The 111,467-nt window shown below is 60.5% G+C and carries 113 protein-coding genes and 1 tRNA gene (1 of these 114 running past the window's edge); 47 read left to right on the top strand and 67 right to left on the bottom strand.

Features of this window, described 5'->3' with window-relative positions; all coding sequences use genetic code 11:
- Nucleotides 1-90: 90 nt before the first annotated feature.
- On the bottom strand, nucleotides 91-429 hold the full coding sequence (locus FHT29_RS20230; RefSeq protein WP_047562217.1) for a DUF2147 domain-containing protein: 339 nt from the start codon (nucleotides 427-429) through the stop codon (nucleotides 91-93).
- 464 nt (nucleotides 430-893) lie between these two features.
- Here FHT29_RS20230 and FHT29_RS20235 point away from each other — a divergent pair, with 464 nt between their 5' ends.
- Nucleotides 894-1,157, top strand: a complete 264-nt coding sequence (locus FHT29_RS20235; protein ID WP_168600079.1) for a sel1 repeat family protein — start codon at nucleotides 894-896, stop codon at nucleotides 1,155-1,157.
- Between the two features lie 131 nt (nucleotides 1,158-1,288).
- Here the strand turns inward: FHT29_RS20235 and FHT29_RS20240 are convergent, their stop codons facing one another.
- Both FHT29_RS20240 and FHT29_RS20245 read right to left on the bottom strand, forming a co-directional pair.
- Nucleotides 1,289-2,401, bottom strand: coding sequence for a pyridoxal phosphate-dependent aminotransferase (locus FHT29_RS20240; RefSeq protein WP_037193821.1), 1,113 nt, complete (start codon nucleotides 2,399-2,401; stop codon nucleotides 1,289-1,291).
- Between the two features lie 91 nt (nucleotides 2,402-2,492).
- Nucleotides 2,493-2,885 (bottom strand): PilZ domain-containing protein, encoded by a 393-nt coding sequence (locus FHT29_RS20245; RefSeq protein WP_037193823.1) that lies wholly within the window; start codon nucleotides 2,883-2,885, stop codon nucleotides 2,493-2,495.
- A 308-nt stretch (nucleotides 2,886-3,193) separates the two neighbouring features.
- On the opposite strand from FHT29_RS20245, the gene FHT29_RS20250 reads away from it, so the two are divergent.
- Together FHT29_RS20250 and FHT29_RS20255 are read left to right on the top strand one after the other, a co-directional pair.
- Complete coding sequence (locus FHT29_RS20250; protein WP_047562220.1) at nucleotides 3,194-3,631, top strand: glyoxalase superfamily protein; 438 nt, start codon at nucleotides 3,194-3,196, stop codon at nucleotides 3,629-3,631.
- Nucleotides 3,632-3,695: 64 nt separating this feature from the next.
- The gene (locus tag FHT29_RS20255; RefSeq protein ID WP_168600080.1) at nucleotides 3,696-5,063 is read left to right on the top strand and encodes an MATE family efflux transporter; all 1,368 of its coding nucleotides are present in this window, start codon (nucleotides 3,696-3,698) and stop codon (nucleotides 5,061-5,063) included.
- A gap of 49 nt (nucleotides 5,064-5,112) precedes the next feature.
- On the opposite strand, the gene iolB is transcribed toward FHT29_RS20255, so the two are convergent.
- The 5 genes from iolB to FHT29_RS20280 all read right to left on the bottom strand — a co-directional run bounded on the left by iolB (nucleotide 5,113) and on the right by FHT29_RS20280 (nucleotide 11,773).
- Nucleotides 5,113-5,910: a 5-deoxy-glucuronate isomerase gene (gene iolB / locus FHT29_RS20260; protein ID WP_037193829.1), complete on the bottom strand. Its 798-nt coding sequence runs from the start codon at nucleotides 5,908-5,910 to the stop codon at nucleotides 5,113-5,115.
- 16 nt (nucleotides 5,911-5,926) lie between these two features.
- On the bottom strand, nucleotides 5,927-6,841 hold the full coding sequence (gene iolE, locus FHT29_RS20265) for a myo-inosose-2 dehydratase (RefSeq protein WP_047562207.1): 915 nt from the start codon (nucleotides 6,839-6,841) through the stop codon (nucleotides 5,927-5,929).
- Nucleotides 6,842-6,908: 67 nt separating this feature from the next.
- On the bottom strand, nucleotides 6,909-8,759 hold the full coding sequence (iolD, locus tag FHT29_RS20270; protein WP_168600081.1) for a 3D-(3,5/4)-trihydroxycyclohexane-1,2-dione acylhydrolase (decyclizing): 1,851 nt from the start codon (nucleotides 8,757-8,759) through the stop codon (nucleotides 6,909-6,911).
- Nucleotides 8,760-8,784: 25 nt separating this feature from the next.
- Entirely contained in the window at nucleotides 8,785-10,722 is a 1,938-nt protein-coding gene (gene iolC / locus FHT29_RS20275) for a 5-dehydro-2-deoxygluconokinase (RefSeq protein WP_047562211.1), read from the bottom strand.
- Nucleotides 10,723-10,900: 178 nt separating this feature from the next.
- The gene (locus FHT29_RS20280) at nucleotides 10,901-11,773 is read right to left on the bottom strand and encodes a MurR/RpiR family transcriptional regulator (protein ID WP_037193837.1); all 873 of its coding nucleotides are present in this window, start codon (nucleotides 11,771-11,773) and stop codon (nucleotides 10,901-10,903) included.
- Nucleotides 11,774-12,005: 232 nt separating this feature from the next.
- On the opposite strand from FHT29_RS20280, the gene FHT29_RS20285 reads away from it, so the two are divergent.
- The 3 genes from FHT29_RS20285 to FHT29_RS20295 all read left to right on the top strand — a co-directional run bounded on the left by FHT29_RS20285 (nucleotide 12,006) and on the right by FHT29_RS20295 (nucleotide 14,806).
- Nucleotides 12,006-13,124 carry a Gfo/Idh/MocA family oxidoreductase gene (locus FHT29_RS20285; RefSeq protein WP_047562212.1) on the top strand — a complete coding sequence of 373 codons (1,119 nt, stop codon included), beginning with the start codon at nucleotides 12,006-12,008 and terminating at the stop codon, nucleotides 13,122-13,124.
- 245 nt (nucleotides 13,125-13,369) lie between these two features.
- Nucleotides 13,370-14,587 carry an FAD-dependent oxidoreductase gene (locus FHT29_RS20290; RefSeq protein WP_037193841.1) on the top strand — a complete coding sequence of 406 codons (1,218 nt, stop codon included), beginning with the start codon at nucleotides 13,370-13,372 and terminating at the stop codon, nucleotides 14,585-14,587.
- Nucleotides 14,588-14,716: 129 nt separating this feature from the next.
- A tRNA-Ser gene (locus FHT29_RS20295) sits at nucleotides 14,717-14,806 on the top strand.
- Between the two features lie 63 nt (nucleotides 14,807-14,869).
- On the opposite strand, the gene FHT29_RS34315 is transcribed toward FHT29_RS20295, so the two are convergent.
- Both FHT29_RS34315 and FHT29_RS20300 read right to left on the bottom strand, forming a co-directional pair.
- On the bottom strand, nucleotides 14,870-15,028 hold the full coding sequence (locus FHT29_RS34315) for a hypothetical protein (RefSeq protein ID WP_210166114.1): 159 nt from the start codon (nucleotides 15,026-15,028) through the stop codon (nucleotides 14,870-14,872).
- Nucleotides 15,029-15,107: 79 nt separating this feature from the next.
- Nucleotides 15,108-15,752 carry an SDR family NAD(P)-dependent oxidoreductase gene (locus FHT29_RS20300; RefSeq protein WP_210166115.1) on the bottom strand — a complete coding sequence of 215 codons (645 nt, stop codon included), beginning with the start codon at nucleotides 15,750-15,752 and terminating at the stop codon, nucleotides 15,108-15,110.
- A gap of 70 nt (nucleotides 15,753-15,822) precedes the next feature.
- On the opposite strand from FHT29_RS20300, the gene FHT29_RS20305 reads away from it, so the two are divergent.
- Entirely contained in the window at nucleotides 15,823-16,257 is a 435-nt protein-coding gene (locus tag FHT29_RS20305) for a MarR family transcriptional regulator (RefSeq protein ID WP_037193845.1), read from the top strand.
- Between the two features lie 265 nt (nucleotides 16,258-16,522).
- On the opposite strand, the gene FHT29_RS20310 is transcribed toward FHT29_RS20305, so the two are convergent.
- Nucleotides 16,523-16,942: a hypothetical protein gene (locus tag FHT29_RS20310; protein ID WP_348644873.1), complete on the bottom strand. Its 420-nt coding sequence runs from the start codon at nucleotides 16,940-16,942 to the stop codon at nucleotides 16,523-16,525.
- An 856-nt stretch (nucleotides 16,943-17,798) separates the two neighbouring features.
- On the opposite strand from FHT29_RS20310, the gene FHT29_RS20315 reads away from it, so the two are divergent.
- Together FHT29_RS20315 and FHT29_RS20320 are read left to right on the top strand one after the other, a co-directional pair.
- Nucleotides 17,799-18,860, top strand: coding sequence for a porin (locus FHT29_RS20315; RefSeq protein WP_168595685.1), 1,062 nt, complete (start codon nucleotides 17,799-17,801; stop codon nucleotides 18,858-18,860).
- 469 nt (nucleotides 18,861-19,329) lie between these two features.
- Complete coding sequence (locus FHT29_RS20320) at nucleotides 19,330-20,397, top strand: porin (RefSeq protein WP_037193849.1); 1,068 nt, start codon at nucleotides 19,330-19,332, stop codon at nucleotides 20,395-20,397.
- A gap of 120 nt (nucleotides 20,398-20,517) precedes the next feature.
- On the opposite strand, the gene FHT29_RS20325 is transcribed toward FHT29_RS20320, so the two are convergent.
- Together FHT29_RS20325 and FHT29_RS20330 are read right to left on the bottom strand one after the other, a co-directional pair.
- Entirely contained in the window at nucleotides 20,518-21,411 is an 894-nt protein-coding gene (locus FHT29_RS20325) for an alpha/beta hydrolase (protein ID WP_047552768.1), read from the bottom strand.
- A 69-nt stretch (nucleotides 21,412-21,480) separates the two neighbouring features.
- Nucleotides 21,481-23,535, bottom strand: a complete 2,055-nt coding sequence (locus FHT29_RS20330) for a lytic transglycosylase domain-containing protein (RefSeq protein ID WP_047552770.1) — start codon at nucleotides 23,533-23,535, stop codon at nucleotides 21,481-21,483.
- Between the two features lie 216 nt (nucleotides 23,536-23,751).
- On the opposite strand from FHT29_RS20330, the gene dapA reads away from it, so the two are divergent.
- Nucleotides 23,752-24,636 (top strand): 4-hydroxy-tetrahydrodipicolinate synthase, encoded by an 885-nt coding sequence (gene dapA, locus FHT29_RS20335; RefSeq protein ID WP_047552772.1) that lies wholly within the window; start codon nucleotides 23,752-23,754, stop codon nucleotides 24,634-24,636.
- A gap of 139 nt (nucleotides 24,637-24,775) precedes the next feature.
- A complete protein-coding gene (gene smpB / locus FHT29_RS20340) occupies nucleotides 24,776-25,255 on the top strand; it encodes an SsrA-binding protein SmpB (RefSeq protein ID WP_034507847.1) in 480 nt (159 codons plus the stop codon).
- 71 nt (nucleotides 25,256-25,326) lie between these two features.
- On the opposite strand, the gene FHT29_RS20345 is transcribed toward smpB, so the two are convergent.
- The gene (locus FHT29_RS20345; protein WP_037193857.1) at nucleotides 25,327-25,914 is read right to left on the bottom strand and encodes an NYN domain-containing protein; all 588 of its coding nucleotides are present in this window, start codon (nucleotides 25,912-25,914) and stop codon (nucleotides 25,327-25,329) included.
- Between the two features lie 310 nt (nucleotides 25,915-26,224).
- Here FHT29_RS20345 and rpoZ point away from each other — a divergent pair, with 310 nt between their 5' ends.
- The 11 genes from rpoZ to recO all read left to right on the top strand — a co-directional run bounded on the left by rpoZ (nucleotide 26,225) and on the right by recO (nucleotide 35,480).
- Nucleotides 26,225-26,626, top strand: a complete 402-nt coding sequence (gene rpoZ / locus FHT29_RS20350; RefSeq protein WP_034507844.1) for a DNA-directed RNA polymerase subunit omega — start codon at nucleotides 26,225-26,227, stop codon at nucleotides 26,624-26,626.
- A 100-nt stretch (nucleotides 26,627-26,726) separates the two neighbouring features.
- Entirely contained in the window at nucleotides 26,727-28,955 is a 2,229-nt protein-coding gene (locus tag FHT29_RS20355; RefSeq protein WP_037193859.1) for a bifunctional (p)ppGpp synthetase/guanosine-3',5'-bis(diphosphate) 3'-pyrophosphohydrolase, read from the top strand.
- A 192-nt stretch (nucleotides 28,956-29,147) separates the two neighbouring features.
- The gene (locus tag FHT29_RS20360) at nucleotides 29,148-29,297 is read left to right on the top strand and encodes a DUF3563 family protein (protein WP_080739544.1); all 150 of its coding nucleotides are present in this window, start codon (nucleotides 29,148-29,150) and stop codon (nucleotides 29,295-29,297) included.
- Between the two features lie 221 nt (nucleotides 29,298-29,518).
- Complete coding sequence (locus tag FHT29_RS20365; protein ID WP_047552780.1) at nucleotides 29,519-30,109, top strand: DUF2062 domain-containing protein; 591 nt, start codon at nucleotides 29,519-29,521, stop codon at nucleotides 30,107-30,109.
- Between the two features lie 40 nt (nucleotides 30,110-30,149).
- The gene (gene acpS, locus FHT29_RS20370; protein WP_047552783.1) at nucleotides 30,150-30,554 is read left to right on the top strand and encodes a holo-ACP synthase; all 405 of its coding nucleotides are present in this window, start codon (nucleotides 30,150-30,152) and stop codon (nucleotides 30,552-30,554) included.
- 115 nt (nucleotides 30,555-30,669) lie between these two features.
- Entirely contained in the window at nucleotides 30,670-31,416 is a 747-nt protein-coding gene (lepB, locus tag FHT29_RS20375) for a signal peptidase I (protein WP_037193866.1), read from the top strand.
- Nucleotides 31,413-32,132: a ribonuclease III gene (rnc, locus tag FHT29_RS20380; RefSeq protein ID WP_037193868.1), complete on the top strand. Its 720-nt coding sequence runs from the start codon at nucleotides 31,413-31,415 to the stop codon at nucleotides 32,130-32,132. Before lepB ends, rnc begins: the two co-directional genes overlap by 4 nt.
- Nucleotides 32,133-32,154: 22 nt before the next feature.
- Nucleotides 32,155-33,099 (top strand): GTPase Era, encoded by a 945-nt coding sequence (gene era, locus FHT29_RS20385; protein ID WP_037193870.1) that lies wholly within the window; start codon nucleotides 32,155-32,157, stop codon nucleotides 33,097-33,099.
- Between the two features lie 85 nt (nucleotides 33,100-33,184).
- Nucleotides 33,185-33,937 (top strand): Crp/Fnr family transcriptional regulator, encoded by a 753-nt coding sequence (locus FHT29_RS20390; RefSeq protein ID WP_037193873.1) that lies wholly within the window; start codon nucleotides 33,185-33,187, stop codon nucleotides 33,935-33,937.
- Between the two features lie 330 nt (nucleotides 33,938-34,267).
- Nucleotides 34,268-34,642: a response regulator gene (locus tag FHT29_RS20395; protein ID WP_037193875.1), complete on the top strand. Its 375-nt coding sequence runs from the start codon at nucleotides 34,268-34,270 to the stop codon at nucleotides 34,640-34,642.
- Nucleotides 34,643-34,700: 58 nt separating this feature from the next.
- Nucleotides 34,701-35,480 (top strand): DNA repair protein RecO, encoded by a 780-nt coding sequence (gene recO / locus FHT29_RS20400; protein ID WP_037193877.1) that lies wholly within the window; start codon nucleotides 34,701-34,703, stop codon nucleotides 35,478-35,480.
- Nucleotides 35,481-35,612: 132 nt separating this feature from the next.
- Here recO and FHT29_RS20405 read toward each other — a convergent pair whose 3' ends face one another.
- The 3 genes from FHT29_RS20405 to FHT29_RS20415 all read right to left on the bottom strand — a co-directional run bounded on the left by FHT29_RS20405 (nucleotide 35,613) and on the right by FHT29_RS20415 (nucleotide 39,985).
- Nucleotides 35,613-36,461, bottom strand: a complete 849-nt coding sequence (locus FHT29_RS20405; protein ID WP_047552793.1) for an MOSC domain-containing protein — start codon at nucleotides 36,459-36,461, stop codon at nucleotides 35,613-35,615.
- A 10-nt stretch (nucleotides 36,462-36,471) separates the two neighbouring features.
- Nucleotides 36,472-37,125 (bottom strand): HD domain-containing protein, encoded by a 654-nt coding sequence (locus FHT29_RS20410; protein ID WP_210166045.1) that lies wholly within the window; start codon nucleotides 37,123-37,125, stop codon nucleotides 36,472-36,474.
- A gap of 70 nt (nucleotides 37,126-37,195) precedes the next feature.
- The gene (locus FHT29_RS20415) at nucleotides 37,196-39,985 is read right to left on the bottom strand and encodes a DUF2339 domain-containing protein (protein WP_047553315.1); all 2,790 of its coding nucleotides are present in this window, start codon (nucleotides 39,983-39,985) and stop codon (nucleotides 37,196-37,198) included.
- Nucleotides 39,986-40,277: 292 nt separating this feature from the next.
- Between FHT29_RS20415 and FHT29_RS20420 the strand changes: the two genes are divergently transcribed.
- From FHT29_RS20420 to FHT29_RS20430, 3 genes are all read left to right on the top strand, one after another.
- Nucleotides 40,278-40,601 carry a hypothetical protein gene (locus FHT29_RS20420; RefSeq protein WP_047552796.1) on the top strand — a complete coding sequence of 108 codons (324 nt, stop codon included), beginning with the start codon at nucleotides 40,278-40,280 and terminating at the stop codon, nucleotides 40,599-40,601.
- A 142-nt stretch (nucleotides 40,602-40,743) separates the two neighbouring features.
- A complete protein-coding gene (locus FHT29_RS20425; protein ID WP_047552799.1) occupies nucleotides 40,744-41,250 on the top strand; it encodes a superoxide dismutase family protein in 507 nt (168 codons plus the stop codon).
- Nucleotides 41,251-41,512: 262 nt separating this feature from the next.
- Nucleotides 41,513-42,151 carry an EF-hand domain-containing protein gene (locus FHT29_RS20430; RefSeq protein ID WP_246703064.1) on the top strand — a complete coding sequence of 213 codons (639 nt, stop codon included), beginning with the start codon at nucleotides 41,513-41,515 and terminating at the stop codon, nucleotides 42,149-42,151.
- Nucleotides 42,152-42,211: 60 nt separating this feature from the next.
- On the opposite strand, the gene FHT29_RS20435 is transcribed toward FHT29_RS20430, so the two are convergent.
- From FHT29_RS20435 to FHT29_RS20465, 7 genes are all read right to left on the bottom strand, one after another.
- Nucleotides 42,212-42,745 carry a tyrosine phosphatase family protein gene (locus tag FHT29_RS20435; protein WP_168600082.1) on the bottom strand — a complete coding sequence of 178 codons (534 nt, stop codon included), beginning with the start codon at nucleotides 42,743-42,745 and terminating at the stop codon, nucleotides 42,212-42,214.
- Nucleotides 42,742-43,359, bottom strand: a complete 618-nt coding sequence (locus FHT29_RS20440; RefSeq protein WP_037193896.1) for an HD family hydrolase — start codon at nucleotides 43,357-43,359, stop codon at nucleotides 42,742-42,744. Before FHT29_RS20440 ends, FHT29_RS20435 begins: the two co-directional genes overlap by 4 nt.
- The gene (locus FHT29_RS20445; RefSeq protein ID WP_037193898.1) at nucleotides 43,356-44,195 is read right to left on the bottom strand and encodes a folate-binding protein YgfZ; all 840 of its coding nucleotides are present in this window, start codon (nucleotides 44,193-44,195) and stop codon (nucleotides 43,356-43,358) included. The genes FHT29_RS20440 and FHT29_RS20445 overlap by 4 nt, the downstream gene beginning before the upstream one ends.
- Before the next feature lie 73 nt (nucleotides 44,196-44,268).
- The gene (locus FHT29_RS20450; protein WP_168600083.1) at nucleotides 44,269-45,024 is read right to left on the bottom strand and encodes a hypothetical protein; all 756 of its coding nucleotides are present in this window, start codon (nucleotides 45,022-45,024) and stop codon (nucleotides 44,269-44,271) included.
- 16 nt (nucleotides 45,025-45,040) lie between these two features.
- A complete protein-coding gene (locus FHT29_RS20455; RefSeq protein ID WP_034507811.1) occupies nucleotides 45,041-45,298 on the bottom strand; it encodes a hypothetical protein in 258 nt (85 codons plus the stop codon).
- Between the two features lie 104 nt (nucleotides 45,299-45,402).
- A complete protein-coding gene (locus tag FHT29_RS20460) occupies nucleotides 45,403-45,834 on the bottom strand; it encodes a TIGR02301 family protein (protein ID WP_168600084.1) in 432 nt (143 codons plus the stop codon).
- 76 nt (nucleotides 45,835-45,910) lie between these two features.
- Nucleotides 45,911-46,348 (bottom strand): NUDIX domain-containing protein, encoded by a 438-nt coding sequence (locus tag FHT29_RS20465; RefSeq protein ID WP_092572826.1) that lies wholly within the window; start codon nucleotides 46,346-46,348, stop codon nucleotides 45,911-45,913.
- Nucleotides 46,349-46,487: 139 nt separating this feature from the next.
- Here FHT29_RS20465 and FHT29_RS20470 point away from each other — a divergent pair, with 139 nt between their 5' ends.
- Nucleotides 46,488-46,808: a YnfA family protein gene (locus FHT29_RS20470; protein WP_047639162.1), complete on the top strand. Its 321-nt coding sequence runs from the start codon at nucleotides 46,488-46,490 to the stop codon at nucleotides 46,806-46,808.
- Nucleotides 46,809-46,851: 43 nt separating this feature from the next.
- The gene (locus tag FHT29_RS20475) at nucleotides 46,852-47,616 is read left to right on the top strand and encodes an SOS response-associated peptidase (RefSeq protein WP_168600085.1); all 765 of its coding nucleotides are present in this window, start codon (nucleotides 46,852-46,854) and stop codon (nucleotides 47,614-47,616) included.
- 79 nt (nucleotides 47,617-47,695) lie between these two features.
- Here the strand turns inward: FHT29_RS20475 and FHT29_RS20480 are convergent, their stop codons facing one another.
- From FHT29_RS20480 to FHT29_RS20510, 7 genes are all read right to left on the bottom strand, one after another.
- The gene (locus FHT29_RS20480; RefSeq protein ID WP_167669519.1) at nucleotides 47,696-47,836 is read right to left on the bottom strand and encodes a hypothetical protein; all 141 of its coding nucleotides are present in this window, start codon (nucleotides 47,834-47,836) and stop codon (nucleotides 47,696-47,698) included.
- A gap of 326 nt (nucleotides 47,837-48,162) precedes the next feature.
- On the bottom strand, nucleotides 48,163-49,023 hold the full coding sequence (gene pssA, locus FHT29_RS20485) for a CDP-diacylglycerol--serine O-phosphatidyltransferase (RefSeq protein ID WP_047639164.1): 861 nt from the start codon (nucleotides 49,021-49,023) through the stop codon (nucleotides 48,163-48,165).
- Nucleotides 49,024-49,043: 20 nt separating this feature from the next.
- Complete coding sequence (locus tag FHT29_RS20490) at nucleotides 49,044-49,742, bottom strand: phosphatidylserine decarboxylase (protein ID WP_047552826.1); 699 nt, start codon at nucleotides 49,740-49,742, stop codon at nucleotides 49,044-49,046.
- Between the two features lie 201 nt (nucleotides 49,743-49,943).
- On the bottom strand, nucleotides 49,944-50,486 hold the full coding sequence (pyrE, locus tag FHT29_RS20495; RefSeq protein WP_168600086.1) for an orotate phosphoribosyltransferase: 543 nt from the start codon (nucleotides 50,484-50,486) through the stop codon (nucleotides 49,944-49,946).
- 200 nt (nucleotides 50,487-50,686) lie between these two features.
- Nucleotides 50,687-51,385 carry a phosphatase PAP2 family protein gene (locus tag FHT29_RS20500; protein WP_037193917.1) on the bottom strand — a complete coding sequence of 233 codons (699 nt, stop codon included), beginning with the start codon at nucleotides 51,383-51,385 and terminating at the stop codon, nucleotides 50,687-50,689.
- A 134-nt stretch (nucleotides 51,386-51,519) separates the two neighbouring features.
- Complete coding sequence (locus tag FHT29_RS20505) at nucleotides 51,520-53,406, bottom strand: ABC transporter ATP-binding protein/permease (protein ID WP_168600087.1); 1,887 nt, start codon at nucleotides 53,404-53,406, stop codon at nucleotides 51,520-51,522.
- A 267-nt stretch (nucleotides 53,407-53,673) separates the two neighbouring features.
- Entirely contained in the window at nucleotides 53,674-55,695 is a 2,022-nt protein-coding gene (locus tag FHT29_RS20510; protein WP_047552831.1) for a LysM peptidoglycan-binding domain-containing protein, read from the bottom strand.
- A 155-nt stretch (nucleotides 55,696-55,850) separates the two neighbouring features.
- On the opposite strand from FHT29_RS20510, the gene FHT29_RS20515 reads away from it, so the two are divergent.
- Entirely contained in the window at nucleotides 55,851-56,474 is a 624-nt protein-coding gene (locus FHT29_RS20515; RefSeq protein ID WP_047552834.1) for a TIGR00730 family Rossman fold protein, read from the top strand.
- Nucleotides 56,475-56,502: 28 nt separating this feature from the next.
- Here the strand turns inward: FHT29_RS20515 and rarD are convergent, their stop codons facing one another.
- The 11 genes from rarD to radA form a co-directional block, all read right to left on the bottom strand.
- On the bottom strand, nucleotides 56,503-57,414 hold the full coding sequence (gene rarD, locus FHT29_RS20520; protein WP_037193924.1) for an EamA family transporter RarD: 912 nt from the start codon (nucleotides 57,412-57,414) through the stop codon (nucleotides 56,503-56,505).
- Between the two features lie 109 nt (nucleotides 57,415-57,523).
- A complete protein-coding gene (cimA, locus tag FHT29_RS20525; protein WP_047552839.1) occupies nucleotides 57,524-59,140 on the bottom strand; it encodes a citramalate synthase in 1,617 nt (538 codons plus the stop codon).
- A gap of 169 nt (nucleotides 59,141-59,309) precedes the next feature.
- Complete coding sequence (pip, locus tag FHT29_RS20530) at nucleotides 59,310-60,269, bottom strand: prolyl aminopeptidase (RefSeq protein ID WP_047552841.1); 960 nt, start codon at nucleotides 60,267-60,269, stop codon at nucleotides 59,310-59,312.
- Nucleotides 60,266-60,742: a GFA family protein gene (locus FHT29_RS20535; RefSeq protein WP_037193930.1), complete on the bottom strand. Its 477-nt coding sequence runs from the start codon at nucleotides 60,740-60,742 to the stop codon at nucleotides 60,266-60,268. The genes pip and FHT29_RS20535 overlap by 4 nt, the downstream gene beginning before the upstream one ends.
- Nucleotides 60,735-61,226 carry a GFA family protein gene (locus FHT29_RS20540; protein WP_047552844.1) on the bottom strand — a complete coding sequence of 164 codons (492 nt, stop codon included), beginning with the start codon at nucleotides 61,224-61,226 and terminating at the stop codon, nucleotides 60,735-60,737. The genes FHT29_RS20535 and FHT29_RS20540 overlap by 8 nt, the downstream gene beginning before the upstream one ends.
- A complete protein-coding gene (locus tag FHT29_RS20545; protein ID WP_047552847.1) occupies nucleotides 61,223-61,702 on the bottom strand; it encodes a GFA family protein in 480 nt (159 codons plus the stop codon). The genes FHT29_RS20540 and FHT29_RS20545 overlap by 4 nt, the downstream gene beginning before the upstream one ends.
- Nucleotides 61,699-63,090, bottom strand: a complete 1,392-nt coding sequence (gene cysS / locus FHT29_RS20550; protein WP_168600088.1) for a cysteine--tRNA ligase — start codon at nucleotides 63,088-63,090, stop codon at nucleotides 61,699-61,701. The genes FHT29_RS20545 and cysS overlap by 4 nt, the downstream gene beginning before the upstream one ends.
- Nucleotides 63,091-63,315: 225 nt before the next feature.
- Nucleotides 63,316-64,056: an SDR family NAD(P)-dependent oxidoreductase gene (locus FHT29_RS20555; protein ID WP_047552853.1), complete on the bottom strand. Its 741-nt coding sequence runs from the start codon at nucleotides 64,054-64,056 to the stop codon at nucleotides 63,316-63,318.
- 68 nt (nucleotides 64,057-64,124) lie between these two features.
- Entirely contained in the window at nucleotides 64,125-65,609 is a 1,485-nt protein-coding gene (purF, locus tag FHT29_RS20560) for an amidophosphoribosyltransferase (protein WP_047552855.1), read from the bottom strand.
- A 163-nt stretch (nucleotides 65,610-65,772) separates the two neighbouring features.
- Nucleotides 65,773-66,396, bottom strand: coding sequence for a CvpA family protein (locus FHT29_RS20565; protein ID WP_037193943.1), 624 nt, complete (start codon nucleotides 66,394-66,396; stop codon nucleotides 65,773-65,775).
- A gap of 91 nt (nucleotides 66,397-66,487) precedes the next feature.
- Nucleotides 66,488-67,891: a DNA repair protein RadA gene (gene radA, locus FHT29_RS20570; protein WP_037193945.1), complete on the bottom strand. Its 1,404-nt coding sequence runs from the start codon at nucleotides 67,889-67,891 to the stop codon at nucleotides 66,488-66,490.
- Nucleotides 67,892-68,045: 154 nt separating this feature from the next.
- On the opposite strand from radA, the gene FHT29_RS20575 reads away from it, so the two are divergent.
- A complete protein-coding gene (locus FHT29_RS20575) occupies nucleotides 68,046-68,681 on the top strand; it encodes a LysE family translocator (protein WP_047552858.1) in 636 nt (211 codons plus the stop codon).
- 62 nt (nucleotides 68,682-68,743) lie between these two features.
- Here the strand turns inward: FHT29_RS20575 and alr are convergent, their stop codons facing one another.
- Both alr and FHT29_RS20585 read right to left on the bottom strand, forming a co-directional pair.
- Nucleotides 68,744-69,907 (bottom strand): alanine racemase, encoded by a 1,164-nt coding sequence (alr, locus tag FHT29_RS20580; RefSeq protein ID WP_047552860.1) that lies wholly within the window; start codon nucleotides 69,905-69,907, stop codon nucleotides 68,744-68,746.
- Between the two features lie 114 nt (nucleotides 69,908-70,021).
- On the bottom strand, nucleotides 70,022-71,518 hold the full coding sequence (locus tag FHT29_RS20585; protein WP_037193951.1) for a replicative DNA helicase: 1,497 nt from the start codon (nucleotides 71,516-71,518) through the stop codon (nucleotides 70,022-70,024).
- 346 nt (nucleotides 71,519-71,864) lie between these two features.
- On the opposite strand from FHT29_RS20585, the gene FHT29_RS20590 reads away from it, so the two are divergent.
- The 4 genes from FHT29_RS20590 to FHT29_RS20605 all read left to right on the top strand — a co-directional run bounded on the left by FHT29_RS20590 (nucleotide 71,865) and on the right by FHT29_RS20605 (nucleotide 76,018).
- Nucleotides 71,865-72,308: a MarR family transcriptional regulator gene (locus FHT29_RS20590; RefSeq protein ID WP_037193953.1), complete on the top strand. Its 444-nt coding sequence runs from the start codon at nucleotides 71,865-71,867 to the stop codon at nucleotides 72,306-72,308.
- Nucleotides 72,309-72,316: 8 nt separating this feature from the next.
- A complete protein-coding gene (locus tag FHT29_RS20595; protein WP_047552863.1) occupies nucleotides 72,317-73,963 on the top strand; it encodes an MFS transporter in 1,647 nt (548 codons plus the stop codon).
- 17 nt (nucleotides 73,964-73,980) lie between these two features.
- Nucleotides 73,981-75,045: an HlyD family secretion protein gene (locus tag FHT29_RS20600; protein ID WP_047552866.1), complete on the top strand. Its 1,065-nt coding sequence runs from the start codon at nucleotides 73,981-73,983 to the stop codon at nucleotides 75,043-75,045.
- 130 nt (nucleotides 75,046-75,175) lie between these two features.
- Nucleotides 75,176-76,018, top strand: coding sequence for a glycerophosphodiester phosphodiesterase family protein (locus tag FHT29_RS20605; protein WP_348644871.1), 843 nt, complete (start codon nucleotides 75,176-75,178; stop codon nucleotides 76,016-76,018).
- 73 nt (nucleotides 76,019-76,091) lie between these two features.
- Here the strand turns inward: FHT29_RS20605 and rplI are convergent, their stop codons facing one another.
- The 4 genes from rplI to rpsF all read right to left on the bottom strand — a co-directional run bounded on the left by rplI (nucleotide 76,092) and on the right by rpsF (nucleotide 78,553).
- Nucleotides 76,092-76,673 (bottom strand): 50S ribosomal protein L9, encoded by a 582-nt coding sequence (rplI, locus tag FHT29_RS20610; protein ID WP_037193962.1) that lies wholly within the window; start codon nucleotides 76,671-76,673, stop codon nucleotides 76,092-76,094.
- Nucleotides 76,674-76,692: 19 nt separating this feature from the next.
- Entirely contained in the window at nucleotides 76,693-77,673 is a 981-nt protein-coding gene (locus tag FHT29_RS20615; RefSeq protein WP_037193966.1) for a DUF2232 domain-containing protein, read from the bottom strand.
- 164 nt (nucleotides 77,674-77,837) lie between these two features.
- A complete protein-coding gene (gene rpsR, locus FHT29_RS20620) occupies nucleotides 77,838-78,086 on the bottom strand; it encodes a 30S ribosomal protein S18 (RefSeq protein ID WP_034507767.1) in 249 nt (82 codons plus the stop codon).
- 14 nt (nucleotides 78,087-78,100) lie between these two features.
- Complete coding sequence (rpsF, locus tag FHT29_RS20625; protein WP_037193968.1) at nucleotides 78,101-78,553, bottom strand: 30S ribosomal protein S6; 453 nt, start codon at nucleotides 78,551-78,553, stop codon at nucleotides 78,101-78,103.
- Between the two features lie 390 nt (nucleotides 78,554-78,943).
- On the opposite strand from rpsF, the gene FHT29_RS20630 reads away from it, so the two are divergent.
- A complete protein-coding gene (locus tag FHT29_RS20630; RefSeq protein ID WP_047553331.1) occupies nucleotides 78,944-79,702 on the top strand; it encodes a phosphoglycerate mutase family protein in 759 nt (252 codons plus the stop codon).
- 44 nt (nucleotides 79,703-79,746) lie between these two features.
- Here the strand turns inward: FHT29_RS20630 and FHT29_RS20635 are convergent, their stop codons facing one another.
- Nucleotides 79,747-80,790 carry an aldo/keto reductase gene (locus tag FHT29_RS20635; RefSeq protein ID WP_047553334.1) on the bottom strand — a complete coding sequence of 348 codons (1,044 nt, stop codon included), beginning with the start codon at nucleotides 80,788-80,790 and terminating at the stop codon, nucleotides 79,747-79,749.
- Between the two features lie 193 nt (nucleotides 80,791-80,983).
- On the opposite strand from FHT29_RS20635, the gene fabD reads away from it, so the two are divergent.
- The 7 genes from fabD to gmk all read left to right on the top strand — a co-directional run bounded on the left by fabD (nucleotide 80,984) and on the right by gmk (nucleotide 87,691).
- Nucleotides 80,984-81,928, top strand: coding sequence for an ACP S-malonyltransferase (fabD, locus tag FHT29_RS20640; RefSeq protein WP_037193971.1), 945 nt, complete (start codon nucleotides 80,984-80,986; stop codon nucleotides 81,926-81,928).
- Between the two features lie 26 nt (nucleotides 81,929-81,954).
- Nucleotides 81,955-82,692 carry a 3-oxoacyl-[acyl-carrier-protein] reductase gene (gene fabG / locus FHT29_RS20645; RefSeq protein ID WP_037193973.1) on the top strand — a complete coding sequence of 246 codons (738 nt, stop codon included), beginning with the start codon at nucleotides 81,955-81,957 and terminating at the stop codon, nucleotides 82,690-82,692.
- A gap of 288 nt (nucleotides 82,693-82,980) precedes the next feature.
- The gene (locus FHT29_RS20650; RefSeq protein WP_004122114.1) at nucleotides 82,981-83,217 is read left to right on the top strand and encodes an acyl carrier protein; all 237 of its coding nucleotides are present in this window, start codon (nucleotides 82,981-82,983) and stop codon (nucleotides 83,215-83,217) included.
- 114 nt (nucleotides 83,218-83,331) lie between these two features.
- A complete protein-coding gene (gene fabF, locus FHT29_RS20655; protein ID WP_037193978.1) occupies nucleotides 83,332-84,594 on the top strand; it encodes a beta-ketoacyl-ACP synthase II in 1,263 nt (420 codons plus the stop codon).
- 216 nt (nucleotides 84,595-84,810) lie between these two features.
- A complete protein-coding gene (gene mltG / locus FHT29_RS20660; RefSeq protein ID WP_037194404.1) occupies nucleotides 84,811-86,028 on the top strand; it encodes an endolytic transglycosylase MltG in 1,218 nt (405 codons plus the stop codon).
- Between the two features lie 109 nt (nucleotides 86,029-86,137).
- The gene (locus FHT29_RS20665) at nucleotides 86,138-87,025 is read left to right on the top strand and encodes a YicC/YloC family endoribonuclease (protein ID WP_037193980.1); all 888 of its coding nucleotides are present in this window, start codon (nucleotides 86,138-86,140) and stop codon (nucleotides 87,023-87,025) included.
- Nucleotides 87,026-87,028: 3 nt separating this feature from the next.
- On the top strand, nucleotides 87,029-87,691 hold the full coding sequence (gene gmk, locus FHT29_RS20670) for a guanylate kinase (RefSeq protein ID WP_034507754.1): 663 nt from the start codon (nucleotides 87,029-87,031) through the stop codon (nucleotides 87,689-87,691).
- Nucleotides 87,692-87,715: 24 nt separating this feature from the next.
- On the opposite strand, the gene rsmA is transcribed toward gmk, so the two are convergent.
- The 7 genes from rsmA to FHT29_RS20705 all read right to left on the bottom strand — a co-directional run bounded on the left by rsmA (nucleotide 87,716) and on the right by FHT29_RS20705 (nucleotide 96,251).
- Nucleotides 87,716-88,543, bottom strand: a complete 828-nt coding sequence (rsmA, locus tag FHT29_RS20675) for a 16S rRNA (adenine(1518)-N(6)/adenine(1519)-N(6))-dimethyltransferase RsmA (RefSeq protein WP_037193983.1) — start codon at nucleotides 88,541-88,543, stop codon at nucleotides 87,716-87,718.
- Nucleotides 88,543-89,568: a 4-hydroxythreonine-4-phosphate dehydrogenase PdxA gene (gene pdxA, locus FHT29_RS20680; protein WP_047552871.1), complete on the bottom strand. Its 1,026-nt coding sequence runs from the start codon at nucleotides 89,566-89,568 to the stop codon at nucleotides 88,543-88,545. Before pdxA ends, rsmA begins: the two co-directional genes overlap by 1 nt.
- Before the next feature lie 9 nt (nucleotides 89,569-89,577).
- On the bottom strand, nucleotides 89,578-90,522 hold the full coding sequence (locus FHT29_RS20685; RefSeq protein ID WP_037193987.1) for a peptidylprolyl isomerase: 945 nt from the start codon (nucleotides 90,520-90,522) through the stop codon (nucleotides 89,578-89,580).
- Nucleotides 90,523-90,729: 207 nt separating this feature from the next.
- Complete coding sequence (locus FHT29_RS20690) at nucleotides 90,730-93,105, bottom strand: LPS-assembly protein LptD (protein WP_037193989.1); 2,376 nt, start codon at nucleotides 93,103-93,105, stop codon at nucleotides 90,730-90,732.
- Entirely contained in the window at nucleotides 93,106-94,191 is a 1,086-nt protein-coding gene (gene lptG / locus FHT29_RS20695) for an LPS export ABC transporter permease LptG (protein WP_047552874.1), read from the bottom strand.
- Nucleotides 94,188-95,366, bottom strand: coding sequence for an LptF/LptG family permease (locus FHT29_RS20700; protein WP_047552876.1), 1,179 nt, complete (start codon nucleotides 95,364-95,366; stop codon nucleotides 94,188-94,190). Before FHT29_RS20700 ends, lptG begins: the two co-directional genes overlap by 4 nt.
- Nucleotides 95,367-95,468: 102 nt before the next feature.
- Entirely contained in the window at nucleotides 95,469-96,251 is a 783-nt protein-coding gene (locus FHT29_RS20705) for a phosphatase PAP2 family protein (protein ID WP_047553337.1), read from the bottom strand.
- Between the two features lie 206 nt (nucleotides 96,252-96,457).
- Here FHT29_RS20705 and FHT29_RS20710 point away from each other — a divergent pair, with 206 nt between their 5' ends.
- Both FHT29_RS20710 and FHT29_RS20715 read left to right on the top strand, forming a co-directional pair.
- Entirely contained in the window at nucleotides 96,458-97,954 is a 1,497-nt protein-coding gene (locus tag FHT29_RS20710; protein WP_047553339.1) for a leucyl aminopeptidase, read from the top strand.
- 32 nt (nucleotides 97,955-97,986) lie between these two features.
- Entirely contained in the window at nucleotides 97,987-98,436 is a 450-nt protein-coding gene (locus tag FHT29_RS20715) for a DNA polymerase III subunit chi (protein ID WP_047552880.1), read from the top strand.
- Nucleotides 98,437-98,475: 39 nt separating this feature from the next.
- Here FHT29_RS20715 and FHT29_RS20720 read toward each other — a convergent pair whose 3' ends face one another.
- Both FHT29_RS20720 and FHT29_RS20725 read right to left on the bottom strand, forming a co-directional pair.
- Entirely contained in the window at nucleotides 98,476-99,021 is a 546-nt protein-coding gene (locus FHT29_RS20720; RefSeq protein WP_037193997.1) for a GrpB family protein, read from the bottom strand.
- Between the two features lie 71 nt (nucleotides 99,022-99,092).
- Nucleotides 99,093-100,016: a Gfo/Idh/MocA family oxidoreductase gene (locus FHT29_RS20725; protein ID WP_037194000.1), complete on the bottom strand. Its 924-nt coding sequence runs from the start codon at nucleotides 100,014-100,016 to the stop codon at nucleotides 99,093-99,095.
- Nucleotides 100,017-100,244: 228 nt separating this feature from the next.
- Here FHT29_RS20725 and FHT29_RS20730 point away from each other — a divergent pair, with 228 nt between their 5' ends.
- The gene (locus FHT29_RS20730) at nucleotides 100,245-100,823 is read left to right on the top strand and encodes a TRAP transporter small permease subunit (protein ID WP_037194411.1); all 579 of its coding nucleotides are present in this window, start codon (nucleotides 100,245-100,247) and stop codon (nucleotides 100,821-100,823) included.
- The gene (locus tag FHT29_RS20735; RefSeq protein ID WP_037194002.1) at nucleotides 100,820-102,586 is read left to right on the top strand and encodes a TRAP transporter large permease subunit; all 1,767 of its coding nucleotides are present in this window, start codon (nucleotides 100,820-100,822) and stop codon (nucleotides 102,584-102,586) included. The genes FHT29_RS20730 and FHT29_RS20735 overlap by 4 nt, the downstream gene beginning before the upstream one ends.
- A 94-nt stretch (nucleotides 102,587-102,680) precedes the next feature.
- Here the strand turns inward: FHT29_RS20735 and FHT29_RS20740 are convergent, their stop codons facing one another.
- The 5 genes from FHT29_RS20740 to FHT29_RS20760 all read right to left on the bottom strand — a co-directional run bounded on the left by FHT29_RS20740 (nucleotide 102,681) and on the right by FHT29_RS20760 (nucleotide 108,056).
- Nucleotides 102,681-103,787 (bottom strand): TRAP transporter substrate-binding protein, encoded by a 1,107-nt coding sequence (locus FHT29_RS20740; protein ID WP_037194005.1) that lies wholly within the window; start codon nucleotides 103,785-103,787, stop codon nucleotides 102,681-102,683.
- Nucleotides 103,788-103,943: 156 nt separating this feature from the next.
- Nucleotides 103,944-104,834, bottom strand: coding sequence for a polysaccharide deacetylase family protein (locus tag FHT29_RS20745; RefSeq protein WP_037194007.1), 891 nt, complete (start codon nucleotides 104,832-104,834; stop codon nucleotides 103,944-103,946).
- A gap of 105 nt (nucleotides 104,835-104,939) precedes the next feature.
- Nucleotides 104,940-106,829 (bottom strand): ABC-F family ATP-binding cassette domain-containing protein, encoded by a 1,890-nt coding sequence (locus FHT29_RS20750; RefSeq protein WP_168600089.1) that lies wholly within the window; start codon nucleotides 106,827-106,829, stop codon nucleotides 104,940-104,942.
- A 49-nt stretch (nucleotides 106,830-106,878) separates the two neighbouring features.
- Nucleotides 106,879-107,385 carry a hypothetical protein gene (locus FHT29_RS20755; protein WP_168600090.1) on the bottom strand — a complete coding sequence of 169 codons (507 nt, stop codon included), beginning with the start codon at nucleotides 107,383-107,385 and terminating at the stop codon, nucleotides 106,879-106,881.
- A gap of 161 nt (nucleotides 107,386-107,546) precedes the next feature.
- Nucleotides 107,547-108,056 (bottom strand): DinB family protein, encoded by a 510-nt coding sequence (locus FHT29_RS20760; protein WP_168600091.1) that lies wholly within the window; start codon nucleotides 108,054-108,056, stop codon nucleotides 107,547-107,549.
- 224 nt (nucleotides 108,057-108,280) lie between these two features.
- Here FHT29_RS20760 and ndk point away from each other — a divergent pair, with 224 nt between their 5' ends.
- Nucleotides 108,281-108,703: a nucleoside-diphosphate kinase gene (gene ndk, locus FHT29_RS20765; protein ID WP_034487391.1), complete on the top strand. Its 423-nt coding sequence runs from the start codon at nucleotides 108,281-108,283 to the stop codon at nucleotides 108,701-108,703.
- Nucleotides 108,704-108,835: 132 nt separating this feature from the next.
- Here ndk and FHT29_RS20770 read toward each other — a convergent pair whose 3' ends face one another.
- Nucleotides 108,836-109,345 carry a hypothetical protein gene (locus FHT29_RS20770; RefSeq protein WP_168600092.1) on the bottom strand — a complete coding sequence of 170 codons (510 nt, stop codon included), beginning with the start codon at nucleotides 109,343-109,345 and terminating at the stop codon, nucleotides 108,836-108,838.
- Nucleotides 109,342-109,890: a CGNR zinc finger domain-containing protein gene (locus FHT29_RS20775; protein ID WP_168600093.1), complete on the bottom strand. Its 549-nt coding sequence runs from the start codon at nucleotides 109,888-109,890 to the stop codon at nucleotides 109,342-109,344. Before FHT29_RS20775 ends, FHT29_RS20770 begins: the two co-directional genes overlap by 4 nt.
- Nucleotides 109,891-109,954: 64 nt before the next feature.
- On the opposite strand from FHT29_RS20775, the gene FHT29_RS20780 reads away from it, so the two are divergent.
- Entirely contained in the window at nucleotides 109,955-110,851 is an 897-nt protein-coding gene (locus FHT29_RS20780; RefSeq protein ID WP_037194022.1) for a branched-chain amino acid ABC transporter permease, read from the top strand.
- 3 nt (nucleotides 110,852-110,854) lie between these two features.
- On the opposite strand, the gene FHT29_RS20785 is transcribed toward FHT29_RS20780, so the two are convergent.
- Nucleotides 110,855-111,325 carry a molybdenum cofactor biosynthesis protein MoaE gene (locus FHT29_RS20785; protein WP_168600094.1) on the bottom strand — a complete coding sequence of 157 codons (471 nt, stop codon included), beginning with the start codon at nucleotides 111,323-111,325 and terminating at the stop codon, nucleotides 110,855-110,857.
- Between the two features lie 4 nt (nucleotides 111,326-111,329).
- Nucleotides 111,330-111,467 carry the 3' portion of a molybdopterin converting factor subunit 1 gene (gene moaD, locus FHT29_RS20790; RefSeq protein WP_034487384.1) on the bottom strand. It continues 117 nt past the right edge of the window, so only the last 138 of its 255 coding nucleotides appear in the window; its start codon lies beyond the right edge, outside the window; it ends in the stop codon at nucleotides 111,330-111,332.

The following is a 111,467-nucleotide window of genomic DNA, read 5'->3' on the forward strand; positions in this document are numbered from 1 at the left end:
AAATCAAAGCGAGCCATCACTGCCTCCAAATCAACGGAAGCAGTGAATCACAATCCATTAAAAACAAAAACTATTTTATGGGTATGTGACCTAGAACCTCGTCCAGGTCTGCGACTTGCAGAAGATTTTCAGGACGCAGCCCTTCATCCTGACGGTATTGCCACTGACGGAGCCGGAGCCGCTATAGGTCTTGTCTTCGGAAGGGTCGGTGAGTTCGCCCGTATAGCTGCCGTCCTTGCCCTGCATCTTGCCGATCTGCCGGCCGGCATATTTGCCTGTTTTCAGCGTCACGCAATAGCTGTCCGCGCAAGGTGTGATGGCGGCGGTATCGCCTTCCACGGTCTTCCAGTCGCCCACGATCGGCTCGTCAGCGAAGGCTGCGCTTGCGCTGACGAGCAGCGCCGCGGCGAGAATGGTTACACGGATCATTTTGTTGTTCCTCCCCAGGGTGCCGTCCGGCCCTGCGACCGGAAATACGCCAAGATTATCTAACGCGAACGTAAAGGTAAATATGGTTTCCAAGCGCAAATTCCCGTTATGCGGCCTCCAGCGTCCTGTCGAAAAATACTGTTTCCGATGACTACAGCTCATTTCGTGGTGAACGAAGGGTTTAAATCCAGATCCTAACAAAACGTAAAATTCGCGCAAAAGTCCTTAATTTGCAAGGCAAGCGATGTTTAACAAAATCCCAAGTTTACCAAGCATTTGTACTTTGTTTGCACCGAATTAAGCATGCATTTTAGCCGTTTTTTGAAAGCCGTCTGCGATAGTGAGGTCATCAAACGAGCGGGGCAAACCCGCCGGCCGGAAGGACCGGAAAGCCGCGAACGACGGCAAGGTCTTAACGGAAAAACAGGGCAAGTACGAACAGAAGTAAAACAGGGATAAAACCGATGGCACGCTTCGAAACACCGATGTCTGAAATGGCCATGATGGGTGGCAACAGCGCCGATGCCCTTTGCGAGCTGGGCGTGAACTACGCGACCGGCAGGGGCTGCACCGCAGATCTCGTGGCCGCCCATAAATGGTTGAATATCGCGGCCATCCGTGGCAGCACGCGGGCCGCCGAGCTTCGTGCCGACGTCGCCGCGACTTTGACCAAGATGCAGCTCGCTGCAGCGCTCCGCGCCGCGCGCGAGTGGATGACCACGCACTGAAGCGCGCCAACTGAATACGACGGCTGACCTCGAAAGAGGGGATGTCGGCGGACGACGGAGAGGCGAACCGCCGAAATATCGAAAACCGCGACCGGCCGGAACAAGGCCGGCGCGGTTTCGTCGTTTGAGATTCAACCGATCGCCTTCAGCACCTTAGGCAGCGCCTCGGCCAGCAGATCCAGATCTCGGGCGGGTCCGACACTGATGCGGATGCAGCGGTTGAGCGGCGCGACACCCGGCATGCGGATGAAAACACCGTGCTGGATCAGCCCATCGACGATGGCGCGGGCGTAGACACCGTCGCGGCCACAGTCGATGGCGACGAAATTGGTGGCGGAGGCAAGCGGCAGGAGCCCGTTGTCCCGCGCGATCGCACCGATCTGCTCACGAGCCGCCTGGATCTTGCGGACGACCTCGGAGAGATAGGCCTGATCCTTCAGCGCGGCGAGCGCTGCCACCGTCGCCAGCCGGTTCATGCCGAAATGATTGCGGATCTTGTCGAAGGTCAGCACTGTCTCGGGCATGCCGATGGCATAGCCGACGCGGGCGCCGGCAAGACCATAGGCCTTGGAGAATGTGCGGGTGCGCAGCACGTTCGGCAAATCGATCAACGTCGAGATCGCCGGCAATGAGCTCGCTGGTCCCGTCTCGCTGTAAGCTTCATCGAGGATGAGCAGGCAGTTTTCCGGCAGCGCGCGAGCGAAGGCGACGACCTTGTCGGCATCCCACCAGCTTCCCATCGGATTGTCGGGATTGGCGAAATAGACGAGCGGCGCATTCTCGCGTCTGACCGCTTCGAGCAGCCCATCCAGATCTTCGCGATCGTCGACATAAGGCACGGTCACCAGGCGGCCGCCGAAGCCCGAGACGTGGAAATTGAAGGTAGGGTAGCCACCGAGCGAGGTGACGACAGGCGTGCCCGGCTCGATGACCATGCGCGCGATGAGCCCAAGCAGGCTGTCGATGCCTTCGCCGACGGCGATATTGGCGGACTGGACGCCGAGATGCGCGGCGAGTGCCTGCTTCAGCGCGAAGTTTTCCGGATCGTTATACATCCAGATGTCGCCCGCCTGCTCGCGCATGGCTGCGATGACCGAGGGCGCGGGGCCGAAGCCGTTTTCATTGGCGCCGATGCGGGCTTTGACCGTCAGCCCGCGCTGACGCTCCAGCGCTTCGGGGCCGACGAAAGGCACGGTGGAGGGAAGGGCGCTGATCAGCGGCGTGAAGCGCGAAAAGGCGGACATGCTGGCTTGTTTTCCCGAATTCTGTTGCAAGGTGCGGCAGAATAGGCGCTTGGCGTGCCGTTGCAAGAGCGGAAAGCTGCGGGATCTGCGCCTACCGTCTCCTGCCGCGCGCGGCGAGCGCTTCGGTATTGCCGATCATGAAATCGGCGCGAACGACGCGGCGCAATGTCTCCGGCTCGATCAGGTTGATGAAGCGGACATGGATGCGGTTGCCGTTGCGGCTCGTTTCGGCGCAGGCGATGCGATAGGCGAGGCCGAGAATGTTCAGGTAGTAATGGCTCGGCAGCCCGACGGTCGTGGCGACGACGAAGCTGGCGCCGCCGCGCGAGATGTCGACGATCTCGGCGCTGCGCATGGAAATACCGGTGAGACAGGGACGTACCGCCACGAGACGCGCCGGCCTCTGGACAAAGAACCGTTCCCAACTCCGTTCGTAGACTTCGGATTTGACTTTCGCCAGATGCGTTGCGCGAAGCATTGTCATTCCCTGTTGAAGAGCAGACCGAATTCATCTCGGTTACACCATGAACCTTGCACGGAGGTTTTGCGGAAGCGTCAATTGCATTGGTAGAATTTTAACGGGTTCGCCTTTTGTGCCGATTTGGATGCAGCTTGACAGGAACATTGGCTTCGATCATACGGATTGTCGGTTTGAGGCGACTGCCGCTCGCGGATAAAATCCAAGGTGAAGTCCTCGCAGTTTTGGTCACAGCCACATAGGGCATGCTGACTGACGGCAATGCGAGCCCCGTTCCACGGTCGTAAATGCGTGCCTTAGCAAAGGCTGACCTCATGACGACGACCTATCCGTCCATAGATGAATTAAAGGTGCAGGCCCGGCGTTTGCGTCAGGCCATGGCTGAGCGCGGCGATGACATGAGCCATAGCGCCGCGCTGGAGCTCATCGCCAAGCAACATGGCCTGCGAGACTGGAACACGCTCTCAGCGCTCGCGGCCAAACCGAATGACAGGCCCGATGCGCCCTTCGCGGTCGGCGCTGCCGTTCGCGGCCGCTATCTGAACCAAGCCTTCACCGGCAAGGTTCTGGCACTATCAGCGAAGTCCGGCGGGCTTTACAAGATCACCATTCACTTCGACGAACCGGTCGACGTGGTCGCCTTCGAGAGCTTTTCGGCCTTCCGACAGCGCATCAACGCCCAGGTCGACGCCGATGGTATCTCGCCGCGCAAGACGTCGAACGGCGTGCCGCATCTGGTGCTCGACATCTGATTTATCCCGTCATCAACGAATCTCGAGCTTCGCCTTTCGCAAGCGGCTCCGCCTGGATCTTCACATGACACGTCATTCCGAAACCAACATGTTCCTCACCGGCTGGCTGCCCGGCGTTTTTGCCAAAACCGCCGCGCCGATCGTCGTCATCACGACAGTCAGCGGCCTTTTTGCCGTGGTCGACGCCTATTTCCTCGGCGTCTACGTCGGCGCCGCCGCGCTGTCTGCGGTCAGTCTCATCTTTCCCGCCTTGATGTTGCTCATTGCGCTGCAATCGCTGGTCTCGAACGGCATGGCGAGCATTCTCGCGCGCCGCCTCGGGGCCGGGGATCGTGTCGGGGCAAGGAGTGTGTTCGCCGGCGCCCATGCGCTGGCGATCGCCGTCGTGATCCTCATCAACATCGTCTATTGGGCGGCGGGCCGACAGCTCATCGTCATGGCGGCGGCAGGAAATGCAACGGTTGCCGCCAATGCCGAAGCCTTCATGGGCGTCATGGTCGCCTTCGCGCCGATCAGCTTCTTTTTGTCGCTGCATGTCGATGCACTGCGTTGCGAGGGGAGGCTCGGCTTCATGACGCTGGTGACGCTTGCCTCGACCCTGCTCAATATCTTCGCCAACTGGCTGCTGATGGCCGTGGCCCATTGGGGTGTCGTCGGCTCGGCCGGCGGTTCGATCCTCGCGCAATTCATCTGCCTGGCGATCATTCTCGTATATCGCCTGCGTCGTCCCGGTGCGCTCGCGGTCGACATGAAGCTGCACCTGCGCGAATGGCGCGGCATCTTCGCGTTCGGCGCGCCGATGAGCCTCGGCTTCATCGGTATCTCGTTGAGCTCGGCGGCAATCCTCTTCAACCTGTCGATCTGGCACGAGGGCGACTACGTCTCGACCGTTGGCGCCTATGGGATCGTGACGAGGGTGATGACTTTCGCCTATCTGCCGCTTCTCGGCCTCAGCATCGCGCTGCAGACCGTATCGGGCCACAATCATGGCGCGGCACTTCCGGCCCGCGTCGGCCGCAGCGTGCTGATCGCGATGGCCTCGGCTCTGATCTATTGCGCCATGGTGGAACTGATCGTCGAAATGCTGGCGGGACATCTGGGGGCGATCTTCGTCGCGGATCCGCTGATCGTCGCGGAAGTCGGCCGTATTCTGCCATGGACGATCGGCGCCTACTTCCTCTTCGGCCAGGCGATCATTCTATCATCCTATTTCCAGTCGGTCGGCGATGCGAAACGCGGCGCGATCTTCGGCTTGTCGCGGCCCTATCTGTTCACGCTGCCGCTGACATTTCTTTTGCCGCTCTTCTTCGGCGAAGGCGGGATCTGGATGACACCGGTCTTTGCCGAGGCGGGAATGATCCTGCTCATCTGGCTCGTGCTGTCGCGCAACGCCAGAAACCGGGGCTGGCGCTACGGCCTGTTGCCGGCATGAAACAGAAAGGCCGCGCTGTCGAGGCGCGGCCTTTCCTTTTGAAGGCCAGTTAGGCCTTGAGCAGCCATTCGTGTTCCGGCGCGTTGTAGAATTTCCAGATGCGCTTCGGACCAGCCATGACGTTGAGATAGTAGAGATCATAGCCATGGCACGCGGCGCAGGGATGGTATCCCTTCGGCACCAGCGTCACGTCGCCGTCCTCCAGCACCATCACCTCGTCCAGCGATCGGTCGTCGGTATAGACGCGCTGGAAACCGAACCCCTGCGGCGGGTTGAGGCGGTGGTAATAGGTCTCCTCGAGGAAGCTTTCGTTCGGGAGATTGTCCTGGTCGTGCTTGTGGGGAGGATAGGACGAGGTATGGCCGCCTGGCGTGATCACTTCCACGACAAGCAGCGAATGCGCCGCGCCGTCGTCTTCCGGCATGATGTTGTTGACATGGCGAACGTTGGTGCCCTTGCCGCGTGTCAGCGCGGGGTGCGTACCCGGCGGGATGGCGCGCGCCTCATAGGAGCCGCCGCCCGGAGCCGAGCAGACGGCAAGTTCCAGCTCGGTTTCGGCCGTGACCGACCAGCTCGAGCCGGCCGGAATGTAAAGTGCATGGGGCGCGCCCTCGAACGGGCTCATACGGCCGCCGAGCACGCCGAAATCCTTCGCGCCCGCCTTGGCGCTTCCCTTGCCGCTGACCCAGACGAGGCAGACTTCGCGATCGCCGGTTTCCGCCGAGGCCGTTTCGCCCGGCTTCAAGCGATGGAGATCGAAGCCGACATAGGTCCAGCCGGCGCTTTCCGGCGTGACATGGGTGACGCGGCCATGGGAGCCATCAGGTTTGACCTTGAGATTTGGCATGGGCGTTCTTCCTCACTTACTTGGGGAAACCCTCGGTTTCCACCGTATAACCTGCGGCCGTCATGACGCGCATCAATTCGGCATGGCCGATCTCGGCCATTTTCTGCGGCGGAGCCTTGCGCGGGTCCTGTTCGGCCTCGACGACGAACCAGCCTTCATAGCCATAATCGGCCAGGCGCTGGACGATGGCCCCGAAATCGAGCGAGCCGTCGCCCGGCACCGTGAACGCGCCGAGCGCCACCGCGTCGAGGAAGGACTGCCGGCTGCGATCCAGCCCATCCACGACAGGCTTGCGGATATCCTTGACGTGAACGTGGTTGATGCGGGCGTGGTGGTTGTCGATGGCGCGCAGGACGTCGCCGCCGGCAAAAGCGAGGTGACCCGCGTCGAGCAGAAGCGGAATGCCTTCGCCGGAATAGCGCATGAAGGCGTCGAGCTCCGGCTCGGTTTCGACGACTGCGGCCATGTGATGGTGATAGGAGAGCGGCATGCCCTGCTCGGCGCACCATTCGCCGAATTCGGTCACGCGGCGCGCATAGGCCTTCATCTCGTCATCCGAAAGGCGCGGCTTGGTGGCGAGCGGCTTGAAGCGGTCGCCCTGGATGGAGCGGCCGACTTCGCCATAGACGATGCAGGGTGCGTTGACCGCCTTGAACAGCGCGATCATCGGAGCGATGCGGTCCTTGTTGGCGGCAAGCTCTTCATTGACCAGCGTGCCCGAAAACCAGCCGCCGCAGAGCGTCACGTCGGCGGCGCGCAGGATCGGCAGCATCTCCTCGGGATTGCTCGGGAAACGCCGACCCTGTTCCATGCCGGTGAAGCCAGCACCGCGTGACTGGCGCAGGCATTCTTCGAGAGATACGTCGTCGCTCAGCTCCGGAAGATCGTCGTTCCACCACGCGATGGGCGACATGCCAAGTTTGGCCTTCATCAATGGTCTCCTTGAAAATAGTGTTGGAGGAGCCGAAACGCTCCTCCGGAAAAATGAAAGAAATCGATCAGCCGATACGCTGGACGGCGCGCGCTTTTTCGTAGGCGGAACGGGCCTTGTTGACCTCAAGCCGGGGGCTGACTTCGGGAACGGCGACGTCCCACCAGTGACCGCCTTCATCCGTCGTGATCAGCGGATCGGTGTCGATGACGATGACCGAGGTGCGCTCGTTTTTCTTCGATGCCTCGATCGCCTGTTCCAGTTCGGCGATGGAGGCGACTTTCACGGCAACCGCGCCCATGCTCGCGGCATGCGCCCTGAAGTCGATGTCCGGCATCACCTCATGGTACGAATCCTTCAGCAGATTGTTGAAGTTCGCGCCGCCGGTTGCCATCTGCAGCCGGTTGATGCAGCCGTAGCCCCTGTTATCGAGGAGGATGACTGTGAGCTTCAGGCCGAGCATGACCGAGGTCGCAAGCTCCGAATTCAGCATCATGTAGGAGCCGTCGCCAACCATGACGACAACGTCCTTGTCCGGCCGCGCCATCTTTGCGCCGAGGCCGCCAGCGATCTCGTAACCCATGCAGGAGAAGCCGTATTCCATGTGGTAGCTGCCGGGCGCGGTGGCCGGCCAGAGCTTGTGCAGTTCGCCCGGCAGGCCGCCGGCGGCGCACAGCACGATGGTTTTATCGCCGCCGAGCGTGCGCGTGACGGCGCCGATCACCTGGGCGTCGGAGGGCAGGGCGGCATTCGTGGTCGCCATCGCCTTGGCGGCGGCCTCCATCCAGACCTTCTTCTCCCGCGTTGCCTGCTCCGCGAGCGAGGCCGGAGCCCGCCAGCCGGCAAGGCCGGCGCCGAGTGCCTTCAGACCTTCGCGCGCATCCGTCACCAGTGGGTGACTATCATGCTTCAATGCATCATAGGCCGCGATGTTGAGGCCGATGATGACCATCTTATCGTTCTTGAACAGCGCCCAGGAGCCGGTGGTGAAGTCCTGGCAGCGGGTGCCGACGGCGATCACCAAATCGGTGTCCTCGGCAATGGCATTGGCGGCCGACGTGCCTGTGACGCCGACCGAGCCGAGCGCCAGCGGATGCCTCTCGTCGATCGCCGACTTGCCGGCCTGCGTAACGACGACGGGGATGCCATGCGCTTCGGCGAAAGCAGTCAGTTCCTTGGTCGCCTGTGAATAGAGCACGCCGCCGCCGGCAAGGATAACCGGCTTTTCGGATTTGCGGATCAGCGCAACGGCATTCGCCAGCTCGTCGGCATCCGGCTGCGGGCGTCGCGTCGTCCAGACATGTTCCTCGAAGAAGCTCTCGGGATAGTCGAAGGCTTCCGCCTGCACATCCTGGCAAAGCGACAGGGTCACCGGACCGCAATCGAGCGGATCGGTCAGTACCTGCATGGCGCGCTTCAGCGCCGTGATGATCTGCTCCGGCCGGGTGATGCGGTCGAAATAGCGCGAAACCGGGCGGAAGGCATCATTGGCGGAGACCGTGCCGTCGCCGAAATCCTCGATCTGCTGCAGCACCGGATCGGGCGCGCGGTTGGCGAAGACGTCGCCGGGGAGGAAGAGAACGGGGATGCGGTTGACATGCGCGACACCTGCGGCAGTCACCATGTTCAGCGCGCCGGGGCCGATCGATGTTGTGCAGGCCATGAAGCGCTGGCGGAAGCTCGCCTTGGCATAGGCAATGGCGGCATGGGCCATGCCCTGCTCGTTGTGAGCGCGATAGGTCGGCAGCTCCTCGCGCACCTGATAGAGCGCCTCGCCGATGCCGGCGACGTTGCCGTGACCGAAGATCGCCCAGACGCCGCCGAAGATCGGCTGCTTCTGTCCGTCGATGATGGTCATCTGCTTCTTGAGGAAATGTGCGACGGCCTGCGCCATCGTCAATCGGATCGTCTTGCCCATGGGGCGCCTCCCAAATGCTTTTAAACTATTGCAGGCCGCGGGTTTTCAGCCACGCCTGGGTCAGTTGCCGGAAGCGGCCGGCCATGTCGGCAATCGCTTCCTCGTCGTTCATGCTGCCTGACAGCCAGGCCCGCGCCGCATCGGAAAAGATCGTTCGCCCGACGGCGAAACCCTTGACCGAGGGTGCGGCCAGCGTCGCCTCGAAGCTGCGGATCAGTTCCTCTGCCGGTGCCTCCAGACCGAGCAACACGATACCCCGGCACCATGGATCATTTTTGGCGATCACGGCATCGATTTTTTTCCACGCGGCGGTCGATTCCTGCGGCTCCAGTTTCCACCAATCCGGTTTGATGCCGAGTGCATAGAGCTCTTCCATGGCGGTCGGGATCGTGTCGTCGGTGAGCGGACCATTCTTGCCGGCGATGATTTCGACCAGCAGTTCGCGGCCGACCTTTCGCGCTGCCTCGAACAGCGTCCGCAGCTTCTCCTGCTGCTCCGCCTTCAATTCCTTCGGGTCGTCCGGATGGTAGAAGCAAAGGCATTTGATGCAGTGGTTGAGCGGCCATTCGACGAGCTGCGAACCGATATCCTGGCTGAACTCGAATTTCAGCGGTTTCGATCCCGGCAGTTCGACCGGCCGTCCAATCCAGGAGAAATTCTTGGTTGCGGCATCGAAGAAGGCATCGCGGCCGAAGCGCTCATCGATCAGCATGCCGTAGCCGGGCCGGCCGTCGGCTACTCGCGCCGCCGCCTCGACGGCTAGTCGCTTGAAAGCAACGATCCTGTCATGGCCGACACCCAGTTCGTCGGCAACGCTAACGAGCTGCGAGCGGTGATCGATGGCAAGCGCCATCAGCAGCGGGATCTCGTCACCGCGACGGGTCGTCGCCCAATGGACGTGGTTGATCGCCTCATCCTTGCGCAATGCCCGGTGCTTGCTGCCCGTCTTGAGGAAGAAATCGAGCTCTGTCCAGGTCGGATATTCCGGCGAGCAGAGCAGACGGGAGACAGCGAAGGCGCCACAGGCGTTCGCCCAGGTGGCGCAGGTCTTCAGCGGTTCGCCGCGCAAATAGCCGCGCAGGAAGCCGGACATGAAAGCATCGCCGGCGCCGAGCACATTGAACACCTCGATCGGGAATCCTTCGCCGACGATGCCGGCCTCGAGGTCGTCCGAGATCGGGCCTTCATAGACGATACAGCCCATGGCACCGCGCTTCAGCACGATGATCGCGGGCGACAGGCGGCGGATTTCCTTCAGCGCGCCGAGCACGTCGTCGACGCCCGAACCGATCATGATCTCCTCTTCCGTACCGACGATCAGGTCGCAATCCGGTAGCGTCTCCCTCATCTTCGAGGAAACGCGATCCGACTTCACATAGCGCTCGAACCCCTCGGCATGGCCGGCGAGGCCCCACAGGTTCGGCCGGTAATCGATATCGAAAATCACCTTGCGGCCGTTCGCCTTGGCGATACGGATTGCCTTGCGCTGTGCGGCCTCGGTGTTCGGCTTGGAGAAATGCGTTCCGGAAACCAGAACGGCAGCGGAGGACTTGATGAAGTCCTCGTCGATATCGCGCTCCTCCAGCGCCATGTCGGCGCAATCGGAGCGATAGAAGATCATCGGTGAGACGCCCTCGGCCTCGACCGCGAGCAGCACCAGCGCTGTCAGGCGCTCCTTGTCCGTCGCGATCCCGTCGACGGCGACACCTTCGCGCGCCGACTGTTCGCGGATGAAACGGCCCATCTGCTCGTCGCCGACGCGGGTGATGAGGCCGGATTTCAGTCCCAGCCGTGCCGTGCCGATGGCGATGTTGGCCGGGCAGCCGCCCACCGACTTGGCGAAGGAGGCGATATCCTCCAGCCGGGAGCCGATCTGCTGGCCATAGAGATCGACGGAGGAACGGCCGATGGTAATCACATCGAGTTTCGCCTCCGGCCGAGCGCCCGGATTGTCGTGTGCCATAATATCCTCCCGTCCGGGCATGACCCTCTTGCTCTTCAGCTTGCGCCGGGATCATGCATTATTGAAAGTGCCGGTGTTCGTTTTGTCCCGGTTGTGGTCGATCGGGCGGTCATCTCCCACGACCGTGATCCTGGCGGTAATGAAACATTGGTTCCGATATTTTGTCAATTCGGAATGTTTATTCCATTTTCGTTTTGTCTGCTTTTATCCCGCTTTTTCGCCGACGCTCCGCGATGGCGACGGGAAAGGCCATGATGAGCGCCATCGAGGCCGACAGCGAGCGGAAGCCGGCAAAGTCGGCTTCGGCCACTTCGAACCAATGGGTGGCGCAGGCGGTGAGCGGCGAGAAGGCCGAATCGGTGATGGCGATGACGGGCACGTTGCGCGCCGCGAGATCCTCGGCCTGCGCCAGGCTATCGGCGGCATAAGGGGAAAAGCTCGCGGCGATCGCCGCATCTTTCTGTGTGGCGAAGCGGGTAATCTCGCCATCGATGCCGTTCGGCGAGGCGACGATCTGGTGGCGTATGTTCAGCTTGGAGAAGGCGTAGGTCATATGCGCCGTCAACGGGTATGAGCGGCGCTTGGCGATGAGATAGATCGTCTCCGCGGCAGCAAGCACATCGATTGCCTTGGTAAAGGTTTCCGTCTCGATGGTGGCGGCGAGCTTGTTGACCGATTGGCTGGCAGCAGAGAGGAAGCCGGAGAGAATGCCGGCCTCCTCGTCCGTGATACCGGAGCGCTCCAGCGTTACCAGCCGCTCTTCGTAGCTCAGCGTCCGATCGCGCAGCCTCTCGCGAAAGATGCTCTGCAGGTCGGAAAAGCCCACATAGCCGAGATGGTGGGCCAGGCGCACCAGCGTCGACGGCTGGACTTCGGCCGCCATAGCAATGCTGGCTGTCGTGCCGAAGGCGATCTCGTCGGGATTGGCAAGCGCGAAGGCCGCCACCTGTGCAAGGCGCTTCGGCATGGCATTCTTGCGCTCTATGATGATGCTGCGCAGGCTTTCGAAGTCACGCGGCACCCTGATCTGCGTGTCGATGCTATTGTCCATGCCCCCGTCCTTCCGCCGCCACACCCGCTAATGAAACAAATATTCCATATTCGCAACGATAGCGGATTTTGATTCATCCAGCACGAATATTTTTAAGTGAATGATTTAGAACATATAACTTAGATTTTTTGTGAGTTGTGGCGACGGCGGTCGCAAGAGTGCGCTTGTCAAAACGGTCCAGATATTCCAAAAATCAGCCCAACTTCGGGAGATTATGTGGGAGGACAGGCAAATGAAGCCATTGGGCGTTGGATTGATCGGAACCGGCTACATGGGCAAATGCCATGCGCTGGCGTGGAATGCGGTCAAGACCGTGTTCGGCGATGTCGCGCGGCCGCGCCTAGTGCATCTGGCCGAGGCCAATGCCGATCTGGCGAAGGCACGGGGCGACGAATTCGGCTTCGAAAAGGCGACGGCCAACTGGCGCGAGCTTGTTGCCGATCCCGATGTCGATGTCGTTTCCGTCACGACGCCCAATCAGTTCCACCCGGAAATGGCGATTGCAGCTCTCGAAGCCGGCAAGCATGTCTGGTGCGAAAAGCCGATGGCGCCTGCCTATGGCGATGCCGAACGCATGTTGGCTGCCGCCAGGGCTTCCGGCAAGGTTGCCGTTCTCGGCTACAATTATATCCAGAACCCGGTGATGCGGCACATCAAGGCGCTGATCGGAGAGGGTGCGATCGGCGCGGTCAATCACGTCCGCGTCGAGATGGACGAGGATTTCATGGCCGATCCAAACGGCCTGTTCTACTGGAAGAGCGAGCTTGCCTCGGGTTACGGCGCTCTTGATGATTTTGCCGTGCATCCTCTCTCGCTGCTGTGGTTCCTGTTCGGTCACGTCGAAGCTGTCATCACCGATATGGCGAAGCCCTATGCCGAGCGGCCATTGAAGGACGGCGGCCGCCGCACCGTCGAAAATCACGATCTCGCCAATGTGCTGATGCGGCTGGGAGGCGGCATTTCCGCCGTGCTCATGGCCAATCGCTCGGCCTGGGGCCGCAAGGGCCGTATCGCCTTGCAGATCTTCGGCTCCAAGGGGTCGATCTCCTATGATCAGGAGCGCATGAACGAATTCGAGGTTTACCAGGCCGAGGGCAGGGATAGCGAACAGGGATTCCGCAAGGTTCTCGCCGCCCCGGCGCACAAGCCCTACGATCGCTTCATCCCGGCGCCCGGCCATGGCCTCGGCTTCAACGATCTGAAGATCATCGAATGCCGCGAGCTGATCCGCGCCATTTCCGGGCAAGTTGCGTCCGTCGTCGCTTTCGCGGATGGCCTGCGCATCGAAAAGTCTGTTCATGCCATGGCGCGATCGTTCCACGAGCGGCGTTGGATCGAAATCGTCGATTAGGCATTTTGCAGTCGGGTGGACCCACCTGGCGCGGCACACGTGCGGCAGAAAAGGAGATGGAGCGGCAGTTCGGCTTCGGCCGGAGGTCCGCCGCTCTTGGCTGCCGGCCTAATTTTCTCCCGATCCTTGGCGCAGGGTCAGTCGTGATTGACGCTTGCAGGTGTAAGCGTTACCCCTGAAATCCATAGACGCATCCGTCCCGCATCACGCCGGCGGATCGCCATGATAACAATGGAGTACGGATCGTGACGGGCAGATTGGTCATTATCGGGGCCGGGCAGGCGGGCTTTGCGCTCGCAGCCAAATTGCGGGCACTTGGTGATTCCAGGCCCATCACCATCGTTGGTGCGGAGGAGAGCCTTCCCTATCAGCGACCGCCATTGACCAAGAAATATCTGCTCGGCGAGATGACGTTCGATCGCCTGCTATTCCGCCCGGAACATTGGTATGCCGACAACAATGTCGATATCCGTCTGTCCACCTGGGTCGAGCAGATCAACCGCGCCGCAAAGCAGATCGTCATGCAGGACGGCTCGGTGCTGGGCTATGAAACGCTGGCGCTTGCGACGGGGGCCACTCCGCGTCGACTGCCGCCTTCTGTTGGTGGCACGCTCGAAGGCGTCTATCTCGCCCGCGACAAGCGCGATGCGGATCTTCTTGCGGGCGAGATGCGCCCCGGACGCCGGGTCCTCATCATCGGTGGGGGGTATATCGGACTTGAGGCGGCGGCCGTCGCGCGCCATCGCGGCCTTGAGGTCACCCTGATCGAAATGAGCGACAGAATCCTGCAGCGTGTCGCGGCCAAGGAGACGGCCGATATCTTCAGGGCGATACACAGGAAGCATGATGTCGTCATTCGCGAGAAGACCGGACTGAAGCAGCTCGTCGGTAGGAACGGTCATGTCGCCGCCGCGGAGCTTTCGGACGGATCCACCATAGATGTCGACTTCGTCGTCGTCGGTATCGGTGTCGCCCCGAATGACAGGCTCGCCAAGGAAGCCGGCCTTGAGGTCGGCAACGGCATCGTCGTCGATTCGTTCGCGCGCACCTCTGATCCATCCATTTTCGCGGTGGGTGATTGTGTCGAGCTGCCATGGGAGGGCGGGCGGATCCGACTCGAATCGGTCCAGAACGCCGTCGATCAGGCGGAAGCCGCAGCCGAGATCATTGCTGGTGGCAACGAGGCCTATGATCCGAAGCCGTGGTTCTGGTCGGATCAATATGACGTGAAACTGCAGATCGCCGGTTTCAACCTCGGCTATGACGAAACGTTAATGCGCGCCGGCGCCCGCGAGGGCTCCGTTTCCGTCTGGTATTTCAAGCAGGGCCGTTTCATCGCTGTCGATGCCGTCAACGACGCAAAAGCCTATGTTACCGGCAAGAAGCTGCTGGAAACGGGCGTCAATCCGTCGAAAGCCGTTCTGGCCGATCCGGCTGCGGATATCAAACAGCTCCTGGTTTGATATCAACTGCAAGCCGGCTATGAGGTTCGCATCCGCGGGCTGCTCTCGCCGTCTTAATGCATGGAGAACAAGCGCGGAGATGAAAAAGCGCTTGCGTCGATAAATGAATGGCCCTATCAGGGCCGCACCGGAGAGGTGGCCGAGTGGTCGAAGGCGCTCCCCTGCTAAGGGAGTATACCAGAGATGGTATCGTGGGTTCGAATCCCATCTTCTCCGCCAGCCCCACCGTTTCTACGCCATGGCGCGATATTCTGCTTAACCGCCGCCGAATGCCGCACGGCATCAGCGGAAGCGGGAAAGCGTTTCAGTCGTCTTTTCCCACAATTGTCGCCGTGCTTCCTCGTTATCCGCGCGGGCAACAGGCGTCAGCAGGCGCGCACTCTTCGCCGAGACATATGCCCCGGTCTGTTTGCCGAAGGCCGGATCGGTGGCCAGCCTCACGATGGCCCCTGCGCCACGCTCGGGATTGCCAATGCCAAGCCACGTCAGCAACCCGGCGACTGGACGAGCAAAGCTGAGTTCACGGCCGAGCCCGGTGACATTGAAACCCGGACATAGGCAATTGACGACGACCCCCGTCCCGTCGAGCTGCCGGGCTAGTTCGAGGGAGAACATGATGTCCAGAAGCTTGGTGCGGCCATAGATCCTTGATGATCCCCGTGCGGTGAAGGGGGCGAATGTCGAGCAAATCCTTTTCGATGTCGAAAGCGCCACTCTGGCGCGAGGCTTCCGAGCCGACGGTCACGATGCGCGATGGCGCAGAATGCACGAGGGTTTCGCGCAGCGTATCCGTCAGCAACCAGGGAGCGAAATAGTTGACGGCGATCATTTCCGCATAGCCGTCCGCGGTGACGCGCTGCTCGAAGGCGTGCAGTCCCGCATTGTTGATGAGCACATCAATGCGCGGATGCCGCGCAGCAATGGCCTTGCCGGTCCTCACCACCGCCGCCAAGTCGGAGAAGTCGACGAAATGCACATCGACCGGCGTGCCGGGCGCGATTGCCTCGATCGCGGCGCAAGTTTGGTCGGCCTTGGCCTTGCTGCGCGCGGTCAGGATGAGGTGCGCCCCGTATCGGGCCAGGCTCAAAGCGGCGAGTTGACCGATGCCGTCGGTGGCGCCGGTGATCAGAATTTTAGGACGAGCGGACATTTGGCACAGCACCATTTAGTTGATATATGTCCATTAGTCGGATTGGTGGACAAATATCCACTAAATTTCTTTGAGGGGTACGCAAATGAGCAAGACGCATACGGAGCTTGTGACGGAATTGGGTCGCGAACTGAACGCCCTGCTCGTGGCGTCCCGCACGGTCATAGCCGCTTCGGCCGCCCGGTTTCGTCCTGATCTTCAGCCGGCCGCCTACCAGCTTGCGGCCATGCTTGCCGGCCAGGGTGCCACAAAGGCAGGGCGCCTCGCGGACCGGCTCGGTATGGACAAAAGCGCCGTCAGCCGGTTGGCAAAAACGCTTTGCGACAATGGGCTTGCGCAAGCCTCTGCTGACCCGGACGACGGGCGGGCGATCGTCTACAGCCTGACGGACGCGGGCCGTGAAGGAATTCAAGCCGCGGACGCGGTCAAATCCGACGCGTTCCTTTCGCGCGTAGCTGGGTGGGAGAATGAAGAACTCACCCTGTTCATCGGCTTACTGAGAAAGTTCAATCGTTTTTGAAAAGCAAATGGCGGCACGGGCATTTCGACGACAAACATCCGGCAAAATGCGGCTTTAGAGGGCTATGGCGTAGACATAGTGCTCATCATCATCGGGCGCGGCCCGCCAGCCCCGCCTATTTCCCTCGATGGCCCGATAGAGCCGCCGACCACCGCATACCACACGCGGGGTAGGAATCACCGATTCCACGCTATAGCCCGATACGGCGCCATCAAATCATAGTTGAGTCCAGCCGATATCGTCCCGTCGAACATCTGGAAAGTCGTCAGGGAAACGGCTCGGTAGCCGTTTTGACCGCCCGTGGCGACTGGTGCTGATCACCGCAGATGAGCCGTTGGCTGGCTGATGCCCGGTTGGCTCGCGACAGCGCGCCCAGCAGCGTCGAGGTGAACGAGGCCCGCAGCGCGTCACGCAGTTCCATGTGAAGTGCGCCAAGGGCGGGTTCGTCCTTGTAAGCGGCAAGGAGACTGGGTGGCGGCGGGGCATAGGCCGACGCCGCGCCCGCTGAAAGGAGGCTCATCAGGCAGAACATTTGCGCGCCATCGCCAAACTCCGGCACATGGTGTCGCACGAGTTCAGTCATGGTCGCGAGCCTGCCGAGGGAGGACCGCTTGTGCCTCTTGATCGTCTCGACCGAGACATTGTGCTCCAGGACGCCGCTCTGCGCGCCGAAGAGGCTGCACAGCGCCGACTTCTACGACCAAGCCGTCCAACGGCGCCTGTGGACCGTCTCCGAAGAGCTTACCGGAGTGACCTTTCCGGTGAGGTGAAGCGGCGTCAAACACCGCCAATTGTCCGATATGGCCGCCCGCCGATTGCCGCAAAATGCGAAATATCTGCTTATCTGTCGGATGATTATAACGATCTCGCAGTTCTCATCTTCGTCAGGCGTGGCCCGCCATTCCTATCGAATCGTCAGTATTAGCCGCCGGCCGTTCCTCAAATCGGAATTGCGATAGATCGGCCAACATAGGCCCACCTCCGTTGCTGCCTGTTCAATTCTTCCACGGATGCGTTGCGGCATCGCAATAATCTCGCCATGGGGCTGCTCCGTCATCCAATAGCGAATCGTCCACGACGGAATCATTTGGGTACCTGCATCGATTTGGGACGGCAGGTGAGCTGTTTCGCCGCCGCCCACTACCTGCAATCGCAACGGTAAATGTCGTAAATGATCCCTGAGACGTCGCGAAAGCCTGCAATTCGCCATGGAACGGCTATTTTTGCGCCCAATTCCATTTCTTCGGCGATGTTTGCGCCTGTCTCGTAAGTCCCCGTGGATTAAAGATTTTCTTAACAAAGTCTAAACCTATATTGCGGCGGGGTTGCCGATTTGTGTCCTTTCGGCAACAGGACTTAGGGAAGGCTAACGCAAATCCCCCTTTCCGAGTAGATGTCGATTGCGTGACAGAGCGCGTCTTGTATTTTCACTCTCGGAAGCGAGGGCGATTGATCGTCCACTTCTTGAAACGCGAGGATGGGACAGGGAATACCTTCGGGTAGTTCTCATTCTCGAACAAAACTTTGACTGGAGGTCAATAATGAACATCAAGAGCCTTCTTCTCGGCTCCGCTGCCGCTCTGGCAGTAGTTTCCGGTGCTCACGCAGCCGACGCTGTCGTTGCTGCTGAGCCGGAGCCGCTTGAATACGTCCGTATCTGCGACGCTTACGGCGCCGGCTACTTCTTCATCCCAGGCACCGAAACCTGCCTCAAGATCGGCGGCAAGGTTCGTACCGAAGGTCAGTGGTACGACGCTTACAACCCGAACAGCCGTTTGGGTACGCTGTGGCACACCCGCGCTGAGTTGAACGTCAACACTGCGACCGATACCGAATACGGCCCGCTGAAGACCGAGACCATCATTCGTTGGGACTGGAACGACGGCAACACGACCAAGACCAACCTGCTGTGGGCTTACATCAGCCTCGGTGGCTTCACCGTTGGTAAGACGGACTCGCAGTTCAACGTCTTCACCGGTTATGCCGGCGACGTCATCAACGACGACGTGGTCTATGACGGCCCGTACGAGCTGAACCAGATCACCTACAACTACGATGCAGGCAACGGCTTCACGGCTGTGATCTCCGTCGAAGATTCCAATTCCGGTACGGGCGCCACTGGCTCTAACGGCGAAGACAGCTCCGACCATTACGCTCCTGACGTTGTTGCCGGTGCCGGCTTCAAGTCTGGCGCATGGGGCTTCAAGGTTGTTGGCGGCTACGACTCGATCGTCGAAGAAGGCGCCATCAAGGCTCGTGTCGATGCTGACTTCGGTGTCTTCTCGGCCTTCTTGATGGGCGGCTGGAACACCGACGGCGACAAGCTGAACAAGTACGCTGGTTCGAACGGTGCTGGCGATGCTTCCGGTATCGGCTGGGGTGACTGGGCTCTTTGGGGCGGCGCAAGCGTTCCGATCAACGAAAAGCTGAAGTGGAACTTCCAGGTCGCTTACACCGACTCGAAGATCTTCGCTGCGACCACGAACCTCAAGTTCAACCCGGTCAAGAACCTGCTCATCGAGCCGGAAGTTTCCTACACCAACTGGGATTCGATCAACGAAGACCAGTGGGCTGGTATCCTCCGCTTCGAGCGTAGCTTCTAATCTGATCTGACGTCTGTCATATCTGATTTCTCTCACTACGGTGAGGAAGAGCCCGGCCTTAACGGCCGGGCTTTTTCGTGTGCGTGATCGAACATAAATCGCGTGTGATTGAAAAGACAAAGACGACTTTTGATTCTTGATTTTTCTAATGCACTATATCCTTATATTCCGGCTTTCCTTCTAAAGTAACTCCAAGTAAAGATCGGCTTTGAGTCCAGCGGATTTGTGACGGTTTTGCGACGTGATTTTTGTGCAACGCACTTTTTGAAACGCGCGTCATAAATGCCGATAGTTTGTATCTGATATTGCTCTGAAAAAAACGATCTGTAGGTTCCAAACCGGAACCGAGACTCACTTTAGTCTCGGTTCTCCCAGATCAGGGGTCAACTTTGAACATCTAGGTGGGGTGGGGCGCGTCGTTTTTCGGCGTGATTTCTCATGCCTAATTGATATTGGAACTGGAGTTACTATGAACATCAAGAGCCTTCTTCTCGGCTCCGCTGCTGCGCTGGCAGCAGTATCCGGTGCTCATGCGGCTGACGCTGTCGTCGCCGCTGAGCCGGAGCCGCTCGAATACGTCCGCATCTGCGACGCTTACGGCGCTGGCTACTTCTTCATCCCAGGCACCGAAACCTGCCTCAAGATCGGCGGCCAGGTCCGTACCGAAGGCGGCTGGTACAACGCTTACAAGGCTGGTCAGGACCAAGGCGCCCGCGGCACATATTGGCATACCCGCGCTCAGCTGAGCATCGATACCGCAACGGACACCGAATACGGTCCGCTGAAGACCAACACGGTCTATCGTTGGGACTGGAATGACGGCAACGCCACCACCACCAAACTGCTCTGGGCCAATATCAGCCTCGGTGGTTTCCTCGTCGGTAAGGCCGATTCGGCCTACTCGACCTTCCTCGGCTACGCCGGCGACGTCATCAACGACGACGTGATCGAATACGGTATCAATGGTACCGACGAACTGAACCAGCTCACCTACAATTATGATGCTGGTAACGGCTTCACGGCTGTAGTCTCGGTGGAAGATTCCAACTCCGGTACGGGTGCCACGGGTGCAAACGGCGAAGACAGCTCTGACCACTATGCGCCGGACGTTGTCGCCGGTGCTGGCTACAAGGCTGGCGCTTGGCAGTTCCGTGTCGTAGGCGGCTATGACTCGATCGTTGAAGAAGGCGCTGTCAAGGCTCGCGTCGATGCCGACTTCGGTATTCTCTCCGCGTTCATCATGGGCGGCTACAACACCGACGGCAGCAAGCTCAACAAGTACGCTGGTGCTGGCGGCGCTGGTATCGGCTGGGGTGACTGGGCTCTCTGGGGCGGTGTTGGCGTTCCGGTCAACGACAAGCTGAAGTGGAACCTGCAGGTTGCTTATGACGACCTGAAGACCTTCTCCGCGACCACGAACCTCAAGTTCAATCCGGTCAAGAATCTACTCGTCGAGCCGGAAGTGACCTACACGAACTACGACTCCGTGAACAAAGACACCTGGGCCGGCATCCTCCGCTTCCAGCGCAGTTTCTAATTCGGTTCGCCGAATCGGATTCGATAAAACTTCTGATCAGACCTCCGATCAGAAAAAACTGGCCCGGTTTTCCCAACCGGGCCTTTCCTTTTGTGCAGTCCTGAATGGCCGAGGGTGCCGTCAAACCGCCGAGAGAAAAGACCGAATTGCATCTGGAATGTCGCCGAGATGCAAAATGGGGGCATGCCCTTGCCCGGTGGCGGTCTTGATGACGGTTCCTTGGTGACGGCTTGCCATTTCGGCGGTGGTAGCAGTTGTCAGAAGCTTTGAATTCTCGCCGCGAATCACCATCAGCGGTATGCCATGGAAGCCTTCGAACTGTGCCCACAGGTCAGGAAGCGGCGCCTCGAGATCAAGCGATTGCATCTGTGCCGCGATAGCGGGGTCGTAATCGGCAACGGGCTTGCCGTCGGTGAAAGCATAGATCGCGCGCGCCATATCCTGCCAGTCGCCGTCGCCGAGGGCGGTAAAGGCGCTGCCGTGATTCTGCCGCAGGATATCTACGGCTTCATCCCAATCAGCAGGTTTTCTGTCACGGTTAAGGTAATCGCGGATATCGACCAGCCCGACCTTTTCCAGGACAGGGCCAATATCGTTGAGAATGACCGCTTTCAGGACATCCGGGCGGCTGGCCGCAAGCATATGCAGCACGAGACCGCCGCGCGACGTACCGATGAAGATGGCCTCTGGGATATCGAGGGCTGCGCAGACGGTCAGCACGTCCTGAGCTTCGACGGCAAGATTGTAGTGAGATTTGTCCGCATCCCATGCGGATGAACCGCGTCCGCGAGCGTCGAGCGTAATCACCCTGCGGGGAACCGTGGGGTCCCGCGACAGAAGCAGGGCCAATTGGTGGAAGTCCCGGGAATTGCGCGTCAGCCCCGGCAGGCAGATGACGGGCGGTCTCGCCAGATTTGCTGATTGCCCGCCGCCATAATCCCGGGTGTAGAGCTGCAGCCCGTCCGGGGCTGCTATCGTTCGGGCAATGAAGCCGCTTTGATCGTCGCTGCGCATGCACCGTGCCTCGTGCTTGGGATGTAACGTCATTTCCGCAGCATGCACAACCGTGGTTGTGGCTTCGGCTTAGCCGCGACCGCTGACGAGATCGTGCACGATGTCGGTCTTTTGTCCGAGGCGTGCCTTGTAGACCTGATAGTTCTCCATCACCCGTTGGACATAGTTGCGGGTTTCGGGGAAGGGGATGCGTTCGATCCAGTCGATGACATCGTCCAGCGACTTGCCGCGTGGATCGCCATAGCGGCTGATCCATTCCGGAACCTTGTTCGGACCGGCATTGTAGGCGATGAAGGTGAGGATATAGGAACCGCCGAACGTGTCGATCTGCTCGCCGAGATAGTGGGCGCCGAGTGTCGCGTTATAGCCGGCATCCTGCGTCAGCTTATCGGCGGAATAGGCCATGCCGTGTCGGCCGGCGACGGCCTTCGCCGTCTTCGGCAAAAGCTGCAGCAGGCCGCGCGCATTGGCCGAGGAGACGGCAGCCGGATTGAAGGCGCTCTCCTGCCGGGCGATGGCATAGGCAAGCGCCTTGCCGGAGCCGGAAATATTGGCATTGTTCGGGATGACGCCGATCGGGAAGGCCAGTGCCGCCACATCGACGCCGCGGCCATAGGCGATCTTGCCGACCTGCAGCGAAAGCTGATGGTTGCCCGAGCGCTCGGCCTGCGCCGCCAGCATGGCGATCTCGCCTGGGCTTTGCAATTGCTTCGCTAGCGCCCGGTAGAGTGCCTCGGCGCGCCAGCCATGTCCCGCCGCCTCCAGACGCGAAATGGCCTGCACGGACTCGCGTGCCTGGAAGCGTTGACGGTCCTCGGTCGAAGGCGATGGATAGGAGACATTCAACGTCTGCCGGCCAAGTTTCTCTGCCGCAAGCTGGCCGTAGAATGTGCTCGGGTAGGAAGCAGCCTTGGCATAGAAATCGCCGGCCTTGCCTGGTCCGCCGCCTTCGGCCGCACGGCCGAGCCAGTACCAGGCGCGAGACTGCGAGATCGGTCCATTCGAAACCTGCAGGATCTTGCGGAAATGCATCGCCGCAGTTGCGCCGTCCTGCAGGCCGCGCAATGCATACCAGCCGGCGTGGAATTCGGCCTCGCCGACATCCTGCGGGCTTTCCGCAACATTGGCGTCGACGACGCCATAGGCGGCCTTGAACTCACCCTGATCCACCAGCCCGCGGCTGACGATGCGTTGTTCGTTCCACCATTGGCCGGGATCGACGAGCGCGCTGCGGTCGCGCGGCATCTGCGCCAGAAGGTTGGCGGCATCGTCATATTTGTTCTGGCGGCGGAGGTTTTCGATCCGCATGAAAAGATAGGCCGGGTCCTTGCGCCATTGCGCATCCATGGCTGCAATCAACCCATCGGCCTTGGCTGAGTGATCATTGACCGCTGCCCACGCTTTGTAGAGCGATTGGGCCTTCCCGAGATCGCCGAAGCGCTTCGCTTGCGCGGTGCGATCGCGGTAAAGCAGATAGTCCATGCGCGCCTTGTGATCGGCAGACGACAGCAGGCCGGAGAATTCCGCGAGGATCTTGTCCTCGAAAGGCTTGTCCAATGCTTCGTTACGCCAGATCTTGCGGATCAGCTTGGCAGCTTGCGCCGAGTTGCCGCGCGCGACGAGCGCGCGTGACAGGATCACCGAGCCTTCGACAGTTTCCGGCTGGGTGTTGCCGAATGCGGCAAGGATTTGATCCGTCGGCGGATTTTCGGTGTAGAGCGCCCGTTCCGAGTTGCCGCGCAGGCTGCCGAGCCCAGGCCACCCGACAAGCTCGCGGGCGGCGGCGGCAATCTCGCCGGAGGGAATGCCCGGCTGACCCGACGTGGCGATCGCCCAGGTCAGAATATGGCGGTCGAGCGTGCCTTCGCCCAAGCCGTTGCGAATGGCAAGCGCCTGCATGGGGTTCTTGTTGGAGAGTGCGTCGAGGCCGGCCTTCAAGTCGCCGTTCACGGGTGCAACGGCAGGGCCGCGCGGGATCGAGGCGGTGCTCATCGGATCGGGCATCGCCATGGCCACATCGGCGCTGCCGCGGGTCGATGTCTGTTCACCGGGAAGCTGCGAGGCAAAAGCGCCCCATGCGACCGCCAAGCCTACAGCGGTCCAGATCGTGACAGGTCTCTTCATCCGGCTACTCACAAAACTATCAGGCCCCTTCCATTTGCCAAATGCTATATTAACGAAACCTTACCGGGGTCCGAATTTCAATCAATTATCATATCGGAAACTGCCCTTCACCATTCAAAGCGTGCTTGTCGCCGTCAAGCCGGCGCTTTATGGTGCGCGGATTCATAACCATGGATTGCGGCTGAAGCATGAAAGCAGCGCCGCTAGGAGACTTGCATGTTCCAGGGGTCCATTCCCGCACTCGTTACGCCCTTTACTGACGCCGGCAAGGTGGATGAGGCTTCCTTCGCCTCACATGTCGACTGGCAGATAAAAGAGGGTAGCAGCGGCTTGGTGCCTGTGGGCACGACGGGTGAATCGCCGACCCTGTCGCATGAGGAGCACAAGCGCGTCGTCGAGCTCTGCATCGAGGTGGCGAACAAGCGTGTTCCGGTCATGGCGGGTGCCGGCTCGAACAACACGCGCGAAGCGGTCGAGCTTGCCCAGCATGCCGAGAAGGTCGGTGCCAACGCGGTTCTCGTCGTCACACCCTATTACAACAAGCCGACGCAGAAGGGCCTCTATGCTCATTTTGCTGCCGTTGCGGAGGCGGTGAAACTGCCGATCTACATCTACAATATTCCGGGTCGGTCAGTTGTTGACATGACGCCGGAGACGATGGGCGCGCTTGCCAAGGCCTACGCCAATATCGTCGGGGTGAAGGACGCGACCGGCAAGATAGAGCGTGTCTCCGAGCAGCGCATCACCTGCGGCCGTGATTTCCGCCAGCTTTCCGGCGAGGATGCAACGGCACTCGGCTTCAATGCCCATGGCGGCGTCGGCTGCATTTCGGTAACGGCCAACGTTGCGCCGCGCCTTTGCGCCGAACTTCAGGCGGCGACGCTTGCCGGCGACTACGCCAAGGCTCTGGAATATCAGGATCGCCTGATGCCGCTGCACAAGGCCATCTTTATTGAACCGGGACTTTGTGGCGCTAAATACGGTCTCTCGCGCCTCGGCCGCATGAGCCGCAACGTCCGCTCGCCGCTGCTCTCGACCTTGGAGCCGGGTACGGAGGCGGCAATCGATGCGGCAATGCGCCATGCCGGCCTGCTGAACTGAGCGTATAGCAAGCGTATCGCTGGAATCTCCGCCGGGCCGCTCTCTTCACAAGGAGGGCGGTCTCGCCTATTTAGGGTACAGGAACTTGGCGCGCCGACGGCTGCCGCCGGAATGACATAAGAAAAGAAGAAGAAAAATCATGGCCCCCAAAGGCAGCCAACGCGTAGTCAACAAGATAGTGGCGGAAAACCGCAAGGCCCGCTTCAACTACGAGATCATCGATACCTATGAGGCGGGGATCGTGCTGATGGGCACGGAGGTCAAGTCCTTGCGCGAAGGCAAGGCCAACATCGCCGAATCCTACGCTTCGGACGAAGGTGGCGAGATCTGGCTCATCAATTCCTATCTGCCGGAATATCTGCAGGCGAACCGCTTCAATCACGAGCCGCGGCGCCGCCGTAAATTGCTGCTTTCCAGCCGCGAGATCGGCCGGCTGCGCTCCGCCATCAATCGCGAGGGCATGACGCTGGTCCCGTTGAAGATCTATTTCAACGACAACGGCCGCGCAAAGCTGGAACTGGCCCTCGCCAAGGGTAAGAAGTTGCACGACAAGCGCGAATCCGAGAAGGAGCGCGATTGGAATCGGCAGAAGAGCCGGCTGTTGAAGGACAACCGGTAAGGGCGGCGGCAGGCCAGCGCGGGGCATAGGTCAGGCATGGCCGACAGGTGCCGGCGAAAACCTTGCCGGCTCTATTGCTCGTCGGCATCCGTTTGCGCATGGCTTACCTCGGCCGAACGCTGAGGGCGCTCCGACGGTTCGCGTCCGATTTCAGCTTTCAAGGACACGAGATCGATGAAATGATCAGCCTGACGACGCAGGTCGTCGGCGATCATCGGAGGCTGGGTTGCCATGGTCGAGATGACCGAGACCTTGCGGCCACGGCGCTGCAGCGCTTCCACCAGGGTGGTGAAATCGCCGTCTCCGGAGAAGATCACCAGATGGTCGACGGTTTCCGATTGCTCCATGGCGTCGATCGCCAGCTCGATGTCCATGTTGCCCTTGATCTTGCGGCGTCCCATGGAATCGGTGAATTCCTTGGCCGGCTTGGTGACGACCTTGTAGCCGTTATAATCAAGCCAATCGATCAGCGGGCGGATCGAGGAGTATTCCTGGTCTTCGATAAGCGCCGTGTAATAATAGGCACGCAGCAGATATCCGCGTTTCTGAAATGCTTTCAGAAGCTTACGATAGTCGATATCGAAGCCGAGGCTCTTCGATGCAGCGTAAAGATTGGCGCCGTCTATAAAAAGGGCAATTTTTTCGCGTGGGTCAAACATCGCTTACATATCCACTGTTACAAAAATGCATTATTTTTTCAAAGTGAAGCTAAAACAAGGCCTTGTATGGCATTGCAGAATAATTCGTATTACTTTATGAATTATTCATATAATCGAGATTTAGGGCACGAAAGGCGATATTCCAAGCAATCTTAGGTAGAACTAGCTATTTGTCTAGGGGAATTTTAGCACCTTCTGGGATGGCGCGAGAGCACTCAAACAGGAAAAACTTGAATTTGCCTTCGTTTGCTTGTATCGGCGTGTCTACTCCGAGACATGATGACGACATCACGACCGCAAAGGACAGGCAATGGCCCGTGTCACAGTAGAAGATTGCATTGATAAAGTTGAGAACCGGTTCGAGCTCGTGCTGCTCGCCAGCCACCGCGCCCGCCTGATTTCGCAAGGCTCCTCGATCACCATCGATCGCGACAACGACAAGAATCCCGTCGTTGCGCTGCGCGAAATCGCCGACGAGACCCTGTCTCCGGACGATCTCAAGGAAGACCTGATCCACTCGCTGCAGAAGCATGTCGAGATCGACGAGCCCGAGCCGGATCCGGCAAGCCTGCTGGCGACCGGCGGCGCTTCCGCCTCCAGCGACGAGGAAGAAGATCTCCCGGAAGCCGTTACTTTCGACCAGATGTCGGAAGAAGAGCTTCTGGCGGGCATCGAAGGCCTGGTTCCGCCGGAAAAAAGCGACGATTACTGATCGTCGAGCTTGATGCTCCAGGCAGGAGCGATATGATGAGGGGATGCGTGCGCCGGTCATATGACTGGCGCGCTTTTGTTTTGGCGGGAGTAGCTTTGGAATGATGCGGCAATACGAGCTTGTTGAGCGCGTGCAGAAATACAAGCCCGATGCCAACGAAGCTCTGCTCAACAAGGCCTATGTTTATGCGATGCAGAAGCATGGCCAGCAGAAACGTGCCAGCGGCGATCCCTATATTTCCCATCCTCTCGAAGTTGCTGCCATTCTGACGGACATGCGTCTGGACGAGTCGACCATCGCGGTCGCTCTCCTTCATGATACGATCGAGGATACGACGGCGACGCGCGCCGAGATCGACGAATTGTTCGGCGAGGATATCGGCCGTCTGGTCGAAGGCCTGACCAAGATCAAGAAGCTCGATCTCGTCACCAAGAAGGCGAAGCAGGCGGAAAACCTGCGCAAGCTGCTGCTCGCCATTTCCGACGACGTCCGCGTGCTTCTGGTGAAACTCGCCGATCGCCTGCACAATATGCGGACGCTCGATCACATGTCGCCGGAAAAGCGCGCCCGCATTTCCGAAGAGACGATGGAAATCTATGCGCCGCTTGCCGGCCGCATGGGCATGCAGGATATGCGCGAGGAGTTGGAGGAGCTTTCCTTCCGCCACATCAATCCCGAGGCGCACGATACCGTCACCAAGCGCCTGGAAGAGCTGTCGCGGCGCAACGAAGGCCTGGTCAAGAAGATCGAGACCGAACTGCGTGACCTGCTGGTCGCCAACGGACTTGCCAATGCCATGGTCAAGGGCCGGCTGAAGAAGCCCTATTCGGTCTTCCGCAAGATGCAGTCGAAGTCGCTGTCCTTCGAGCAGCTTTCAGACATTTACGGTTTCCGTCTTCTCGTCGACGATATTCCGTCCTGCTACCGCGCGCTCGGCATCGTGCATACGCGCTGGCGCGTCGTTCCGGGCCGCTTCAAGGACTATATCTCGACGCCGAAGCAGAATGACTACCGCTCGCTGCACACGACGATCGTCGGCCCCTCCAGTCAGCGCATCGAACTGCAGATTCGCACCAAGCGCATGCATGAGATCGCCGAATTCGGCATTGCCGCCCACACGCTCTATAAGGACGGCACCAGCACCAGTACCGGCAACAACGGCGACGGCGAGCTCCTGTCGCGCGAAAGCAATGCCTACTCCTGGTTGCGTCATACCATCGAGGCGTTGGCCGAGGGCGACAGCCCGGAAGAGTTCCTCGAGCATACGAAGCTCGAGCTGTTCCAAGATCAGGTCTTCTGTTTCACGCCCAAGGGCAAGCTGATTGCCTTGCCGCGCGGCGCCACGCCGATCGACTTTGCCTATGCCGTCCACACGAATATCGGCGACACCACGGTCGGGGCCAAGATCAACGGCCGCATCATGCCGCTGGTCACGCGGCTGACCAACGGCGATGAGGTCGAGATCATCCGCTCCGGCGTGCAGGTGCCGCCGGCCGCCTGGGAAGAGATCGTCGTGACCGGCAAGGCACGCGCCGCCATTCGCCGCGCCACCCGGCTTGCCATTCGCAAGCAATATGCCGGCCTCGGCCATCGCATTCTGGAGCGTACCTTCGAGCGTGCCGGCAAGGTCTTCTCGCGGGAAGCATTGAAGCCTGCCCTGCATCGTCTCGGCCAGAAGGATGTCGAGGATGCCATTGCTGCGGTCGGGCGAGGGGAAATGTCGTCGCTCGACGTTCTGCGCGCCGTCTATCCCGACCACCAGGACGAACGCGTGACCGTCAAGCCCGCCGGCGACGAGGGCTGGTTCAATGTTCACAGTGCCGCTGGGATGATCTTCAAGATCCCCGGCAAGAACAAGGCCGATCTCGCCGACGGCGCCGATGCGCCGCCGATCCGTGGCCTGGCAGCCAATGTCGAAGTGCATTTCGCACCGACGGGCGCCGTGCCCGGCGACCGCATTGTCGGTATCATGGAAAAGGGCAAGGGCATCACCATATATCCGATCCAGTCGCCGATCCTGCAACGGTTCGACGATGAGCCGGAACGGTGGATCGATGTGCGCTGGGATCTGGACGAGGCCAACAAATCCCGTTTTACCGCCCGTGTCCTCATCAACGCGCTGAATGAACCCGGGACGCTCGCCAAGGTCGCGCAGACCGTTGCCGATATCGACGTGAACATCCGCATCCTCAACACGGTTCGCGTTGCCGCCGATTTCACCGAGATGGCGTTGGATGTCGAGGTCTGGGATCTGCGTCAGCTCAACCAGCTTCTCGTGCAGCTCAAGGAACTTGATTGCATCGCGACGGTGAAGCGGCTTTACGAGTGACATCGGCCGCCGCCGCTGTCGATCCAGTGCAGGCTGCATATTTTGTGATCATTTTGTGACCAAATTCGAGCGGCTTTCTGGATAGGTATGCACTGAACGCATTGCTGTGTCTATTTTAGAGCGGTGGTAATTGACCTCCGTCCAGCCTATCTTCTGGTCATCGAAGAAACGAAACAAAGATGAGAGAAGACAATGTTTAGCCCGATCAAGAAATTCGCCCGCGCCCTGCGTGTTCCGAGTGTTGAAGAACGCGAAATGGCTTATCTGAACGGCTCGCACGACCGTTTTGACCTTGAATATCGTCAGCGTCAGGTCGACCGCGGTCTGTTCCGCCAGCGTTAATAGCTGTTAATACTTTCAAGACCAGGAGGGGCGCGCCATTGTTGCGCCCTTGGAGCAGTCGCCAACTTGCGATAATGCTTCCAGAAAATGTCAGGGCGTTCTCTTTCCTGCCCCTGAACAGGTGACGCTCCCAAAAAGGGCCGCACTTTCGGTTCTTAATCAGCGCGTGATATGCTTGGCCGGTCTTGTCATGACGGCCCCCAGTGCACTAGATAAGCCGCATGCTGTTTCGTCGCCGAAAACCACTGACACTGAAAGAAAAACTGCGGGAGCACATTTGGCCCCGCAAGGGTTTCCTTCGTTCGTTCCAATATTTTGGTAAGCGTCTCGTCCGCCTTGCCGCCTCGCCGCACTCGGTTGCGGCCGGTTTTGCGGCGGGTATCGTCGTGTCCTGGACGCCGTTCATCGGCGTGCACTTTGTGATGGCGATCATCATCGCCTATCTGATCGGCGGCAACGTCATCGCCTCCGCCCTCGGCTGCCTGGCAGCCGGCAATCCTATTACCTACCCCTTCATCTGGGCCTTCACCTGGGAAATCGGCCATCTGATCCTGGCGCGCGACAGCGGCGGTCAGGGCGGTGGCAGCATCGATCTGCCGGCGTTGTGGCACAAGGGCGATCTCCTGCAGATTTGGGACCCGGTTTTGAAGCCGATGCTGATCGGCGGCATTCCCCCGGCGATCGTTTCGGGCGTGATCGTCTACGCTCTGACCTATTATGGCGTGAAGACCTTCAAGACGCGCCGCAAGGAGCGCCTGATGGAGCGTGCCCGCGAGCGCCTGGCGCTTGTCGACAACGCGTCGAGCGTTTGACGAAGCCCGACTGCGCCCCGGCCGGCTGGAGGGCCTTCTCATGATCATCGGGATAGGCAGCGATCTCATCGATATCCGCCGCGTCGAAAAGACGATAGAGCGCTTCGGCGTCCGCTTCACGGACCGCTGTTTCACCAAGATAGAGCGGGCCAAATCCGAGCGCCGCAAGAACAAGGCTGCCTCCTATGCCAAGCGCTTTGCCGCCAAGGAGGCCTGCTCCAAGGCGTTGGGTACCGGTCTGGCGCAGGGTGTCTTCTGGCGCGACATGGGCGTCGTCAATCTGCCGAGCGGCAAGCCGACGATGCAGTTGACCGGCGGGGCAGCCGAAAGGTTGGCCGCCATGCTGCCGGCAAATCATCGCGCCGCCATTCATTTGACGATAACGGATGATTTTCCTCTTGCTCAGGCCTTTGTGATCATCGAGGCGCTGCCGATGGACGGCTGAATCGCCACCGGATGTCGCTTTTGGCACCGGTGCCATTGCCGCCGCGATATGAAGCGGGTAGAGAGTGCCTGAATGGAAGTTGCGCCGGTGGGGTGCGAAAAAGGAATAAGACTGCGTGTCCGAGAAAGCCGTAAAACAGCAGAACGCCCTGTGGGAAAACATCAAGGTCATCGTTCAGGCGCTTGTCCTGGCCATGATCATCCGCACGGTTCTATTTCAGCCATTCACCATTCCGTCCGGTTCGATGATGCCGACGCTGCTGGTCGGCGACTATATCTTCGTCAACAAGTTCGCCTATGGTTACTCGAAGTATTCGCTGCCGTTCTCGCCGGACGTGTTCAGCGGCCGTATCCTCGGCAGCGAACCGAAGCGCGGCGACGTCGTGGTTTTCCGCTTCCCGCCGAATCCGGATGTCGACTATATCAAGCGTGTCATCGGGTTGCCCGGCGACCGCATCCAGGTGAAGAACGATATTCTTTATATCAATGGCCAGGCCGTGCCGCGTGAGCCGCATGGCACGTTCTCGTCGGATTACAGCCAGGAGCCGGGCGACAATATCCCCGTCTACAGCGAGCGGCTGTCGGATACGGGCAAGGTCTACGACACGCTGGATCTTTCGCCGAATTCGCGCGGCGACAATACCCAGGAATACGTCGTCCCGGCTGGGCACTACTTCATGATGGGTGATAATCGCGACAATTCCGACGACAGTCGCTTCGATGTCGGCTATGTGCCGGCTGAGAACCTGATCGGCCGCGCCAGCATCATCTTCTTCTCGCTTGGGCACGACACGTCGTTCCGCGAGATCTGGAAATGGCCGACCAACATGCGTTGGGATCGCCTCTTCAAGGTTGTCGAATGACGAAAGTGCAGACGCTTTCGCAGGCGGATCGTGCCAAACTGGAATCTGCGATAGGCTACGAATTCGCCGAAAGGGAACGCCTCGATTGGGCGCTGACGCATGCCAGCGCCCGCACGCAAAAGACTGATAACTACGAGCGGCTGGAATTTCTCGGCGACCGGGTTCTTGGCCTGTGCATCGCCGAGCTGCTGTTCAAGACGTTCGGGACGGCGACCGAAGGTGAGCTTTCTGTGCGCCTCAATCAGTTGGTCAGCGCCGATACCTGCGCCGAAGTCGCCGATGAAATGCAGCTGCATCTCTATATCCGCACCGGCGCCGACGTGAAGAAGCTGACCGGGAAGCGCATGCTCAATGTGCGTGCCGATGTCGTCGAAAGCCTGATTGCAGCGCTTTATCTGGATGGCGGCCTCGAAGTGGCCCGCAAGTTCATTCTGCGTTATTGGGAGCGCCGCGCGGTTCGGCCCGATGGCGCAAGGCGCGACGCCAAGACGGAATTGCAGGAATGGGCGCATGCGAAATTCGGCGTCACCCCGGTCTACAGGGTTGATGATCGCAGCGGACCGGATCATGATCCCCGCTTCACGGTGACCGTGGAAGTGGCGGGAACGGCGCCCGAGACAGGAATAGAACGCTCCAAACGCGCGGCTGAACAGGTTGCGGCGACGCGGATCTTGGAGCGCGAAGGTATATGGCAGCCTCAGTCGACTGAGAAATGACTGCCTGGAAACGACGGAAAAGATGACCAATCAGCAAGACACGCCCGCCGACGACGGCGCGGTTGAACAGACCGGTCCGACCCATTCGGGTTTCGTGGCCCTCATCGGCCCGACCAATGCCGGCAAGTCGACGCTGCTCAACCGGCTCGTCGGCGCCAAGGTTTCGATCGTCAGCCATAAGGTGCAGACCACGCGCGCGATCGTTCGCGGCATCGCCATCCACAACAATGCGCAGATCGTTTTCATGGATACGCCCGGCATCTTCAAGCCGCGCCGACGTCTCGACCGCGCCATGGTGACGTCCGCCTGGGGCGGCGCCAAGGATGCCGATCTCATCATGCTGCTGATCGACAGCGAGCGAGGATTGCGCGGTGACGCCGAGGCCATTCTCGAAGGGCTGAAGGAGGTTTTTCAGCCAAAGATCCTCGTTCTCAACAAGATCGACCGTGTCCGCCGCGAGGACCTGCTGGCGCTTGCCGCCGCTGCCAATGAGAAGATCGCCTTCACGCAGACCTTCATGGTATCGGCCGAAAACGGCTCCGGTTGCGACGATGTTATGGACTATCTGGCAAAGACCCTGCCGGAAGGGCCTTGGTATTATCCGGAGGATCAGATCTCGGATCTGCCGATGCGTCAGCTCGCCGCCGAAATTACCCGTGAAAAGCTGTTCCTGCGGCTCCACCAGGAGCTCCCTTACGCCTCGCATGTCGAGACGGAAAAGTGGGAAGAGCGCAAGGATGGCTCTGTTCGTATCGAGCAGGTGATCTACGTCGAGCGCGAAAGTCAGAAGAAGATTGCGCTCGGCAAGGGCGGTGAAGCGATCAAATCGATCTCCACCGCATCGCGCAAGGAACTCTCCGCGATCCTGGAGCAGCCCGTGCATCTCTTCCTCTTCGTGAAGGTGCGCGAGAACTGGGGAGACGACCCCGAGCGCTTCCGGGAGATGGGGCTGGACTTCCCGCGTTGATGGAACTTTGCTTCGCTGAGTGCTTTATATTGCAGCAGCTTATCGGGCTTGCCGCTTGAGCTGATGCAACTCAGGGAGGCGATCCATGGCGAAGGCCGCGACGATGCATGGGCAACGAACGCCATGCCAACAATGTCCGTTGAGGTCTCTCCCGCATTTTCGCGAATTCGACCGCGATGAGCTGAATTTCATCAGCAGTTTCAAGAAGGGCGAGCTTCTCGTCGACGCGGGCGCCACGATTTTCCTCGAAGGTGCGCACAGCGCCCACCTCTTCACGATCCTGTCCGGCTGGGGTTTCCGTTACAAGACGCTCGAGGACGGCCGCCGGCAGATTCTCAACTATGTCATGCCTGGCGATCTCGTTGGCTTGCAGGGCTCGATCATGGGAGAGATGCAGCACTCCACCGAAGCGCTTTCGCCGATATCGCTCTGTGTTTTTGAACGCACGGAATTGATGACGCTCTACAATTCCCATCCGCCTCTTGCCTTCGATCTGACCTGGATTGCGGCCCGGGAAGAGCGAATACTGGATGAGCATCTGCTGAGCATCGGACGCCGGTCGGCAATCGAGCGAGCAGCCTATCTGATCGCCTACCTGTATCAGCGCGCCAGCGCCCTTCGGCTGTTCAATGGCAGCAAAGTCATTCCGATCACGCAGCAGCATGTGGCCGACACACTCGGCCTTTCCGTTGTCCATACCAATAAGACATTGAAAAAACTGGCCGAACGCGGGCTGATTCTCTGGCAGGAGCGCGGATGCAACGTTCTGGACGTGAAAAAGCTCGCCGAAATCGCCGGTTGGGACGGGCTTGATTCGGGCAAGCGGCCCTTCATTTGAAGGCAATTCATTTCGTCGGCGACATGTCTTTTTTAAATGTCGGCGGCAACTGTATCAGCATAGATTACTATCACCGTCACTTTTCGACCAGTTTCACCTTTTACTAACCCCGGCAGCAGAAGCGATTGGAGCATGTTGACGAGCCCATAGTGCCGCATTGCAAAAAGTGCGAAGCGGTTGAGAGGCGAGGTCATGTCACAAGGGACCGAGCCAGCACGGATGGGGAAAACCATCCATTCAATACGGGCCGATGATTGGCGCCGGAGGGATAGATGTGGACTTATTTACGGGGGGCGCCGCTTGGCGCACACACGCAGGGATGGCGCTGATATGACATTTCAGCGCGTTCTTATTCTCGAAGACAATCTCATTATTGCGATGGAGGCGGAGGAAATACTGCGTCTTGTCGGGATCGAGCAGGTGGAGATTGCCTCGAATCTGGAACAGGCGGTCAACGCCATTCATTCCGATACTTATGATTTTGCGATGCTGGACGTCAATCTCGGGGAGTCGACAAGCTTTGGCTTTGCCCGGCTGCTGGCCGAGCGCGGCATCGCCTTCGGTTTCGTCAGCGGCTATTCCGATACGCTCGATTTCCCGCCGGACCTGCGGCATGTGCCGCTTTTGAACAAACCTTTCGATGAGCAGTCTATGCGCCTCTTTGTCGAAAGGCTGACAGCGGTCGGCAGATCTTCCGCCATGTGACAGCCGCAGCTATTTGTCCTAAACTCGAATCGCGAATTCTTTTGGGGCAGACCAGCCAATGCAATGGCAGGACCACGCAATCATCTTGGGCGTCAAGCGTCTTGGCGAGACCAGCGTCATCGCCGAGGTGATGACGCGGTCGCGCGGCCGGCATATGGGCCTAGTGCGAGGAGGCCGGTCTCGTACCATGCAGCCGGTGCTGCAGGCCGGTAATCTGGTCGAAGTGACCTGGCGGGCAAGGCTGCACGAGCATCTCGGCGAATTTCGCATGGAGCCGATTGCATTGAGAGCGGCGCGGCTGATGGAAACGGCGACCGCCGTCTACGGCGTGCAGGCGATGGGCGCCCTGTTGCGGCTGCTGCCGGAGCGGGATCCGCACCCGCACCTTTACGATGCGCTCGATGTCATCCTGGAAAACCTGGAGAATCCCGCCGATGCCGGCGAGCTTTTCGTGCGTTTCGAGCTCGCGGTGCTGAACGATCTCGGCTTCGGTCTCGATCTGACCGAGTGCGCGGCGACCGGCATACGCGAAGACCTGGCATTCGTTTCGCCAAAGACCGGGCGCGCCGTCTGCCGTGCTGCAGGTCTGCCGTGGGCCGACAAGATGCTGGCCCTGCCGCCTTTCCTCACGATCGGAGCCGTCGTCGCCGCGGATAGCGAAAGCCTGGCCGCCGCTTTCCGCCTGACGGGTTTCTTCCTGCATCGCCATGTCTATGAGCCGCGCGGCATACAGATCGCCGCAGCGCGCGAGGGTTTCATTCAGGCGGCGCTGAAGGCGGTCAATTCCGTTGCGTTGGATGATACGACGGCCTCGCCAGTTCTCATCGCAAAGCACTGAAAAGCGGGCTGTGCGCCCGTGGCGCGATTCCCAGAGCAATTCCAGAAAAAGTGCGCAGCGGTTTTCCCTCCGGAATTGCGTAAAAATAAATGGATAGAGCGGTTTGGCGATTCCATGAAACGCTGAACTGCGCTATCGCCGCTTGAAGGCCCAACCCTCCGGCCGTTCCTCGATGACCGTCACCGCATCGCCGATCTTGACTGAGCCTTCGCCGCGCGGCACGACGTTCCAGCCGAACAGGGGACCGGGAACGCGGCGATCGGCGGACATGCGGACGCGACCCATGGCGGGCATCGGGTTCGGCACGTCGCGGGAGCCGGTCTTCTGATCCTGCGTCGTCATGATACAGCGCGCGCAGGGCTTCACCAGATCGAGGCGGATGCCGCCGATCTCGATCGTCGCCCAGCGGTCTTCCGGCCACGCCTCGTCGCAATCGATGACGATGTTCGGACGGAAGCGCTCCATGCCCACAGCGCCTTCGCCATGGGCAGCAAGATTGGCGTTGAGCGCCTTCAGCGAGCCGGTTGTGGTGACGAGGATCTGGTATCCATCCGAAAAGGTGATCGGCGTATCGTCGCCCGCCCATTCCGGATTGGCGGCGCGCTTGGCAAGCCCGTCGAAGAACACCATCTTCACGTCGCGCTTCAGCCAGTCGGACAGGGCCTTGTTGGTTTCTTCATCGGCAACCGATGCGCTGACGGCCGATTTCCAGACGATGACATCCATGCGATTGTCGGGGTGCGGCGGCGGCACGATGATGTCGGGCTTGCCCTCCATCTTCAGGCGCAGGTTGGAGGGGCCGGGCTGGATATCGATCTGCGCAAGCGCCTGCAGCTCGCGCTGGGTAATGAAATGGCCGGAGGGATCGACCAGCATGGCACGGCGATCACCAGTCAGCCCGAAGGCGTCGATGGCGGCCGATGGAATGGCGATGCCGCGCGCGCTCTTGAGCGGATAAATAAAGAGATCGCTGACCCGCATAGTGTAGCCCTCAGATTTCGTCGATGAACATTGCCAGCACCGTCTTCAGCCGGTCGTGCCGCGCGCCTGCAAATCTGCGGCCGGTCTCGGTCTGGAAGCCCTCCGCCAGTTTGAACAGCTTTGTCTCGAAATGGTCAATGGCGAAGCGCTTGTCGTCGAGCGGCCTCTCCGTTGCAAGCGGGTCGAACGGGTCGTAGAGGCCGGAACCGAGGCGGCCTGCGATATAGAAGCAGCGCGCCGCGCCGACCATGCCGATCGCGTCCAGCCGGTCGGCATCCTGCAGGATCTTCGCCTCGAGCGTTTCCGGCGGAAGATTGGCGGAAAAGCTGTGCGTGGTGATCGCATGCGCCGTGGCTGCAATGTCGGCATCCGTCCATCCGAGCTGCCGCAGGATGCCCGAGGCCTTCTCGGCCGCCAGCCGCGAAGCCTGCGCGCGATGGGGCGAATTCTTCTCGACCGCAACGCAGTCGTGCAGCAACACGGCCGCGGCGAGTATCCGGGCATTGCCGCCGTCCTCGGCCTGGATAGCCATGGCGTTCCTGAAGACGCGCAGGATATGGGCAATATCATGCGAACCGTCATCGCCGTCGGCGGCATGCGGGATAAGATCCGCCGCCAGCGTTTCGAAGGGGGCAAACGCCCGCGCCATCCTGTTGGTGTCCATTATCTCACTTGCTCCGGAATGATCTGTCGCCAGGTTCCCTCGTCCTACCGGGACAAGGGATTCGCCGCAATCACCCCGTCGTCTTCTTGCGTGTCAGGATCTTCTGGTAGAACAGGCCGATGCCGATCAGGACAGCGCCGAGGCCGATGAAGGACAGGGCGCGCAGGAAACCCTCGAGGTTTGCCATATCGATCAGGAAGGCCTTGACGACGGCAATGAAGACCAGCGCCGCCGAGGCGATGCGCAGGCTGCGTGCCTCGAAACGGGCGCCGAGCCCGAGAAGGGCGATGCCGATCAGCAGCCAGACGACGGAATAGGAATAGAGTTCGCCCTGGATGAAGCCGTTCCAGAAAGGAATGTATTCCCCCTGCCATAGCCGGCGCACCGATAGCGTCGCCCAGGCAAGGGCCATGACCGCGCCGGCAACGGCCAGCATGCTTACATAGGGTAGGGGGCGTCGGTTCCGCGCATAGAGCGCCAGTCCGCCATAGGCGATGGCGGGCAGGAGATAGCCCAACAGCAACAGATTGAACAACGGAATCCGGCCGGTGCTCTCGCCAGTGATAAACGGGTTTAATCCCAGCAGATGCAATGTCAGGGTCAGGATGACCGAGAGGGTGCCGAGAGCCATGCTGCCATAGCGGAAGACAGGGCTCGCGGCGCTGAGGTCGAGGGTCATCAGCATCGCGGAAGCACCGATCGCCAGCAGCGTGTAGATCGATTGTTCTCCGAGTGTTGGCACGGCGTCATTGAGGACACCGCCATTCATGGCATGGCGCACCAGGATGGCGATCGTCAGCAGCACGAGGAAGGAGGCCAATGCCTGCAGCGTGTTGCGCAGCCGGACACTTGAAGAGTGACGGACCGTGAAAGCCGCCAACGCGGCAAGTGCGGCAGGAATGCCGTAGCCCGCCAGCAGCATGTTGAAGACCGGTGTCGTGCCGAGCTCCGACGGATCGACGATGGTCGGCTGCCAGGCGATACGCGCCATGGTGATGATCAATGCGGCGACCATGGTCCAGGGAAGGACCGGCCAGTCGCGCAGGCGCGCCGCCGAAACATAAGCGATGCCGAGGACCGGCAGCAGTATGGTAGGCGCGGCGTCATGCGCAAACATGTGCAAGGCAAAGACCATGGCGCCGAAGGAGCCGGCGGCGAGTATGTTGGTCGGCAGGTTCAGCCCTTCGCCCGAGCGGCGATGTTGCCATTCCGCGAGCGCCATCAGGACGATGCCCAGCCCGACGCCATAGAGGCCGTGCAGCCAGTCGAACGTCCAGTTGCCGAAATTGATGAAGCTGATCGTCGCGATCGCCAGCGGCGTGGCGGCCATGATCAGGCTCCAGAGCGCGGCGAAGGGCTTCTCGCCCTCTGCGAACCGCCTCAGAAAGAAGGCGCCGACCAGCACGAAGATGGCTCCGATACCGAGCGATTCATAGAGCACCATGCTCTGCATCGTCACGATACCGTCGGCGCTTTTGGGCTCGACACCGGCAATCCAGTTGGTCAGAACGCCGGACACGCCAACGACGGCGACGACGGCTGACAGGATCGCCGCCCAGCCCGCATGAATGCGGCCAGCGCCGAAAGCCGCCACTGCCGCGACGATCGCCGCGAACATGAACATGGCATCGACGATGGGATATCCAGATTGGAGACTGTAGGTCAGCAGGTGGAGTGATACCGCAAGGGCGCCGATCGACGCCGTCAATGTCATGCCGAGCGGCGGTCGGGCAAGGAACGCGCCCCAGCCGCCGGTGCTCGCTAGCTGCATCGGATCGGCCGCCATCTCTGTCCCTATGCCATCTGCGGCCTTCGCGGCAGTGGCAGCCAGGAAGCGTCCCGGCCAGATGAAGATGGTGCCGCCGATCATGGCAAGCATGGAAAGCGTAACCGGCGTGAAGTCCACGACTTCGCTGTAGGCGACATAGAGCATCGGCCAAAGGCTGAGCAGCGCATTGGCAAAGGAGGGCGCAATCAGCCAACGCCGCAGCCGCGACGCGAGCAGGGTCGCAAGCCACGTCAGAACGAGATAGCCGAACAGGACCCATGGCTGCGGCGCCGTCGACGCGATCAGGGCGGGGGTGACCATGGAGGCGAGCAGACCGAGGCCGGCGAGCGCCTGTCCGTGCTGCAGCGACAGTGCAAGCGTTGCAAGCGAGATCAGGCCCAGAAGAACGAAGGCCGTCGCCGGCCCGATGAAGCCATAGATGCCATGCGCCGCATAGGTCGATCCGAACAACGCGACGACGCCGGCTGCCGTCAGCACGCCGGGGATCATCGCGTTCTGGAAGGCATTGCCGAGAACAGGCGCCGAGCGTCGGCGAATGATTTCGCCTGCCGCGACGAGGATCAAGCCGAAGATCGCCGCGAGCACAAGCCGGACGCCCGGGCTCAACAGGCCGCTCTCGATCGAATACTTGACCATGAAGATACCGCCAAGCGCGAGAGCGATGCCGCCGACCCACACGGCCCAGCGCGCGCCGATCGTGCTTTCCAGGCTCTCTCTCGGCTGCGGCGCTTCCCGCGCCGCGATATCCGGACCATCATCCGTGAGCGTGCCATCCGTGAGTGCATCGGGGATGTTGCGCGCGGCGATGGCAGGTTCTTCGATGCCGGCCGCTGTAGGCTCTTTGATTGCCGCTTCGGTCGGTGGCTCCTGGATGGCTGCTGCGGGTCCCGCGGCGGCGGCGATCGCCGGCTCCGTCACGTCGACTGATTCGCCTGCGTCCGCCATCAGCACCCTGCCAGCGAGCGCATTTTGCAACTCCTGGACGCGCGTTTCCAGCCGCTTTATCCGTAGATTGTATCCTCGCAGTATGAAAATACCGACGATCAGGATGACGAGCGGCAATAGTTCCATCATGTCCTCTCTAGGCAATCCGCCGCACAATATACCAATCGGCCAGAACGGTAAGACCAGACAGTCAAATTTGCTTATGATTCCAGTGGATTATGGCCATCGTCTCGATAAAGCCATGCGGAAGAAATATTAGACAATTGCGATTTACTGCTTGAAAACTATGGTTAATACTCATTAACAATTTGTCTTTACGAGCCGAGCAAAGCAGCCTATCAAGGCTCCATAGTTCAACTCTGAATGTATTGCGTACAAACGATGTCGCATGAGGCGGCTCCTACCTCAGGAGGTTTGTATGTCCCATGTTTCTTCCATATCCAGCAGCTCCTATCCGTATCGCGGCACGCTTTCGCGTCTCGATGCCAATGGTGACGGCGTCCTCAGTCGTACGGAGCTTGAAGCCGGCGAGCGTCCAGGCATTCTCGAAGCCAATACTGATAGCTCCGCCAGCGCATTGGGTGGCCTCATCGCAAAGCTGATGCAACTGCCGAGCGCCGATGCGGCATCCACGGTCACGTCGCCGCAATCCAATATTGCGTCTGGCGTGGACCTTCTGTCACCGATGGATGCCTACAACAACACCTATGGCCAGTACGACGTCAGCGGCATAGCCGCCTGATAGATGTCCGCTGCAGTGTTTTGGCGGCCAGCCGGATATGCCGGCGGGCCGCCTTATCTATTTGATGCAGCCGCATTTCCCCTCCTCGGAACACTCGTCTCCGCCAAGCGTTAGATACCGACACGCAAGGGAGAACTGTTCCATGAAACGGATGATAATCGCTGCAATTCTCACTCTCGCTGTGGCCTTGCCCGCCGCAGCGCAGAGCCAGGGAACGGCGACGGCCGATTTTGTCGGTCTCGATGGCAAGCAGGCGGGGCGGGCAACGCTGACCGAAGGCAAGGCGGGCGTGCTGATCGAGATGGAGGTGTCCGGCCTGCCGTCCAATCGCTGGGTGGCTTTCCACATTCATGAAAGCAGCCGCTGCGATCACACGCACGGATTCGAGTCCGCAGGCGGCCATTTCAATCCCACAAAGGCCGAGCATGGTTTCCTTGCCGCCAAGGGACCGCATGCGGGCGATATGCCCAACCAATATGTCGATCAGGACGGCAAGCTGCACGCCCAGGTGTTCAACGGCATGGTGTCATTGAACGGCAAGAATGGCATTCGCGGCCGGACGCTGATGATCCATGCCGACTCGGATGATTACCGCAGTCAGCCGGTTGGTGGTGCCGGCAAGCGCCTCGCATGTGCTGTCATTCAATAGATGAGGCGGTCAGGGTGATTCGGACCCTTTATGCTGCCGGTGTGTAGCAAAGGTTGTCTTCGCCGCGCCAAGGCCCATTGGCGATATGATTCGGTAGCTGTCAATTGAGGTTAATGATCAATTAACACATATCTTTAATCACGCGACCAAATCGACCTATTCTATCCGCAGATGAATAAGTGTGCCGGGGGGTAACCGAACACGCCGATGGCGTTTGCTTTAGGAGATTTGGATGAGTGGAGTTTCTTCAGTTGGAAGCAGCATGACGGCTGCCTCGTACAGTCCCCTTGATAAGAACCAGGACGGCATTGTGGACGCCCAGGAATTGCAGGAGGCGGCACAATCCGGTCTCCTGTCGGCAAGCGTCCTCAGCGACGAGGATAATGGCAGCAGCAGCGATCCGAGCGCGACCGATGTTTTCTCCGGCAATCTGGCATCCATGCTGCTGCAGATGCAGCAGACAGGCGCCAGCCAGTCGAGCACGGCTTCGTCCACTGGCGGCTCATCCAGCCAATCGCCCATGGACCAGCTGTTTGCCAGCCTCGACACCAATAAGGATGGCAAGGTTTCGGCGGACGAGTTCGTTGCCGGGCGACCGAAGGACATGAGCGAAAGCGACGCCCAGAACCTCTTCAAGAGCATTGATACGCAAGGCTCTGGCTCGCTGTCGAAGGATCAGTTCGCCGAAGGCCTCGATGTCCTCAAGCCCCTGGACGCTTCTGCCGCCGACATGCTGTCCCTGGAGCCGACGTCCAGCGGCAGCAGCGCAACGAGCTTAGCCACGACTGCCAAGAATAACGCGCTGGATAACTTCCTTGCCGAAATGCAATCGTCGATGAATCTCTATCAGAATACCTACGGCCAGTATGATCTTGACCAGACGGGCAGCGCTGCGGCCTGATCCATCGGGATGGATTGTTGCGATACGGACGGAGGCTGCGCAAGCGCAGTCTCCGTTCTTTCATAGAATGTCGCTGTGCACAGCCAATGGCAGGATGAAAGGCGCGTTGCCATCGGCATCTGCGCCGCGTCCGATCTCCTTGACCGCCGCGACCAGCCGGCCCTTGCGCCCGAGCATGTCGTCACCGATGGCGATCAGCCGAGTATTTGGTGTCGCATAAGGGGAGGCCGCGCGCAGGCGGCGGACGAGCGCCAGATCGTCCTCTTCCGGAAGAACGGCAAGGGCCGCGATCAGCGCCGCTGCCGGCGAACGCGATACACCCATCCAGCAATGGATCAGCAAGGGCGCCGCGCGATCCCATTCCGCTGCAAAATCGATGATGGCGCGAACATGCGCCTCCTGCGGGGCGATGAGATCGCCGGTGCCGGCAAAGCTGATATCGTTCATGTTGAGCAGCAGATGACGTTCCGCATTGATGACGGCCGGGCGGTGAAAGGCATGCTCCTTGGCCATCAGGCTGATCATTTCGCGCGCATGATGGCGAACGGCCATTTCGGCGATGCGTGCCAGCGGCGATACGACGATCGTCGTCACGCACCGATCCTCATCGACGTGCGCTCGGCCTCGATCGCCTCGAAGCGCCTCAGGAACAGCCGCTGCGCCTCGATTGCCGGCATGGGTTCGATCGGCAGCATCTCGCGGGTGATGTCGCGGGGTTGACCGAAAAACTTGCGCGCCTCCTCCGGCGTGAAGCCGGCAAGCAGTGTCGCCTCGAAATAGGCCGAGACCGTATCGGCCTTCTTGATCTTTTCCTTCAGCTGCGGCGCGCAATGCGGGGGCAGGGCAAAACGACGATAGATCGCCGCTTCGAGCCGTTTTTCCACCGCCTTGTAGTCGCCGCCGACCACCGACTTGAACGGCGAGATCATATCGCCGATGACATATTCCGGTGCGTCATGCAGCAGCGCCGCCAGCAATTCGTCCGGCGTCGCCGGGTTCAGATGACGAAAGATCGCTTCGACGACGAGGCTGTGCTGCGCTACTGAAAAGGCATGATCGCCATAGGTCTGGCCGTTCCAGCGCGCAACGCGGGCAAGCCCATGGGCGATATCGCTGATCTCGACGTCGAGCGGCGACGGATCGAGCAGGTCGAGCCTCCGTCCCGATAGCATGCGCTGCCAGGCGCGCGCAGTCTTGGCCGATGTCATGCCGAAGCCTCGTCGGCCTGGGAAGGGAAGGAGAGGCCGGACCAAGCAGGCAGCGATACCGAGACGTCGGTATCATCAGCCCGGATGGGTGTTCCTGCTGCCATGGCTTCGCCCGCGCGGTCGATGCGGACGATGGCAAGACCCTTGCTGCCTGCGGTCGAACCGAGCGTGCCCACAGGCTTGCTGCCGACGGTGAGTTCCGTGCCGGAGGCGGGCAGGTCGGCATTGCCGCTCACGATGACGACGCGCCTGCGCGCCGTGCCGCGATGCTGCATGCGGGAGACCACCTCCTGGCCGACATAGCAGCCCTTGCGGAAGCCCAGGCCGCCGTTGAGGTCCAGCAGCACATCGTGCGGAAACGCGTCCTGCAATGCGAAATCGCGGCCGGAAACGGCAACGCCGTTGGCGATGCGCAGCGCGTCATAAAGCGTCTCGGCATCGTCCCCATGTTGGCCTGATGTGCGCGTCAGCGTGATGCCTGCCTTGGCGAAGCGGCTATCCTTGGGGCCGTCCGTTGCCTTGTCCGCCCAGGCGACGGTAACGCCTTGAATATCTTCGACGCCGAAATCGACCTTGGCGCGCAGCCGGTACATGGTGAGCCGCTTCAGAAGGCCATCGCGCTGTGCCGTGTCTGTCTCGAGCAGAAAGCCGGAGCCATCTCGCCAGATCATGAAGTCGAACAGAATCTTGCCCTGCGGCGTCAGCAGCGCGCCGGGGCGCGCTTCGTCGGCGCCGAGCGAGACGAGATCGGTGGTGATGAGATTGTGCAGGAACGGTTCCGCCTCGGCGCCGGCGACGCGGATGAAGGAACGGTCTCTCAGGAATACGGCTGGCATGATGGATCCGCTGATTTGGGCTATGATCCAGAGGTAGGGCCTTCGACCGCGAACCGCAAGTTCTCCGACTGGATCATTCGCCCGACGTGAAAAATTTCCACTTGCCGTCCGGCGTGATGCCGACTCGATAGAAATTGTAGCCGCCGAATTCCAGCATATCGGCGTAGTCGCCCGCCGTGACGATGCGCATCAGGTCGACCTTTTCCGGGGTGGAGAGCGTCTTGATGTCTTTCTGCGCGAAGTAGGGCCAGACATAGATTTCGTCCGGCGTACCCTGGCCGACACGGGCAAAGCCGGTCGACATGATGTCGAGGAGGATGGACAGGATTTCGATGCCGTCTGGATCGCCCGAAAGGTCGTGCAGGGTCTTGATCGGATCCTCGCCGGGGTCGTCGGCGGTGACCTGGGTCTGCTTGAGACCGCCACCGATATTCATCAGCGGGCGCAAGCGCTCGAGATCGCCTGAGGCCGCCGCCTCCACGATCGCCTCACGGAGCTTTCGCACCGGCTCCGGCGCCTTGTTGATGTCGAAGAGGAACTCGACCGACTTGTTTGCGCTTGCTGCATCGCCATTGCCCTGGTCGGCTTGCTTGTTGACCAGCGGATCCGGCGTCGGGAGCGTAGTGGACGGCGCTTCCAGTGCTTGCTCGACAGGTTTCTGGTTCTTCTGCTGAGCGGAGGCGCCTGGAGCGTTCGGTTGGGAAGCTGGTGGATTGAGCTGCGAGAAGGCTAGTGCCGGCAACGGCAAGGCAACGGAACCGGCAATCATGGTTACGGCTGCAAACGAGGCAATGGAACGGCGACACTCATTGCCCGGAAACATATGCATGAACAATCTCTGGTTACTATTGCAGGGTACGGTTCGGAGAGAATTCCCCAGCGAGCATGCGTTCCCGAAGCGATTCGAGCAAGGCTTCCGCGCCCTGCTCACCCTGTATGCGGATGGTCTCGCGAATGGCATGCGCGATGGCGGCGTCGGCGATGATCTCGGGCTCGATACCATCAGCCATGCCGTCAGCCCAAGCCTCGTTCTGGTATTCCAGCGCTGCCTGCATTTTTTCATGGACGATCATGTCGTCGATTTCGTTCAGGCTGGTTTCCATTGATTCTTTCCTCGAGACGTTCATGTCCTTACCACTTGCTTAACAACTTTATCAGCCTTTTCCTAAAACGACACGGCTGGGTGCGAAAAGGGGTTAATAAATCGTTAATTTCCAAAGCGGGCGGTGATTTCTGTCGCCAGTGTTGCACCTTCGTTACGGTATCGCTCCTCGGCAACGAGCGCCTGCGGCGTGCAATTCGTGTAAACCGATGCAAAGGACCTATACCCACGGTTGAACGCGGCGGTCAATTTTTCCTTCCTTTTCGGCTCGCCCTTGGTTTCGGTGTCAAGCAGCTGCTGCATATCTCCCCGCCATCCGTCTTCCGATGCTGCGCAAAGATTGCGCAAATAATCGATCGAGCCGAGGATTTCGGCGAGCCGGGACAGTTGGACATCATAGGGCGTGGGTCGTTCGGCGACTGCGGTGTCGGGCGTCTGTGCCTGTGGCGCGTTCGCGACAGGTTGCGCCGCGGCCGGAAGCGCGGCGGCGAGCACAAAGCAAATCAGAAGCGGTGGGCCAAGACGGTTGTGAATCATGTATTCAGTTGAGCGGACAAGCATGACGTGAACAAGGCATAGCATGCGCTTTCCAACCCGTTATTGCCTCGCATCGTTAATATTGCGGCTGGGGCTGCGTACCAGTCGCCGCAATCCTTTCCACGCATTCGAGCACGCTGGCCGGAACCGGCAAGGTTCGGACCTCCTCCAGCGAATACCAGCCGATGGCTGCGGCATCGTCGGCGGCTTCCGCAATGGCATCCCTGTCGGCATCGACGAGGAAGACCGACAGCAGGAAATGGCTCGTCAGCGTTCCGTCTGCCGCATGGGAGCGCAGATCATAGGTTTCGAACAGGCGAGGATTGCGTGCGCTTATGCCTGTCTCTTCCTTGAATTCGCGCAGGGCCGCTTCCGCCGGCGTTTCGCCGTCTTCGGCCCTGCCGCCCGGAAAAGCATACATGTCGGCAGATGGCGGGTTGCTGCGCAGGACAAGCAGGAATCGGCCGTCGCGTTCGAGGATGGCGGAGGAGGCGGGGCGGGGAAAGGACGTCATGGGATCGTTTCATATTCGCATGATGAGACGTCTACATCTCTACAGGAACCGAGCCTTGCTGTCCTCCGGGAAAGCCCTTTAACTCGCTGCCGACAGGGGCGGCGATTCGTATGCGCCGAATGTGCGGGCGACCATGGGAATGATCTACGGACTGTATGCTCTCGCGGCCTTGGCCGAAATTGCCGGCTGTTTCGCCTTCTGGGCATGGCTGCGACTGGCAAAGCCGATCTGGTGGCTTGCGCCGGGTCTTGTGTCGTTGGCACTCTTTGCGTGGCTGCTGGCACTGGTGCCGAGTGAGGCCGCCGGGCGTACCTTCGCCGCCTATGGCGGTGTCTATATCGTTGCTTCCATCCTGTGGCTCTGGCTGGCGGAGGGGCGGCTGCCGGACCGCTGGGATATTTCCGGCGCGGCCATCTGCCTTGCCGGTGCGGCGATCATTCTCTTCGGTCCACGCGGCTGACCTTCCGCTTGACCCGGCGCTTTCCGGGTGCAAAACAAGCCCCATGTGCGGACGCTTTGCTTTGACATCGACGGCGGACTATGTGGGCGAGGCGCTGGGCGTCCTGCTGCGCGACGATTTTCCGGCGCGTTACAATATCGCTCCGACACAGCCGATCCTCGTCGTCATATCCGGTGAGAGGCAGCAGCCCGGCAGCAATCTGCCGGATCGCCGCGCCCTTTTGGTGCGCTGGGGCTTCATGCCCGGCTGGGTGAAGGACCCGAAGGAGTTTCCGCTTCTGATCAATGCGCGCGCCGAAACGGCAATCGGCAAGGCATCCTTCCGCGCCGCCATGCGCCACCGCCGCATCCTCGTTCCGGCGTCGGGCTTTTACGAATGGCATCGCCCGTCCAAGGAAAGCGGTGAGAAGTCGCAGGCCTATTGGATCCGGCCGCGCGCGGGCGGCGTCATCGCCTTTGCCGGGCTGATGGAAACCTGGTCGTCGGCCGACGGCTCGGAAGTGGATACTGGTGCCATTCTGACGACCGCGGCAAACAGCGCCATGCGCCCGATCCATGATCGCATGCCCGTGGTCATCAAGCCGGAGGATTTTGCCCGCTGGCTCGATTGCAAGACGCAGGAGCCGCGAGATGTCCTCGATCTGATGACACCGGTTCAGGAGGATTTTTTCGAAGCTATTCCGGTTTCGGATCGGGTTAACAAGGTCGCCAACATGGGGCCGGACCTGCAGACGCCTGTAACGGTCGAGCCTGTGAAAAAGCCGCCGAAGAAAACGGATCCCGAGGGTGGCCAGCTAAGCCTTCTTTGATCGGCCGCCATTCGGCGACCGGTGTCGGGATATGTCGCCGAGCCATGGCTGTTTGGCAGCCGGCCGGCGATTGTCGACCTCAGGCGATTTTCTTCTTGAGAGGCTTGGACTTCAACATCAGATGGGCCGCAAGAACGGCTTTCAGGCCGAGCGGCCGATAAAGCATGCTGGGATCGATCTTTGCCTGCGGTTGTGCCGCTTCGTCTTTCTTCTGCGTCATGATTAACTCCTCACCAATGCTCCCCGGAGCATTTTCCGATTCACTGTCGTGTATCGCTGTCTCGTCGTAAATCATGACAAATCGAAGGCGTTTTCCAATCAGCTTTTGTAAACAATGACCACATTTCGCGAGATTAGCATCGAATCTTCGTGTGAAATCCATCCTGATGAGATGCTAATATTCCGTTAAAAGGCCCGGCTGCGCGTACCCCCAATACCGCCCGATGGCTGTTCTGGCTCTCTTGATTGCTAAGGGGAGCTTACAAACTTGCGGTTGCGCACGACGGCGTCACGGGAGCACAGCCCTGGGCATGCCTCGCGTGCCGGCTAAATATGCCGGCCGATATCGTCGTTGGAATCGTCGACGTCGGGGTCGCCCGGTCCGTTGATGGTGTAGGTGCCGTATTTCTTCGCCCAGGAGCGCGCGCCGAGTGGCAGGGACAGCAGGTAGACGATGACGGTCACGACCATGACATGCCATGTATAGCTCATCAACAGCGCCACATAGACGACAAGGGCGAGCATGATCGGCAATACGAGGTCGCGCCGGATGCGGCTGCCTTCCGTCTTGCCGGACCAGACGGGCAGGCGGCTGACCAGCAGAAAGCCGATGAGCACGGTGTAGGCGGCACCCCAGTAGGCGAAAGTCCTGTCCGGCGTCAGACCGAGGAAGCCGAGATAGACGGGCAGCAGCACCAGCATGGCGCCGGCAGGCGCGGGGACGCCGACGAAATATTCCGATTGCCAGGACGCCTTGTGTTCGCGCTCGGTCATGACGTTGAAGCGAGCGAGCCGCAAGGCGGCGGCGATGGCGTAGATCAAGGCGGCGATCCAGCCGAGCGAGTGGGCCTGATCGAGCAGAAAGACATAGACGACCAGCGCCGGCGCAACACCGAAGTTGACGATATCGGCCAGCGAATCCATCTGTGCGCCGAATTTTGAAGTTGCCTTCATCAGACGTGCCACACGTCCGTCCACGCCGTCGAGGAAGGCCGCAACCAGCACGGCGACCACGGCAAGCTCGTAGCGGTTTTCGAAAGCGAGGCGGATACCCGTCAGTCCCGCGCAGATCGCCAGCACGGTGATCATGTTCGGCACAATCAGCCGCAGGGGAATTTCCCGCAGGCGCGGCCCGCGCGCTTCGTCATTGGATCCATGCGGCTCGAAAGGCGGAAAAGGCGTCTTCATTTCGTTCGTTTCTCTGGGGCTCAGCTGCGACGGCTAACGGTCGGGCCCTTGGGCGAGCCGAATTCGGCAATCACGGTTTCGCCAGCGATCGCCCTTTGGCCGACGGCCACGCGCGGCGAAGCACCCTCGGGCAGGAAGACGTCGAGGCGTGAGCCGAAGCGGATCAGGCCGATGCGCTCGCCCGCGTCCAGCGGCTCGTTCGGGTTCACGAAACAAAGGATGCGGCGGGCGACGAGACCGGCGATCTGCACGACACCGATTTCGCCGTGCTTCGTTTCGATGACGAGGCCGTTGCGCTCGTTCTGCTCGCTGGCCTTGTCCAGTTCCGCATTGAGGAAGCTGCCCTGGCGATAGGCGATGTTGGTGATGCGCCCGCGCATCGGCGAACGGTTTACGTGGCAGTCGAAGACGTTCATAAAGATCGAGACGCGCAGCATCGGCTCGGTGCCAAGGTTGAGCTCAGCCGGCGGCGTGACCATCTGCACGCCGGAAACCTTGCCGTCGGCCGGCGATACGGCGAGGTCGTCGTCCTGGGGCGTCATGCGCTCGGGATCGCGGAAGAAATAGGCGCACCAGAGCGTCAGGATCAGGCCGATCCAGAAGAGCGGCTTGAAGATCCAGCCGAGCACCAGCGACGCGACGAAGAAACCTGCAACGAAGGGATAGCCTTCCTTATGCACCGGAACGATGACGTTGCGCACGCTGTTCAACAAGCTCATCTAAAGCCTACTCCGTTAAGGGCACCCTCGCGAAAACCGAACCCCGGTTGCGGAACGAGATGATGCCGGTCAAAAGATGAGAACAAGATAAGCGGTCTTGCTCTGATTACCAGTCGACGGTGACTACAGGCAAATGCCGTCATGAGCAATGCTCTCGCACGCTCGCCCCCAATGCAATCCCGCTCTCTTCTGCGGCCTCCACTACCTGGCGTTTTCCAGATCCGCCTTCGTAAAGACTGGAAGGACAGAGAGTTCTGGAAGGCCTTGGATTGTCGGCGCGCCATCCCCGCGCCAGATGGCGCAGACGACGGCAAGGATGTGTGCATGCTCGCCGAGCGCCAGGCGATAGGCGTCTTTCACTGCGCCGCCCGTCGTAATGACATCCTCGATGAAAGTGACGCGGCGACCCGAAACATTCTGTCCCTCGATGGCCCGGCATGTCCCATAGGTCTTCGCTTCCTTGCGAACAAACGCTGCGGGGAGGCCGATCTCGAGCGAGATTGCTGTTACAAGCGGAATGCCGCCCAGTTCCAGGCCCGCCAGAATCTCGGTTTCGGCCGGGATGAGCTCAGCCATGGCGCGGGCCAGCGGCTTTAGAAGAGAAGGTGTGCCTTCGAAGCGATACTTGTCGAAATACCGGTTGGAGATCTGACCCGAACGGAGTGTGAATTCACCCTGCAGGCTTGCCACTTCGGCAATACGCCGGGCGAGATCGCCTTTCGTGCAAGCTACCCCATCAATCATCATCGAACCTCCCATATCGCAAAGCTTCTCGCGTATACGCGCGAAATCATCCGACCGTAAACCGCATAATTTTAGCAGTCGTGGCGGGACGTGCTGGTGGCGGGAAGGGGCAAATATGCGCCAAGCTCGGTATGCGCAAAAGGCAAGCCGCCGGAGACGATCCGGCGGCTTGGGGATGCGATGCTGTCGTGAAGTAGGGATCAGAGGCCGAGAGCGGCGCGCAGTTCCGCCTTGGCGCCCTCGTATTCGCTCTTGTAGTCGTCATGAGCCATGATGGTTTCAGCGATGACGGTGCCGGCGATGCGGCCGGCTTCGATGTCGGATGCATAGTGAATGCCGCCGACGATGCGGTTATGGCCGTATTCCCAGGCGCGGGCCATGATGACAGGACGCTTCTCCGGCACCATGTTCGAGAGCACGATGCCCATCAGCGTGCCGACCGTGGTGTGGCCGGACGGATAGGAGCCGGACTTGGAGAGCGGTACGATCGGCTTTACGAGATCGCTGTAGAGATGCGGGCGCGGGCGCTTCCAGACATCCTTGGCCGGATCGACGACGGCGCCTTCCGTCTCGACGATGCGATCGAAGAACGCGGAGAATTTCGGCAGATTCTCCTTGGTGAACTTCGGATTGTCGATGACATCGGAGAAGCGCCAGACATTCTCTTCCGCATCGGCCACGGCGCGCGCCGCCATTTCCGGTGTGCGGGTAACCTGGATGGTCAGGATTTCGCCCAGCTCGGCCTTCATCTGCGCCGAATCATTGGCGGGCGGCGGCGGCAGCAGATTGAGGAGATTGATCTCCTTGGCATCCGTGAACGGCTTGGCATCCTCGGCGAAAACCGGCGAGGTAACGCCGACAACGAGCAGCAGTGTTAAAACTTTGGCAAAATTACGCATTTGGGGCTCCCTTGAAAGTGAGAACCGTACCTAGCAAGCTGTCGTCTCAACCTCGTGACAGCTGCCCTGTGTAATATTTCTGCGCGATATTGCCTGGGGTGACCCCTCGGAGCAGCAGTATGCCGCGCCTCCGCTCAGCTTGCCGGCGCCAGCCGGTTGACCACGCCCAGGTCGTCGTTTTCGCGCACCTGCTTCAGAAGCTCCTCGGCCTGCGTTGCCTCGCGTTGACGGTTCCACATGGAGGCATAGAGCCCATTCTGCGCGAGCAGGTCCGCATGCGTGCCGCGCTCGGCGATCACGCCGCTTTTCAGCACGATGATCTCATCGGCACTGATCACGGTCGAAAGACGATGGGCGATGACCAGCGTGGTGCGGTTCTTCGAAACGACATCGAGGGCCGCCTGGATCTCGCGCTCGGTCGTCGTGTCCAGCGCCGAGGTCGCCTCGTCGAGGATCAGTACCGGCGGCGCTTTTAGAACGGTGCGGGCAATCGCGACGCGCTGCTTCTCTCCCCCTGACAGTTTGAGGCCACGCTCTCCGACCTTCGTCTCGAAGCCGTCGGGCAGATGGCGGATGAAATCGCCGATTTGGGCGATCTCCGTCGCTGCCGCCACCTCTGCGTCGCTCGCGCCCGGCCGACCGTAGCGGATGTTGTAGGCGATGGTGTCGTTGAAAAGCACCGTGTCCTGCGGCACCATGCCGATCACCTTGCGCAGGCTCTTCTGCGTCACCGTGCGCAGGTCCTGGCCGTCGATGGTGATCGTGCCGCTTTGCACGTCGTAGAAGCGGTAGAGAAGGCGCGACAGGGTCGATTTTCCCGCGCCCGATGGACCGACCACGGCGACTGTCTTGCCGGCGGGCACATCGAAGGAAATGCCCTTGAGGATCGGCCGGGCAGCATCGTATGCGAAATGCACATCCTTGAACGAGATGGCGCCGTTGCCGATAATCAGGTCCTTTGCGTCGTCAGCGTCTGTCACCTCGGGCTTGACCTCCAGCAGGTCGAACATTTCCTCGATATCAGTCAGGCCCTGGCGGATTTCGCGGTACACGAAACCGATGAAATTCAACGGCACGGAAAGCTGCAGCAGCATGGCATTGATGAAGACGAAGTCGCCGACGGTCTGGTGCCCGTTGAGAACGGACAAGCCGGAGATGACCATCATGACCGTCGAGCCGAGGCCGAAGATCACGCCCTGGCCGAAGTTCAGCCAGCCAAGCGATGTCCAGACGCCCGTCGCGGCCTTTTCATACTTCGCCATCGACTGATCGAAACGCCTGGCCTCCATCTCCTCGTTGCCGAAATACTTGACGGTCTCGAAATTCAGAAGCGAATCGATCGCCTTCGTATTGGCGTCCGTGTCGCTGTCGTTCATCGTGCGGCGGATGGAAATGCGCCAGTCGCTCGCCTTGACGGTGAACCAGATGTAGAGCCAGACCGTGACCGCCGTCACGGCGAGATAGGAAAAGCCGTAGCCGCGCCAGAAGATGATGGCGGTCAGCAGGAATTCGATGAATGTCGGAAACGTATTGAGGATGGTGAAGCGGACGATGGTTTCGATGCCCTTGGTGCCGCGCTCGATGACGCGCGAAAGGCCGCCTGTCTTGCGCTCCAGATGGAAGCGTAGCGACAGTTCGTGTATGTGCACGAAGGTCCGGTAGGCGAGCTGGCGAACCGCATACTGGCCGACGCTTGCAAACAGCGCATCGCGAAGCTGGTTGAGGCCGAGCTGTATGAGACGTGTAGCGTTCGTGGCGACGATGAGTGCGATGGCGCCGACCATGAAGGCCGGCAGGATGCCCTGCATGTCGAGCTTGCCGTTCAAGGCGTCGACGGACCATTTGAAGAAATAGGGAACCAGCAGCAGGAAGAATTTCGAGACCAGCAGGAAGACGGTCGCCCAGACGACACGCATCTTCAGGTCCATGCGCCCGGCCGGCCACATATAGGGCCAGAGATTGATGATCGTATTCAATGGATTGCTGGAATCCGCCGATATGGTTTTCTTGCGGTCTGCCATGTCCGTCTCCGGCGAATAATCGAGGCAGCCGGACGTTGACGACCACTGGGGCGGCCCGGCTGGGATTGCCTTCGCATGCAAAAACGCGGCCGTCACGCGAAGGCGATGAGGGTTGCGCGACGCTTATACTATTTTTATGCCGCGTAAAAGCATCGGCCAGGCGTTGATCGCGCCTGGCCGATGCATGACCTTGTCGAGGGAGCTCCAGGCTATTGTTTTTACGCAGTTCCGGACGGAAAACCGCTGCGCACGTTTCCTGGAATTGCTCTAAAGATGCTCGCCCGAAAGCCGCTTGCGATGAAGCTCTTCGGCGTTGGGAAGCGCGTCCTTCGGAAGGCCGAAGACCTGTCCGGGAAGGATTCGGTCCGGATTGTTGATCTTGTCCTCGTTGGCCAGATAGATCGTCGTGTAGCGCACGCCGGCGCCATAGATACGGCGTGATATTTGCCACAGCGTATCGCCGCGACGGATGATGACGGCGTTGGCATCCTGCGAGAGCGGAGCCTGCTCCAGTGTCTTCGGACCGCTCTCGTTCGACGAGACCTCCGTATTCGGCTGGGCCGGTGCCGTCTGTGCCGGCGCGGTGATGGCCGCGATCATGTGTTCGAGATTGGGTAGCCCATCGCCGACCGACTTCGGATCCTTCGGAAGAGCCTGCAATACGGCAAGCGCCTTGAGGGCGGCGGCCGAAGCGTCGGCAGCAGCCTTCTTCAGGTCCGCGCTGGCGCCAATGGCCGGCCGGAATTCCGAAAGCGACTTCAGCGCGATCTCCGTGCCGGAGCGTGCAGCGGCAAGCTGTTCCACATTCGGCTGCTTGCCGTCAGTAAACAGGCCCTTCAACAGTGCGAAAGCCTTGCCGGCACCTTCTCTGAGCTTGGCAAGCTCGCCCTCGTCGAGCGGCACCATCGCGGCGGCCACCGACTGCGTCTGGGCGCCGGTCGCAGCCGGCGTCTGCGCGGCAACGGTCACCTGATTGCCTTCGGGGCGGGTGAAATTGACGCTGGTGCGCACAACGACCTTGCCTGCGCTGTCGAGCACGTCGACGCGAATCTTGTGGTCGCCGACAGCGAGCGGCATCACGCCATCGACGACGAAATGCCCGTCGCCACCGGCCGCGATCTCTCCGATCAACTTGTCGTCGGCATAGGCGCGCACCTTGGCGTGGGGCTTCGTGGTGCCGGCAACGAAGATATGGTCGTTTTCGATTTCCACGGCGTTGACCAGGACATCCGGCTGCCCATCCGTCGTCGCAGGCGTGCCGGCAGCGGGGTTGGCGGATGCCACGGCGCTACCGTCCTGTTGCGGCTTGGCGTCGGATGCATTGCCCTGAGCATTGGCTGTCGGCGCATTCTGCTCGGCGGCAGTCACGCGGCCCTGCTTGGCCGAGGGAGCCGTGATGATACGGCTGGCCGTGCCCGGCTTCGACACCATGGCGAGAAGCTGTGTCGAATCATCCTTCGGGACTGAAACGGTGGCCACTTCCTCGGAGTTGACGGGCTTGCCGTCCTTGCCGGTCGCGCGCAGCACCAGCTCGTGATCGCCGGGCGGCAACGGATTGTCGAGTACCGCGGCAAAGTCGCCGCTGGGGCCGACATTGGTCGTGGTCACGACCTTTTCGCCATCGACGATCTCCAGCTTGGCGTTCGGCTCGGCCGAGCCGGCGATGACGGTGGATCCATCGGGTTCTACGCGCAGCACGTCGAACGACGGGACCAGGGATTTCGTCGCTGCCTCGGTCGTTGGTGCAGCGCCGCCGGTCAGCGCCGCCAATGCCTTGTCGATTGCAGCGCTGGCCTCGGCCGCGTTGTCGGGAAGCGACTGGACAATGGCGAGCGCCTTGTTCGCGCCATCCTGTACCTTTGTGACGAGGCCGGTCGCCGTCTGATCCGTGCCGGCGGGAAGCGCAAAAGCGACGATCGACTGAAGCGCCGTGATCGCCTTCGTCTTCGCGGCTGCGAAAATATCCTGGCTCGGCGTCGTGCCATCCTTGAACAGAGTCTTGAGGTCGGCAAGCGACGCCGTCGCGGCACCCGTCAGATCGGTAAGCTTTTTGGCGAGATCGGCCGTGTTGGCGGCGTTCGACACCGCATTCTGTGTCGACTGAGCTGTCTCGGCAGCCTTTTGCGCACTATCCTCGATCGTATTCTTCACCGTGTTGCTGGCCTGATTGACCGCATCGCCTATCGGCTTCTTGTCCCCGTTGATGCGCGGCATCACGAAAAAGACCATCAGTATGGTCGCAATTATCAGCACCAACAGAGCCAGCCAACCGGCACGGTTCTTCATCATTATTTATCTCCAGGCGGCGAAGTCGTCGCAACTCCTGAAATTGCTAGCGATTTCGCCTGTTTTTACAAGCTTTCTAAGCCATTTTCGCATGTCCGGGCACAAGTTTTCCTTCGAAAAATCTTGACTGAGCATTTGCAGCATAGTTGTTTGCATCCATGACCGACGATTCTGCGCCAATTCGATCCATTTGCGTTTATTGCGGCTCAAGGCCGGGGCGCGATTCTTCCTACATGGCTGCCGGCCGCGAGCTGGGCAAAAGCATAGCCGAGAACGGCCTGCGCCTGATCTATGGCGGCGGAACGAAGGGCATCATGGGCGCTGTCGCAAGCGGTGTGCTCTCGCACGGCGGTCAGGTCACGGGCATCATTCCGGAATTTCTGGTCGACATGGAAGCGACGCGCCATTCGCTCGGCCAACTGGACGAACTCATCATAACGCCAGACATGCATGCGCGCAAACATGGCATGTTCGAGCGCGCCGACGCCTTCGTGGCGCTGCCTGGCGGTATCGGCACTTTGGAGGAGATCGTCGAGATCATGACCTGGGGCCAGCTCGGCCGTCATGAAAAGCCGATGGTTTTCGCCAATATCAATGGTTTCTGGGATCCGATGATGGAGCTCATCCGCCACATGACGGAGGAGGGCTTCGTTCACACCGCCCATCGTGTCCAGCCGCTGGTCATAGACAAGATCGCCGACATCATTCCCGCTATCCGCAATCACGCCGCTGAAACGCAAGGCGACCGCGGCGGTGAAGAGGCGGTCATTTCCAAGCTCTGAAGGGCGCCAGTAATAGCCGCCAATTCCGTCAGCGCGTGCGGCTCCGCCTCAACATCGACCAGCTGTAAAGCGCCAGGCCGGCCCAGATCAGCGAGAAGGCGATCATTTGTGTCGTCCCGAAGGGTTCCTTGAACAGGAAGACGGCAATCAGGAAAACCATCGTCGGCACGATGTATTGCATGATTCCGACGGTGGACAACTTGAGGAGCTTCGCGCCGTTCGCAAAGATCATCAACGGCAGGGCGGTGATCAGGCCGCATCCAAGCAGCAGCGCGGTATCGGTAAGGCCCGTTCGATAGAGATGGCCTTCGCCGCGCGCCTCCAGATAGACGATGTAGAGCGTCGCCGGGATGCAGAGAAGCAGCACTTCGAGGAAGAAGCCCTGATTGGCGCCAACCGGCAGCGTTTTGCGGAAGAAGCCGTAGAAACCCCAGGAGAAGGTCAGCGTTAACGCGACCCAGGGCAGGGTTCCCGCCTTGATGGTGAGGATGACGACGGCTGCCGCAGCCAGTCCGATCGCGACGATCTGCGCCGGCGCCATCTTTTCCTTCAGAAGCAATGAGCCGAGCGCGATGCTGAACAGCGGGTTGATGAAGTAGCCGAGCGCCGCATCGAGCGAATGACCGGCGCCGATCGCCCAGACATAGGTCCCCCAGTTGATGGTCACAAGCGTCGCGGTCAGCGACGCCATCGCGACCGTGCGCGGATTGCTAAGCGCCGCCTTCACGTCGCCCATGCGGCCGAGCGCCAATAGCACTGCGCCCGCGACGGGAATGGACCAGAGGATACGGTGAGCGATGACCTCCATCGCCGGGATGTGCCCGAGCGCCTTCATGTAGAGCGGCAGAACGCCCCACATGAGGTAGGCCGTCAGCACGAAGCCGAACCCGCGTGCACTGTCTTCGTTCTTGATCTCAGGGGCGACCGTATCGGTGGCCATGAATGTTTCCCGCCATATTCTGTTCTTTGAGACGGGATTACTCCAATGCGGGTGACGTGGCTAATTCATTTCCTTGACGGCATCGTCAAGGTTTTTGATAGGCGGCGGATCACTCCGCCGCGATTCTGCCCGCCATATGACGGTTCTTCATCAGCTTGTAGATGACGGAATCCATCAGCGCCTGGAACGAGGCGTCGATAATGTTTTCCGAAACGCCGACCGTCCACCAGCGCACGCCGTCGCTGTCGGTGGATTCGATCAGGACGCGGGTCACGGCCTCCGTGCCGCCGTTGAGGATACGCACCTTGAAATCGGCCAGTTCCAGATCGTCGATCTCGTGCTGGTATTTGCCGAAATTCTTGCGCAGCGCCAGGTCGAGCGCGTTGACCGGGCCATCGCCCTCGGCGACCGACATGATGGTCTGGCCGTCGATGATGATCTTGACCACCGCTTCCGAGACGATCTTCACCCGGCCGTGGGAATCGAAGCGACGCTCGACCATCACGCGGAAGCCGTCGATCGCGAAGAACTCCGGAATGGTGCCGAGCGTGCGGCGCGCCAGCAGCTCGAAGCTGGCATCGGCGCCTTCGTAAGCGTAGCCCGTGGCTTCCCGTTCCTTGACGATCTGGATCAGTTGGTCGAGCTTGGGGTCGTCCTTGCCGACTTCGATGCCTCGCCGCTTCAGGGCATTGATGAAGTTCGACTTGCCGCCCTGGTCGGAAACCATGACCTTACGGAAATTGCCGACGCTTTCCGGCGGCACATGTTCGTAGGTTCGCGGATCCTTGAGCAGGGCCGAGGCATGGATGCCGGCCTTGGTGGCAAAGGCGGAAGCACCGACATAGGGAGCCTGGTGGTCTGGCGAGCGATTCAGCAACTCATCGAAGGCGTGCGAAAGACTGGTGAGCCCGACGAGCCGCTCGGCATCGATCGTCGTTTCGAATCGCTCGCTATAGGCCCGCTTCAGCGCCAGCGTCGGGATCAATGTGATCAGATTGGCGTTGCCGCAGCGCTCGCCGATACCGTTCAGCGTGCCCTGGATCTGCCGCACGCCGGCCTCGACGGCGGTAAGCGAATTGGCAACCGCCTGACCGGTGTCGTTATGGGCATGGATACCAAGACAGTGCCCCGGAACGCCACAGGCGATGACGGCTTCGACGATGGCGCGGATTTCCGGCGGCTGCGAGCCGCCATTGGTGTCGCAGAGCACCACCCAGCGCGCACCCGCCTCATAGGCGGTCTTGGCGCAAGCGAGTGCATAGGTCGGATTGGCCTTGTAGCCGTCGAAGAAGTGCTCGCAGTCAACAAGGGCTTCCTTGCCGGCGTTGACGGCAGCGTTGACGCTTTCGGCGATGCTTTCGAGATTTTCCTCGTTGGTACAGCCGAGCGCCACCTTGACGTGATAGTCCCAGCTCTTGGCCACGAAACAGATCGCGTCCGCCTTCGCCTGCAAGAGGCTGGCAAGGCCGGGATCGTTGGAGGCAGAAATGCCGGCGCGCTTGGTCATGCCGAAGGCGACGAAAGAGGCCGATTTCGTGCGCTTCTCGTCGAAGAAGGCCGTATCGGTCGGATTGGCGCCGGGATAGCCGCCCTCGACGTAGTCCAGGCCGAACTCGTCCAGCATGGTTGCAATGGCAATCTTATCCTCGACGGAGAAATCGATGCCGGGCGTCTGCTGGCCATCGCGGAGCGTCGTGTCGAAGAGATAGATTTTTTCGCGTGTCATACTGTTTCCTCCGGCGAACCGGTTTGATGGTGGGTGCCCCTCATCCGTCCTCTCTCGGTTCCGCTTTGCCAAACCGTTCGAGTCCACCTTCTCCCCGTTTACACGGGGCGAAGGGGCTTGTGAGGTCGTTCCCTCTCCCCGCGTGCGGGGAGAGAGGCCTTACTCGGCATTACACTTTCCCGGCAAACTTGTCCGTCGCACGGATCAACTGATCCAGGATACCCGGCTCGGACGAGGCATGGCCCGCGCCCTCGATCAGATGAAACTCCGCCTTCGGCCAGGCCTTGTGCAGCGCCCAGGCATATCTCGCCGGGCAGGGCATGTCGTAACGGCCATGAACGATGACGCCGGGAATGTCCTTCAGTTTGTGCGCATCGCGCAGGAGCTGACCTTCTTCCAGCCAGCCGGCATTGACGAAGAAGTGGTTCTCGATGCGCGCGAATGCATGCGCATATTCCGCGTCCTCGAACTGCACGCTGACGGACGGTTCCGGCAGCAGCGTGATCGTTTCGCCTTCCCAGATCGACCATGCCTTGGCGGCCTCCAGGCGGGCTGCCTTATCGGGATGCGTCAGCAGGCGGTGGTAGGCCGCCATCATTTCATGGCGCTCGTCCGGCGGGATCGGCGCCACGAAGCGCTCCCACTTGTCCGGAAACATCTCCGAGACCCCGAACTGATAATACCAGTCGAGCTCGGCTCTCGTCAGGGTGTAGATGCCGCGCACGACCAGTTCCGAAACGCGTTCCGGATGCGTTTCTGAATAGGCGAGCGCCAGCGTCGAGCCCCAGGAACCGCCGAAAACAAGCCATTTCTCCACGCCGGCCATTTCGCGAAGCCGCTCGATATCATCAACCAGATGCCAGGTCGTGTTGGCTTCGAGGCCGGCATGCGGCGTCGACCGTCCGCAGCCTCGCTGGTCGAACAGGGTCACGTCGTAAAGCGCCGGATCGAACACGCGGCGATGGCTCGGCGAGATGCCGCCGCCCGGACCGCCATGCAGAAAGACCGCCGGCTTGGCGCCGGGCGTTCCCACACGCTCCCAGTAGATGACATGCCCATCGCCGACATCGAGATGGCCGGAGGCATAGGGTTCGATTTCCGGATAGAACGTCCGCAGGATCTCCGTCATATTTTCAGTCCCCCGGCCGGCCAGACGTCCGTATCGTGATCGGGATGCTGGAAGGAAATGATCCGCTCCTGCTGGGCATAGAAATCAGGATCCTGGAGCACGGGCTTTTCGAAGATGGTCTCTACCCAGGGCAGGCGCGAGGCATGGTTCACCTGGATCTGCGGCGCGAGATCATCGCGCTCGTCGAAGGCGCCGATGGCAATCTCCAGGCCACCAGGATGGCGATAGGTCATCGGCGTGCCGCAATTCCTGCAGAAGCCGCGATCGATGTTGACGGAAGATTGGAAATAGGTCGGCTCGCCACGCGTCCATTCAAGACCATCGTTCGGTGCCGTGACAAGGGCGGAGAAGAAGCTGCCGAACTGTTTCTGGCACATGCGGCAATGGCAGATCGACGGGCGACCGAGCTCGCCGCGAATGCGAAACCGCACCGCGCCGCATTGGCATCCTCCGCTTCTGGTGACTTCAGTCATGGCGCTTCTCCTGGGGCCAGGTTGAGGTATCGTGATCGGGGTGTTGGTGGTTGGATAGCCGGATCGACGAAGCGCGATCGGAGCCATCTTCATCCGGTTCCATCGGCAGCACATCCAGCGCATGGAACCAGGGCATCTTTGCCGCAAGGTTCGATTGCGCGACAGGCTGGACCGCCATCGGCTCATCCAGCGAGCCAAGCGTGACATTGATGAAAGCCGTACCCGGAATATCATAGAACAATGGCGTGCCGCAGGTGCCGCAAAAGCCACGGCGCACGAGATCGGACGAATGAAACCATGAAGGTTCGCCGCGCGTCAGCTCGAAGTCGGCGCGTTGGGCGCTGCCAAGCGGGAGGGCGTAGTTGCCCGATGCTTTTTGGCACATGCGGCAATGGCAGAGATGCGGATAGCCGAGCGCGCCGGCGGTGCGATAGCGAACCGCGCCGCATTGGCATCCACCGCTATATCCCGCAGTCATCGTCATTGACCGGTCTCCGCTGGCCATGCCGCCGTATCGTGGTCCGGGTGCTGGTACGACACAAGCTCCAGCACGAAGGGCGCCTGCTCTGCGTCTTCTTCCGTCCGATGGCCCGGCAGCAGATGCAGCCGGTCGACGAAATCGATCTTGGCTTCCGTTCCGTATTGCACGACGGGCGGCAGCTGCGAGGGATCGTCGAAGGCGCCCGCCGCCACCGCCACACCATCCGGCGCCTCATACGTCAGCGGTGTGCCGCAGTCCCCGCAGAAACCGCGCTTGACGTAGTTGGAAGACTGGAACGTTTTCCGTTCCCCGCGTGTCCAAGTCAGCTCCGCGCCGCGCGTCGAGACCAGCGGTGCGTAATAGGCGCCGAAGGCTTTCTGACACATGCGGCAATGACAGATCGACGCATCCTTCAGTTCGCCCCGCACCCGGAAGCGAACCGCACCGCATTGGCAGCCACCTGTGTAGGTTGCACTCACCGCTTGACCTCCCAAGTCGTGATGCGCTCGCCCGTTGCCGGATCCTTGCCATCCTTCAGCTGGATGCCCCTTGCCAGAAGGTCGTCACGGATCCTATCCGCTTCGGCGAAATTCTTCGCCTTCAGCAGTTCCAACCGCTGCCGCACCTTGGCATCGATCTCGGAAGCGACGGCTTCATCGACTTCCGCCTTCTTCGGTAGCAGGCCGAGAAGGGCGGCGCTCGCTGCAAAGACAGGCAGGAGGCTCGCATCGGCATTGGCGGCTTGGGCCAAAGCATGCAGCGCCTGAACGGCGGCGACGGTGTTGAGGTCGTCGGCAAGGGCGGCGAGAACCGTCGCATCAGGTGCCGTACCGCTGACATCCGCTGCCGGCCATTTGGCGATCAGCCGCTCGGCTTCCTCCAGACGCTTAACGGAGAAGTCGATAGGCTCTCGGTAATGCGTCATCAGCATGGCGAGCCTCAGCACTTCGCCCGGCCAGGTCCGGCCGCCGAGTTTTTCCGTCTGCAGCAGCTCATGGATGGTGACGAAGTTGCCTTCCGATTTCGACATCTTGCGGCCTTCGACCTGCAGGAAGCCGTTATGCATCCAAACGTTCGCCATCGTATGCGTGCCGTGCGCACAACGCGACTGGGCAATTTCGTTCTCGTGATGCGGGAAGATCAGATCCAGCCCGCCGCCATGAATGTCGAAGACATCGCCGAGATAGCGCCCGCTCATGGCCGAGCACTCGATGTGCCAGCCCGGACGGCCACGGCCCCAGGGGCTTTCCCAGCCGGGCTCGTTCGCGTCGGAGAGCTTCCACAGCACGAAATCGCCGGGGCTTTTCTTGTGTTCGTCGACAGCGACGCGGGCACCCGCCTGCTGCTCATCGAGATTGCGCTTCGAAAGCTGACCGTAATCGGCCATCGACTTGGTGTCGAACAGCACTTCGCCGGCCGCCTGATAGGCGTGACCTCTGGCGATCAGCTTCTCGATGATATCGATCATCTGGGCGATGTTGTCAGTCGCCCGCGGCTGCACGGTCGGCTCCAGGCAGCCGAGCGCGGTCGTATCCTGAAAATACTGCGTCTCGGTCTTTTCCGTCACCAGGCGGATCGCCTCGTTGAGCGGCAGGCCGGGATGGTCTCGTAGCGCCCGTGCGTTGATCTTGTCGTCGACATCGGTGATGTTGCGCACGTAGGTCACGTGGCTCTCGCCATAAACCTGCCGCAGCAGCCGGAACAGCACATCGAAGACGATGGCGGGGCGGGCATTGCCGATATGGGCGAAGTCATAGACCGTGGGGCCGCAGACATACATGCGGACGCTCTCGCGGTCGATCGGCTGGAAATCGACTTTTTCGCGTGTCAGCGTGTTGTAGAATTTCAGTTGCGGCGCGGCGCCCATTTCACTCTCCCAAAGGCATAGATCCGAAAAAAATCGTCACCGGCCGGCCGGAACGTTTGTCATCTTGGATTTTGGGAGACGAAAACGGCCAGACCAGCGAAACGCTAGTGAATAATTTTCCGGCAGATAATGCAGATAACCGTTTTCATGGCAGGCTTTATCGCGCGCCGGATGAATTTGGTCAAGTGGGGAGGGAGCCTCTCCCGTACGGGGAGAAGTTCTTTTTTACTCCGGCATCCGGTAGTCGACGAGCTTGTTCTCGCGCACGACGAAGAGCTTGCCGGTTTCGGTGACGTCGGCGCCTGTGAGCGGCAGGATCGCCTTGGCGACGTCGCGGGGATGCGGCAGCGTATCCGGATCTTCGCCGGGCATGGCCTGGGCGCGCATGGCGGTGCGGGTCGCGCCCGGATCGACGCTGGTGATGCGCAGCGGCGTGCTCTGGGTTTCGCCGGCCCAGGTCCGCGCCAGTGCCTCGACAGCAGCCTTGGATGCGGAATAGGCGCCCCAGAACGGCCGGCAGCGATGGGCGGCGGCCGACGACAGGATAACGGCGCGTCCCGCATCGGAGCGCATCAGCAGCGGTTCGACGGAGCGGATCAGCCGCCAGGTGGCTGTGACGTTGACGGTCATCACCTTCTCGAAGACTTTCGCCTCGATATGGCCGATCGGCGAGATCACGCCGAGCACCCCGGCATTGGCGACGAGGATATCGAGCTTGCCCCAGCGTTCGAAGATCGAGCCGCCGAGCGCATCGATGGCGTTCATGTCGGCGAGGTCGAAAGGCACGAGCGTCGCAGACCCGCCGGCGGCCTTGATGGCGTCGTCCAGCTCCTCAAGTCCGCCGACCGTGCGGGCGCAGGCGATCACATGCGCGCCAGCCTTGGCGAGTTCCAGTGCCGTGAAATAGCCGATACCGCGCGACGCGCCGGTAACGAGGGCGATCTTGTCCTTGAGGTTGACGCTCATGCTGTCTTGATCCGAATGCTATGGGGAGGAAAGGGGCAAAAACGCCCCTTGTCAGCCGTTACCGGGGGTCAGCCGTTGCTGGCAAGCATGGAGAGCTTGCGCACGTTGCTTGTGCTTTCCCGGTCGAGCAGGCGCGTCGGATAGTCACCGGTGAAATAGTGATCGGTGAACTGCGGCTGCGCAGTGTCGCGTGGCTCGCCGCCGACGGATCTGTAGAGTCCATCAATCGACAGGAATTCAAGGGAATCGGCGCCGATGAAATCGCACATGGCCTTCAGGCTGCCATACTGGTTGGCAAGCAGCTTTTCAGCGTCCGGCGTATCGATGCCGTAGAAGTCCGGATAAAAGATCATCGGGCTGGCGACGCGGATATGCACTTCGCGGGCGCCAGCCTCGCGGATCATCTGCACGATCTTGACCGAGGTCGTGCCGCGCACGATGGAATCATCCACGAGAATGACGCGCTTGCCCTCGATGATGGCGCGATTGGCGGAGTGCTTGAGCTTGACGCCGAAAGCGCGGATCTGCTGTGTCGGCTCGATGAAGGTGCGGCCGACATAGTGGTTGCGGATGATGCCGAGCTCGAAGGGGATGCCGCTTTCCTGCGCATAGCCGATAGCCGCCGGCGTGCCGCCATCCGGCACGGGGACGACGACATCGGCCTCGACGGGCGCTTCCCTGGCAAGATTGATGCCCATGTTCCGGCGGGTGACATAGACGTTGCGGCCGCCGACCACGGAATCGGGACGGGCAAAGTAGACATATTCGAACAGGCAGAGCCGCTCGGGCTTGGAGACTTCCGGCTTGCGTGCATCGATGGTGATCGAGCCATCCGGCTGGATCTCGCAGATGACGACTTCGCCGTTTTCGATGTCGCGGACGTATTTGGCGCCGATGATGTCGAGGGCACAGGTTTCCGAACAGAAGATCGGTTTACCGTCGAGCTCGCCCATGACCAGCGGCCGGATGCCGATCGGGTCGCGCGCCGCGATCAATTTGGTGCGCGTCATGGCGAGCATCGAATAGCCGCCTTCCATCTGGCGGATCGCATCGATGAAGCGGTCGGAGGAGGAGGCCTGCTTGGAGCGGGCAATGAGATGGAGGACGACTTCGGTGTCTGACGTAGCCTGAAAGATCGCACCGTCGGCGATCAACTGCCGGCGCATGGTCAGGCCGTTGGTGAAATTGCCGTTGTGAGCGATCGCGATGCCGCCGACTTCCAGCTCGGCGAACAGCGGCTGCACGTTGCGAAGGATGGTTTCGCCCGTCGTCGAATAACGCACATGGCCCATCGAGCGGTCGCCGGGCAGGCGGGCAAGCGTGGCAGGATCGGTATAGTGATCGCCGACGAGACCCATCCGCCGCTCCGAATGAAAGCGCTGGCCGTCGAAGGAGACGATGCCGGCGGCTTCCTGGCCGCGATGTTGCAGGGCATGCAGGCCGAGCGCCGTCAGCGTTGCCGCGTCGGGGTGTCCCAGAATGCCGAATACGCCGCATTCCTCGTGCAGCGTGTCGCCGTCGATATCATTCTCGATGGAAAGGGAATGGTTCATGGCTGCGGGCCTTTGCTCTCAACGTGGGCGGATCGGGCGGCGTCACGACTGGATACTACAATAGCTGAAAATCCGGCCGGAAAATACATCGGGCCGGATCTTCCAGTTTCATGCCGCTCACATGGCGATTATCACGCGGCGGGTCAAGCCTGTAAACGCATTGTCAATTATTTGTCTGTGGCGCCGGTGCGTCGTCGGGCGGCGCGGTATCGTTCGTCGCACCGTTGTCGCCGCCCTGCTGGGGCTGCGTCTGCTGTTGCTGATTGGGTGCGATCTTGTTGATGATCTCGGGCGGCAGCATCGCCTGGATGTTGTCAGGAAGTGCCGACTTCAGCTTCTCAACCATCGAATCGAGGAAGGGCTTCGACTTGGCGTTGTTGACCCAGTCCGGACGGGCGGCGGGTGCTACGAGCCAGTTCCAGAAGGCCACCACGACAACCATCAGCAGCAGGCCGCGAGCCGCCCCGAACAGGAAGCCGAGTGTCCGGTCGAGTGCGCCGATGCGGCTGTCGATGATGAAATCGGCGATCCGGATGGTGATGAAGGAAATGATGATCAGCGCCAGCAGGAAGATGACGCCGGCCGAAGCGATCGTCGCGATCTTGGTGTCGGCCTTGTATTGCAGCGCATAGGGAACGAGCAGGGGATAGAGATAGTAAGCGGCGACGGCCGAGCCACCCCAGCTGACGATCGAAAGAATTTCGCGGGAAAACCCGCGGACCATGGCCAGAACGGCGGAGAACAGAAGAACGCCGATAACAATACCGTCGAAAATCGTAATGGGCATGTATAATCCACTTCAAGACTTGCCACGCCATGTTGGCGGGCATCGGCCTCAGTATGAGCCTCTTCTACGTCAAGGACGGCTGAAGTAAGGCTCAGTCTTCATCTTCCGCACGCTTAAGCGCACCTTTCGATCCGGCTATGCGCGCCACCAGGTCCGGCAGGCTTTCAACCTCACTCCAGCGTCCGCCATTGACCTTCGGCAGGTCGGCGGAAGCGGCAGGCAGGAGGGCCGTAGAAAATCCCAGCTTCTCGGCTTCCTTGAGACGCTGGGCGGTGTGCGCAACCGGCCGGACGGCGCCCGACAGGCTGACTTCGCCGAAATAGACGCAATCTGCAGGAAGGGCAAGACCAGCCAGAGAGGAAACCAGTGCAGAGGCGACGGCAAGGTCGGCAGCCGGCTCAGAAATGCGGTAACCGCCGGCGACATTGAGATAAACATCGTGCTGGCCGAGCCGAACGCCGCAATGCGCCTCCAGCACCGCGAGAATCATCGACAGCCGCGCCGAATCCCAGCCGACCACGGCGCGCCGCGGTGTGCCGAGCGATGTTGCGGCGACCAGCGCCTGTACTTCGACCAGGATCGGTCGCGTGCCCTCCATGCCCGCAAAGACGGCAGCTCCCGGCGATTTCGAATTGCGTTCACCGAGGAAAAGCTCGGACGGGTTCGCCACATCGCGCAGGCCCATGTCGGACATTTCGAAAACGCCGATCTCGTCGGTCGGGCCGAAGCGATTCTTGACTGTGCGCAGGATGCGATAGTGATGGCCGCGATCACCCTCGAAATAGAGGACGGCATCGACCATGTGCTCGACGACGCGCGGGCCGGCAATCTGGCCGTCCTTCGTGACATGGCCGACCAGCACCATCGCAGCACCCGTCTGCTTGGCGAAGCGGATCATCGCCTGCACGCCGGTGCGCACCTGCGTGACGGTGCCGGGAGCGGATTCGGCAAGTTCGCTCCACAGCGTCTGAATGGAATCGATAATGACGAGGTCCGGTCTTTTGCCTTCGGCCAGCGTCGCCAGGATATCTTCGACATTGGTCTCCGCCGCCAGCATCACGTCGGTATCGGCCGCTTGCAGCCGCTGCGCGCGAAGGCGAACCTGCGCCACGGCCTCTTCGCCCGAGACGTAGACGACCTTGTGCCCCTGGCGGGCGAGCGCCGCCGCGGCCTGCATCAGCAGCGTCGACTTGCCGATGCCGGGATCGCCGCCGACGAGGACGGCCGAGCCGCGCACGAAACCGCCGCCAGTGGCACGGTCGAGCTCTGAAATGCCCGTGAAGATGCGCGGGGCTTCCTCGATCTCGCCGGAAAGGGAGGTCAGCGTCACCGGCCGCCCCTTCCTGGGCGTCTTTGTCGGACCGCCGCCGATCCCGCCCATGGGATCTTCCTCGACGATGGTATTCCATGCGCCGCAGCTATCGCATTTTCCCGCCCAGCGATTGTGGATCGTGCCGCAGTTCTGGCAGATGAATTGTGTACGGCCCTTAGCCATCGGATGCTGGTCTCAAAGTTCAAATGCTCCGCTCTTCGAAGCGAATCGCGATCGGCTGACAGATAATGTCTTTCGCGGCCCATCAAAACTAATGATTTCCGTATCAACGCCGATCGTGTCAGCCTTTATGCTGGGTTTTTATGGATGATGACCGATGTTTGACTATTCGCTTGCCCACTGGATCGCTTTTCTGACCGCCGCGACGCTGCTCAACCTCTCGCCGGGGCCGGATATCGCCTTCATTCTCGGTCACACGATCAGAAGCGGCATGCGCTCCGGTTTCGCCGCCTTGTTCGGCATATGGAGCGGCGCGTGCCTGCATGTGCTGATGGCGGCGGCGGGACTGTCGGCGATCCTGGCCGCCTCGGCGCTCGCCTTCTCGACGATAAAGTGGATCGGGGCTGCCTATCTGATCTGGCTTGGCATACAGGCATTGCGCTCCAAGGGTGACGCCGCATGGATCAAGGACGCCGGCAAGACACTGTCCTCGGGCCGCATCTACCGGCAGGGCATTCTGGTTTCGCTGCTCAACCCCAAGGTCGCGATCTTCTTTCTCGCCTTCCTGCCGCAGTTCGTCGTCGAGGGCGCCGGCCCGGTCTGGGCGCAGCTCCTGCTGCATGGCAGCCTGATCATCGTCGTGGCTGCGTTCATCGAGCCGCCGCTCATCCTTCTCGGCGGTCGGCTCACTGAGGCGCTGCGGCGCAATCGCAGCGTCGGGCTGTGGCTCGATCGTGGATTGGGCGCGCTGTTCGTCGCTCTTGGCGTGCGCCTGGCGATTAGCGCGCGTTAGAGCATTTCCAGGAAAGTGCGCAGCGGTTTTCCGTCCGGAATGCGAGAAACAGGAAGATAGCGCTATTCCTCGGTCTCTTCCGAGATATAGCGCCGCTCGTGCCGCAGCCCCATGCTCGTCAGCATCTCGTAGCCGATCGTGCCGGCGGCTCTGGCCGCATCATCAACCGGGATATTGCTGCCGAATAGCTCGATATAGTCGCCGGCGCGAACCAGATGGTCCGGCAGGTCGGTCACGTCGAAGATGGTGAGGTCCATGGTGATGCGGCCGGCAACGGGCACCTTGTGCCCGGCAATGAAGCCCTGGCCGCCGGCAATGCCCACCTGGCGCAGCGGCACACCGGCGCTTGACTGGCTGCGCATGTAACCATCGGCATAGCCGGCCGAGACGATCGCCAGCCGGCTGTCGCGCGTCAGCTGAAGCGCGCGGCCGTAGCTCACCGTTTCGCCGGCCCTGACGGAGCGTGTCTGGATGATCCTGGCTTCTGCCGTCGCCACCGGCCGCATCGGATTGGCCATGCCGGGAACGGCCTCGGCGCCATAAGTGGCGATACCGGGGCGGGTGAGATCGAAATGATACTCCGGCCCGAGAAATATGCCGGCCGAATTGGCAAGGCTCGCCTCTATCCCCTCGAAGGCCGCGCTGACCTTGCGGAAGGCGTCCAACTGCTGCCGGTTCATCGCATTCGACGGATCGTCGCCACAGGCAAGATGGCTCATGACAAGCACCGGCGAGAAGCTCGCAGGCCGCGAGACGTCGTCCGCGAGTGCCAGTGCGTCCTCCATCGGTAGGCCGAGCCGGTTGAAGCCGGTGTCGACCTGCAGCGCGCAAGGATAGTCGCCATAGTCCGACAGCACCGACATCCAGAAGGTCAGTTGCTCCTCCGACGCGATGATGGGTACGAGATCGTTCTCGAAGAATATCCGCTCCATCCCCGGCCAGATGCCGCAAAGCACGAAGATGCGCGCCTCGGGCGCGTAGAGTCGGAGCGTTGCGCCTTCGTCAGCGGTCGCGACGAAGAAATCACGGGCGCCGGCCGAATAGAGGGTTTCGCCGATATCCTCGATCCCGAGCCCATAGGCATCCGCCTTGACGACGGCAGCGGTGCGGGCGCTGCCCGAGCGGCGGGCCATCTCGCGCCAGTTTTCGACAAGCGCGCCGAGATCCACCGTCAGCCGCAGGCCGGCGGAAGCGAAAGCGTCATAGTCATCGAAATTGTCTGTCATGGAGCCGCCTTAACGAAAAAAATGGCCGGAGATGATTTGGCTCCGGCCAGGATAGTGATCATCGATGAAAAGAAAAAGTGCTGCGGCACATATGCGTGCCGCCTGCCGCCTTTGTCAGTGTTCTTCATATTGAAGGAAGGAGGAATCGGCGAGATCGGCGAAGCGCGTGAATTCCGACTGGAAGGCGAGCTTCACCGTGCCTGTGGGGCCGTGACGCTGCTTGGCGATGATGACGTCGGCCGTCCCCTTCACGCGGTCGAACAGGGCTTCCCATTCGGCATATTTCGGATCGGCCGGATCGCGGGGCTCCTGGTTCTTGACGTAATATTCCTCGCGGAAGACGAAGAGCACCACGTCGGCGTCCTGCTCGATCGAGCCGGATTCGCGAAGGTCCGAAAGCTGCGGCCGCTTATCGTCACGGCTTTCGACGGCACGCGAGAGCTGGGATAGCGCGATGATCGGAACGTTGAGTTCCTTGCCGAGCGCCTTCAGGCCCGTGGTGATTTCGGTGATTTCCTGGACGCGGTTTTCCCCCGACTTCTTGGAGCCGGTCATGAGCTGGATGTAGTCGACGACCAGTACGTCGAGGCCGCGCTGGCGCTTCAGCCGACGGGCGCGAGCGGCAAGCTGGGCGATGGAGATACCGCCGGTCTGGTCGATGAAGAGCGGCACCTTCTGCATCATCATCGAGCATGCCACGAGCTTCTCGAAATCCGCATCGTTGATATCGCCGCGGCGGATCTTCGACGAGGAGACTTCCGTCTGCTCGGAAATGATACGGGTGGCGAGCTGTTCCGACGACATTTCCAGCGAATAGAAGCCGACGACACCGCCATTCTTCGCCTTGGTGGAGCCGTCCGGTTGCACCTCGCCTTCGAAGGAGGCAGCGATATTGTAGGCGATATTGGTGGCGAGCGACGTCTTGCCCATACCGGGACGGCCGGCGAGGATGATCAAGTCGGACCGCTGCAGGCCGCCCATCTTGCTGTCGAGCGAGTGGATGCCCGTGGAAATGCCGGACAGGCCGCCGTCGCGCTCCTTGGCCACGGCCGCCATGTCGATTGCCAGCGCCACGGCGTCGTTGAAGGCCTGGAAGCCGCCGTCGTAGCGGCCGTTTTCGGCGAGCTCGAACAACCGGCGTTCGGTATCCTCGATCTGCGTCTGCGGCGGCATGTCCAGCGGCGCGTCGTAGGCGATGTTGACCATGTCCTCGCCGATGGTGATCAACGCCCGGCGCAGCGCCAGGTCGTAGATGGCACGGCCGTAATCCTCGGCATTGATGATCGACACGGCTTCGACGGCGAGGCGCGCGAGATATTGCGCGACCGTCATGTCGCCTACCTTCTCCTCCGCGGGCACGAAGCTCTTGATGGTCACCGGGTTGGCGGTCTTGCCCATGCGAATGATGTCGCCGGCGACTTCGAAGATCTTCCGGTGCAGCGGCTCGTAGAGGTGGATGGGCTTCAGAAAATCCGAGACACGATAATAGGCATCGTTGTTGACGAGGATGGCGCCGAGAAGAGCCTGCTCCGCCTCGATATTGTTAGGGGCTTCGCGATAGTGCTGTTCGGCGGGAGCAATGGCGGCGAGCTTGCGCGCAGCTTCGTTCATTTTCCATCTCTTTGTACTTTGGAGTATCGAATGGTTTGCGATGAAGCGTCGTCATGGTCAACCGTGCAAATACGTCGCTTTGGTGAACGAGGGCAAATCAGGCCCCGCTATCAACATTGTTCCACTCGTCCACAGGGACAAGTTTCGGCCGTATAAAAAATCCCTTGTCGCCACTTTGCAACGCAAGGCCCGACACACGAATCACTTATGCAAGTTATCCATAGGTGATTTTAACCGGGTATTTCGCCAGGCGCATCAACTTGTGCGGCTATGATGCTTGAAAAGATAAGAAAATCCGGTTATTGCCTGAATAGGGTAGGCTGCTAATAATATAAAGTTGCAATAAATGTCCGGTGCGCCATCAAGACGTGAGCTTTTCGATGAAGTTTCCTCTTTCAATCGTAAGTTGAGAGCGGCATTCGATGCGCTGGTGCGTGAACATGGAATGACGCTCGCTCGGGCAAGGGTTTTCCATAGGCTCTCGCGTCGTGACGGGATCAATCAGCGGGAGCTTGCCGACGAACTTGAGCTCGAGACGCCAACGCTCGTGCGCATCCTCGATGCCATGGAGGGACAAGGTTTCATCGAGCGCCGCGCCGTACCATCAGATCGTCGCGCCAAGCAGATATTCATGACGGAATCCGGAAAAGTCGTCGCTGCCGAGGTCGAGGCTCTTGCCACCGGTGTGCGCGCGGATATTTTGGAAGGGATTTCGGACGAGGATATCGGCATGGCGCTTAAAGTTATCCGCGCCATGACGGCCAATCTTCAGAATGTGGGCAAGTCATGAGGTAATGTATGAGCGGCGAGCCAGGCCCGGTCCCCAAAGTGGAAGCCAACGCCGTCCCTGCCGCTCCACCGCCCATGCCGGGCTGGAAAGTGCCGCTCTATATAGCCGCATCCGTCATGTTCTTCCTGACGCAGGGCCTGGGCCTCAACCTCGCCTTCGCCAATCTGACCCAGATCCAGGGAACCATCGCCGCCACGACCACAGAATCGGCATGGCTTTCGGCCGCCTACATGGCGCCGAACGTCAGTCTCGCCATCGCGCTGGTGAAGATCCGGCTGCAATACGGGGTCCGTAATTTCGCCGAGGTCAGCATTCTCGGTTTCATCGTTGCTTCGCTGCTCAATCTCTTCGTTTCCGATCTGCATTCGGCGATCGTCGTCCGTTTCTTGAGCGGCATCGCCGGCGCGCCACTGTCGACGCTCGGGTTCCTCTACATGCTGGAAGCGTTCGAGCCGGCCAAGAAGATGACCGTTGGCGTCAGCCTGGCGATGACGAACACGCTGCTGGCGGCGCCGATCACTCGCCTCGTGTCGCCCTCGCTTCTCGACTATGGCGAATGGCGCGGCCTCTATACTCTCGAAATGGCTCTGGCGCTGCTTGTCATGCCGATCATCTATCTGCTGCCGCTGACGCCGCCGCCGCGCGTCAAGGTCATCGTTCTCGGCGATATTTTCAGCTACCTGCTGGTTGCCATCGGTTTCGGCTGTCTGGCGGTGGTTCTGTCGGTCGGTCGCCTCTACTGGTGGCTGGAGGTGCCTTGGCTCGGTATCGTGCTGGCGATCGGCATTGCTTCGCTGACCGCTGCTGTCGTCGTCGATCTAAGAAGATCGACACCGCTCATCGATGTTCGCTGGCTGTTGCGGCCGGAGATGCTGCACCTGACCGGCATCCTGCTGGTATTTCGCCTGATTGCCGCCGAGCAGACTTCGGTCGTCGTGACATTCTATCAGAATGCTGTCGGGCTGCTCTACGACCAGCTCTCCATGCTGTACTGGATCATCCTGGCATTTTCGGTCATCGGCGGGCTCATCTGCGCGGTCTTGATGACCTATGGGTTAAGCTGGCAGATCCAGTTCGTCGCCCTTGCTCTGATGGGGGTCGGTTCCCTCATCGATTCGCAGGTGACCAACCTGACGCGGCCAGAACAAATGTATCTCAGTCAGGCGATGGTGGCCGCCGGCGCAGCACTTTTCCTGCCGCCATCCATGTCGGTGGGCTTCAAGGCGGCTCTGTCGAAGGGGCCGGCCTATCTGGTGACTTTCTTCGTCATTTTCACCTTCACGCAAAGCGTCGGCGGTCTGATCGGTTCGGCGTTCTACGGCACGCTGATCATCATTCGCGAGAAATTTCATTCCGCGGTGTTGACCGAGCGCGTGCTGCTGACCGATCCGCATGTGGCCGAACGCGTCAGCCAGCTTTCATCATCTTACGGCAAGGTGATCGGCGACAGTGCGATCCTCAAGGGAGAGGGGCTGGCGCTGCTCGGCGCGCAGGTGAGCCGTGAGGCCAACATGCTCGCCTATGGTGATGCTTTTCTTGTTGCGGCAGTGATCGCCTTTGTATCGCTTGCCGGACTTTCGCTGCATGTATTCTTCCGCTTCGTCAAAACTCGGCTCGCTGAAGATCGGCCGCAGGCCATGGCATCCAACCCTTGAGGATATGAAATAGCTCCATGTCGAGGCTCGTTCGCTCTCCAATCGAAGTCATTGCGGTTCTTGCCGGCATCGGCGGCGTTATGCTGGTGCTCTATGCCTGGCACCTGCCGCCGTTCAGAAGCTCGGTCGAAACCACCGACGACGCCTATGTCAAGGGCTATGTCACGACCATCAGCCCGCAGGTCAGCGGCTATATCACCGACGTGCCGATCAAGGACTACAAGCTCGTCAAGCAGGGCGACGTTCTGACCAAGATCGATGACCGTATCTATCGGCAGAAGGTGGCGGAGGCGCACGCGACGCTCGACGGGCAGAAGGCGGCGCTCGCCAATTCGCAACAGCAGGAGCAGGCCGCCAAGGCCGGCATCGTCTCCAGCCAGGCGCAGATCGATAGCGCCAACGCCGCGCTGAAGCGCGCCCAGCTCGCCTGGGAGCGCGTGACGACGCTGGTGGCCAAGGGGGTGTCCACGACAAGCGATTCCGAGCAGGCGCAGGCGACGCTGCAGCAGGCGCGAGCAGCCGTCAACCAGGCGAAGGCGGCCCTTGACGTATCGCAACAGAACCTGACGACGATCATCGTCAACCGCGCCTCGCTGGAGGCCGGTGTCAGCGGCGCGGAAGCCGCCGTGCAGCTCGCCGATATCGATCTTCAGAATGCGACCATTGTTGCGCCGCAGGACGGGCGCGTCGGCGAGATCGGCGTGCGCCTCGGCCAATATGTGACGGCCGGAACGCAGCTCATGGGCCTGGTGCCGAAGGATATTTGGGTGATCGCCAATTTCAAGGAGACCCAGCTCGACGGCATGAAGCTCGATCAGCCCGTCACGATTTCCGTCGACGCGCTCGGACACCGCGAGATCAAGGGCCATATCCAGCGCTTCTCGCCGGCGGCTGGGTCTGAATTCGCCGTCATCAAGCCGGACAATGCCACCGGCAATTTCACCAAGGTCGCCCAGCGCATCGGCGTCAGAGTCAAGATCGATCAGGGGCAACCCTTGGCGGACCAACTGGCGCCTGGGATGTCCGTGGTCGTTTCGGTCGATAAGAACTCCCAGCCGGAGGTGGGCATCAACGACGACTAGAATGCTTCCGCATTTCCGCGAATCTCCCGTCATCTCATATCAGCAATGGTGTGATTGAAGAGGCTTGGTAGGCGGGGTCTGCCGATTCGGCAGTTCCTCATGCCTTCGAGAATTGAAGGAGAACAAGTTCGTGGTTTCGCCTATGCCTTCCTATGTCGATCACATCGCCGATCCAGATCGATCCTGCGCGATCGTCGTCCATCGTGGTGTGTGGCGCGCCGCGCCAGAGAACAGCCTCCTGGCGATCGAAAGAGCCATATCGGCTGGCTACGAGGTGGTTGAAATCGACGTCCGGCGCAGCAGCGACGGCGAGCTCTTCCTGTTGCACGACGACACGCTCGAGCGAATGGCGGGTCTTAACCGCGAGCCGGAGACGCTGACACTGCAGAAATTGTCGAGCCTGAAATTGCGCAATCGCGATGGCGGCGGGACGAACGAGTTCACGGGCGAAAGACTGCCGAGCCTGAAGGAAGTCTTTGACCTGACGCGGGATCGCATTTTCATCCATCTTGACGTCAAGCACCGGGACATGATCCCCGACGTCATCGCCTGCGCCCGATCGATGGGCGTTGACCAGCAGGTCGACTTCTGGGGAGACTTGAGGAGCCATCAGGATCTCTCGTGGATCCGCGAAAAGGTGGAACCACATGGCGTTCCCTTCATGGCCAAAACGCGGCTGAACGCAACGGATGCGGCTTCCCAGCTCGACCTTCTCTTCAAGCTGAGCCCGTTCCTGTGCGAAATCTATTTTGACCGGCTGGAGCAGGTCGTCGGGCAAGTGGCGCTTTTTCAGGAGTGCGGCATCGCTCTCTGGGTCAACACGCTCGATTCGGTCTCATGCGCCGGTTTTACCGATACCGCCGCGCTCAAGGATCCGGACGCGATATGGGGACGCCTGATCGATGTCGGCGTCTCCGCCATTCAAACCGATGAGCCGGAGGCCCTGAGAGCCTATATCGGCGCCAGGGCATGAACCCACTCCAACGCAAAAAGAAAGCCCGGATCGTCCGATCCGGGCTTTCGCACATCCAGCAATGGACTGGAATTTATGCGTCGTCTTCTTCGGCATTGCCGTCGGCTTCCGGATCGAAGAAGTCTTCCGGACGCAGGGCGTCTTCGTCAACGCCGTAGATGGCGTCGGCGGAGGTGAGGGTCTCGCCCTTGGACTGGCGCTCAGCTTCTTCAGCGGAACGGGCAACGTTGAGCTCGATCTTGATTTCGACTTCTGCGTGAAGCCCGATCGCAACATCGTGCAGGCCGATGGCCTTGATCGGCGTGTTCATGTGAACCTGGCTACGGCCGATGTTGAAACCTTCGGCGGCGAGGATTTCGACGACGTCACGGGCGGCGACCGAACCGTAGAGCTGGCCGGTTTCGCCAGCCGAGCGAACGACGATGAAGGACTTGCCGCCGAGAACGTCTGCGACCTTCTGGGCTTCGCTCTTGCGCTCCAGGTTGCGGGCTTCGAGCGTGGCGCGCTCGGCTTCGAAGCGGGCCTTGTTGGCGGCATTGGCGCGGAGCGCCTTGCCGAGCGGCAGCAGGTAGTTACGGGCAAAGCCGTCGCGAACCTTGACGGTTTCGCCCATCTGGCCGAGCTTGGAGATACGCTCGAGAAGAATGACTTGCATTTTCTTGTTCCTTTCGATGTCAGATTTTCGTGTCTGTTGGTTTGGATGTGTCGGCATTCTTGTTCGGAGTGAGCGATATCGCCTTGCGGGTATCGTAGAGGCCGAGAACAAGGATGATGAGGAGCGGCAGCGTCAGCAGGAAAGATGCCAGATAGCAGAGGACAAGCACGGGTATGCGCCAGTCCTTGCCGCGCGTCCGGTAATGCAGCGACGCAAAGCCGGAAGTGATGAAGCCCGCGCCGAAGGCGCCGAGGACGGCGGCGGCAATCAGGCCAACCACGCCGCCGAGGAACATGGCGACGATCGCCACGAGAAAGACGAAGATCGCGTTGCGGTTCATGCGCAGTGATGAGGGGATATCCTCCCTCGGGCGCAGATTATGCCTCGAGGCTGCAACGATGCGGATCGCCACATAATAGGCGGCCAGCAACATCATGACCCAGATCATGCCCCAGACGACTGGGATCATGTAGAGCATCAGCGACTTCATCTTCGCGATCGCAATCGGATCGAGCTGAAGGTCGGGGGATTGCTGGTTCACCGCGCTGACGTAGGCGTCCACCACCTGGCCGACCAGATCGGCGTTGTAGCCCATAATCGCGCCGGCGATGATGACAGTTACCGCCGTGAGGCCGCAGAGATGCAGCATGATGTCGGAGAGCGGATACCAGGCCATCAGGTGGTCCGGGCCGCCGAGCTCGGAAGCGGGACGCGCCAGATTGGCGAGATGGCTGAGCCAGGCCGGTATCAGCGTCAGTACGAGTGTAAACACCCCGAAATACATCGACTGCCAGACGGCGCCGATGACACTTGCCACCACGACAGCGACGACAACGGCCACGTTGCCCCAGCCGAGGCCGACGAGCAGGATAGGGAGGGCGGAAAGCGCGCCGAACAGAATAAACAGCAAAGGTTGAGTGGTCGCGCCATACACGAGTAGGGCGGCGGTCAGACCGGCAAGCGCGCCGATACCAAGCTCTTTTGCACTCAACTGTTTCACGTCGCTGTCCTGCTTCGTATCGAGCAGTTAGAGGATGCTTCCGAACCTCGGTTCTGAAAGCCGTCCCCAACATGGGGTTTCAAGGTCCCGATCCGCGCCCACCGCGAAAAGGGGAAGGGAAGGCATGACTGCCTTCCCTCAAATCATATCAGCGTCGGCGCTTATTAGGCGAGGACGTAGGGCAGCAGGCCGAGGAAACGGGCGCGCTTGATCGCCTGGGCGAGTTCGCGCTGCTTCTTCTGGGAAACGGCCGTGATGCGGGAAGGAACGATCTTGCCGCGCTCGGAAATATAGCGCTGCAGGAGACGGACGTCCTTGTAGTCGATGCGCGGCGCATTGGCGCCCGAGAACGGGCAGGTCTTGCGGCGGCGATGGAACGGGCGGCGGACCGGTGCGGAGGAAACTTCAGACATTGTTCAAAATCTCCTTATACGCGGTCTTCGCGCGGACGGCGCGGACGGTCGTCGCGGTCACCACGATCCGGGCGCGGACCACGGTCACGGTCGCCGAAGCTACGCTCCGGACGGTCGCCATCGCGGCGCGGACGGTCGTCACGGTCGCGCTTCTGCATCATGGCCGACGGGCCTTCTTCATGCTTTTCAACAGCGATCGTCATGTAACGCAGGACGTCTTCGCTGATGCGCATCTGGCGTTCCATTTCCTGGACCGCAGCGGCCGGCGCATCGATGTCCATCAGGGCGTAATGAGCCTTGCGGTTCTTCTTGATGCGATAGGTGAGGGACTTGAGGCCCCAGTTTTCGATACGCCCGACTTTACCGCCGTTAGCTTCGATGACACCCTTGTACTGTTCTACGAGGGCGTCGACCTGCTGAGTGGAGATATCCTGTCGAGCAAGGAATACATGTTCATAAAGAGCCATGGATAGCTTTGCCTTTCTTGCGTTGATCTGAACCCGGGCTCTAGCGGCTAAGCCTCAACGACTGCTCCTGAGAGGGATAACCCCAAGCAAGAAAAGCGTTTCCGAGACGGTCGAGAGCGGAGACACGGGAGGCTGGAACGCTTCCGTTCCGACGATTTTCCCAAAAGAAAACCGGCCCTCCGTTCAGCCACCAGCCAGAAGACCGGGTTGCGAACAGGGCGGCTTATACGGATTTTTGCGGGAAAGGCAATAGGAGGGGCGAAATTGGGTTGTTTTGCGCAAAGGCAGCAGCCATCAGGTCAATTCGCATGCCGGTGTCCCGTCGCATTGCATGCAGCCCGCTCTCCCGTCATGATGGCATACATCAATTTCGGCCAACACGGACTGTTCATGCGCATCTTTCTCGTCCGCCACGGCGAATCCCTCGGCAACATCGATGAGCAGGCCTACCGGCAGTTCGGCGACCACAATGTGCCACTGACCGAGTGGGGTTATCGGCAGGTGCTGGAGGCGGGACGGGCCATCGCCGCCTATCTGAAGGCATTGCCGAGCGCCGAATTGCGCAAGCTGAGCATCTGGCATTCGCCGTTCTTGAGGACACGACAGAGCAAGGATGCCTTGCTGGAGGTCCTGCCCGCCGAGCTGATCGGGGACATTCGGGAGGACTATCTGTTGCGTGAGCAGGATTTCGGGCTTTTCACCGAAATCTACGATCATGCCGAACAGAAACGGAAATTTCCCGACGAGTTCGAGAAGTGGGCGAGGCTGCGCAACAATAGCGGCAAGTTCTACGCGCGGCCGCCTGACGGCGAGAGCCGGGCGGATGTTGCCCAACGTGTTCGCCTGTTTCTACAAACCGTCATGCACGACGCCGAAAACGGAAAGAACAATGTCATCATCGTCGGCCATGGCGTCACCAACCGGGCCTTTGAAATGAATTTCCTGCATTGTCCCGTCGATTGGTTCGAGCGCTCGGACAATCCGGGGAATGCCGACGTCACGCTGATCGAAGGGCGACATTCCGCAGACTACAGATCGATCCTGCTCCACAAGGCCTCGGATCGCGGGCAGGGGCAGGACGAGTTGCGTGAAGCGCATGGCTCCGAGTTGATGCTCTCGCCAAAAGATCGTGCAATAGACCACCCGTAACGGCCGCTTCTTCCGGCCGCCACGGTCTGTCCATTTGCTACGCCTCACATCGGCATCGGATACTTCCGGTGGACCTGCTCGATCTCGGCCAGTACCTCCGCGGGCAAGGTCACGTAAGCTGCGGCGATATCGGTCTCGAGCTGCGCCATCGTCGTGGCGCCGATAATCACTGACGTCATGAACGGCTTGGTGAGGCAATAGGCGAGCGCCAGCTTGGACGGGTCGAGATCGTGCTTGGCGGCGATCTCGAGGTAAGCCTTGACCGCGGGTTCCTGCAGCGGCTGCAGGCGGCCGCCGATGTCGTGGTTGATCGAGCCGCGCGAGCCGGCAGGCCGTGTGCCGCCGACATATTTGCCGCTGAGGATGCCGCCGGCGAGCGGCGAATAGGCGAGCAGGCCGACATCCTCATGATGCGAAAGCTCGGCCAGATCGAGATCGAAATGCCGGTAGAGCAGATTGTATTCGTTCTGCGTGGAGACGACGCGCGGCAGGCCCTTTTGTTCGGAAATCGTCAGATATTTCTGGATGCCCCAGGTCGTCTCGTTGGAAAGGCCGAGGGCACGGATCTTGCCGGCCTTCACCATCTCGCCCATCGTCTCCAGGATCTCGGTGATATCGGCGACGGCCTTCTCGCGGTCCTGCGTAAAGGGGTTGTAGCGCCAGTTCTGGCGGAAGTGGAAATGGCCGCGGTTCGGCCAATGAACTTGATAGAGGTCGATATAATCGGTTTTCAGCCGCTTCAGGCTGCTGTCGATCGCCGCGCGGATATTGGCGGCATCCGCGCCCTGACCGCCGCGCAAATAGTCGCGCCCAGGGCCGGCGACCTTGGTGGCGAGCACGACGTCCTTGCGCTTGCCGGTCTTTTCGAACCAGGTGCCGATATACTCCTCGGTACGGCCTTGGGTCTCCGCGCCGACGGGCGTCGTCGGATACATTTCGGCGGTGTCGAAGAAATTGACGCCTTTATGGAGAGCGTAATCCATCTGATCATGCGCTTCGGCTTCGCTATTCTGCGTGCCCCAGGTCATCGTGCCCAGGCAAATTTGCGAAACGGAAATATCGGTGCGGCCTAAATTCTTATATTTCATGGGAAAACCTTGGAGATAGGGGAAATTCATGATGAAGAGAGTTGCGAGAATTTAGGCGTGAATTGAGCGAGCGCAAGAAGAAAATCGCTGCGTCCCGCGAGCGCAAAAGCCGTTGGCTGCGGGGTTTACGCTATTGACTCCGCCGCAAACAATGTCATTGGGAAGCGAAACGACCCCAAAAGGACGCTTGATAATGACTGTTGCTTTCACATTTCCCGGCCAGGGCAGCCAGGCCGTCGGCATGGGCAAGGACCTTGCCGACAATTTCGCCGAAGCGCGCGCCGTCTTCGAGGAAGTTGATGAAGCGCTCGGTGAAAAGCTCTCCGACGTCATCTTCAATGGCCCGGAAGACAGACTGACGCTGACGGCCAATGCGCAGCCGGCGCTGATGGCCGTGTCGCTCGCCGTCATTCGTGTTCTGCAGGCCCGCGGCCTCGATCTGAAGAGCAAGGTCTCCTATGTCGCCGGCCACTCGCTCGGCGAATATTCGGCGCTCTGCGCCGCCGGCACCTTCTCGCTCGCCGATACAGCGCGGCTGCTGCGCATTCGCGGCAACGCCATGCAGGCGGCAGTCCCCGTTGGCGTCGGCGCCATGGCTGCGATCATCGGGCTCGAACATGCCGATGTCGCCGCCGTCTGTGCCGAAGCTTCCGCGCTCGGCGCCTGTCAGATCGCCAACGACAATGGCGGCGGCCAGATCGTCATTTCCGGCGAGAAGGCGCCCGTCGAGAAGGCAGCCGAGCTGGCAACCGCCAAGGGCGCCAAGCGCGCCATCCTGCTGCCGGTTTCCGCCCCCTTCCATTCCGCGCTGATGGCGCCGGCCGCAGAGGCGATGCGCGAGGCGCTGGCCGGCGTTGCCAAGGCCAATCCGGTCGTGCCCGTCATCGCCAATGTCAAGGCCGCTCCGGTGACCGATGCCGAAGAGATCGCCAGGCTGCTCGTCGAGCAGGTTACCGGCCAGGTGCGCTGGCGCGAGACGGTGGAATGGTTTGCTGCCAACAACGTGACAACATTATATGAAATTGGCGCCGGCAAGGTGCTGACGGGCCTGGCGCGCCGCATCGACAAATCGGTCAACGGCATCGCCGTCAACAATGCTGCTGATATCGACACGGCGCTTGGCGTATTGCTCGGCTGACAGAGATTAAGGAACGAGGGACAAACATGCTTGATTTGACCGGCCGCAAGGCCCTGGTAACCGGCTCATCCGGCGGCATCGGCGAAGAGATCGCCCGGCTCCTGCACAAGCAGGGCGCCATTGTCGGCCTGCATGGCACGCGCGTCGAGAGGCTGGAGGCATTGGCCGCCGAGTTGGGCGACCGCGTCAAGATCTTCCCGGCCAATCTGTCGGATCGCGACGAGGTCAAGGCGCTCGGTGCCAAGGCCGAAGAAGAGCTCGGCGGCGTCGATATTCTCGTCAACAATGCCGGCATCACCAAGGACGGCCTGTTCGTGCGCATGAGCGACGAGGACTGGGATGCCGTACTGGAAGTCAATCTCACCGCCGTCTTCCGGCTGACACGCGAGCTGACCCATCCGATGATGCGCCGCCGCTATGGCCGCATCATCAACATCACCTCCGTCGTCGGCGTGACAGGCAATCCCGGCCAGGCCAATTATTGTGCCTCGAAGGCCGGCATGATCGGCTTCACCAAGTCGCTGGCGCAGGAAATCGCGAGCCGCAACGTCACCGTCAACTGTGTCGCCCCCGGCTTCATCGAGAGCGCCATGACCGGCAAGCTGAACGACAAGCAGAAGGAAGCCATCATGGGTGCCATTCCCATGAAGCGCATGGGCAACGGCGCGGAAGTCGCTTCCGCGGTCGCCTATCTTGCGTCCTCCGAAGCCAGCTACGTCACCGGCCAGACGATCCACGTCAACGGCGGCATGGCAATGATCTAAAGGGAATTGCTATTGGAGGGAACTTTCCCTCCAATAGCATGTTGAGCAACCCGGAGCCGGCTATTTTCTGGCTTTGCGACGGACTTAAACCGTGTTAAGCGGGCCATGACTGTGAACAGTCGTCCCGAAAATGCAGACGGACGGCGCCGCGCTTTTGGCGGCTCGGCCGGATCTCAGCGCCGGGTTGTACGGGTTTGCCAGCGGCGCCAGAACAGGTGCTGCAGGCTTGAATTAGGGTAGGGATGTCACAGGGCATTCTGATCAGGACATAAGGTCGAGGAAACCGACATGAGCGATATCGCAGAACGCGTAAAGAAAATTGTTGTTGATCATCTTGGCGTTGACGCCGACAAGGTCGTTGAAAGCGCAAGCTTCATCGACGATCTGGGTGCGGACTCGCTCGACACGGTCGAACTGGTCATGGCCTTCGAAGAAGAATTCGGCGTTGAAATCCCCGATGACGCTGCTGACTCGATCCTGACGGTCGGCGACGCGGTAAAGTTCATTGAGAAGGCTCAGGCCTAATCTTTCGTACTTTTTGAATGGGCGGGCTCAAGAGTCCGCCCTATTTCGTCCCGCGACGTCGGGCGCACCATATTTATACGCATATCATCATAAGAAGACGGGGGTCTGAGGGCGATGAGACGTGTCGTTATCACGGGTACCGGCATGGTATCACCTTTGGGCTGCGGCACGGAGGTGTCCTGGTCGCGTTTGATCGCCGGGCACAACGGCGCGCGCCTCGTGACCGAATTCGAGGTCGAGGATCTCGCCGCGAAGATCGCATGCCGCATTCCGTTTGGCGACGGCACCGACGGCACTTTCAATGCTGACGACTGGATGGAGCCGAAGGAGCAGCGCAAGGTCGACCCCTTCATCATCTATGGCATGGCAGCTGCCGATATGGCGCTGGCAGACGCCGAATGGCACCCGGCCACGGACGAGGACCAGATCGCGACCGGCGTCATGATCGGCTCCGGCATCGGCGGCCTCGAAGGTATCGTCGAGGCCGGCTATACGCTGCGCGACAAGGGCCCGCGCCGCATCTCGCCCTTCTTCATTCCCGGACGCCTCATCAACCTCGTTTCCGGCCAGGTTTCCATCCGTCACAAGCTGCGCGGCCCGAACCACGCCGTCGTCACGGCCTGCTCGACCGGTGCGCATGCCATCGGCGATGCGGCCCGCCTGATCATGCTGGGCGATGCCGATGTCATGGTCGCGGGCGGCGCCGAAGCTCCGGTCTGCCGTATCTCGCTTGCCGGCTTTGCCGCGTGCAAGGCGCTGTCGACGGAATATAATGACGACCCGCAGAGAGCTTCGCGCCCCTATGACCGCGACCGTGACGGCTTCGTGATGGGCGAGGGCGCTGGCGTCGTTGTTCTGGAAGAGTTGGAACACGCCAAGGCTCGCGGCGCCAAGATCTACGCCGAAGTTGTGGGATACGGCCTTTCCGGCGACGCCTATCACATCACCGCTCCGTCGGCGGACGGCGAGGGTGCATTCCGCTGCATGACATCGGCTTTGAAGCGCGCCGGTCTGACGCCGGCGGATGTCGACTATATCAATGCACATGGCACCTCGACCATGGCCGACACGATCGAACTCGGCGCCGTCGAGCGGCTGGTCGGCGATGCCGCGTCCAGCATCTCCATGTCGTCCACCAAGTCGGCGACAGGCCATCTGCTCGGGGCGGCCGGTGCGATCGAGGCGATCTTCGCCACGCTCGCCATTCGCGACAACATCGTTCCGCCAACGCTCAATCTCGACAATCCGGAACGCGAGACCGCCATCGATCTTGTTCCGCACAAGGCCCGCAAGCGGGACGTCAATGTCGCACTGTCCAACTCCTTCGGGTTCGGCGGCACGAACGCATCGCTTGTCCTGCGCCGTTATGAGGCATAATAACAGCGCGTAACTGCGAAAGCGGGAATGCTCTTCGGCAAGCCTGCGCGCTGTCCTCGAATTTTATCGCGCCCCATGCATCCCGGGGATGCGCCGCGGTAATGTCTGATCGGTCGAAGGCGAAGCTTCATACGGCTCCGCCTTATCCTCTGAACCTGTTTTTTGCCGCATTGCTTGGCCAAAGAGCAGGCAATCACGAAAAGGAAGGGATTGCCGGTGAGCGATACGAACCAGAGCAACGGAACTCCGAACGGACAGAAGGGGCCGATCATACCGAAATCGGCAAGCGAAGCCCTGCGTCCGGAGCGTGTTCCGGATCCGCCGAAGCGTTCACGCAAAGCCCGCAGTCAGATGGTGATCTTCCTGAACTTCCTGATGACGTTGGCGATTTTCGTCGTCGTCGCGGCCGTAGCAGGCACATATTATGCTTTCTCTGTTTACCAGAGCCCAGGCCCGCTGACGACCAATACGAATTTCATCGTCCGTAACGGCGCGGGCCTGAACGAAATAGCCAATCGTCTCGAATCCAACAATATCATCAGCGATCAGCGCATCTTCCGTTGGCTGACGACCACTTATCTGCATGACGGCGAAACCTTGCGGGCCGGCGAATACGAGATCAAGGCGAGCGCTTCCATGAAGGACATCATGGAACTGCTGAAATCGGGCAAATCCATCCTCTATTCGGTCACTTTGCCCGAGGGTCTGACCGTGCGGCAGATCTTCAACAAGCTGCAGGCCGATCCCGTGCTCGAAGGTGATTTGCCATCTGCCCTGCCGGGGGAGGGCAGCCTGAGGCCCGACACCTACAAGTTCACGCGCGGCACCAAGCGCACGGAAATTATCCAGCAGATGGCGGCCGCGCAAGACAAGCTGGTCGAGCAGATCTGGGATAAGCGGGACCCGAACCTGCAGCTGGCGAACAAGCAGGATTTCGTCACGCTGGCCTCCATCGTCGAGAAGGAAACCGGTCTGGCGGATGAGCGCGCCCATGTCGCTTCCGTCTTCCTGAACCGCCTCGGCAAGGGCATGCGCCTGCAGTCGGATCCGACGATCATCTATGGTCTCTTCGGCGGGGAGGGGAAGCCTTCCGATCGCCCGATCTACCAGTCGGATCTGAAGAAAGAGACGCCTTATAACACTTACATCATCAAGGGCCTGCCGCCGACGCCGATCGCAAATCCCGGCAAGGATGCACTGGAGGCCGTCGCCAACCCCTGGAAGAGCCAGGATCTCTACTTCGTGGCGGATGGCACGGGCGGCCATGTCTTCGCCGCGACGCTGGAAGAGCACAACGCCAACGTCAAGCGCTGGCGCAAGCTTGCCGCCGAAAAGGGTGAAGATCCGAGCACCATCGCGGTTGACGGTCAGCCCGATGACGCTGCCGCAACCACTACCGGTTCGGGCACCCAGCAGAAAAAGAAGACGAACTGATCCTTGCTGCGCCATGGCTTCATTGAAGCGGTGGCGCGGATTCACTTTACATTGGTCCATAATCCGATGATTTTCAGCGGATTATGGATAGGAATTATCGGAGGCTTGCATGGCATTGCAGTCCATGACGGGTTTTGCCCGGCGTGAAGGTACGAGCGGGCGCAGTCGCTGGGCATGGGAATTGCGGTCGGTGAACGGCAAGGGGCTGGATGTCCGCCTGCGGTTGCCGCCAGGACTGGAGCGTTTGGAAACCGATGTCCGCAAGCTGATTGCCGACCGGTTTTCGCGCGGCAACCTGCAGGTCGGCCTGTCGCTATCCGTCGAGGAAAGCCGGGTGGAGGTCGTGGTGAACCAGGAGGCGCTGGCGGCCGTGCTGGCGCTGCGCGATCAGCTTGCCGGCATCGTCGATCCCGCGCCTCTGAGGCTGGATAGCCTCATGGCTGTTCGTGGGCTTGTCGAGTTCAAGGAGGCTGAAGAAGGCGAAGAAGTGCTTGCGGCACGCGACGCCGACATCATCTCCGGTCTTGAGGAGGCCCTTGGCGATCTCAGCGACATGCGCGGACGGGAAGGCCGGGCGCTTGGCCAGATCCTGCTCGGTCAGGTCGCAACCATCGAGGCGCTGACAGCTGTGGTCGAGCAAGATCCCTCGCGCTCACCGCGGGAGATCGCCGTGAGGCTGGCGGCACAGGTTGCCACGCTTCTGGACGGCTCGTCGGGCCTCGATCGCGACAGGCTGCATGCCGAGGCTGCCCTTCTCGCCACCAGGGCCGATCTTCGCGAGGAGATCGACCGCCTGAAGGCTCATGTGGCGGCGGCGCGCGATCTCCTTTCCAAAGGCGGCCCCGTCGGCCGCAAGCTCGATTTTCTTGCACAGGAATTTAACCGGGAATCGAATACCATCTGTTCGAAGTCGAATACCGCCGCGGTTACCGCAGCCGGCATCGAACTGAAGGTGGTCATCGATCAGTTCCGCGAACAGGTCCAGAATTTGGAGTAGGCTATGAAGCCGGCGACATCCACATCCATTCCGATTGCCCGCCGGGGGCTGATGCTCGCGATTTCCTCGCCATCCGGTGCAGGCAAATCGACGATCGCGCGTACCCTGCTGGACAAGGATAAGCAGGTAAGCCTCTCCGTCAGCGTCACGACGCGGCAGCGCCGGCCGAGCGAAATTGAAGGTGTGCATTATCATTTCGTTTCGCAGCGCGAGTTCGAGCGACTTCGCGATTCCGACTCGCTGCTCGAATGGGCCGAGGTGCATGGCAATTTTTATGGCACGCCGCGCGAACCGGTGGAGACGGCGATGGCCGAAGGGCGTGACATGCTTTTCGACATCGACTGGCAGGGCGCCCAGCAACTGCAGGAAAAGATGCCGGCGGACGTCGTCTCCATCTTCGTGCTGCCCCCAACGATGACGGAGCTGCAATCGCGCCTGCATCGCCGCGCCGAGGATTCGGAAGAGGTCATCGCCATGCGTCTCGCCAATTCCCGCGCCGAGATCGCGCATTGGCGCGAATACGACTACGTCATCGTCAACGATGACCTTAACGTCGCCTTCGACGCCGTGCAGTCGATCGTCAAGGCCGAGCGCCTGCGCCGCGATCGCCGGCACGGCATGTTCGATTTCGTTCGAGATTTGCTGGAAGAAACGCCGAAGCGCTGAGGCTGATCGGAAGCTCTGATCCGATCAAAGGCAGTTTGCCAATCGGCAAAACTCTTCGACGGAGAGCGTCTCGGCACGCCGTTGCGGATCGATATCGGCCTTCAGCAGCAACGCTTCGCCGCCGAGCGGCTTCAGGCTCTGACGCAGCATTTTACGGCGTTGGCCGAAAGCGGCTTGCGTTATCTTTTCCAGTTTGTCGACGGCACAGGGGATGGGATTTTCCCTCGGCGTCAGATGCACCACCGAAGACGTCACCTTTGGCGGCGGCGTGAAGGCCTGTGGAGATATGTCGAAGGCCATGTGCGCCTCCGTGCGCCAGCCGCAGAGAACGCCAAGCCGGCCATAATGATTATCATCTGCCTGCGCAACGATCCGCTGGCCGACCTCCTTCTGGAACATCAGGGTCAGCGACTGCCAGAAGGGCGGCCAGTGCGCCGGCAGAAGCCAGTTGACCAGCAGCTGGGTGCCGACATTGTAGGGCAGGTTGGCGATAATCTTGACAGGACCTTCCGGTGCCATTGCAGCGAAATCCGTCTTCAGGGCATCGCCCTCGATCACGTCAAGCCGGCCAGGATAGTGATCGGCGATCTCAGCAAGCGCCGGCAGGCAGCGTGAATCGCGCTCGACGGCGATAACCTTGGCGGCGCCAAGCGCCAGAATGGCGCGCGTCAGCCCGCCAGGCCCTGGCCCAACCTCGAATACGGTAACGCCTTCAAGCGAGCCGGCGGTGCGCGCGACCTTCTGGGTCAGGTTCAGATCGAGAAGGAAATTCTGGCCAAGCGCCTTGCGCGCATCGAGGCCATGACGCTGGATCACGTCGCGAAGAGGCGGCAAGCCGTCAAGTGCAGCCATCAGTGATCGCTTCCAGTCTTGCCGCTGATCTCGTTGGCGAGCCTCAGAGCGGCCACCAGGCTGTCCTCCTTGGCGATCCCCTTGCCGGCAATGCCGAAGGCCGTGCCGTGGTCCGGCGAGGTGCGGACGAACGGCAGCCCGAGCGTGACATTGACGGAATCGTCGAAGCCGAGCGCCTTGGCCGGGATCAGGGCCTGATCGTGATACATGCAGATGGCGACGTCGTATCGGCGGCGGGCCTCGTCATGGAACATCGTATCCGCGGGAAGGGGGCCGAAGGCATCGATCCCCTCGCTGCGAAGAACGTCGATCGCCGGACGGATGATGTCGTCATCCTCCTTGCCGAGGGCGCCGTTTTCGCCGGCATGCGGGTTGAGGCCCGCAACCGCCAGCCGCGGCTTGGAGATGCCGAAGCGGCTGCGCAGATCGTGATCGGTAATTCTGCAGGTCTCGATGATGAGATCGGACGTCAGTGCCTGCGGCACGTCCTTCAGTGGAATATGAATCGTGACCGGAATGGCACGGAGCTTGGGACCGGCCAGAAGCATGACGGGCATGACCCGTTTGCCGGTCGCGCGCGTTGCGAGATCCGCCAGGAACTCCGTATGGCCCGGAAAGCCGAAGCCGGCGTCATAGAGTACGGACTTGGCGATCGGGTTCGTGACAACAGCGGAAGTCTTGCCGCTCATGCTGAGGGAGACGGCCATTTCAATAGCGGCGATCGTTCCCTTTGCCGTGCCGACGTGCGGCTGACCGGCGATAACATTCATACCGGCCTCGATCGGCAGGATCGGCAGGGCATCATGGAAAACATCGCAGGCGGTAGCGGGGTCGGCCTCTTGCAAAGGCACGTCGAGACCTAGCTGGGAGGCTCGCGCCGCGAGAACGCCCGCATCACCGAGAAACAGGAAGGGCGGCAAACCAAGCTCGCCGCGGCGGAGCCAGGCGGCCAGCGTGATATCGGGGCCTATGCCTGCCGGATCCCCTTGCGTCAGCGCCAGGGGCATGGAAGAGCGCGAGGGCATAGGCAGCGGTTAGCGATCGACAATCTGCGCCTTGGAGCGCAGTTCGTCCATGTACTTCTTGTCGTTGGGGTTGACGCCCTTGGCATTGTTCTTGCCGATATCCTCGGCACGGAAGACGGCCGCGGCTGCGACGTCATCATTCACCTGACGCTGCGAGCAGATCGCGATATATTCGACACCGCGGTCCGTCACGACGGAGCTTGTCGTATTGCCCGAGGCTTTTTCGAGCAACGGTTTCCAGATTTCCGGAACTTCCGGTGCCAGAACGCGGCCGAGATCCTGAACGGAAACATCGCGCATGGTCGCAGCAAACACCTTCGCCTGATCGCAACCTGGGAATTTGGAGCGCGACGCCTCAGCCTCGGCCTTGCGCGAATTCAGGATCGCGTTCCGCTTCGCCGTCGGAACGACGAAAATGACCTGCTTCAGGAAGTATTCGGTCGTGACCGGCTTCGACTTGTTTTCCGTCATGCGGGTCACGAGGTCGTCGTTCGATATGCGGTTGCTCGAACCGAAGCGGGCATTCACCACGCGCGGCCAGCTCATGGAAATGGCAATGTAGGATTTGAAGTGGTCGACGCCCACGCCCATCTTGTCGAGGATCTGGCTGAGCTGCTGTGGCGACATCTTGTTGCTGGCGGCGAAACGACCAAAGGCAGCGTCGACCTCCGTCGTAGACACCGACATGCGCAGACGCGCTATTTCCGCACGCTTCAGCGTCTCATCGATGAGCTGCTCTTTCGCCATTTTGGCAAGATCGCCCTTCTGGCGCTGCAACTTGAGGAAGTTGACGCGCTTCGCAATGTCGCCTGATGTAATGACCTGGTTGTTGACAACGACCTTTACCTCACTTGCCGCGAAAGCAACATCGCTGCTCGGTACGGCGAAGCTTGCCATAACCAGGGCCGCGGCTCCGAACAGCAGAGCGCGCATCGGTGTCTTTCCAGAAAACATCAACTACCCCTTCCCAAAGGTCTTTCTTGTCGGCATGTGCCAAATCGGAACGCCATTGGCGCCATAAGGCAACTTTGCGCCACATGTCTACATCAAGCGCGATGAATTGCAAAATCCTTGCGGCGAAACAATGACGCGAGGAATGATGATCCGTTTCAAAATGAAAGAGCCGGCTGTGAAGCCGGCTCTTTGCAATTTTCCTAGATATCAGAACGTTGCGTCTTGGACGCTACCGAGATTGACGTCCCCGAGCGTGCGGAAGGTCAGCCGGGCACCGACGGACCAATTGCTTGCCGACTGATCGGTCGTGTCCTTCTTGTTCAGGAACGAAATGCTGAGGATCGTGCATTCGTCCTCGTAAGACAGGCCTATGCCCTGACGGGTGACCTGGCTGTTGTTGATATCGTAGCTTACCGTCCCGAAGACCGACCAGTATTCCTTGAACTTGATCTGCGCGCGCGTCTGGATTTCATCCTGATCGCTCGTGAAACCATATTGCGGCTGAGCAGTAATATGGGTGTAGATCAAATTCGTCTGGAATATATCGTTCGCAAAACCGACCGATGTGTCGCCGCGGCGGAACGCGAAGTTCTTCTCGTCGAAGCGATAGGATGTCGACAGCGAGATGCCCTGCGGCGTCGTCAGGCCGAACATCGTGACATAGTCGGAACGGGTTGTTTCAAGTCCCGAATCTGCGCCGACACCCGCCAGATCGGGAGTTGCGAAGGAGTTGCGACCGGCAAGCTGGTACGACTGGCCGAAGATGTGCTGCAACTTGTAGCCGTTGTCGAAGCTGCCCGTGTAGCGCCAACCGACGTTGGCGCGCGTGCCGCCTTCTATACGGTCGAAGCCGGAGAACTTGTCACGGTCGAACAGGTTCGTTGCGTCGAAAACGAAGCTCTGGGCATCCTCGTTGGGCAGCTGGCCGGCAAGTTGCTCGTCCGGGCGCACATAAATCTGCGCGATCGGCTCGAACACATGCGTGCTGTTGCTCGTCGTGATGAGGAACGGGTACTTGGCTTCGAGGCCGGCCGTCACCATGCCACGCGTCGCGTAATCGCTGGTGTCGTAGTTGCCGGAATATTGGCCGGTAGGCGAATCCATGCCGAGGCCGTAGACGTCCCCACGCGCGGCTGCCAACGGTGTCAGCACAAGGCCTCCATCGGTGGTGAAGGTGCGCTGCCACTGCACTTCGGTGCTGAGGCGCGTGTCGCTTCCGGAAAGACCAAGGAAGCGGTCGTTCAGGCTGGCGTCGCCAAGGTTGTTGACGTTGTCGAGCACAGAGGCCTTGTCACGCGACAGATGCGTGAGATTCATCGTCGCCGACAACTCGCCGCCATAGACCGACTTCGGATCGACGTAATGATAGTCGATGCTCGGATAAACGACGGCTTGCTGCTTTTCCGCAGTGCTGTTGTTGTCGGCATCCTGGATGTCGTAATAGAAAGCGCGCATATCGAAATAATTGCGCTTTCCGAGACCGGTCAGGTAGATGTCGTTGGTATGGGTGCTCTGGCTGAGACCCTCGAGCCCATATGTACGCGAGAAATTGTTGTCGCTCTGCGCCGTGACATCCCAGCCGAACGTCCAGCGGGGATTGATCTTGAAGTCCGCCTTGGAGCTGATCATGCCGCGCGTCTTGTGCTCGGCATCGCTGGTCCCTGCGGTGAATGAGCCGGGATCCATCTGACTGATGCCGGCGACACGCAGGACATGCGTGCCGTTTTCAAAGCGCTGACGGAACTCGCCCTCGAGCAGCAGGCCTTGGCCGGTGTAGCCTGTGGCGCTGACCGTCGCATCCATGCTGGGCGATATGACGTAATAATATGGAACCTTCACGCCAACACCGAGGTGCTGCGAGACGCTTACCGACGGAAACAGGAAGCCGGATTTGCGCTTCACCGTATTGTCGGGAACTTCGATCCACGGGACATAGGCGATCGGCAGGCCGAACAGCTCGAAACGGGCATGCTCGAGACGCACGGTATGCGTCACGCCGTTCTGGACAACGCGCCGTGCCTTGACCTGCCATAGTGGCGCCCGGCCCTCCTGGGAGCAGGCCATACAGGCCGTATAGACGCCCTTTGTCAGAATCAACTGATTGCCGCCGACGCGCTCGCCCTTTTCGGCGACCATGCGGGTGTTGTCAGGCATTTCGATGCGCAGCGAGTTGACGAAGCCGTCCGAGAAGCTGTCGGTGACATCCATTTTGTCACCGTACATGCGATTGCCGTCCGGCATGATCAGCTCGACATTGCCGATGGCCGTCATCCGTCCGGATTTCTGATTATATTCAACCCTCTGGGCGACCATTCTATAGCCGCCATAGTTGATCTGAACGGCACCGCTGGCGGTGACGATCTGCGCGTCCTTGTTATAGACTAATTCATTGGACGAGAGGACAAGCTTAGAGCCCTCCGGTACCTTGACCTGGATAGGAGCGGTTACGGCGCCAGTACCGCCATTGTTGTTGTTGGCCTGGGCATAAACTGCGACAGGGCTCATGATATACGCGCTTGCGGCCGTGCCCGTAACGAGGGCACCCACAAACTTCCTGATACTCTTGCGGTTGCCTGCCGCCACTTAGCCGTCCTCCTGATGAAGCAGGATCGTTGCTCCGAATGCCAATGCGACGATCACGGGTATCCATGTCGCCACGAAGGGAGGAACCACTCCGCTGCTCCCGAATGCCTTTACAAGCACGGTGACAACATAAAGCACGAAGCCTGAGAGGATTCCACCCAGAATCACGGAGCGCGATTGGTTGAATCTACTGAATTTTAACGAGACTGTTGCTGCGATCAATGTCATTGCCACCAGAAGGAATGGTTGCGATAGCAGCGAGTGAAATTGGGTTTGGAGTGCATTGGTCGATATGCCGAAGGAGCGTGCGACCTTTATTCGATTAGAAAGATCATAAAAAGCAATGGTTTCCGGCTGTGCAAGGCGCTGTGAGACGAAATCCTGTTTCAGATTCGTACGGACTTGTACCGAGCTCTTGTGGTCAGGGATTTCGCCCGGCCGCCGTTCGACGACATTGTTAAGAAGCCAGTAACCATCTTCCAACTTTGCCGACTGCGCATCCTGCCGGAGAACGATATTTCCCTGTGAATCGAAGTGGATAAAGACGACGGTCATCAACGTCGTTCCATTGTTCAGGACGGCCTTGGCGCCAATGATCACATCGTCTTTGCCGTTCGACTGGCGCAGCCACGGTACCGAAAGTGTATTGTGATAGGACGGGTCGCCGCGCAGGTCGGCTTCCATCGTCTCAGCCTGTCGCTGGCCCCATGCCGCCACTGGATTGAGGGCGAACATGGTCAGCAGGCCGACGCAGAAAGCGCCCATTATGAACGGCATCATGAATTGCCAGACCGAGATGCCGGCGGCGCGCGCTATCACCAGTTCGCGGCGCCGGTTGAGTGCGATCAGCACCGTCATGCCGACGAAGAGGGCGATGAACGGCACGGTCTGCTGCAGAATGAACGGCAACCTGACCATCGTCATCACCAAACCGAGGGGAACGGTATACCCGGGCAGTCCCGCGAGTCGGCCGGCGGTCTCACTGAAATCGACGAGATAGACGATCGAGATGACACCCAGGAAAAACCAGAACGTCGTCACGATGTAGCGAGTGAAGAAGTAGCGCCCGAGTGTGCCGAAGATCATGCGCCGCTCCCGTTGGAATTGCCGGGTGTTGCAGGCATGCGATCCTGGACTTTCTGTCTCCAGTTACTGAGCCGGTTGCGGATCGAGACCGGCATCGTCATCTTCCGGTTTCTGAACAGCAGCACGATCGCGATGAGAGCCGAGATGATGTTGATGCCGTAGAGAACGCCAATGAAATTAGGCGCATTCTCGATTTGGTTGGCCGCATAGAAATCCGCCCAGCGCAGCGCAAAAGCTATGGTCAGCGCCGACACCATGGGATGCAGACGTGCTTCGCGATGCGACCGAGCGTCGCCGGCGATGACGAGCGATATCAGCGCGAATATGGCGGGAAGAGCCCAGTCGTTGAGGCGCCTGTGCAATTCTGCCCGGTAGCCGGTAGGTTTGGCCTTGTAGTCCGCGTCGTTCGGATCCGGATTCAACAGGAAGCCGAGGTCACGGTCGCTGGCGCGCACGGTCGCCTGGCCACGGCTCTGCGTCATGTCGGAGAGATCGAAGGAATAGGAATCGAAGTTTATGATCGAGACATCGCCATCGGCTGTTTTGCGATGGACTTCGCCGTCCTTCATCAAAAGCGACGTGCCGCTCGGATCGACAGCGCCTTCCTTCGCATAATAGATGAGATCGAAGGCAGGATCGCGGGAGTCAACGACGAACAGCCCCTTTAGAATACGTCCCGACAAGCGCTGGCTGATCTGTACGTAAAGACCATCCTCGATACGCCGGAAGTTCTTCTCTTCGATGACGGTGGAAAGAAGGTCGGCATAGGCCTCCGCGACCATCTGGCGGGCAGCGACGCGAGCCCTGGGCTCAACCACATTATCAACGAAGAAGGAGAAAACACTGATCGCTATGGCAAGAATCATGATCGGGCGGATGATGATGCTTCGTCTCGCGCCGGCCGCTTCCATGACCGTAAGCTCCGAATCGCTGTTCATCGCCGTCAGCGTCTGCGTGATGCCGATGACCAATGCGAAGGGCAGAACGATCGGAATGATCGTGGGCAGGATAAGGGTCGCAAGCTTTGCGAACGACCCGATCGACTGGCCGCTGTCGGTCACGAGATTGATGCGCTGCAGCACCTGGGTCGTCCAGATAATAGCGAGCACTGGCAGCAACGCCACCAGGAACATCATACCGACACGCCGTACGATATAGGTTTCGAATAACTTCATGCCGGCCCTTAAACGCAACGCCCGTCGAGCGAGCCGACAGAGATTCATCCTCATCTACGCTGTTTGCGTTTTTTTGGCGACAACCAACTCGCAAAAAAATCGTTAATTTTCCGAGATTCTTCTGTTGTGTGTCGTTTGGGATAATGCCAGCAGCGCGGCGAATATGACAAGCGAGGAAAGCCAGCCGAGGACGGCATCGGACAGGTAGTGGCCGCCGAAAGCCACTCTGAGCGCCGGAATGACGACAGAGACGGCAGCGATCGGCAGGGCGACGGCCCTACGATGCGGTTGCGGGATGATGAAGATCAGGCAGAACAGCCAACCCGCGGCTGCTGCTTCGCCCGAGATGAACGAGCAGTTGCTGACACATTTGCCGGCGAAGGATCCCGCATGCACGAAATCGAGCGTGCCGCCGAACAGATCGGTTTGCCTGGGGCGGGGACGGCCCGAAAAGGCTTTCAGCCAGAGATTGACGATCACGACCGGACCAAGCAGCAACGAGCCGAGCGCGATCTTGAGGTTGCGGGCTCTGAGCGTGTTGAAGGTTGCACCATGGTGCTGCCAGCACTGGAGCAGCATCCAACAGAGGATGACGGCCGAGATATAGGGGAGTTGAAAAAACACCTCCCGCAGCAGGCGCAGATGCTGATCGTCACCATAAGGGAAAATGCCGCAGATCTGATCGGGCCTGGCAAGGGCGAGACATTGCTTGGGCAGGAAGAACGCGTTCGCGACCGCGAGGTCGATCTGCGGAAAGAGCGAGAACAGACCCAGCAGCATCCACCAGAGACAGAAGAGCGCGATGAAGGTGTCACCCGCCGTGCGCGGGCGCAGGTTTTCAGGAAAGCGGTCTTCGCGGTCGAGGCTGTTGAAGTCTATGATCAAGGTGGCTTTCCGGCAAAGAATGACGCCGCCCGATGGCGGCGAAAACACCAATGCGCCGAGCCTAGCTGCGCTAAATGACAGGGATTTGAAGCGGCGAAGTCCGTTTCTTCGGGGAACGCTTTGCCAAAGGCTTGTATTGCCTAGGCAAACCTTGAATGATGACCACCGAAATTATTCTTGTAATACGCATGGTAATCGGAGCCGAAATGTCTGTGAAATTCGAGATTTCCTTCGCCAAGTCGGTCCGCCTTAGTGGTGGTCTGGCCATTCTCCTGAAAGACACCGATAGTGAGCTGCCGGCGGGTGCCGAGAGCGCCGATCCGGCTCATGTTTTCGCCAAGGCCGCGCCCATTTCCGGCTTCAAGGCCAAGGCATTGAACAGCCTTGATATTATCGCTCCCGAAGCCGCGCCGGTCGACAGGATCGTCGTCATCGGCACCGGCAAGGCGACGAACCTGAGCGTTCATGACTGGCTGAAGCTCGGCGGCAGTGCTGCGGCCAAAATCCGCAATGCGGAAAAGGTAGCCATCTTCCTCGATGCCCCGGCCATCAAGGTCGGAGCCAGGGAGGCCGCGGATTTCGCGTTGGGCATGTTGCTGCGCGCTTATAGCTTCGACACCTACAAAACGAAGAAGGGTGATGACGACGAGAAGGCTGGCGCCCGCAAGCCCGTCAAGGTCACGATCGTCACCCAGGAGGCCGCTGCCGCCAAAAAGCTCTTCGCGGCTTCAGAGGCGATTGCCGGCGGCGTGATTCTCGCGCGTGATCTCGTCAACGAACCGCCGAATGTCCTCGGTCCCGTCGAGTTCGCCGCCAAGGCTAAGGAGCTGGAAAAGCTCGGCGTCGAGGTCGAGATCCTGACCGAGCGCGAGATGCGCCGGCTCGGCATGGGCGCGCTGCTCGGCGTCGCGCAGGGCTCAGCCCGGCCGCCGCGCCTGGTGATCATGCACTGGAAGGGCGGCAAGTCGAAAGACAAGCCGGTCGCCTTCATTGGCAAGGGCGTCGTCTTCGACACCGGTGGCATTTCCATCAAGCCGGCCGCCGGCATGGAGGACATGAAGGGTGACATGGGCGGGGCCGCAGCCGTCACCGGCCTGATGCACGCGCTCGCCGCACGTGGCGCCAAGGTCAACGCGATCGGCGTCATCGGCCTCGTCGAGAACATGCCTGACGGCAACGCCCAGCGGCCGGGCGACATCGTCACCTCCATGTCCGGCCAGACGATCGAAATCATCAACACCGACGCCGAAGGCCGGCTCGTTCTCTGCGATGCGCTCTGGTACACCAACGATCGCTTCAAGCCGCAATTCATGATCAATCTGGCGACCCTGACCGGCGCGATCCTGGTTGCCCTCGGCAATCTGCAAGCCGGCCTGTTCAGCAACGACGACAAGCTGGCGAACGAGCTGACTGCTGCTGGTCTCGTTACCGACGAACGCCTGTGGCGCATGCCGCTCGGCAAGGACTACGACAAGATGATTGACAGCAAATTCGCCGATATGAAGAATACCGGCGGCCGCCATGCCGGCTCGATCACCGCCGCCCAGTTCCTCAAGCGCTTCGTCGGGGAAACGCCATGGGCGCATCTCGATATCGCCGGAACGGCGATGGGCTCGGTTCAGGATGAGATCAATCAATCCTGGGGCTCCGGTTTCGGCGTGCGCCTGCTCGACGAGCTGGTCCGTGCGAACTACGAATCGTGACCAGGCTGGCCTTGTGAGATAGAAGAGGCGATATGACCGACGTTCTCTTCTATCACCTGACGGAATCGAAACTTGAGGACGCCCTGCCGCCGCTGATCGACAAAAGCGTTGAGCGCGGCTGGCAGGTTGCTGTCCAGATGCGCGAGCCGGCGCGGCGCGATCTCCTTGATGCCCATCTCTGGACCTACCGCGAGGACAGCTTCCTGCCGCACGGCACGGATGAAAGCGAAATGGCGGACCGGCAGCCGGTGCTGCTGACGGTCTCGCCCGACAACATCAACAATGCCAGCGTACGATTCTTTATCGATGGTGCAGAAGCCACGGACGTCGAGTCGTACCAGCGCGTCGTGTTGATGTTCGACGGATACGATCAGGAGCAGCTGGAAAGCGCGCGCGCCCAATGGAAGCGTCTGAAAGGCGAGGGGCATAGCCTCACCTATTGGCAGCAGACCCAGGACGGCCGCTGGGAGAAAAAGGCGTGACGCTTTTGCCGCTCCCGTTCCGGGAAGCGGCAACCAGGCTCATTCAGCCTCCGCCAGAATCTTGTCGATGAAGTCCTTCTTCGCCGCGGTGTAGGCCGCGCGGTTGTCGGCATATTTTGACGCAAGCTCCACCTTCAAAGCCTCATAGGCGTGAGCGATATCCGGGCGCTTGCGTAAGTGGTCGCGAAATACGATGAAATGACGCCAATTCGTGCCGCCGTGTTCGACGACGTGAACTAGGTGCGTGCGGGTATCCCCGGCGACATCGCGGCCGAAAATGTGATCGTCGGGGACAATATTGCTGCCGGCATAGTCATAGCCAATGGATGCCATCGGCTCGATACAGGCAAGGCCGTCCTCGAAGCGCCGAACGCCGACGGCAATGTCGATGATCGGCTTGGCCTTGATTTCCGGGATGGAGGTGCTGCCAAAATGCTGGATCTCGATGGCAAGGTCGCCGAGAGCGCCACGAATGGCAGCCTCCTCCAGCAAATAGGCCTCGTGCCATTTCTGGTTCGGCTCCGCAAGTTTGACTGTCTTATTGCGGACGCCAAGGCCGAAGGATTGTTCACGTTCCGATACCATCGGCAACTCCCCGATGTGATAATGCGCTAAGCTAGTATACTGCGTAGCCTATCTCACATCGGGGAATGCGATCAATCGTGAAACGCTTCCACAAACTTGCGCTTACCGAGCATGAAGGCGTCGGCGACGTGACGCAGCGGCGAAACGTCGACATCGGAGACACCGGCTTTGACGATCTCGGCAAAGCGACGATAGAGCGAGGGATACTCGGCTTCAGGCGCCGAGAAAGTCAGTTCGCCATTCACGGAAAGCTTGGAGCCGCCTTCTGAAAGAACCATCTGGCCCGCATCCGTCTCGGCGACGATATCCCAGCTCTGCTTGCCGGTCTGGCGCCAGTCGAATTCGGCATGAACCGGCAGACCCTGGCCGCTCTTGAAGCGCAGATCGGCCGCGATCGGCGAATCGCGATTCTCCGGGAATTCCAGTGTCGCGCCGGTCAGGAAGAGCGCTGGAAAAATATGGGTGACGATCGACAGCGCATTGATGCCAGGATCGAAGACGCCGAGTCCGCCGGCCTGCCAGATCCATTCCTGGTTCGGATGCCAGTGGCGCACGTCTTCCTTCCAGATCACATGGACGCTGCGGATGGTCGTGTCGGCGAGGAAAGCCTTGGCGGCCTCCACGGCAGGCGCATAGCGCGAATGCCAGCTCGCAAAGAGTGAGACGCCTTTGGTCCTTGCGAGATTCTCGAGATCGGCAACTTCGCTCAGCGTCGCGCCCGGCGGTTTTTCCAGGAAGACGTGCTTGCCGGCCGAAAGCGCCTTGTAGGCAGCCTCGTAGCGATATTGCGGCGGCATGCAGAGCGAGACGGCGTCGATTGCCGGCACGGCGTCGAGCATGGCCTCGATGGTCGTGAAGGCCGGAATGCCCTCGACGGTGCCATGACGGCTTGCCGTGGCGACCAGCTTGAAATCCGGATTGTTCGCGATGGACGGAAGATGCTGGTCGCGGACAATCTTGCCGACGCCGACAATAGCAAGGTTGATGGGGGACATGGGTGTCTCTCGATTAGTATGATTATTGATGCGATCTTTATCAGAATGCCGCATGCGGGCAAGGGCGGCAAATTGTAAATGCGTGCGCTCGGCTTTACGCGCGGGCATTGTACCGGAGCCATCATCACACTTGGAAAACCGGCTCGGGCTCTTGATTCACCGCTTGAAATCGGCACTCTGCCTGTGCGCGGCAAGAGATCCTGGGAAAGACCGCCGCGGGGGGAAATCATGAAAACATTGCTCGGCTTCAGCCGAATCGTGGACTATGCGACTGAGATCATTGGAAAATCAGTCTCATGGCTCATTCTGGTCGCCGTATTGGTCAGTGCCGGAAATGCCATTGTCCGTAAAATGTTCAACATCTCGTCCAATGCTTGGCTGGAGGCGCAATGGTATCTGTTCGGCGCCGCTTTCATGCTCGCCGCCGCCTATACGCTCCGGCAGAACGAGCACATCCGCATCGATATCGTCTATGGCTCGCTCCCGCGCCGGGCGCAGCACTGGATCGATCTCATCGGCCACTGCCTGTTCCTCATGCCGTTCGCACTGCTGATGGTCTATGACCTCGTGCCCTACGTGCGCATGTCTGTCATGTCCGGTGAGGTCTCCTCCAGCGCGGGCGGCCTGATCATCTGGCCGGGCAAGGCACTACTGCTGGCCGGCTTCTTCCTGTTGGCGCTGCAGGGTATCTCCGAGATTATCAAGAAGATTGCCGTCATGCGCGGTGATATGGAGGATCCGAACCCCTATGTGCCGACGCATGCGCCCCTCGAGGTGGAAACGCCGGTAGGGGAGACACGCCGATGATGGAATTCATTGCCGTGAACATGGCGCCGATCATGTTCGCCTCGCTGATCATCTTCCTGCTGATCGGTTATCCCGTCGCCTTCGCTCTCGCCGCCAACGGTCTCCTGTTCTTCTGGATCGGCGTCGAACTCGCACCCTATTCGGGTGGTTCCATCAATCTGTCATGGCCGCTCCTCAATGCGCTGCCGGATAGGTTCTGGGGCGTGATGTCCAACGATACGCTGCTGGCAATCCCGTTTTTCACCTTCATGGGCATCGTGCTGGAGCGTTCCGGCATGGCCGAAGACTTGCTCGACACGGTCGGCCAGCTTTTCGGCCCGATCCGCGGTGGGCTTGCCTATGCGGTGATTTTCGTGGGCGCACTGCTTGCCGCCACCACCGGCGTCGTTGCGGCTTCGGTCATCGCCATGGGCCTTATCTCGCTGCCGATCATGCTGCGTTACGGCTATGACCGGCGGGTGGCCTCCGGCGTCATCGCCGCCTCCGGCACCCTGGCGCAGATCATTCCGCCGTCGCTGGTCCTGATCGTGCTTGCTGACCAGCTCGGCCGCTCGGTCGGCGATATGTATGCAGGGGCACTGATCCCAGGCCTCATATTGACCGGCCTCTACATGCTCTATGTGCTGGTAATGTCGATCATCAGGCCGAACTCGATGCCGGCACTCCCGAAAGAGGCGCGCTCGCTCGGCTCCGGCGTGACCTCGCTTTTCGTCGCGTTGCTGGTCTGCGCCGGCGTCGCCTATGCCGCCCATGTCTATCTGACGCCGATCTACGGGGGAAACGCCGATATTCTCGGTGCAACTGTCGGCGTCGCCTTCATCTACGCCATCGCCGTCATCGACAAGACGATGAAGTTCAATCTGATGTCGCGGCTGGCGCAGCAGGTGATCATCGTGCTGATCCCGCCATTGGCGCTGATCTTCCTCGTGCTCGGCACTATCTTCCTCGGCATCGCGACGCCGACCGAGGGCGGAGCGATGGGGGCAGTGGGCGCGCTGGTCATGGCGGCGGCCAAGGGCCGGCTGTCCATGGACGTCGTCCGCTCGGCGCTGGCGTCGACCACGCGCCTTTCTTCCTTCGTGCTGTTCATCCTGATCGGCTCGCGCGTGTTCTCGCTGACCTTCTACGGGGTCAACGGCCATGTCTGGGTCGAGCATCTGCTGGTGTCGCTGCCGGGCGGCGAAGTCGGCTTCCTGATTGCCGTCAATCTCCTGGTCTTCGTGCTGGCCTTCTTCCTCGATTTCTTCGAGCTGGCCTTCATCATCGTGCCGCTGCTGGCACCCGCCGCCGATAAGCTGGGCATCGACCTCATCTGGTTCGGCGTTCTCCTTGGCGTCAACATGCAGACGAGCTTCATGCATCCGCCTTTCGGCTTCGCGCTGTTCTACCTGCGCTCGGTCGCGGCAAAGGTGCCCTATCTCGACAAGGTCACGGGTAAAAATACGGCTCCGGTAACGACCGGTCAGATCTATTGGGGGGCGGTGCCGTTCGTCGGCATCCAGGTGCTGATGGTGGCACTGACGATCACGTTCCCGCAGATGGTCATGCACTACAAGGGCGCGGGCACCGGGCTTGACCCCAATACGATCAAGATCGAAGTACCGGGCTTCGGCACACCCGGCCAGGACAATGGCGGCGGCCTCGGCCTGCCGGGCCTGCAGCTTCCGGGGGGCGGTCCGCCGAGCGACAAGCCGGCCGGGCAGGGCGGCGGGCAGCCAAATCCGCCGGCCAATGATCTCAGCCAACCGCCATCATTCAATTGAAGGCGGTCGTTATAGGCATGTTGGATTGCCTTCGGCCAGGGCAAAGAAAAACCCCGGAGCGCCGCTCCGGGGTCTCTTGTTTCCAGTTCGCTGATCAGATCTTGCCGGCGCGCTGCAGCGTCATCATGTAGACGTCATAACTATACTCAGCGACCTGCGCATAGAGATAATGCTGGCCGCGGAAGCCCTTGATCGATTCCCAGATCTTCTTGAAGGTCGGGTTCGAGGCTTCCATTTCGGCATAGACCTCGTTCGACTTCTCGAAGCAGGCGTTCATGATTTCGGTGCTGAACGGACGCAGCTTGGCGCCTTCGGCGACGACGCGTTTGATGGCGGCAGGATTCAGATAATCGTACTTCTGCAGCATGTTGGCGTCGGTCGCCTGGGAGGCGGTGCGCAGCAGCGACTGATAGGCCTTCGGCAGGCCCTCATAAGCCGCTTTGTTGAACATGAAATGCACGGTCGGGCCGCCCTCCCACCAGCCGGGATAGTAGTAGTAGGGTGCGACCTTGTAGAAGCCGAGCTTCTCGTCGTCATAGGGGCCGACCCATTCGGCTGCGTCGATCGTGCCCTTTTCCAATGCCGGATAGATGTCGCCGCCGGCGATCTGCTGCGGCACGACGCCGAGGCGCTCCACCACCTTGCCGGCAAAGCCGCCGATGCGCATCTTCAGGCCCTTGAGGTCGGCAACCGAATTGATCTCCTTGCGGAACCAGCCCCCCATCTGCACGCCGGTATTGCCGCCTGGAAAGCCGATCAGCCCCTGCGTTGCCAGGAATTCGTTGAACAGGTCGATGCCGCCGCCGTGATATTGCCAGGCATTCATGCCGCGGGCATTGAGGGCGAAGGGAACGGCCGCGCCCAGTGCCCAGACCGGATCCTTGCCCCAATAGTAATAGGCAACTGTGTGGCAGGCCTCGACGGTGCCTGCCGAAGTCGCGTCGGCGGCCTGCAGGCCGGGCACGATTTCACCGGCCGCGAAGACCTGGATGTTGAAATTGCCGTCCGTTGCTTCCGAGACGTATTTCGACAGCACTTCGCCGCCGCCGTAGATCGTATCGAGCGATTTCGGGAACGACGAAGTCAGGCGCCAATTGATTTTCGGATTGCTCTGGGCAACGGCCGGAGCCGCAAGGGCTGCGGCTGCAACCGAGCCGGCGCCGGCCACGCCGGCTTTCCTCAGAAATGAACGACGATCCATCTGTTACTCCCCCCGGATACGAGCGGGCGGGCTGGCCCGCTCTTCGTGATCACGCCGCAACTAATCACGCCGCTCGGCGCCTTTCAAGCGCATCCGAAGATCTTGCAACCACTGACTGATGTTTATCTCAGGAAACCGTTCTCCGGCTTCGGGCCCTCAGCGCGTGAACTTGATATCGGCCTGGGCGACGAGATTGGTCGCCGGTGCCGGAGCGTGCTTGTACTTGAGCGTCACGACTTTGTATCCCTCCTTCTCGAGGCGGATCAGAAGGGCCGGCAGCATGGTCACGGTACGCTGGTGGATGTCATGCATCAGGATGATGCCGCGCCCGCGCTCCTGTAGCTGCTTTATCGTTCGCGCCGTGACAGAAGCTGGCGTGGAAGTGAAATAGTCCTTGCTGTCGACATCGACGTCCATGACGATCATGTCGCGAGCGGCGACGGCGGCGCGCAGGCGTTTGGAGTCGGCGAGGTAGGGGAAGCGGAAGAAGGGTATTTCGGTGCCAATGACCTTGGAGACGGCATTCTTGCCCTTGGCGATCTCGGCCATCGCCATGTCGAAGCTCATCTTGTCGAGGTCGGGATGGCGGAAGGTATGGCTGCCGATGGTGTCGCCACGAGCGAAGACTTCCCGGGCGATCGCCGGGTGGGCTTGCGCCATTTCGCCGACCATCATGAACGTCGCCTTGACGCCGAACTTGTCGAGCGTGGCGAGAATGCGTTCGGTCTTGCCGGGGGCAGGGCCGTCATCGAACGTCAGGATGACTTCCTTGTCGGCCAGCCTGACGTCCTTGAGCGAAGAGACTTCCAGCGTCCGGCCAGCGAGATTGTGCGGGCCATTTATGCTCGCCAGGTCTCTGGTCTCAAGATCGGCGACGAGCCATTTGTTCGGCTCCATCTCGACCGGATCATTGGCTTTCAGCGGCTTGTGGCGCGGCTCTTCGGCCGCATAGCCGGTTTTGAGCGATGCTTCATTGCCCGGTTTCGTGGCGCATCCTCCCAGAGCCAGGGACACGGCAAGGCCAGCCAGTAAAACACGGTAGTTCATCGGAATCGCTCAACACTTATGTCAATGAAGGTTGGGCGTACTTTCCGTAGTTATGGTTAATGATCGGTTAGGATCGGCTCCGAAACCATTAAGAATTCACGCGCGCTAGCCGGCGATGGCGCTTTCATATTCCGATGAAAGTTCCAGCCATTGCTCCTCGGCTGCAGCGAGCTTTTCAGCGGCATCCGCGCGCTGTTTTGCCTTCTCAGCAGCCTTGGCGGGCGCCTTCTCGTAAAGAGCGGGATCTGCAAGTTCTGCATCAAGCGTCTGAATCAATTTCTCAAGCTTGGCGGTCAAGGATTCGATTTCGTTGATCTTCTTCTTGAGCGGCGCCTGTGAAGCGCGGCGTTCTGCATTGAGCTTGCGCTGATCCGCCTTGGAGACGGAATCGTCGTTGCCGTTCGCCTTGGCCTTGTCATCCCTCGGCTTCGGACTCGCGACGACGAGGCTGCGGTAATCTTCGAGGTCGCCATCGAAGGTGGAAACGGTGCCGTCGCGCACCAGCCACAGCTGGTCGACCGTCGCCTCGATCAGGTGGCGGTCGTGCGAGATGAGGATGACTGCGCCGGAATAATCGTTCAGCGCCTGGATCAGCGCATTGCGGCTGTCGATATCCAGATGGTTCGTCGGCTCGTCGAGGATCAGCAGATTCGGCGCGTCGAAGGCGGCAAGGCCCATCAGCAGCCTCGCCTTCTCGCCGCCAGAGAGATCCTTGACCTGCGTGTCCATCTTCTCCGTCGCCAGGCCCATCTGCGCGACGCGAGAGCGCACCCTCGCTTCCGGTGCTTCGGGCATCCTGCGGCGGACATGCTCGACAGCCGTCTGGTTCGGCATGAGATCATCGAGCTGGTGCTGGGCGAAGAAGCCGATCTTCAGGCTCGGTGCCAACTTCACATCACCGCTATCGGCATCGAGCCGGCCGGAGACGAATTTGGCGAAGGTGGATTTACCGTTGCCGTTGGAGCCGAGGAGGGCGATGCGGTCTTCAGCGTCGATGCGCAGGTTGAGGCGTTTCAGGATCGGCTTGCCGGGCTCATAGCCGACCGCGCCGCCGCTGACGGCGATAATGGGCGATGCGGGCTGCTTTTCGGGTTCCGGAAAGCTGAAGCCCATCACATGATCTTCGATGACGGCGGCGACAGTCCCCATCCGCTCCAGTGCCTTGACGCGTGATTGCGCCTGCCGCGCCTTCGTAGCCTTGGCCTTGAAACGATCGATGAAGCTCTGCAGATGCTTGCGTGCCGCGTCGTTCTTCGCTTTGGCTTTCGTCTGCAGTTCGTCGGCCTCCGCCTTCTGCCGCTCGAACTGGTCGTAGGAGCCGCGATAGAAGGTGAGCTTCTTCTGATCGAGATGGACGATGGCGTTGACCGCCGTATTCAGGAGGTCGCGGTCGTGCGAGATGATGATGACCGTGTGCGGATAGCGGCGGATGTAATCTTCCAGCCAGAGCGTGCCTTCGAGGTCGAGATAGTTCGTCGGCTCGTCGAGCAGCAAAAGGTCCGGCTCGGAAAACAGCACCGCAGCGAGCGCAACACGCATGCGCCATCCGCCGGAAAACGAGGAGGCGGGGCGCTTTTGCGCCTCGTGATCGAAGCCGAGGCCGGCAAGGATGCTGGCGCCACGTGCTTCGGCCGAATGCGCGCCGATATCGGCAAGCCGCGTCTGGATGTCGGCGATGCGATGCGGATCGGTTGCCGTCTCGGCTTCAGCAAGCAGTGCTGCTCGCTCCTTGTCGGCCGCGAGCACGATGTCGATCAGCGGCTCTTCCGTGCCGGGTGCTTCCTGCGCGACCTGGCCGATGCGCGCGTTGCGCGGGATCGAAACCGAGCCGCTTTCGGCGGCGAAATCGCCTGTAATGATCCTGAACAGCGTGGATTTGCCCGCTCCATTCTTGCCGACGAGGCCGGCCTTCGTGCCCGCCGGAAGCGTCACGTTGGCATGGTCGATGAGAAGGCGGCCGGCAATGCGGGCGGAAAGGTCTGAAATCGAAATCATGGCGCGGTTTTGGCCGAACTCGGCGCCGAAGGCAAGAGCGCGAAAGCGTTCAGGCGTCTGCGCGCCGCTTGGGCTCCGACAGGCTCGCGCAGTTCTTCAACCTCTCGATCAGCTCGGTCTCATAGAGCATGAGATTGCTCAGCGACGCGTGGAGGCTGTCCAGGGCGGCGCTGGCATTCGGTGCCGTCCCGACCCCGCGGGCAAAATGCCGCTTCTTCTTCAGCCCTTTGGCAAGCTGATCCGCAACCTCTCGCAGCATGTCGGCCGCATCGCTTTCGGATTTCCGCGCGACCAGCCCGCAATGGCTGACAAGGCGATGCTTCAGGCCGATCTCATCGAGCTTGCTTTGCGAGGGGTGTGGGCCGAGCGCTTCGATCTCGCTGGCAAGACAACGGTCCTGGCCATATAGCGCCTCGTGAAAGAGCTGATAGTTGCGCGGCAGGTTCCTGACCTTCAGCCGCGTCATGAAGCGGCCGATGGTCTCGAGCTCGGTTTCTGATTCACTGTCATCATTGCTGATGGAAGACGCGGAAACGCCTGTCTGCGAACTCTTCATGCCTGCTCTCTGACTGCCACTTGGCTCATATATCTCTCCAACTTGCAGGCGCGCAGGTTAAGGCAACATGAACGAAACCGCCTATCCGCGTGATCGGACAATAAAATTAGCGGCTTGAGCAACGCCTGATCGCATCGAAGGGATCGCGGTTCGCCTATGGCTTACATCCACTGCCGCCCTTCACTGCGCAGGAAATGCAAGAGGTCCAGCACCAGCGATGGCTTGCCCAGCGTTGTCAGGATCATGTGGCATTGGCCCCGGTGATGGGTCTGATGATTGAACATATGTGCAATCGCCAGATGGAGCGGATGGATGATCGCGCCCGGCCGAAGGACGGATGTATAGGTGATGTCGGCCGCAAGGATGGCGGCATCCAGCGTCTCCACCCAATCGATGATGCGCCGATCTTCGGCCTCGCGCATCTCTCGGAGCCCCGCAAGATCGTTATGCAGAACGACACCCAGCGCCGCCGGTGGCTCGCCGGTTCCACTGAAACGGTGCATCCACAGCCGGTCCGTCACCAGCAGATGGTTCAGCGTTCCATGCAGCGAGCCGAAGAAGGCACCGCGATCCTCGTGAAATTCCGCATCGCTGAGCCGGGCGGCGGCATCGTAGACTTGAACATTGGCCCAACGATTGTAGTCGGCAAGCATTTTGAAATGTCTGAGCATATGGCTTTTCCTCCATGGCTATGAGATCAGTCCGAACCAGAATTGAGCAAATGAACCGGACCATCCGCGAAGTCCGCTAATGAACGGTTGCTTCGCCGCTTAGTCGCTTGCGAATCGATCGTCCGTACTGTGACAGCGGCGTGAAATTGGGCTGTCCCCCTTGTTTTCGGGCTGTGGGGCGGGTAAAGACCGCCCACTTTTCTCTGATTACAAGGAACGGACCCATGGCGATTGAACGTACTTTCTCGATGATCAAGCCGGATGCAACGAAGCGCAATCTGACCGGCGCCATCACCAAGATTTTTGAAGACAATGGCCTGCGCGTCATCGCCTCCAAGCGCGTCTGGATGAGCAAGCGCGAAGCCGAAGGCTTCTACGCTGTCCACAAGGAACGCCCCTTCTTCGGCGAACTCGTCGAAGGCATGACCTCCGGCCCGACCGTCGTTCAGGTTCTGGAAGGCGAAGGCGCCATCCTGAAGAACCGCGAAATCATGGGCGCAACCAACCCGGCCAACGCCGCTGAAGGCACGATCCGCAAGATCCACGCTTTGTCGATCGGCGAAAATTCCGTTCACGGCTCCGACGCTCCGGAAACGGCTGCTGTCGAAATCGCTTACTGGTTCTCCGAAACTGAAATCGTCGGCTGAATCGGACTTTCAGCGCTTGCGCTGAACGATTTGAATTGACTCAAGAAAGCCGGGATTTTGCATCCCGGCTTTTTTCATGCCGGACACAATAGACCCCTCTTCCCGCCTGCGGGGAGAGGGCCTGCCACTCGTTCATGCCGGGCAGGCGGCATCGTGCCCATAGTCGATGCTGCCGTCGCCCTTGAAGACATCCGGATTGGCGGTGTAGACCGGGCCGACGACGAGCGGTTTTGTCGGCAGCACGGTCTGGTCGAGATCGGATTTCACCTCGGTCTTGATCGTCTGGATCGTCTTGTCGCTTGCATCCACCAGCTTGATCGAGACGGAATAGGCACGATCCTTGCGCACGCAGCGCAGGTCCGGGCTTTCGAGCGTGATCTTGTCCCAGAAGGTATAGATCTTCTGCCGAACCACAAGGGGGTCGCCCCCGGCGGGATTTTCGAATTCCGCGACGGCCGTCGTTCCCTCGGGGATCGGGGCGATCTTTTTCAGCGTGATCATGTAGCTGGCGGTCGCCACGCGATAGTTGAATATGAAGAGGCGGCCGCTGAGCTGGGTCGGACCCTCATCGTCTTTTCTCTGGCAGCCTCCAAGCGCCAGCCCTGCGATCGTGGCTGTCAGCAGGATCGTTCGGATAATCATGGCGCAGTCTCCTCCTTCTTGCGCCGGTAGTGCCGGCTTGCCTTGGCGCGGTTGCCGCAGACCGCCATGTCGCACCAGGCGCGGCTTTTGTTCTTGCTGCGATCGATGAACAGCCAGCCGCAGTTGCGGCAGATCTTCATCCGCTCCGGGTCGGGCATGGCGATCAGGCGCAGCGTGGAGTGCACCGTCGCTGCCTCCAGTCCATCGGAGGAGGCTCGCCGCAAGACCTGCGCCAGCGCCGCCAGCAGGTCGGCGAGCAGCGCATCGGCTCCGCCGCCGAGGACGCGCGCACGAAAGTAGCGGTCGATCGCCTCGCGCAATCCGATGAAATCGGCCTTGTTTTCCTGCCGCACCGGCAGGATATCGCCGAACAGCGCCCGCTCGGCACAGAAATTCGCGGCCGCTTTCGGAAAGCTTTCCATCTGCCCCGATCCCTCGAAGCGGTCGATCCGCCGTTCGTCGTCATGACGCAGGATCACGCTGTTGGCGACATCAAGCGCCAAGGCGCCACCGGAAAAGCGATGTGGGGTCCAGGAAAAGCTCATGCTGAAAATTATAACTGGTAAAATTGATTTTGCCAGTTACTATTTGCATGTCCTCGGAGGGGTCATGGCCTATCTTCTGCAGCAATTGGCAAATGCCGTTCCGCTCGCCGCGCTCTATGCCGCGCTTGCCTTCGGCTATGCCATCGCCTTCGGGGTCATGAAGCGGGCCGATATCACCTATGGAGCGCTCTTCGCCTTCGCCGGCCAGATGCTGGTGCTGTTCACCGACGTCGGCTACGCCAGGATGTATCTGATCCTGCCGGCTGCCTTCGTCTTCGGCGCCATCGTTGCGGCCGTCTATACGCTGGGCACCAGTTTTCTCGTCGGCCGCGCGATCATGCTGCCGCTGTCGCGCAAGTCGCCGAATACGATCATCGTCGCAGCACTCGGCATGATGATCATCCTGATGGAGACGGCGCGGCTTGCCTCCAACACGCGCGGCATCTGGCTGCCACCCTTTCTGAATGGCGCTATCGTCTTCTGGGATAGCGGCGATTTCCGGGTGACGCTTACCGAGATCCAACTCCTCAACACGGCGCTGATGATCCTGGTGATCCTCGCCGGCGCCTATGTCCTTAGATGCACCGGCTGGGGACGCATCTGGCGGGCGGTGACCGACGACGCGCTGGCTGCCGAGCTTTGCGGCACAAGTGCCAACCGCGTCTTCCTGATGGCCTATGTCGCCTCGGCACTGGTTGCGACCATCTGTGGGCTACTGGCCACCTCCTATTACGGAACGATGGATTTCGGGGCTGGGCTGATGTTCGGGCTCAAGGTTCTGATGATCGCGGCCGTCGGGGGCTATTCCGATCCGCTGAAGTCGGCGGGCGGTGCGGCGCTGCTCGGTCTGGGGGAAACGATGTGGGGCGCCTACGGCCCGTTCCTGTGGCGCGACTTTGTCATCTTTTCGCTGCTCGTGCTGCTGCTGGTATTGAGCCGGCGCGAGCGGGTCGTTCCCTGAGGCCTATTTCTTCGCGGCCCATTTGGCGCGGGCGGTATCGTCGGCGTCCTTGGCCGATACCCAGCCACCTTCGATGCCGTCCTTCGCGTGTTCCTTCTTCCAGAAAGGAGCCGAAGTCTTCAGGAAATCCATAACGAAATTGGCGCCGTCGAACGCTGCCTGCCGGTGCGGTGCGGCGGCAATGACGAGGACGATGTTTTCGCCGGGCGCGATCTTGCCGTAGCGATGGATGGCAGTCAGGCCGAAAAGCCCGAAGCGCTCGATGGCGAGGTCGGCGATGCGGCTGATTTCCGCCTCCGCCATGCCGGGATAATGCTCCAGCTCAAGCGCGCCGAGCGTGCCGCCTTCGTCGCGGCAGAGCCCGGAAAAGGTGACGACTGCGCCGATATCGAGCCGCCCCTGCGTGAGGTTGTCGATCTCGGCCTGGAGATCGAAATCTTCTTGCTGAACGCGGACGAGCGGCTGCACGGCCATCAGCTCACCCTCCAGTCATCGGTGGGAACAGCCCGATCTCGCGCGCACCGGCGATCGGCTCGTCGTGATCGGCATGTTCCATGTTGATGGCGACCCGGATCGCTTCCGGAAACTGAAGCGCTGTCTCGTATTCTTCCCCCAA

The sequence above is a fragment of the Rhizobium sp. SG741 genome, from assembly GCF_012275435.1.
GTDB lineage: Bacteria > Pseudomonadota > Alphaproteobacteria > Rhizobiales > Rhizobiaceae > Rhizobium > Rhizobium lusitanum.

Bases quoted from the DNA above. Each gene is read 5' to 3' on its own strand.
- FHT29_RS20230 (WP_047562217.1), bottom strand. From the start codon at position 429: ATGATCCGTGTAACCATTCTCGCCGCGGCGCTGCTCGTCAGCGCAAGC.
- FHT29_RS20235 (WP_168600079.1), top strand. From the start codon at position 894: ATGGCACGCTTCGAAACACCGATGTCTGAAATGGCCATGATGGGTGGC.
- FHT29_RS20240 (WP_037193821.1), bottom strand. From the start codon at position 2,401: ATGTCCGCCTTTTCGCGCTTCACGCCGCTGATCAGCGCCCTTCCCTCC.
- FHT29_RS20245 (WP_037193823.1), bottom strand. From the start codon at position 2,885: ATGACAATGCTTCGCGCAACGCATCTGGCGAAAGTCAAATCCGAAGTC.
- FHT29_RS20250 (WP_047562220.1), top strand. From the start codon at position 3,194: ATGACGACGACCTATCCGTCCATAGATGAATTAAAGGTGCAGGCCCGG.
- FHT29_RS20255 (WP_168600080.1), top strand. From the start codon at position 3,696: ATGACACGTCATTCCGAAACCAACATGTTCCTCACCGGCTGGCTGCCC.
- iolB (WP_037193829.1), bottom strand. From the start codon at position 5,910: ATGCCAAATCTCAAGGTCAAACCTGATGGCTCCCATGGCCGCGTCACC.
- iolE (WP_047562207.1), bottom strand. From the start codon at position 6,841: ATGAAGGCCAAACTTGGCATGTCGCCCATCGCGTGGTGGAACGACGAT.
- iolD (WP_168600081.1), bottom strand. From the start codon at position 8,759: ATGGGCAAGACGATCCGATTGACGATGGCGCAGGCCGTCGCACATTTC.
- iolC (WP_047562211.1), bottom strand. From the start codon at position 10,722: ATGGCACACGACAATCCGGGCGCTCGGCCGGAGGCGAAACTCGATGTG.
- FHT29_RS20280 (WP_037193837.1), bottom strand. From the start codon at position 11,773: ATGGACAATAGCATCGACACGCAGATCAGGGTGCCGCGTGACTTCGAA.
- FHT29_RS20285 (WP_047562212.1), top strand. From the start codon at position 12,006: ATGAAGCCATTGGGCGTTGGATTGATCGGAACCGGCTACATGGGCAAA.
- FHT29_RS20300 (WP_210166115.1), bottom strand. From the start codon at position 15,752: ATGGTGCTGTGCCAAATGTCCGCTCGTCCTAAAATTCTGATCACCGGC.
- FHT29_RS20305 (WP_037193845.1), top strand. From the start codon at position 15,823: ATGAGCAAGACGCATACGGAGCTTGTGACGGAATTGGGTCGCGAACTG.
- FHT29_RS20315 (WP_168595685.1), top strand. From the start codon at position 17,799: ATGAACATCAAGAGCCTTCTTCTCGGCTCCGCTGCCGCTCTGGCAGTA.
- FHT29_RS20320 (WP_037193849.1), top strand. From the start codon at position 19,330: ATGAACATCAAGAGCCTTCTTCTCGGCTCCGCTGCTGCGCTGGCAGCA.
- FHT29_RS20325 (WP_047552768.1), bottom strand. From the start codon at position 21,411: ATGCGCAGCGACGATCAAAGCGGCTTCATTGCCCGAACGATAGCAGCC.
- FHT29_RS20330 (WP_047552770.1), bottom strand. From the start codon at position 23,535: ATGAAGAGACCTGTCACGATCTGGACCGCTGTAGGCTTGGCGGTCGCA.
- dapA (WP_047552772.1), top strand. From the start codon at position 23,752: ATGTTCCAGGGGTCCATTCCCGCACTCGTTACGCCCTTTACTGACGCC.
- smpB (WP_034507847.1), top strand. From the start codon at position 24,776: ATGGCCCCCAAAGGCAGCCAACGCGTAGTCAACAAGATAGTGGCGGAA.
- FHT29_RS20345 (WP_037193857.1), bottom strand. From the start codon at position 25,914: ATGTTTGACCCACGCGAAAAAATTGCCCTTTTTATAGACGGCGCCAAT.
- rpoZ (WP_034507844.1), top strand. From the start codon at position 26,225: ATGGCCCGTGTCACAGTAGAAGATTGCATTGATAAAGTTGAGAACCGG.
- FHT29_RS20355 (WP_037193859.1), top strand. From the start codon at position 26,727: ATGATGCGGCAATACGAGCTTGTTGAGCGCGTGCAGAAATACAAGCCC.
- FHT29_RS20360 (WP_080739544.1), top strand. From the start codon at position 29,148: ATGTTTAGCCCGATCAAGAAATTCGCCCGCGCCCTGCGTGTTCCGAGT.
- FHT29_RS20365 (WP_047552780.1), top strand. From the start codon at position 29,519: ATGCTGTTTCGTCGCCGAAAACCACTGACACTGAAAGAAAAACTGCGG.
- acpS (WP_047552783.1), top strand. From the start codon at position 30,150: ATGATCATCGGGATAGGCAGCGATCTCATCGATATCCGCCGCGTCGAA.
- rnc (WP_037193868.1), top strand. From the start codon at position 31,413: ATGACGAAAGTGCAGACGCTTTCGCAGGCGGATCGTGCCAAACTGGAA.
- era (WP_037193870.1), top strand. From the start codon at position 32,155: ATGACCAATCAGCAAGACACGCCCGCCGACGACGGCGCGGTTGAACAG.
- FHT29_RS20390 (WP_037193873.1), top strand. From the start codon at position 33,185: ATGGCGAAGGCCGCGACGATGCATGGGCAACGAACGCCATGCCAACAA.
- FHT29_RS20395 (WP_037193875.1), top strand. From the start codon at position 34,268: ATGACATTTCAGCGCGTTCTTATTCTCGAAGACAATCTCATTATTGCG.
- recO (WP_037193877.1), top strand. From the start codon at position 34,701: ATGCAATGGCAGGACCACGCAATCATCTTGGGCGTCAAGCGTCTTGGC.
- FHT29_RS20405 (WP_047552793.1), bottom strand. From the start codon at position 36,461: ATGCGGGTCAGCGATCTCTTTATTTATCCGCTCAAGAGCGCGCGCGGC.
- FHT29_RS20410 (WP_210166045.1), bottom strand. From the start codon at position 37,125: ATGGACACCAACAGGATGGCGCGGGCGTTTGCCCCCTTCGAAACGCTG.
- FHT29_RS20415 (WP_047553315.1), bottom strand. From the start codon at position 39,985: ATGGAACTATTGCCGCTCGTCATCCTGATCGTCGGTATTTTCATACTG.
- FHT29_RS20420 (WP_047552796.1), top strand. From the start codon at position 40,278: ATGTCCCATGTTTCTTCCATATCCAGCAGCTCCTATCCGTATCGCGGC.
- FHT29_RS20425 (WP_047552799.1), top strand. From the start codon at position 40,744: ATGAAACGGATGATAATCGCTGCAATTCTCACTCTCGCTGTGGCCTTG.
- FHT29_RS20430 (WP_246703064.1), top strand. From the start codon at position 41,513: ATGACGGCTGCCTCGTACAGTCCCCTTGATAAGAACCAGGACGGCATT.
- FHT29_RS20440 (WP_037193896.1), bottom strand. From the start codon at position 43,359: ATGACATCGGCCAAGACTGCGCGCGCCTGGCAGCGCATGCTATCGGGA.
- FHT29_RS20445 (WP_037193898.1), bottom strand. From the start codon at position 44,195: ATGCCAGCCGTATTCCTGAGAGACCGTTCCTTCATCCGCGTCGCCGGC.
- FHT29_RS20450 (WP_168600083.1), bottom strand. From the start codon at position 45,024: ATGCATATGTTTCCGGGCAATGAGTGTCGCCGTTCCATTGCCTCGTTT.
- FHT29_RS20455 (WP_034507811.1), bottom strand. From the start codon at position 45,298: ATGGAAACCAGCCTGAACGAAATCGACGACATGATCGTCCATGAAAAA.
- FHT29_RS20460 (WP_168600084.1), bottom strand. From the start codon at position 45,834: ATGATTCACAACCGTCTTGGCCCACCGCTTCTGATTTGCTTTGTGCTC.
- FHT29_RS20465 (WP_092572826.1), bottom strand. From the start codon at position 46,348: ATGACGTCCTTTCCCCGCCCCGCCTCCTCCGCCATCCTCGAACGCGAC.
- FHT29_RS20470 (WP_047639162.1), top strand. From the start codon at position 46,488: ATGATCTACGGACTGTATGCTCTCGCGGCCTTGGCCGAAATTGCCGGC.
- FHT29_RS20475 (WP_168600085.1), top strand. From the start codon at position 46,852: ATGTGCGGACGCTTTGCTTTGACATCGACGGCGGACTATGTGGGCGAG.
- FHT29_RS20480 (WP_167669519.1), bottom strand. From the start codon at position 47,836: ATGACGCAGAAGAAAGACGAAGCGGCACAACCGCAGGCAAAGATCGAT.
- pssA (WP_047639164.1), bottom strand. From the start codon at position 49,023: ATGAAGACGCCTTTTCCGCCTTTCGAGCCGCATGGATCCAATGACGAA.
- FHT29_RS20490 (WP_047552826.1), bottom strand. From the start codon at position 49,742: ATGAGCTTGTTGAACAGCGTGCGCAACGTCATCGTTCCGGTGCATAAG.
- pyrE (WP_168600086.1), bottom strand. From the start codon at position 50,486: ATGATTGATGGGGTAGCTTGCACGAAAGGCGATCTCGCCCGGCGTATT.
- FHT29_RS20500 (WP_037193917.1), bottom strand. From the start codon at position 51,385: ATGCGTAATTTTGCCAAAGTTTTAACACTGCTGCTCGTTGTCGGCGTT.
- FHT29_RS20505 (WP_168600087.1), bottom strand. From the start codon at position 53,406: ATGGCAGACCGCAAGAAAACCATATCGGCGGATTCCAGCAATCCATTG.
- FHT29_RS20510 (WP_047552831.1), bottom strand. From the start codon at position 55,695: ATGATGAAGAACCGTGCCGGTTGGCTGGCTCTGTTGGTGCTGATAATT.
- FHT29_RS20515 (WP_047552834.1), top strand. From the start codon at position 55,851: ATGACCGACGATTCTGCGCCAATTCGATCCATTTGCGTTTATTGCGGC.
- rarD (WP_037193924.1), bottom strand. From the start codon at position 57,414: ATGGCCACCGATACGGTCGCCCCTGAGATCAAGAACGAAGACAGTGCA.
- cimA (WP_047552839.1), bottom strand. From the start codon at position 59,140: ATGACACGCGAAAAAATCTATCTCTTCGACACGACGCTCCGCGATGGC.
- pip (WP_047552841.1), bottom strand. From the start codon at position 60,269: ATGACGGAGATCCTGCGGACGTTCTATCCGGAAATCGAACCCTATGCC.
- FHT29_RS20535 (WP_037193930.1), bottom strand. From the start codon at position 60,742: ATGACTGAAGTCACCAGAAGCGGAGGATGCCAATGCGGCGCGGTGCGG.
- FHT29_RS20540 (WP_047552844.1), bottom strand. From the start codon at position 61,226: ATGACGATGACTGCGGGATATAGCGGTGGATGCCAATGCGGCGCGGTT.
- cysS (WP_168600088.1), bottom strand. From the start codon at position 63,090: ATGGGCGCCGCGCCGCAACTGAAATTCTACAACACGCTGACACGCGAA.
- FHT29_RS20555 (WP_047552853.1), bottom strand. From the start codon at position 64,056: ATGAGCGTCAACCTCAAGGACAAGATCGCCCTCGTTACCGGCGCGTCG.
- purF (WP_047552855.1), bottom strand. From the start codon at position 65,609: ATGAACCATTCCCTTTCCATCGAGAATGATATCGACGGCGACACGCTG.
- FHT29_RS20565 (WP_037193943.1), bottom strand. From the start codon at position 66,396: ATGCCCATTACGATTTTCGACGGTATTGTTATCGGCGTTCTTCTGTTC.
- radA (WP_037193945.1), bottom strand. From the start codon at position 67,891: ATGGCTAAGGGCCGTACACAATTCATCTGCCAGAACTGCGGCACGATC.
- FHT29_RS20575 (WP_047552858.1), top strand. From the start codon at position 68,046: ATGTTTGACTATTCGCTTGCCCACTGGATCGCTTTTCTGACCGCCGCG.
- alr (WP_047552860.1), bottom strand. From the start codon at position 69,907: ATGACAGACAATTTCGATGACTATGACGCTTTCGCTTCCGCCGGCCTG.
- FHT29_RS20585 (WP_037193951.1), bottom strand. From the start codon at position 71,518: ATGAACGAAGCTGCGCGCAAGCTCGCCGCCATTGCTCCCGCCGAACAG.
- FHT29_RS20590 (WP_037193953.1), top strand. From the start codon at position 71,865: ATGTCCGGTGCGCCATCAAGACGTGAGCTTTTCGATGAAGTTTCCTCT.
- FHT29_RS20595 (WP_047552863.1), top strand. From the start codon at position 72,317: ATGAGCGGCGAGCCAGGCCCGGTCCCCAAAGTGGAAGCCAACGCCGTC.
- FHT29_RS20600 (WP_047552866.1), top strand. From the start codon at position 73,981: ATGTCGAGGCTCGTTCGCTCTCCAATCGAAGTCATTGCGGTTCTTGCC.
- rplI (WP_037193962.1), bottom strand. From the start codon at position 76,673: ATGCAAGTCATTCTTCTCGAGCGTATCTCCAAGCTCGGCCAGATGGGC.
- rpsR (WP_034507767.1), bottom strand. From the start codon at position 78,086: ATGTCTGAAGTTTCCTCCGCACCGGTCCGCCGCCCGTTCCATCGCCGC.
- rpsF (WP_037193968.1), bottom strand. From the start codon at position 78,553: ATGGCTCTTTATGAACATGTATTCCTTGCTCGACAGGATATCTCCACT.
- FHT29_RS20630 (WP_047553331.1), top strand. From the start codon at position 78,944: ATGCGCATCTTTCTCGTCCGCCACGGCGAATCCCTCGGCAACATCGAT.
- FHT29_RS20635 (WP_047553334.1), bottom strand. From the start codon at position 80,790: ATGAAATATAAGAATTTAGGCCGCACCGATATTTCCGTTTCGCAAATT.
- fabD (WP_037193971.1), top strand. From the start codon at position 80,984: ATGACTGTTGCTTTCACATTTCCCGGCCAGGGCAGCCAGGCCGTCGGC.
- fabG (WP_037193973.1), top strand. From the start codon at position 81,955: ATGCTTGATTTGACCGGCCGCAAGGCCCTGGTAACCGGCTCATCCGGC.
- FHT29_RS20650 (WP_004122114.1), top strand. From the start codon at position 82,981: ATGAGCGATATCGCAGAACGCGTAAAGAAAATTGTTGTTGATCATCTT.
- fabF (WP_037193978.1), top strand. From the start codon at position 83,332: ATGAGACGTGTCGTTATCACGGGTACCGGCATGGTATCACCTTTGGGC.
- FHT29_RS20665 (WP_037193980.1), top strand. From the start codon at position 86,138: ATGGCATTGCAGTCCATGACGGGTTTTGCCCGGCGTGAAGGTACGAGC.
- gmk (WP_034507754.1), top strand. From the start codon at position 87,029: ATGAAGCCGGCGACATCCACATCCATTCCGATTGCCCGCCGGGGGCTG.
- rsmA (WP_037193983.1), bottom strand. From the start codon at position 88,543: ATGGCTGCACTTGACGGCTTGCCGCCTCTTCGCGACGTGATCCAGCGT.
- pdxA (WP_047552871.1), bottom strand. From the start codon at position 89,568: ATGCCCTCGCGCTCTTCCATGCCCCTGGCGCTGACGCAAGGGGATCCG.
- FHT29_RS20685 (WP_037193987.1), bottom strand. From the start codon at position 90,522: ATGTTTTCTGGAAAGACACCGATGCGCGCTCTGCTGTTCGGAGCCGCG.
- lptG (WP_047552874.1), bottom strand. From the start codon at position 94,191: ATGATCTTCGGCACACTCGGGCGCTACTTCTTCACTCGCTACATCGTG.
- FHT29_RS20700 (WP_047552876.1), bottom strand. From the start codon at position 95,366: ATGAAGTTATTCGAAACCTATATCGTACGGCGTGTCGGTATGATGTTC.
- FHT29_RS20710 (WP_047553339.1), top strand. From the start codon at position 96,458: ATGTCTGTGAAATTCGAGATTTCCTTCGCCAAGTCGGTCCGCCTTAGT.
- FHT29_RS20715 (WP_047552880.1), top strand. From the start codon at position 97,987: ATGACCGACGTTCTCTTCTATCACCTGACGGAATCGAAACTTGAGGAC.
- FHT29_RS20720 (WP_037193997.1), bottom strand. From the start codon at position 99,021: ATGGTATCGGAACGTGAACAATCCTTCGGCCTTGGCGTCCGCAATAAG.
- FHT29_RS20725 (WP_037194000.1), bottom strand. From the start codon at position 100,016: ATGTCCCCCATCAACCTTGCTATTGTCGGCGTCGGCAAGATTGTCCGC.
- FHT29_RS20730 (WP_037194411.1), top strand. From the start codon at position 100,245: ATGAAAACATTGCTCGGCTTCAGCCGAATCGTGGACTATGCGACTGAG.
- FHT29_RS20735 (WP_037194002.1), top strand. From the start codon at position 100,820: ATGATGGAATTCATTGCCGTGAACATGGCGCCGATCATGTTCGCCTCG.
- FHT29_RS20740 (WP_037194005.1), bottom strand. From the start codon at position 103,787: ATGGATCGTCGTTCATTTCTGAGGAAAGCCGGCGTGGCCGGCGCCGGC.
- FHT29_RS20745 (WP_037194007.1), bottom strand. From the start codon at position 104,834: ATGAACTACCGTGTTTTACTGGCTGGCCTTGCCGTGTCCCTGGCTCTG.
- FHT29_RS20750 (WP_168600089.1), bottom strand. From the start codon at position 106,829: ATGATTTCGATTTCAGACCTTTCCGCCCGCATTGCCGGCCGCCTTCTC.
- FHT29_RS20755 (WP_168600090.1), bottom strand. From the start codon at position 107,385: ATGAAGAGTTCGCAGACAGGCGTTTCCGCGTCTTCCATCAGCAATGAT.
- FHT29_RS20760 (WP_168600091.1), bottom strand. From the start codon at position 108,056: ATGCTCAGACATTTCAAAATGCTTGCCGACTACAATCGTTGGGCCAAT.
- ndk (WP_034487391.1), top strand. From the start codon at position 108,281: ATGGCGATTGAACGTACTTTCTCGATGATCAAGCCGGATGCAACGAAG.
- FHT29_RS20770 (WP_168600092.1), bottom strand. From the start codon at position 109,345: ATGATTATCCGAACGATCCTGCTGACAGCCACGATCGCAGGGCTGGCG.
- FHT29_RS20775 (WP_168600093.1), bottom strand. From the start codon at position 109,890: ATGAGCTTTTCCTGGACCCCACATCGCTTTTCCGGTGGCGCCTTGGCG.
- FHT29_RS20780 (WP_037194022.1), top strand. From the start codon at position 109,955: ATGGCCTATCTTCTGCAGCAATTGGCAAATGCCGTTCCGCTCGCCGCG.
- FHT29_RS20785 (WP_168600094.1), bottom strand. From the start codon at position 111,325: ATGGCCGTGCAGCCGCTCGTCCGCGTTCAGCAAGAAGATTTCGATCTC.